Here is a 97,617-nt window from a genome sequence, read left to right as displayed (position 1 = left end):
TCGATCTTGAAGCCCCGGGACTCCAGGACGACAAGGAGCAGCTCGGCCTCTCCTTCAAGCTTGCCCTCGATCTTGCCCTCGATCTTGCCTTCGATCTTGCCTTCGGCGATGTGTTTGCGTGCGAAGTCGCTTTGCCACTCGTAGACGCCCGCTTGCATGATCTCCTCCAGGCAGTGTCGTGCGGCTTGGGAGAGCTGTGACCGCACGTAGTCATGATACAGCTCGCCCTTGTCACGGTCGGTGACCTCCAGGGCCTCGGCGAAGGCCGTCAGGACGGCTCGCTGCTCCGGGCCGTCGGCGTTGGCGACGGTGCTCAGGACCGCCAGTTCCGGGAGGGAGCGGGCCTGGTCCGGGTCGGTGACGGCGGGGACCTCGGTGAGACTGAGGGCCCAGGGACGCAAAGTCCAGGCGTGGTGTCCGCTCTCGATCGGTTCGCGGCACCAGGCCGCCGTGCTCTCGTTCGGGCAGAGGACCAGCAGCGTCACCGCGCATTCGCGGCGGGCTCGGAGGGTCGAGAGGTAGACGGGCCAGGTGTATCGCTTACGTTGCTCCGGTCTCAGCTGTACTTCGACGACGATCGCGAGGTCGGGGTGTTCCGGATCGCCTAGCAGGACGGTCGAGTCGCAGCGGTATTCGGTGGGTTTGCAGTCGGTGAGCGTCTCCGATCCGAGTGAGATCTGTTCGTATTCGGGGGGTTTGATTCCGGATACCGCTTGGAGGAGTTCCGGGGCCAGAGCCGGCTGGTTGCGGAACAGGTCAAGCGGTACCTCGTGGTACGTGGAAGGCACGGAACGGACGCTAGTGGTGGCGAGTCCACTGCGGAGGGTGAAAGTAAATACGTTCGGTAATGACGGAGATGCCAGGGATTCAGGGGGTGTTGATGGCTTTATGGGCATCGGCCCAGAGGCGTTCGGCCAGTGGGGTGTTGCGGGCCACCGGTTTCAGGGGGCGTTGCTTCAGGCCGTTGTAGTAACGGCCTGTGCCCTCTGAGGTGAGTAGGTCTACTACGGGTTTGGCGCCTGCCTCTGGGGACTTCAGGGTGCGCTTCACCGTTTTCAGGAGTAGGCCCTGGAAGCCGTTTCGTTCACCTAGGCCCGTTCGCAGGACGCCGGGGTGGACCGCGTCGATCGTTATGCCGGCCTCTTTCCAGTGCTCGGCGAAGAGCGGGACCGTCAGGAGGTTGGCGAGTTTCGTGTTGGCGTAGGTCTTGGTGGGGCTGAAGTCGTCGCCGGTCGGGGTGCGGTCCGGGTCGACCCTGCCCATGACGTAGAGGCCCGCGCTCACCTGGACGACGCGGCGGAGCCGTTCCTCCAGGAGGTGGTTCAGGAGGAACGGGGCGAGGTGGTTGGTGAAGAACGCCTGCTCGAACCCGTCCTCGTTGAGGACGCGGCGGCTCGGCCAGAGCGCCGCGTTGTGGACGAGCACGTCGATGACCGGGACCGCCTCGGCGATCCCGGCCGCGGCGGCGCGGGTCGTCCGGAGGGCCGACAGGTCGCCGGGGACGAAGTCCGCGCCGGTCTCGCGGGCGGCGGCGGCCCCCTCGGCGGGCCGCCGCGCCACGATCGTCACCCGGTGGCCGCGCCGGGCGGCCTCCGCCGCGACGGCCCGTCCGACCCCGCGGTTCCCACCCGTCACGACCACGTTCAGCGACTCGCTCACGGGACGCGACAGTAGTGGGTTCTAGAAGGCTTCTCCAGAGAGGGCCTTCGCGGGCTCGCGGGGCGGGGTGTCGTCCTTCCGCCGCATGTGGTGCAGGGCCACGGCGAGCGTCGCGGCCAGGAAGACCACCTGCATCAGGGTCCTGGGGAGCAGGCGGTCGTCCCAGGGGAGGCCCGTGCCGTTGAGGGCCAGGTGGACGTTGGCCGGGAACATCCCGACCAGCATCAGGCTGAGCCCACCCGCCGCCCAGGGCGCGGTGCGCTCCCGGAGGAGGGCGGCCGCGCCGGCCAGTTCCAGGACGCCGGTCACGGTCACCAGGAGGCCCGGTGCGGGCAGCGCGGGCGGGACCATGTCGATCAGGTCCTGGCGCATGCCCACGAAGTGGGCGATCCCCGTCACCGTGAACATCAGGGCGAGCCCGACGCGCAGCGGGACCGGCCAGGGCCTCAGCCACCGGACGCCCGCCCGGCCCGCGACCAGCGCGGCCAGCGTGCCGATGGTCAAGAAGATCAATGGTGCCATGTCGCTTCCCCCTAACTTGTCACTGTCAAGATAGGCCGGTGCGCACAGACTTGTCAATGTCTAGATTGTGGCCGGAGAGAGGGGCCGGGTGCCGCCCCGGCGGGAACGGCGCCCGGCCCCCTGCTCTCGGCGACCGCCTCAGCAGGTGCCGAGCATCGTGGAGAGGGCGCTCTTCTCAGCGCTGTCGACGGTGAGGCCGTAGTACCACTTCACCTGGATCCAGGCGCGGGCGTAGGTGCAGCGGAACGCGGCGCGCGGGGGCTGCCATTCGGCGGGGTCCTTATGCCCCTTGGCCTGGTTGACGTTGTCGGTGACGGCCCACAGCTCGGGGCCGCCGAGGTCGTTGGCGTAGGCCTGGCGGCGGGACGTCGACCAGGCCCAGGCACCCGACGCCCACGCCTCGGCGAGCGGCACCACGTGGTCGATGTCCACATCGGACGCCGCGTACCAGGTGGCGCCGTCGTAGGGCGAGTACCAGGACCCGGAGGTCGCGGCGCAGGACGAGTTGGTGACGACGTTGGAGCCGTCCCGCTTGAGGACGGTCTCGCGGGTGTTGCACGCCCCGGAGATCGTGATCCAGTGCGGGAACAGGTCGCGGTCGTAGCTGCCGGCGTGCGACTCGGCGGCCACGGTGAGGGAGGCCAGCCGGGACGCGGCCGTGGCGGCGGACGGGATGTTGGGCGGGGTCGCGGACGCGGGAGCCGACGGGATGCCGAGCAGCGCGGCGGCCAGCACGGCGGGTAGCAGGAACAGGAGGGGACGTCGCATCGGGGGCCCTTCCGCAGCCGTTTCCCGGCCAGGGCGGGGGGCGCCCCGAGGGGGATCGGGAACGGCGGCACTGTGACGGTGACATTTGCGGCAAATGCGGATAAATGTCACGCATTGCCCAGCCGTGGGCCCGTCCTTGGTCGGATGCTGCCGTCAGGCGTCCGCGAATACCCCCGTGACCTGCGAGATCAGGAGCGGAAGGGCACCCGGTACTGCGGCGGTACGGAGGATGAAGACTCTCTTAACGCACCGGCCGTTCCGGCATCCGGGCGGCGGGCGAACCGGAGCGCCTGGCGTCCTTCTTCATCAACGGAATCAAGCGAATGTGCGAGACGGGCCCGGCGGTTCGCTGACCGAGCACGACCGGCCCCTCGGGCCACATCGCGGCGAAGGTACGTGGTTTCCGGGATAGCACCGGCGAACAGTCTGAACACATACTGCAATCGCTTGACTACCGAGAGCCATGTGGAGGGTTCATGAAGATCAGGAAAGCCGCCGCCGCCGTGGTCGCCGGGTCCGCGCTGGCGGTCGGGGCGACCGCGACCCCGGCGCTCGCCGCGTCGTGGCACAACACCGGCCAGACGTTCTACTGGTACTCGAGCTGCAAGGCCGCGGGCGAGGCCGGCGTGAAGTCCGGCTGGCAGTCCTACGACTGCAAGGGCAGCTCCGCGCCGTGGGCCAGCTACGAGCTGTGGGGCCTTTACTGACCCGGACCGGCCGGCACGCCGCCGCCCCCGCCGACCTCGGCGGGGGCGGTTCCGATCGCCGGGGGCCCGGCCGCTACGACCGCGTCAGCCGCCGGGGCGAGGTCGTTCGGGGCGCGGCGCACCGCCTGTACGACCAGGCTCAGCCGTGCCGGGTGTACCGGTCGGTGAGCGTCGCGGCCGGGTCGTCGAGTCCGCCCGGGATATCGCCTGACGGCTCAGGCGAAACGGGCTCGGGCTGCGGTGATCACCGTCTTGCCGTTCACTGATGCTTCGGCGAGGGTCGTTTCGTCTTCCTTCCAGGTCTCCAGGTGCAGCGCGTCGCCGGGGAAGACGGGGGCGGTGAAGCGGCCTTCCAGTTCGAGCAGGTCGGCCGGGTGTGCGCCCAGCGACTCGGCCAGCGGGAGGGTTACCGCGACCAGGGTGCACAGGCCGTGCAGAATGGGACGCGGCATTCCGGCCTTCTGCGCCGCTTCCGGGTCTATGTGCAGGTGGTGGCGGTCGCCCAGAAGGCGGTAGAGGGCAGCCTGCCTCGGGGACGTCGCCACGGTCAGCGACCCGTCGGGTTCCGTCTCGGGACGGCGGCGGGAGGACGGGCCGCGGTCGCCGCCGAAGCCGCCGGCCCCCGGGGCGAACAGCGACCAGGTGGCCTCGAAGTACGGGCTCTCCACGGCGACCTCGAAGACGGCCGCGGAGCCCTTGTCCCAGACTTCGGCGACGTGGGCGGACATCTCCACCGAGCCCGAGCGGGGCAGGGGCTTACGGACGCGGAGGCGCTGCGAGCCGTGGACGGCCGTCGTGATGTCGAAGGCCCCCGCGGAGCCCAGCGCGTCCGGTGCCCACTGGGCGAGGGTCAGGGCGAACGTCGGGAGGACGCGGAGCCGCTCCTCGAAGACGAGGTCGAGGTCGGAGGCCCTCGCCCCCACGGCGAGGGCGTAGAGGATGGGTTGCGTGTCGTCGTAGGAGACGGTATTGGTGCCGAGGCTGCGGCCGCGCCATTCGCTCATCCGGAGGCGCCGAGGATGAGGCCGCTGGTGGGGACGCCTGTGCCGGCGGTGACCAGGACGTTGTGGACGTCGCCCGGCTGGTTCACCGAGGTGCCGCGGACGAGGCGGACGCCCTCGGCGATGCCGTTCATGCCGTGGATGTAAGCCTCGCCGAGCTGGCCTCCGTGGGTGTTGACCGGGAGGCGCCCGCCGAGTTCGAGGTTGCCGTCGGCGACGAAGTCCTTGGCCTCGCCCTTGGCGCAGAAGCCGAGTTCTTCGAGCTGCGGCAGGACGAGCGGCGTGAAGTGGTCGTAGAGGATGGCGGCCTGGACGTCGGCGGGAGTCAGCCGGGACTGCGCGTAGAGCTGCCGTCCCACCAGCCCCATCTCCGGAATGCCGGTGATCTCGGAGCGGTAGTAGCTCGTCATCATGTGCTGGTCGTTGCCCGATCCCTGCGCCGCGCCCCAGATCAGGGCGGGCGGGTGCGGGAGGTCGCGGGCGCGTTCGGCGGAGACGACGACTAGGGCCTGGCCGCCGTCGCTCTCCTGGCAGCAGTCGAGGAGGCGGAGGGGTTCGGCGATCCAGCGGGACGCCTGGTGGTCCGCCAGCGTGATGGGACGGTCGTGGAACCACGCGGCGGGGTTCGTCGCGGCGTGCGCCCGGTCGACGACGGCGATGCGGCCGAAGTCCTCGCTGGTCGCGCCGTACTCGTGCATGTAGCGGCGGGCGAACATGGCGACCCACTGGGCCGGGGTGGCCAGGCCGAACGGGGTCATCCACGAGTAGGCGGCGCGGTCGGCGCTGACGTCGACCGGCCGGTCCGCCTGGCCTAGGCCGTAGCGAGTGCCGGAGCGCTCGTTGAAGGCGCGGTAGCAGACGACGACGTCGGCGACGCCGGTCGCGACTGCCATCGCGGCCTGCTGGACGGTCCCGCACGCCGCGCCGCCGCCGTACCCGACGCGGGAGAAGAACGACAGCTCGCCGATGCCGAGGTTGCGGGCGATGTGGATCTCGGAGTTGGTGTCGGCGGTGAAGGTGACCATGCCGTCCACGTCGGACGGCTGGAGCCCGGCGTCGGTGACGGCGGCGAGCACCGCCTCGCAGGCGAGCCGCAGCTCGCTGCGGCCGGAGTCCTTGGAGAACTCGGTGGCGCCGATCCCCGCGATCGCGGCGGCCCCGGGCAGCACGCTCATGAGTCAATCCCCTGTCCGGGCAGTCGGACGACGACGGTGCCGGTGACGTGCGGGCCGATCTCGTTGACGCCCCGCACGGCGATCTCGACGCGGCGGTCGTCGTGCTTGGCGGTGACGGTGCCGGTGAGCACCATCGTGTCGCCGGGGTAGTTGGGCGCGCCGAGCCTGATCCTGATGGCCTTCACGACGGCGGCGGGGCCCGCCCAGCCGGTGACGTACCGGTCGACGAGGCCGTTGGTCGTCAGGATGTTCATGAAGACGTCCTTGGATCCGCGTTCGACCGCGAGGGACGGGTCGTGGTGGACGTCCTGGTAGTCGCGGCTCGCGATGGCGGTCGCGACGATCATGGTGCGGGTCAGCGGGATGCGCAGCTCGGGGAGCTCCTCCCCCACCGCGACGTCCTCGTAGCGCTTCACGTTGGTGATCACAGGGCCGCTCCGAGCAGTTCGAGGCCGGCGGACGCGCCGCCGAGGGTGCCGGAGATCTGCTTGCCCCACAGGAAGTGGCGGTGCACCGGGTAGTCGACGTCCACGCCGATGCCGCCGTGCAGGTGCTGGACGCGGTGGACGACGTTCAGCCCGCCCTCGTCCGACCACCACTTGGCGACCAGCACCGCCGATTCCGCGTCCTCCCCGGCGCTGATCAGCGATACCGCGTGCCAGAGGCAGACGCGCATCGCGTCGATCTCGATGTAGCAGTCGGCGAGCTGGTGCTGGACGGCCTGGAACGCGGCGAGGGGGCGCCCGAACTGCTCGCGTCCGGTGAGGTGGTCGGCGGCCAGGCGGAGCGCGCCCTCGGCCACGCCGACCTGGACGGCGGCGAGCGCGGCCCGGGCTAGCCGCAGCACCGACGCGAGGGCCTCGTCGCCGAGCGCCTGCGCGGGCGTCCCGTCGAGGGTGAGGTGCGCGGCGCCGTCGTGGGCGGTGGTCCCGGCGGGCTCCCAGGACGTCCCGGCGGCGGACGTCGCGGCGAGGTAGAGGCCGGGCCCCTCATCGGAGCGCGCCGAGACCAGGACGTGCGAGGCGCCGGCCGGGGCCGGGACGACCGCCTTGACACCGGTCAGCCGCCACCCGTCACCGTCGCGGACGGCGGTGCACCGCGGTTCGGCCGGGTCCGCGGCGCCGAACTCCTCCAGCGCGACCGTGAGCCGTTCGCCGCCGTCCACGAGCGCCGGGAGGAGGTCGCGCTGGGCGGCGGTGCCGTGCTCGGCGAGGGTGAGCGCCGCGACGACCGCGGGCCAGACCGGCACGGGCGCGACCGTCCGGCCCTGCTCCTCCAGCAGGACGGCCAGCCCGCCCGCCCCGAGCCCGGCGCCGCCCGCGCTCTCGGGCAGCGCGACGCCGAGCAGGCCCGCGTCCGCCAGCGCGGTCCAGAGCGTCCCGTCGACGCCGGTCCCGGCCGCCTCGGCGGCCTTGATCCGCTCCTGCGTGGCGTGGTCGGCGAAGATCTGCCGGGCCAGGTCCCGGACGGCCTCCAGGTCCTCCCCCAAGGTGAAGTCCATCAGCTCTCCTCAGCGACGGCCGGGCGGAACACCGGCAGGGACAGGTCGGGGTCCGGGTCGATCCAGTCGAGGACGACCGGCATGCCGATCTCGACGTCCCCGGGCTCGACGCCCGTCATGTTGGCGATCAGCCGCGTCCCCTCGGTCAGCTCGATCACGGCGACGACCAGCGGGTAGTCGAACGCCGGGTGGCGGGGGTGGTGGTTGACCACGTAGGTGTAGACGTGGCCCTCGCCCGCCGACTCGACGGTGTCCCAGCCGAACGAGCCGCACTGCGGGCAGCACGGGCCGGGCGGGTGCCGCAGCGACTTGCAGTCGGCGCAGCGCTGGATGACGAGGCGGTGCTCGCGGGCGGCGGCGAACCAGAACTCGTTGTCGTGGTTGATCGCGGGCCGCGGCCGCGGCGCCTTCGGCGCGGGCTCGGGCTTCGCGGCGGGCCGGAAGCGCAGCATCCGCCACCGCTGCGTCGCGACGATCTCGCCCGACGCGTCCCGGTACGTCTTGACCGTGCTGATGAAGCGGCCCGGCCCGAGCGCGGTCTTCTTCTCCGGGGAGATCGCCTCAAGGGTCTCCTCCACGCTGACGTGGTCGCCGGGGACCAGCTCGCGGTGGAACTCGAACTCCGAGTCGGTGGCGACGACGGAGGTGTAGCCGCCCTCGGCGAGAAGGTCGGTCAGCTCGTCGGAGCCGGTGCGCTCGGCGTCCGGCGAGACGGACGCGGCGTACCCGCGCATCGTCCACGCCTGGAGCATCGACGCGGGCGCCACGACGCCGTCGCGGCCGGTGGCGCGGGCGGCGTCCTCGTCGAGGTAGACGGGGTTGTCGTCCTCCATCGCCTCCACCCAGTGGCGGATCATGGGGACGTTCACGGGGTCCTGCCCCGGACGGCGGGTGACCAGCTCCCGGCCCACCCACGCCTGCAGCCTGTCCTCGTACGCGGAATCGCTCATGATCGCCTCGATCTCGGCAGTCCCAGGCCCTGGACGGCGACCATGTCGCGCAGCACCTCGTTGACGCCGCCGCCGAAGGTGTTCACGATGCCCTGCCGGGACAGCTGCTCGATCTGGCCGTGCAGGACGGCGCCCGGCGACTCGGGACGGATCCGGCCGGCCGCGCCGAGGACGCCGGTCAGCGTCCGCTGGACGAAGATGTGCGTCTCCGTCCCGTAGGACTTGGCGGCACCGGCCTGCGCGCCGGTCAGCTCGCCCGCCTCGACGGCCATGGTCATCTTCCAGTTCATCAGCCGCATCGCCTCCAGCCTGGCGTACGTGCGGGCCAGGTCGGCGCGCACCCACGGCAGGTCGATGACGCCGTTCTCGCGGGCCCAGTCGCGGACGTCCTCCCACAGCCGGATCATCCGGCCGCCGAGCGCGGCGAGCCCGATGCGCTCGTGGTTGAGCTGGGTGGTGATCAGGCCCCAGCCGCCGTCCACCTCCCCGACGACCTCGGTCGCCGGGACCCGGACGCCGTTGTAGTAGGTGGAGGTCACGACCATCCCGCCGACCGTCTGGATCGGGCTCCAGGAGAACCCGTCGGCGTCGGTCGGGACGATCAGGATCGAGATGCCCTTGTGCTTGGGCGCGTCCGGGTTGGTCCGGGCGGCGAGCCAGATGTGGTCGGCGGTGTTGGCGCCGCTGGTGAAGATCTTGCTGCCGTCGACGACGAACGCGTCGCCGTCCCGGACGGCCCGGGTGCGCAGCGACGCCAGGTCGGTGCCGGCGTCGGGCTCGGTGTACCCGATCGCGAACACGATGTCGCCGGACAGGATGCCCGGGAGGAAGCGCCGCTTCTGCTCGTCGGTCCCGTACCGCATCAGCGTCGGGCCGACCGTGTTGACGGTGACGAACGGGAACGGCAGCCCGGCCCGCTGGACCTCGTCGAAGAACACGTACTGCTCGGCGATCGACCTGCCCTGCCCGCCGTACTCGACGGGCCAGCCGTAGCCGAGCCAGCCGTCGTCGCCGAGCATCTTGACGATCTCGCGGAACCGCTCCCCGCCGACGCCCTGCTCGCCGGCGCGGCGGCGCACGTCCGCGGGCAGCAGGCCCGCGAAGTACGCCCTCAGTTCCGCGCGCAGCTTCTCGTGCGCCGCGGACTCACGCAGATCCATGAACACCCTTCCGTGGTCAGGGGAGGAAACGCCGGCGTCCGGCGGCGGCGAACTCGGCGTGCAGCGCCGCCTTGTCGGCCTCGGTCATCAGCGCGTACCCGGCCGGCCCCGCCGCGCCGCCCGCACGGGCCGCGCGCCGGTACACGGGGTCGGCGGTGCGCCAGCCTTCGAGCTGCATCTCCTTCTTCCTGAGCTTGCCGGAGCCGGTCGTCGGCAGCGCGTGCGAGACGCGCACGAAGCGCGGCGCGCCCTTGGTGCCGAGGTCGTCCTGGGCGGCGAGGAACTCCGCGAGGTCCAGGTCCTCGAACCGGACGCCCGGGGGGATCTCGATCGCCGCCATCACCTGGTCGCCGGAGCGCGGGTCGGGGACGCCGAACGCGACCGCGTCCACGATCCGCGGGTGGCGGCGGACGGCGTTCTGGGTGACCAGCGCGGAGATGTTCTCCGAGTCCACCCGGATCCAGTCGCCGGACCGCCCGGCGAAGTACAGGAACCCGCCGCCGTCGACGTAGCCGAGGTCGCCCGTCCAGTACCAGCCGTGCCGCACCCGCTCGGCGTCGGCCGCGGGGTCGTTGTAGTAGCCCTCGAACCTGGCGGCGCCGTGCACGTCGACGATCTCGCCGACGGCGGCCTCCGCGTTGGCGACGCGGCCGTGCTCGTCGAGGAGCGCGGCCTTGCAGGTCTCCAGCGTCTCCGGGTTGACGATCCGGACGCCGTCGTGCGCGGGGCGCCCGAGCGCTGTCGGCGGCGTCTCCGGCACCCGCTTGATCATGCCGGCGCTCTCGCTGGAGCCGTAGCCCTCGACCAGCGTCGCGCCGAAGCGGCGCCGGAACTCGGCCTTGTCCTCGGGGGACGCCTCCGTCCCGAACCCGTGCGTGAGTGTGTTGTCGGCGTCGCCGGACCGCTCGGGGGTGGCGAGGACGTACCCGATGGCCTTGCCGACGTAGGTGAAGAACGTCGCGCCGTAGAACCGCACGTCGGGCAGGAACCCGGAGGCGGAGAACTTGGGGGTCAGGCAGACGGTCGCGCCCACGGCGAGGGACGGTGCCCACAGCGCCATGAGCGCGTTGCCGTGGAACAGCGGCATCGGGCAGTAGCAGACGTCGTCGCGCTTGACGTCGTACTTGGCGCTGTTGTTGCGGCCCAGCTCGGCGAGCCTGCCCTGGGAGCAGCGGGCGGCCTTCGACGTCCCGGTCGTCCCGGAGGTGAACAGCAGCAGCATCTGCGTCGCCGGGGTGACCGACGCGTCCGCTTCGGGCTCGCAGGCGTGCGCCTCGACCCGCTCCGCGTAGCCGTCGTCGTCCACGAGCAGGAACCGGTCGCGGGGGACGCCGATGTCGAGGCCGCCGAGCAGGTCCAGCCCGGCCCGGTCGGTGACGAGGAGCTGCGGGTCGGTGCGGCGGACCTCGCGCTCCAGGTGGGAGCCGGTCCGGGTCGGGTTGACGCCGACGACCGTCGCGCCGCTCAGCGCCGCCGCCCCCAGCCACAGCACGTACTCGGGGACGTTCTCCAGCAGCACGCCGATGTGGAACGGCCCGTCCCGCCGCAGTTCCCGCGCCAGCGACGCGCGGGCGGCGCTCTCCCGGACGACCTCGTCCCACGTCCAGGTCCGGTCACGGCTGCGCAGGCCGGGCCGGTCGTCGCCGAGCCGTGCCAGCAGCATCCCCGCGATCGTCTCGTCGCGCACTCCCGCTCCTCGCCTCCCCCTCCGGACCCGGCACCGCGCCCCCGACGCTAATCAGCCGGACGCCCCGGCGGGTGCGGGCATCCCGCTGACCGGGAGCGGCCCCCGCCCCGTCCCGCTGAGCGGAATTTCCAGGTCGAGGGGGGGTCCGACCGACCCGGCCGTCGCGCCGCGCTGTCGGAGGCATCTGGTCGACTCCGCAGCGCAGCGCCGGACGAGGAAGGACGCCAGTGAACAAGGACCGCTTCTGGGAGCTGATCGAGAACGCTTGGGCACCGCTGGGCCCCGAGGCCGCCGAGGCGCGGCGCGTCCTGACCGCCCGTTCCCCGGACACCGACGTCTTCGCCATGCCGGAGCACTCCGTCGTGGAGAAGGCGCTGGACGATGTGCCGGGCGCCAGGTCCGAGAGCATGCCCTACCTGTTCGCCCAACCTGCACCGCGAACGCTTCTGCGCCTTCCCGGCCACAGGCTCCGGCATCTCCCGCGAGTCCTTCTGCAACCCCACCGGCTGGAGAACCTGACCCGGCCCCGCCCGTTCAGCGGGACGGCGAGGCGGGGGTAGAGCTCCTACCAGCGTCCGGCTTGGGCAGCGGTCGGCTCGTCACGCACTCGCGCTGCCCCAGGCGGGTTCGGTGGACAGGACGCAGTGGGTGCCGCCGTAGATCGCGGTCATGCACTTGTTGCAGTGGATGCAGAGCGACTCGGTGGCGGGCTCGTCCTTGATCCGGTTGATCAGGTCGGGTTCGCGCAGCAGGGCGCGGGCCATCGCGACGAACGCGAAGCCCTCCGCCATGGCGGTGTCCATGCCGGCCTTGTCGGTGACGCCGCCGAGCAGGATCATCGGCAGGCCGACCGCCGCACGGATCTGCCGGGCGTCCCTCAGGAGGTAGAGGTCCTCGTAGGGGTACGCCTTCAGGAAGTGCTTGCCGATGAGCTTGATCCCGAGCTTGGTCGGCTGCTTCATGACGGAGGCGAACTCGTGCAGCGGCGCGTCGCCCTTGAACAGGTACATGGGGTTGAGCAGGGAGCTGCCGGCGGTCATCTGGAGGGCGTCGACCGAGCCGTCGGCCTCCAGCCACCGCGCGACCCGGATGGCCTCGTCCAGCCAGAACCCGCCGGGCACCCCGTCGTCCATGTTCAGCTTGGCGGTGATCGCGATGCGGTCGCCGACGGCGTCGCGGACGGCGCGGCCGATGTCGCGCGCCAGCCGGGCGCGGTTCTCCAGCGAGCCGCCGTACTCGTCGCCGCGGTGGTTGAGCTTCGGGCTGAGGAACGCGCTCGTCAGGTAGTTGTGCCCCATGTGGATCTCGACGGCGTCGAAGCCGGTCTCGATCGCCTTCTTGGCCGCGTGCGCGTGCGCCTCGACGATGCGCGCCAGGTCGGCGTGCGCGGCGGCCTTGGCGACGGTCTGCGTGGTCAGGTGGAAGTGGCGGCTGGGTGCGAGCGCGGGCAGCTTGTTGCTCTTGGGGTTGGCGACCGGGCCCGCGTGCCCGATCTGCGCCTGGACGGCCGCTCCCTCGGCGTGCACGGCGTCGGTCAGCCTGCGGAGTCCGGGCAGCGCGTCGTCCCGCCAGTGGATCTGCCTGCGGTCGGTGCGGCCCTCCGGCGCGACCGCGCAGTACGCGACGGTCGTCATCCCGACCCCGCCGCGCGCGTGCCGGACATGGAAGTCGATCAGCGCGTCGGTGACCTGGCCGTCCTTGGTCAGCCCCTCGTACGTCGCCGCCTTGACGATGCGGTTCCGCAGCGTGACGGGCCCCAGCCTCGCGGGGGCGAACACGTCGGGCTTCGGGTCGTTCATTCGGAGTCCTCCATCCGGACTAGACGTTAATCAGCGGGATGTCCGGGCACTCCGGACATCCCGCTGACCGGGAGCGGCGACCCGCGGCCCGCTACCCCCTGTCACGCAGCGCGGCGGCGATCTGGTCGGCCTGGGCCTGCTGCTCCACCAGCTGCCGCAGCAGCCACAGGCGCAGGACGCGGGTGACCGCGGCGGCCAGGTACAGGGCCGCGCCGACGACGGTCACCGCCAGGAATCCGAGCGCGAGGGTCTGCAACGAGCCCAGGTCGCGCATGTCGTCCTTGGTCAGCGAGATGTTGTAGGCGACGAAGACGCCGGCGACACCGGCGACCATCGCGACGGCGCCGACGACGCGCAGCACCCCGTCGAAGCGGAACTGGTCGGTCTTGAGCTTCTGCCGCGCCACGTCGTCCGTGAACCGCCGGCGCCTTTCCTCCGTGCGCATGATGGGTCAACCTCCCAGGTAGTCGCTGGACAGCCGGTCTTCGATCTCGCCGGGCGGGCCGGCCGCCACCACGCGCCCGTGCAGCATCAGCGCGGCGGTGTCGGCGATCGGCAGGACGGCGCGGGCGAACTGCTCCGCGACCAGCACCGACAGGCCGCCCGCGACCAGCTCGGTGACCGTCTCGTACATCCGGGTCACGATCATGGGGGCGAGGCCCATGGACAGCTCGTCGAGCAGCAGCACCGCCGGGTCGGTGCCGAGCGCGCGCGACAGCGCGAGCATCTGCTGCTCGCCGCCGGACAGCGATCCGGCGAGCTGGCGGCGGCGCTCCCCGAGGACCGGGAAGCGGGCGTACGCCTTCTCCTCCAGGTCCTCCAGGCGGGCGCCCGTGCCGGTGGCGGCCCACAGGTTCTCCCGCACCGTCAGGTTGGGGAAGATGCCGCGGCCCTCCGGGATGGAGCAGACGCCCAGGCGGGCCGCGTCCTGCGCCGAGATGCCGTTCACCTTGCGTCCAGCGAACCGCAGCTCGCCGCCGGACACCGGGTGCAGGCCCGCGCACACCCGCATGGTCGTCGACTTGCCGCCGCCGTTCGGGCCGAGCAGCGCCAGCAGCGAACCGGGCCGCAGCGCCAGGTCGACGCCGTGCAGCACCTCGATCGCGCCGTAGCCCGCGCGGACTCCGGCCAGCTCCAGCAGCGGCACGGTCTCCGCCGGGGCGGCGCCGGCCGGGTCGTCGGCCGTGCGCGGCTGCGGCACCAGCTCACTCATGTGCGGCCTCCTCAGTGCCGATGTAGGCGGCGATGACCTCCGGCGACTCCCTGATCTCCGCCGGTGTGCCGGACGCGATGAGCGCCCCGTAGTCGAGGACGTGGATGGTCGAGCACAGCTTCATGACGAGCGGAAGGTCATGTTCGACGAGGCAGACCGCGAGCCCCTCGGCGGCGAGGCCGGTGAGCATCTCGGCGAACACCGCCGTCTCACCCTCGGTCTGGCCGGATGCGGGCTCGTCCAGCAGGAGGAGGCGCGGTGAGGTCATCAGCGCGCGCGCCACCTCCACGACGCGGGCCCGTCCGATGGGGATGTCGGACACGTCGCGGTCGGCGATGTCGGTGAGGCCGGTGCGTTCCAGGACCTGGTCGGTCCGCTCGTCCAGGTCGAACCGTTCGCGGCCGGTGCTGCGCAGGATGTCGCCGGCGACGCGCACGTTGTCCCGTACCGACAGCGACAGGAACAGCTCCAGCCGCTGGAACGTGCGCGCCATGCCACGCCGCGCCCGCTTGGACGGGGAGAGTCCCGTTATGTCGTCCCCGTCCAGCAGCACCCGGCCGGACGCGGGTTTCTGCAAGCCGGTGATGGTGTTGAACACCGTGGTCTTGCCGGCTCCGTTCGGGCCGATCAGCCCGGTGATCTCCCCTTCGGCCATGGCGACATGGACGTCGTCCACGGCGGTGTTGCCGCCGAACCGTACGGTGATGCCCCGCGTTTCGAGCAGGGTCTTCCCTTCAGGCACCGGCCCCTCCCTTCCCCAGGGCCGGCAGGCCGAGTTCGCGGTCGAGCCGTGCCCGCAGCTCCTCGGTGTAGGGCTCGTCCACGCCGGCCAGTTCCAGCGGTGTCGGACGGTCGCGCCGCCCCTCGTCCAGGTACATGCGGCCGAGGACGGGGAGCAGCATGATCACGCACAGCGCGACGAGCGCGAACGTCCAGGTTCCGATCACGCCGGTCAGCGCGAGGAGGTACAGGCCCGCGCCGAACGCGCCCGCCCCGTACAGCAGGGGCCTGGCACCGCGCATGGCCCGGTACCCCTCGATGACGTCGTGGACGAACCCGCTCGGGTTCCGGCCGACGCCCATCCCGAGCAGCGCCGTCCCCACCAGGACGAGATGGCCGAGCGCGTCGTAGATGTTGCCCATGCCCTCGCTCTCCAGCGCGAGGTCACCGAACGTCGCCACCAGGACGCTCGCGCCCACGCCCGCCAGCAGGCCGCCGACCAGGGCACCGCTGATGTAGCCGATGCCCGCCACCACGACCAGCATCAGCAGCGACAGGCTGCCGACGAAGGAGAAGCTCTCCTGCGCGACGGTGCCGTGCGCGGCCGACATCAGCACGCCGCCCAGCCCCGCGATCGCCGCGGAGATCATGAAGACGCTCAGCTTCAGCCGGACGAGGTTCTGCCCGAGCATCGCCGTGGCCGCCGGGCTGTCCTTCATCGCCGCGAGCCGCCGCCCGTACCCGCCGCCCCGGAGGGCGGCGAGCCCGACCGCGATCAGCGCGAACAGGACGGTCGCGGTCATCAGGAACGTCGTCCCGTCCCGCAGGTCGAGCGGGCCGGCCTTCGGCGGCGGGACGACGAGCGAACCGTCCGGGAACAGCGTGAACGTGAACCCGAACAGCTCGTGCTCGGTGGTGTCGCGCAGCACCATGTTCGACAGGAACTCGCCGAACGCCATCGTCGCGAGCGCCAGGTAGAGGCCGCGCAGCCGCAGTGCCGGCAGCGCGACCAGCCCGCCGACGAGCGCCGCGACCGCCACGCCCAGCAGCAGTCCCCGGACGCTCATGTACGACGCGAGGCCGGTGCCCTCCACACCGGTGTGGAACGCCACGACGGTCGCGACCGCGCCGAACGCCAGCGGCGCGAGGTTCAACTCGCCCGCGTAGCCGGTCAGCACGGTCAGCGACAGCGCGATGATCGCGAACGTCATGCCGAGCGCGAACGTGGAGACACCGCCGTCCGACAGCAGCAGGCTGTAGAGGTACACGACCGCGACCAGCACGGCCCCCCACACCGCCGCCGCCCGGACGGTCGGCACCCGGTACCGCTCGCGGGTCCGGATCGCGGCACCGCGCAGCCGGTCCTGGGGCAGCACCACCAGCACGACGAACAGCAGGATCATCGGCAGCGAGACGCGCAGGTTGCCGGTGAACGTGCCCGCCGACGGCAGGTAGGCGAGCACGTAGTTGGCGGCCAGGCCGAGCACCATCGCGCCGACGAGCGTGCGGGGGATGCTGCGCAGCCGGCCGAACATCGCCGCGGCGAACGCGTCGATCACCAGCAGGGTCAGCATGTTCGCGTCCAGCCCGCCGCCGCTGATCGGCACGATCAGCACCCCCGCGAGGACCGCGAGCGTCGAGCCGAGCGCCCACGACAGCATCGCCGCCCGCTCCGGGTCGTGGCCGTTCAGCCGCAGCAGGTCGGGGTCGTCGACCGAGCCCCGCATCACCACGCCCGCCCGGCTGCGGGTGAACAGCACCCGCAGCCCGGCGGCGATCGCCACGGCGGCGACCAGGCAGACGAGCTCGTGGTACCGGATGACCACTCCGGCCACGGTGACCTTCGCGCCCGCACCGAAGAACATGTCCACGGTGTGGGCCTCGTCCGGGCTCCAGACCCACTGCGCCAGGTACACGGTGCCGAGCAGCACCGCCACCGTCACGATGATCTTCGTGACGTCGGCGGTGCCGCGCAGCCCCCGCATGATCGCGGTGTGCAGCGCGGCGCCCATCGCGGGGCCGGCGACCCCGACCACGAGGAGCAGCGCGAGCCATACCGGCCAGCCCCACCGCTCGGTGAAGTGCCAGTACAGGAACGTGCCGAACATCGCCTGAGCACCGTGGGCGAAGTTGAAGATGCCCGAGGTGTTGTACGTCAGGACGAGCCCCGAGGCCGCGATGAAGTACACCGACCCCAGGACGAGGCCGAGGATGGTGTAGGTCAGGAACGTCGTCATGTGTTCACCGTCATGTGGTCGCCGCCGGCGGCGGGCCGATCAGGAGGACTGGGGCTTGATGACGTCGTCGGTCAGGAACTTCGTCGAGATCCGGTCGCCGTTCAGCTTCGTCCCCCAGTTCTTCTCGTCGATCTCGACGACGAACTCGGGGCCGCACTGGAACTCACCGGCGTTCTTCGGGTGGATCTGCTCGTACTTCGTCCCGGTGAGCTTGACCATCAGCCCGCACGACGCGGGCTTGTTCGCGCCCGGGTCGGTCGGCGCGTGCAGGCCGCCGCCCGTCCACTCGTGCACCTTGGCCAGCTCGTTGATCACGCACTGCCGGGTCAGGTCCGAGCCGCACTTGTCCGCGGCCTGCGCCCACAGCAGGAACGACGAGGCGGCCTGCATGCCGAGCAGGGCGACCTTGCCCTTCTTCTCCGTGACGAGGTCCACGTACTGCTTGACCGCGGGGACCTTGTCCGCGTTCTCCAGCGGCTGGAAGATCATGCCGATGTGCATGCCGTCACCGGTGCCCGACTTGTTCCAGCCGGAGACCGCCTGGCTGTACCAGGTCGCCTCGAAGATGTACTTCGGCTCGGCGCCCGCCCGCTCGATCGACTCCAGCAGGCTGAACTGCCCGGGGTCGGGCGAGTCGGACGACCACAGGTACCCGGCACCGCAGTCCTTGATCTTCTCGGCGAACGGCATGTAGCTGCTCTCGCCCTTGTCGTTCAGCCGGACGCCGCATTCCATCGGCTCCATGCCGACTTCCTTCATCGCGCCGGTGATCTTGTTGGTGCCGGCGCTGACGGCCGGCGACGTGGACAGCAGGATGTCCGTCTTGTCCTTGAAGTCGGGGAACATCTGCTCGGCGATGCGGAGCCCGGCGATGTTCATCAGGTCCACCGGGTACGGGACGGCCTCGTACTTCATCGGCCCCATCGCGGCGTTCGGGCCGACCGTGAAGCCGGCGACCGTCGGCAGCTTGCACGCCACCCGGTGCTGCTCGGCGGCCTCGTCCATCGCGAAGCCCTGCCCGACGAGGAAGAAGTCCTGCTTGCAGGCCTCCTGCATCACCTTCGCGGACTGCATGTAGGCGGCGTCGTACTGGTTGCCCTTGATCTCGCGCCCGTTGATGCCGCCCTGCTGGTTGCACCAGTCGATCATCGCGGCGACGGCGTCGCCCATCTCCTTGGACAGGCCGGGCGCGGACGGGAAGCCGCGGTCGTCGCCGAACCCGATCGCGATCTGCTCGTCGGTGACGCCCTGGTCGGTCTTGCCCTTGGCGTCGCCCGGACCGCACGGGGACTGGAGCGTCCCGAAGGCGGAGGCGGCCTGCTTGCCGTCCGAGCCGCCGGAGGACACTCCGTCGTCGCCCGAACGATCACTGGCACAGGACGCGGTCACCAGCGCGACCGCCACGGCACCCGCCGCGATCCGTCCTATCTTGTCGGCCCTCATCGGTCGTACTCCTTTCACGCCGCGGAGCGCGGCGAGTGGGGGTGGGATGTCGGCGGGGGGCATGGAGGCGTGCGGGACCGGGAGCTGTGGGCGGCGGCTGCGCCGCCGGTGCCTTGTGGAACGTTCCTGGCGCGAGGTGCGCCGTGGGCGGGGCCGGTGTCAGCCGGATCCGCCCTCCCGCGGGACGCCCCGCTCCGCGCCGGTGGTGATCGCGACCTTGCCGCTCGAACCGTTCATTGCCACTCCGCTCAGTACTGCTTCGCGCACAGCCCGGTCCGCCCGCCGTTCCGGCAGGTCCGGACTACGCAGTCCTGGTGACGGTCATGGTGATGTGACGTGGCGCACCCCAGGGGGACAGTCCCGCTCACCGGGAGCGGTCCGGCCCCGAGGGGCCGTCCCGCTGAGCGGAATCCGCAGGTGAATCCCACGATTCGTGGGCCGACAATGAACGGTCCGGCGAGGAGGAGGGGTCCCGATGGAGATCGTCGAGAAGCTGACCGGTCCCGGCGGAGAGTTCGAGATGCGCGAGGAGGACGTGCTCGGCACCCGGCTGCCCGTGTTCGCCGGCCGCGCCCGGAGCCTCGGCGAGGTGCTCGCCCGTTCGGCGTCCTACGGCGACCGCGACTACATCGTCACCGCCTCCCGCCGGATGAGCTTCGCCGAGCATGCCGCCGCCGTCGCCTCCATGGCGAAGGCGCTGCGCGACGACCTCGGAGTGCGGCCGGGCGACCGCATCGCGATCAACGCCGCCAACAGCCCGGAATGGATCGCCTCCTTCTGGGCGGCGATCGCCGCCGGCGCCGTCCCGGTCGGCTACAACGCCTGGTGGACGCCGCGGGAGATCGAGTACGCGCTGGGCCACACCGACCCGAAGATCGTGATCGCGGACGCCAAGCGGGCCGCGCTGATCTCCGAGGACGTCCTGACGGTCGAGAAGGACGTCCCGTCGCTGACGTCGCGCTACCCGGGCGCGGAGCTGGACGTCCCGGACGTCGCCGAGGACGACCCGGCGGTCATCCTCTACACGAGCGGCACGTCCGGACGCCCCAAGGGGGCCGTCCACTCGCACCGCAACCTGGCCTCGGTGATCGAGTACCACCGGTACAACGACGCGATGATGGGCGTGTTCGGCATCGACCCGTCGACGCGCCGCTACCTGCTCGCCCTGCCGCTGTTCCACATCGCGTCCCTGCACAACCTGGCCGTCCCGCGGCTCGCCGGCGGTACCGCGGTCGTCATGACCGAGGGCGGGTTCGACGTGGACAGGGTGCTCAGCCTGATCGAGAAGGAGCGGGTGACGAACTGGGGCGCCGTGCCCACGATGGCGAACCGCATCATGGAGCACGGCGACCTGGCGAAGTACGACCTGTCGTCCCTCACCGCGTTCGCGCTGGCGTCCGCGCCGTCCTCACCCGCCTTCAAGGAGCGGCTCCGGGCGGTGTTCCCGCCGGCGCGCGGCGCCCTGGTCGACAGCTACGGGCTGACGGAGTCGTGCACCGCCATCTCCGTCGCCACCCCCATGGACCTCGCCGAGGCGCCCGGGACGCTCGGCCGCGCGAACCTCGGCGTCCAGCTGGAGATCCGCGACCCCGAGGGCAGGCCGGTTCCGGAGGGCGTCGAGGGCGAGGTGTGCGCCCGCAGCGCCTACAACATGATCGGCTACTGGCGGGACCCCGAGGCCACCGAGGCCGCCATCGACGGCGACCGCTGGCTGCGCACCGGCGACATCGGCGTCCTGGAGCAGGGCCGGCTGCGGCTCACCACCCGCCGCTCCGACCTGATCATCCGCGGCGGCGAGAACGTCTACCCGATCGAGATCGAGAACGTCCTCGCCGAGTACCCGGGCCTGCGGGAATGCGCCGTCGTCGGCATCCCCCACCCGGATCTGGGCCAGGAGGTCGCGGCGGTCGCCGTGTTCACCGGCGCCGCGCCCTCCGTGGAGGACCTGACGGCCTTCGCGAAGGAACGCCTCGCCTACTTCAAGGTGCCGTCCCGCTGGCATGTGACGACCGACCCGCTGCCCCGGAACGCCACCGGCAAGGTCCTCCGCAAGCAGATCGAGGACGGCATCGCCTGACCCGGCGGCGCCGGGCGCGGCTACGCGCTCGCGGAGGTCGCCGGACGGGCCGGGCCGGCGCCGACCTCCTCGTGGAGGAAGTCCTCCCATGTGCGGGTGCCGTGGTCGGCGCCCTCCAGGGCCAGGTTGTCGCCGGCGCGGTAGGCGCGGCCGGCCTTTCCCGGTATGCGGACGGGCATGGTCGGACGGCGCTTGCCGCGCGCCCTGAGGTATCCGCGGACCAGCTCGCCCATCCCGTAGACCTCCGGCCCGGCGAGGTCGGGCACCCGCCCGGCCGGCTCACCGAGCGCCAGGCCGGCGATCCGCACGGCGACATCGCGCGCGTCGACCGGCTGGAACCGGAGGCCGCCCGGGTTCGGGACGACCGGGAGCCTCGCCATGCTCCGCACGACCTTCAGGACGAGGTCGTGGAACTGGGCGGCACGCTGGATCGTCCACGGCACACCGGAGTCGATCACGGCCCGCTCCGCGTCCAGCTGGGTCTTCAGCCAGGCCAGCGGGACCCTGTCGGCGCCGATGACCGAGATGAACACCAGGTGCTTCACCTCCGCCCGCGCGGATGCCCGCACCAGGTTCCGGGTCGCCTCGTCGTCGCCCTTGGCGCCGCCCGCGAGATGGACGACGATCTCCGAACCGGCGACGGCCGCCTCGATGCCCTCGTCCTTCAGCAGGTCACCGGTCACGTACTCGATGCCGTCCGCGGGCTCACGGCCGCGCCGGCTGAGCACCCGCACGTCACGTCCGGCTTCGCGCAGAAGCGGGACGACGTGCCGCCCGAGCGTGCCCGTACCACCGGTGACCAGAATGGGTGACGCCATGATTCCTCCAAAGGTGCCCGGCCCGAAAGCCGCATGAGCTTTGTTCTCCTGCCCGTGCCCTCACGACTCCACGGGCATCCGAAAAGTGACATCACCCCGGCGTCGAACCGGCCACCGCAAGGCGGGCCGGTGGCGCAAGCGCCATGGCCCGGTGCCGCACCACCGGTCACCTGGTGAATCAGGGGCGCCAGGCCGCGACGACGTCTCGGGGCGTCCAGACCAGGTCGATCGGGTCGGTGGCGTCCACGCCCGAAAGGGAGACTGCCACCAGCGCGGTCGTTGCCGGGTCCAGGCCGGGGACCTGGACTGTGGAACGGCGGAGTTCGGCCAGGTCGTGGGCGTCGAAAGGGCTGTTGAGCCATTTGATCGAGCCGGCGAAGCAGATGCGGTCCGCGACTGGCGCTCGGTCCGCGCCGATGAGGTCGATCTCGGGGTTGAACTGGCGATTCCACCATCCGCCTACCGTTTCGACGTCCGGCCAGGGCAGGTCCGCCAGTTCGAGGGCTTGGCGGATCAGAGGCTCGACGGCCCGCCCGCGCCAGGACGTCCAGCGGCGCCGGACAAGGCGGAACCCCGCTTCGGGGCGGCCTCGGCGGGCCTGTTCGTGTGCCGCTCGCAAAGCGGTCAGGTAGAGGCGCAGGTTGCTGTCCGCGACCCGGTAGAGGGCAGGCTTTCCCGGTCTGGTGGACAAGGGCTCGTCAACGGCGAGGACGTTCTTCTCGTTGGTGAGGCGGCGCAGGAGCGGTGAGAGGGTTCCCGAGGCCAGGACTCCTTCGCGGCTGCCGGCGCTTGCGGCAATGTTGGCGTGGGTCCGGTCGCCGGCGCCGACGGCTTCCAGAACGCGGCGGGAGATGTCGGGGTTGGGGAATTCGGCCAGCAGGGACGCTTCCGGGACGTTGAAAAGTGCCGCAGCCGGGTCGGCGCATTCCATTTCGATGAATTCAAGGGCGGGTGTTCCGTGCGGCCAGGTGCGGATGATGCCGGGGAGGCCGCCCGAAACGAGGTGCGCGTCAATGGCGTCCGCCGCGTCGAGCCCGAGGGCCTCGCCCGTGTCGGCCGGGTTCAGCGGGCCGAGTACCAGGTTGTCGGCGCGTCCGTAGAAAGGCCGGTCGTAGGCGGTGAGCCTTTCCATCATGTGGATGTCGGAACCGAGCAGCAGGAGAAGGACGGGCTTGGACGACAGCAGTCGGTCCCATGCCGTTTGCAGTGCGCCGTCGAACAGCGGGTCCTGTTCGGCCAGCCATGGCAGCTCGTCCAGGACGACGATCGACGGCCTGCCGGGGAGGGTCGAGGCCAGGATCCGGAGTGCGTCCGGCCAACTGCCGTTGTCCAGGAGCGGGACGATTTCGGGGTCGGCCGGCAGGGCCGACTCTTTGAGGTCGCGCAGGAACGCGGCCACCGCCTCGATGGGCGAGGCTCCCTTGGTGGCCGTGGAGAAGACGTAGGGCACTTCGGACAGGTCGCAGAACTCCTGGACGAGCCGCGACTTGCCCACCTGGCGGCGGCCCCGGATGGCGACGGCCGTTCCACTCCCCGCGGCGGTGACTCGATCCATCCGCTTCGCCAGCAGCGCCAGTTCGGTCTTCCTGCCGATGAACACGGTAGCTCCGAACTATGTAGACGAGATCTAGGTAGATTCAGTCTACATAGCTCGGGACGCAGGCTGCCGCCCCCCGCTCGGTGACCCGGCGGGCGACGCCGAGGCCGCGTCCACGCCGCACGGCCGCGTCTCGGAGTGCGGGTCGGGTGTCAGGGCGCCATCGGGTCGCGGGGGAGGCCGAGGAGGCGCTCGGCGATGATGTTCAGTTGCACGTCCGTCGTGCCGCCCGCGATCGACAGGTTCCGGGAGTTCAGGAACATCCAGGTCGGGTCGCCCATGCCGCCCTCACTCTCGCCGGTGAGCGCGTCCGGGCCGATCCAGTCGACGGCGGTCTCCCACACCTGCTGCATGTGCTCGACGCCGATCAGCTTGCCGATGCTGGACTCGGCGCCGGGCTGCCCGCCCGCGAGGGAGCGCAGCGTGGTGCGCAGGCCGAACAGGCTGCTGGACTGGGCGTCGCAGAGGATGCCGCCGAGGGTGGTGAGGCGCTCGTCGTCCGCCCCTCCGGCGGCCAGTTCGAGCAGTGCCTCGCCGCCGCTGCCGAGGGACGAGTCGTTGGACAGCGACACCCGCTCGTTCGCGAGGGTCGTGCGGGCGAGCTTCCAGCCGTCGCCGGGGGCGGCGACGAGCAGGTCGTCCGGGATGAACACGCCGTCGAGGAAGACCTCGTTGAACAGGGTGTCGCCGGTCAGCTCGCGCAACGGGCGGATGTCGATGCCGGGCGAGCTCATGTCGAGCAGGAAGTACGACAGACCCTTGTGCTTGGGGACGGACGGGTCGGTGCGCGCCAGCAGGATCCCCCAGTCGGCCTCGCGGGCCATGGACGTCCACACCTTCTGCCCGGTGACCTCCCAGCCGCCCTCGACCTTCTCCGCCCGGGTGGACAGGGCGGCGAGGTCGGAGCCGGCGCCGGGCTCGGAGAACAGCTGGCACCAGCGGATGGCGCCGCGCAGCGACCCGGGCAGGAACCGCTCATGCTGGGCGGGCGAGCCGTGCTCGATCAGCGTCGGCACCACCCAGTTGCCGATGACCATGTCGTGCGCGCGGAGCCCGGCGGCGCGCATCTCCTCGGCGATGACGAGCTGGGTGACCGCGTCGGCGCCCTTCCCCCACGGGACGGGCAGGTGCGGGGACGTGTAACCGCGGTCTGCGAGATACGTGCGGCGCTCCGTGCCGTCCAGGGCCTTGGCCGGTTCCAGTTCGGCGCGGACCTCGGCGCGGATCCGCCCGGCCTCGGGCGGCAACTCGACGGCAAGCTCGCGGCGGACACCGTCCAGCGTGAGGCGCGCGACGCGGCGGCGCCAGCGCGCGGTCGGGCCGAGCAGGATCCGGAGCGTCTGCGCGCGGCGCAGGCAGAGGCTCGCGTCGTGCTCCCAGGTGAAGCCGATGCCGCCGAGGGTCTGGATGCAGTCCTTGGCGACCTGGAACGCGGCCTGCACGCTGGTCGCCCCCGCCACAGCGGCGGCGAGCGCGGCCTCCCGCGGGTCGCTCCCCGGCCTCCGCCCGCGGGTCTCGTCCTGGGCGCGGGCGGCGTCCCAGGCGCAGGCGCGGGCCTGCTCGGCGTGGGCGAGCATGCGGGCGCAGCGGTGTTTGACGCCCTGGAACTGGCCGATCGGCCGGCCGAACTGCTCGCGGACCTTGGCGTACTCGGCGGCGGTGTACGTCGCCCAGTCGGCCAGGCCGGACGCCTCGGCCGCGAAGAGGACCGCCGCGAGATCACGGACGTCCTGTGAGTCCAAGTTCAGGACTGAACGGGCCGGGATAGTTGTGTTTTCGGACTCAATCCTGGCCAGGCGGCGGGTCAGGTCGTGGCCGGGCAGTTCGTGCACCTTGACGCGGTCCCGGGGCACGACGATCCAGGCCGTCCCGTCGCCGTCCTTCGCGGGCAGCACAAGGACGTCCGCCGGCGAGGGCCCCATGACCGGGCCGGACGTGCCGGTCAGCGTGACCTCGCTGCCGGAGCGCGACAGCGCCAGTCCGCCCGCCTCCAGGCCGACCGCGCCGGCCTTCGTGCCGTCGGCCAGCAGGGGCAGGTGCTCCGCGTGTCCCGCCCGGTGCAGGACGGCACTCGCCAGCACGGTCGGCAGGAACGGGCCCGGGGCGATGGCGCGTCCCAGTTCCTCCACGACGATGGCCAGCTCGACCATGCCGAAGCCCGCACCGCCCGCGTTCTCCGGAAGGTGCAGGCCGAGCAGCCCCTGCGCGGCGAGGTCGTCCCAGAACGCCGGGAGCTTCTCCCGTTCGGCGTCCACGGCGGCGCGCACCACCGTCCGCGTCATCTGCCGGGAGGTGAAGGCGCGGACGGCGTCGCGCAGGTCGCGGTGCTCCTCCGTCAGTCCGATGGTCATGCGACGAGACTAGAATTCGTTCTGATCTCGTGGCGGGCGGCGTCTCACTGAGCGGTCCAGGCCGTTCAGGGCGGGCGCGCGACCCGCTCAGCGGGACCGCACCGGAGACAAAACTAGAATACGTACTAGCCTCCGGCGTGCCATCTGAACACCGACCCGGAGGCTCCGATGAACGCTGACCTCTCCCTGGCGGGCCGTACCGCCGTCGTCACCGGCGCGGGCGCCGGGCTCGGCCGCGCCGAGGCGCTCGCGCTGGCGGCGCAGGGCGCGGGCGTCGTCGTCAACGACATCGGCCCGGCCGCCGACGACGTCGTCGCCGAGATCGCGGCGGCGGGCGGCAAGGCCGTCGCGGTGACCGGGGACGTCGGCGACTGGTCGATGGGCGACACGCTGGTGTCGGCCGCCGTCGACACGTTCGGCTCCCTGGACATCGTCGTCAACAACGCGGGCGTGCTGCGCGACAAGATGCTGTTCAACCTGTCCGAGCAGGACTGGGACGACGTCATCCGCGTCCATCTGAAAGGGCACGCGGCCGTGTCCCGCGCCGCCGCCGTGCACTGGCGCGCGGCGAGCAAGGCCGCCGGCGGCCCGGTCTACGGGCGGGTGGTCAACACGGCGTCGGAGGCGTTCCTGTTCGGGTCGGCGGGCCAGCCGAACTACTCGGCGGCGAAGGCAGGCATCGTGGCGCTCACCCTGTCGACGTCCGCGGGCCTCGGCCGGTACGGGGTGCGGGCCAACGCGATCTGCCCCCGCGCCCGCACGGCGATGACCGAGGCGACGTTCGGTGAGGGCACCTCCCCCGGCGGGCTCGACGTGATGGCGCCCGAGCGGGTCGGGTCGTTCGTCGGCTACCTGGCGTCCCCCGCGGCCGAGAAGATCACCGGGCAGGTGTTCGTCGTCTACGGCGACATGGTGGCGCTGATGGCCGCGCCGGCGGTGGAGCGGAAGTTCACCGCCGCGGACGGCGTCTTCTCCGTCGCGGAGTTCGGGGAGCAGATCACCCCCTACTTCGAGGGCCGCGACCCGCACCAGACCTACGCCGCCTACGGCGTCGCCGCGCTCGACGACACCGGCACCGCCAAGCACTGACCCCGGAACCGCCGATGGCCGCCCCGAGGCGCGAAGGGGCGGCCATCGGTGTACTCAGAAGACCCCGGGGTCGCGCAGTGCCGGCTCGGCGCCGCCGTCCACGTAGATGACCTGGCCGGTCATGTGGGTGTTGACCGGGGAGATCAGCCAGCGCAGCGCCTCGGCGATCACCTCGGCGTCGGCGTAGCCGTTCAGCGGCATCGGAACGGCCTCGTTCATGATCTGGAACATGGCCTCGTCGGCGAACAGCGGCTCGGTCATCGGTGTCCGGACGACGCCGGGCGCGATCGCGTTCAGCGGGATGCCCGCGCCCGCCCACTCCGGGGTGACGCAGGCGCGGCGCAGCCACTGGGCGAGCGCCGACTTCGAGGACGAGTACGTCTGGCTCCCGGCACCGGCCTCGACGACCTTCGCGGCCGCCCGCAGCGCCGCGGCCTCGTCGCCGTCCAGGCAGGCGCGGACGACGGCCTCGTCCACCGGGTGGGTTCCGGCGATGGAGCCGACGACGGCGGCGCGGGGCGCCGCGGCGCGGGCGAGGGCGGGGCGCAGGCCGTCCAGCAGCGCGACCGCTCCGAAGTAGTTGACCTTGACGGGGAGGACGGTGAAGTCGGAGACGCCTGCGCAGGCGACGACCGCGTCCAGCGTCCCGCCGGAGAGGTCGAGCACCTCGGCGACCGCCCGCGACCGGCCTTCGGGGCCGCCGAGGTCGGCACGGACGTCGGCATCGCGCAGGTCGATCCCGATGACGGTGTCGCCCGCGTCGCGGAGCATCGAGGCGAGGGCCTGGCCGATGCCGGACGCCGAGCCGCTGACGGCGATGGTCCGTGCCATGTGGGGGTCCCTTCTGGAGGTGTGCGCCGCCGCCGGGTGCCGCGTCCCGGCACGGCCACCGGGACCGGCCCGGTCACCGGGAGGCGGCGGCGTTCGAGCGGGGCGCCAGCAGCAGCCGGCAGGCCAGCCGGATGTCGCTTTCCACGTCGGCCATGGACGCGCGTCCGTTCAGGCTCGACTGGAGCACCCCGTACCAGCACTGCATCAGCAGCCGGACGAGGGTGACGTCCTGCGCGGTGGGGTCCTCGATGCCCACGGCGCGCAGCAGGATGTCGCGGAAGGTGTTGTCGATGTGGGCGGTGTCGGCGACGGTCGCGACGTGCGCGGTGTTCGACGCGTGCAGCATCGACGTCGACAGGAGCGGCTGCGCCAGCAGGTGCCGGCTGGCCTGCACCAGAAGGTCGGCGACCGCGTCCTCGGGGGCGGTGCTGGGCGCGGGTTCGGTGACCTGGTCGCGGAGCCGGTCGACCTGCGCCGCCATCACCGCGGTGAACAGGTGCACCTTCGACGGGAAGTACCGGTAGAGGGTGCCGATCGCCACCCCCGCCGCCTTCGCCACCTCGTGCATCTGCACGCGTTCGAGGGGCTTGTCCGCGCCGATGCGGGACGCGGCCCGCAGGATGCGCTGCCGCCGGTCGTGCTGCTCCGGTGAGCTCGGTTCGGCGGACAGCCTGCCCGCTGCGATCCTCGCCACGGTCCTCCCCCCGGGTCCTTCTGCACGCTGACCAGCCGAGTGCCGGCCGGTCCCGCCCTGACACGGAACAATATCCAGAGTCACGGCCGTCCCCGCGATCGGCGATACCGGTCAGTGGGACGGGACGGCCTCCGGCGGAGAGGCCGCGCCTACGGTGTGCCCGCGTCAGGTTCCCGGAGGCTGGAGGCGTCGCGTGACGTGGGACGACGAGTACGACGTGGTGGTGGCCGGGTCGGGCGCCGGGGCGATGGCCGGTGCGTTCGCGGCGGCTTCGGGCGGGCTGCGGACGGCCGTCCTGGAGAAGACGGACCTGCTCGGCGGGACGTCCGCGTACTCGGGGTCGGCGATCTGGCTGCCGGGGACGCGGGTGCAGGCGCGGGCCGGGATCGGCGACTCGGCCGAGTCGGCGCGCACCTACCTGCGGGCCTTGCTCGGCGACGGCACCGCCGCGCACCGGGAGGCGTTCCTGGAGACGGCGCCGGAACTGGTGGACTTCCTGGAGCGGGACCCGGCGATCGAGTTCGAGTGGCGGGCGTTCCCCGACTACTTCGACGCGCCCGGCCGCCTGGACATGGGACGGTCGTTCGTCCCCCTCGATCTGCCGGTGGAGCGGCTCGGCGACCTGGCGGGGCTCGTCCGCCCGCCGGTCGACCGGGACCGCGCGGGCCGGGGGCACTCGGCGAAGCCGATGGCGCAGGGCCGGGCACTGATCGGGCGGCTGCTGCTGGCGCTCACCGCGACCGGCAACGGCACCGTCCGCACCGGGACCGCGCTGACCGGCCTCGTCGTCGAGGACGGCCGGGTAACGGGCGTGCGGGCGGTGACGGCGGACGGCCCCGTCCGGCTGCGGGCGTCGCGCGGGGTGCTGCTGGCCGCCGGCGGTTTCGAGTCGTCCGCCGCGCTGCGCGGCGAGCGGGGCGTGCCGGGCGGCGCGGAGTGGACGATGGCCCCGGGCGGCGCGAACACCGGCGACGCCATCGCGGCGGCCGTGCGGATCGGCGCCGCAACCGGGCTGCTCGACCAGGCGTGGTTCTGCCCCGGCCTCCTCGCCCCGGACGGGCGGCCGGCGTTCACGCTCGGCTTCCGCGGCGGGCTCATCGTGGACGGGTCGGGCCGCCGCTTCGCCAACGAGTCGCTGCCCTACGACCAGATGGGGCGGCGGATGGCCGCCGCGCAGGGCCCCTTCCACCTGGTCTTCGACGCGCGGTCCGGCGGGCTGCCGGCGATCTCCGTCCCGCCCCTGGTGCCGGACGACCAGCTCGCCTCGGGCGCGTGGGTCCGGGCGGACACGCTCGCCGAGCTGGCCGCCCGGATCGGGCTCCCGGCGGACGCGCTCACCGCGACGGTGGAGCGTTTCAACGGCTTCGCGGAGAAGGGCGTGGACGAGGACTTCCACCGCGGCGAGGACCCCTACGACCGCTACTTCTCCGGCGGCGGGTCCTGCCTCGCGGCGGTCGACCGGCCGCCGTACTACGCGGCGAAGGTCGTCCTGAGCGACCTCGGCACGAAGGGCGGGCTGCGCACCGACCCGGACGGCCGCGTCCTGGACGGCTCGGGCCGTCCCGTCCCCGGGCTCTACGCCGCGGGCAACACCAGTGCCTCGTTCACCGGCCCGGTCTACCCCGGGCCGGGCATTCCGATCGCGACGGCGATGGCGTTCGCCTACCGCGCGGTCCAGGAGATCAGGAGGGATCACACATGAGATCTGTCAGGAGGCGCGCGGCGGGCCTGGCCACCGCGGCCGTCACCCTCGCCGGGACGGCCGGCGTCGTGGCCGTCCCGGCACAGGCCGGAGAGCACGGCGGTCAGGGTGTGCCACCCGGGCACCGCGGCCGCCTGCTGCACACCGCACCGCTGACGAACGCGGCCGCGCTGCCCAGCGCCGCCGTCAACCGGAAGATCACCTACACGTCGGAGGGCGTGGGCGGGAAGCGGATCACCGTGACCGGCACCGTCGCGATCCCCAAGGGCCCGGCGCCGCGCGGCGGCTGGCCCGTGCTCAGCTGGGCGCACGGGACGACCGGGACCGCGGACGTGTGCGCCCCGTCCGCCGACACCCCGACCGGCCCGGCCCACGACTACCTCGCCTACAGCGAGCGGTACCTCGACAAGTGGGTGTCCCACGGCTACGCCGTCGTGCAGACCGACTACGAGGGCCTCGGCACCCTGGGCGGCCACCCGTACATGAACGGTGTCAGCCACGCCAACACCGTCGTCGACATCGTGCGCGCCGCCCGCGACATGGACCGGCGCATCGGACGCGACTGGTACGCGGCCGGGCACAGCCAGGGCGGCCAGGCGGCCCTGTTCAGCGCCGCGCAGCGGCAGACGCCGCGGGACGTCCGGCTCAAGGGCTCCCTGGCGCTGGCCCCCGGCTCGTTCATCAGCCAGACCCCCGGCTACGTCAGGGCCGGGCTGCCGGGCGCGCAGGGCGCACTGCCGTTCCTGTTCGTCATGCTCACCGGCTCGCAGGCCGCCGACCCGTCGCTCGTGCCGGAGGACCTGGTGACCGAGGAGGCCGCCCCGCTCGTCGGGGCGACCCGCACCAGCGCGTGCACGGCCCAGCTCAGGGAGCTGAGCGCGGACCTGCCGCCGGAGAAGGTGTTCCGCGCGGACGCGGACCTCACCCCGCTGGAGGACTACCTCCGCTCGCAGGAGCCGCTCGGCCTGAACCTGAAGGTCCCCACGTTCGTCCTCCAGGGCCTGACCGACACGCAGGTCACGCCGGGCGCGACCAAGACCGTGGTGGCCGACCTCTGCACGAGGTACGGCGGCGTCACGTACGGCGAGTTCGAGGGCGCCGACCACCGCGGCCTCCTGGACGTCTCCTTCGAGGAGGCCCTGAACTACGTGCAGGACCTCCGCGCCGGGCGCACCCCGCCGAGCGCCTGCTGACCCGAGCGCGTGGCCTCGTCGCCGGGAAGGAACGAGGCCGCGCACTCGCGGAGGGCGCCCGGGCACGCGGCAGGCCGTTTCGGCGGCGCCGGTGAGGCGAGCATGACGGGATGAGGGCGCGCAAAGGACTGGTGTTCGGCCTGAGGCTGTCCGCGGAGATGTACCGCTTCCGGGAGAGCCTGTTCCTGCTTCCGGCGCTCGTCGTGGTCGGCGGCCTGGTGGCGGTGGAGGTCACGGCCGCCATCGACGGGCGCATCGGGACGGAGAGGCACATCCCCGCGACCGTCGACATGAACAGCAACGCGGCGACGTGGCTGCTGAGCACCGTGGCGGGCGCCACGATCACCACCGCCGGGGTGGTGTTCTCGCTGACGGTCGTGAGCCTGCAGCTGGCGAGCAGCCAGTTCTCGCCGCGGGTGATGCGCTCGTTCATCCGGGACCGGCTGAGCCAGGTGGTCGTCGGGCTCCTGGTCGGCACGTTCGTCTTCAGCGTGCTGGCCCTGCGGCACATCGACGCGGAGTCGTCGGCGCCCGCCCCCAGGATCTTCGGTCTCCCAGCCGCACGTCGTCGCCGCGCTGCTGCGGATCCTGCGGATGCTGATCCAGCACGTGGAGGACGCCGGCCGCCCCGAGCACGTCCCGGCGCTGCGCCGCCAGATGCGGCTCCTCCTCGAAGCGCTCGAGGAGGAGCCGGGCATGCGCCCGGAGGACAGGAACCGGCTCCGCGCCATCGCGAGCGAGTCGACCGACCCGGCGGACCACGAGAACCCCGCCTCCCGATCCGGCGCCGCGGGGTAGCCCTGGGTCAGACGAGGTTGTCCTCGACCTTCAGGCCGAAGATGCCGCGGCCCCACATCGACAGGGCGTGCTCGACCTCGTTGGCGACGTGGAGGCTGCCCGCGTGGGCGTCGCGCCAGGCGCGCTCGATGGGGTTGCCGCGTTGCAGGGAGTTGCCGCCGGCGGTCTTGAACAGGATGTCGATGGCCTCGATGGCGCGTTCGGTGCCGCGGACCTGGTCGCGGCGGGCGCGCAGCCGCAGCTCCATCGGGATCTTCTCGTTGCGCACCGCGTACGCGTGGACGTCCCGGATGTTCCGGTCGGTCTGCAGGATCGCCGCGTCGATCTCGGACGCGGCGCGGGCGACGGCGACCTGCGCGAACTGGTCCTCGACGAACCGTCCGCCGCCGAGGCTCAGCCGGAGCCGGTCGCGCATCCGCTCCACGTACCGGTCGTGGCAGCCGGCCGCCATCCCGATCACGCTGGCGGTGACCGTGCTGGTGAAGATCGTCCCGAACGGCATCCGGTACAGCGGGCCGGTGTTGACCCTGCGGCCGGGGTTGCGCAGCTGCGCCTGCTCGAAGTTGCGCATCGCGCGGTGCGCGGGGACGAACGCCCCCTCGACCACGATGTCGTCGCTGGCGGTGCCGCGCAGGCCCATCGAGTCCCACACCTCGTGGACCTCGTAGTCGTCCTTCGGGACGAGCACCGTCATGAAGTCGACGGGACGGCCCTCCGCCCCCACGACGAGCGCGCCGAGCAGCGCCCAGGAGGTGAACTCGACACCGGACGAGAACGACCAGCGTCCCGTCACCTCGTAGCCGCCGTCCACGGGGGTGAGCCGCCCGATGGGGGCGTAGGACGAGGCGACGAGGGTGTCCGGCCCGGCGTCCCACACCTCGCGCTGCGCCTCGTCCGTGAACAGGCCGAGATGCCAGGAGTGCACGCCGAGGATGGCCGCGACCCAGCCGGTCGAGCCGCACACGCCGGAGATCGCCCGGATGACCTCGTAGAAGGCGACCGGATCGCCTTCGGCGCCGCCGTAGCGGGTGGGCTGCAGCATGCGGAACACCCCGGCCGCGGTGAGCTCCCGGATGGTCTCGGCGGGGATCCGGCCCTTCTCGTCCACGGACCTGGCCCGCTCGGCGATGCCGGGCAGCAGCTCCCGCACGCCCTCCAGGACCTCGTTCCTCCCCGGTTCACTGCCACTCATCGAGACGCTCCCGTCTTCCCTACTCCGGCCCTTGCAGGAGACCATGTCGGCGGATCGGCACGGGCACGGGCGTCCCGGCCAGCGGGACCTCCCGGCCCTGACGGTGACCTGCGACCTAACGTTCGAACCACGCGTCCACCGCCGAAGGGATGATTCACGTGACCGCAACCGAGTCGGACGCCGTCCGCGCCATCGAGGCGGCGGCGATCTCCCGCCGCTTCGCCCGGGGATGGCACTGCCTCGGGCTGGCCGAGAAGTTCAGGGACGGCAAGCCCCACACGGTCAACGCGTTCGGGCAGAAGCTCGTGGTCTTCACCGGCGAGGACGGCCGGACCAACGTCCTGGACGGCTACTGCCGGCACATGGGCGGCGACCTGTCCGACGGCACCGTCAAGGGCAACGAGATCGCGTGCCCGTTCCACGACTGGCGCTGGGGCGGCGACGGCCGCTGCAAGAAGATCCCGTACTCCCGCCGCGTCCCGCTGCGCGCGCGGACGGCCTCCTGGCCGACGATGGAGCAGGACAAGCTGCTGTTCGTCTGGAACGACCCCGAGGGGAGCAGGCCCCCGGCGGACGTGACGATCCCGGTGATCGAGGGCGCGACCCGCGACGACTGGACCGACTGGCGCTGGACGGAGACGGTCGTCAACACCAACTGCCGCGAGATCATCGACAACGTCGTCGACATGGCGCACTTCTTCTACATCCACAAGTCGTTCCCGACGTACTTCAAGAACGTCTTCGAGGGCCAGGTCGCCACCCAGGTCATGAAGGGCCGGACCCGCGACGACGCCCGCCGCCAGACCACCGGGGGCGGGCCGCGGATGCTCGGCAACACGTCCGTCGCGTCCTACCACGGCCCCTCCTTCATGATCGACGAGCTGACGTACCACTACGAGGGCTACGACCTGCACTCCGTCCTGATCAACTGCCACTATCCGATCGACGAGAACTCCTTCTCGCTGCACTCGGGCATCATCGTCCAGCACAGCGACGCGCTGCCGCCCGAGGCGGCGGAGGCGACCGCGCAGAAGCTCTCGGACTTCATTCTGACCGGTTTCGAGCAGGACATCGCGATCTGGCGCCGCAAGGCCCGCATCGACAACCCGCTGCTGTGCGAGGAGGACGGGCCCGTCTACCAGCTGCGCCGCTGGTACGAGCAGTTCTACGTGGACGTCGCCGACATCAAGCCGGAGATGACCGACAGGTTCGAGTTCGAGATCGACACCACCCGCCCGGTCGAGTCGTGGGAGAAGGAGGTCGAGGAGAACCTCGCACGCCGCGAGGCGGCCTCGACATGACCCCGGACGACCGCCTCCTGGACGCCCCGCTGGTGCCCGTCTCCTGCCGCCGCTGCGCCGCCGAGGTTTTGGTGCGCAAGTCGAGCTGGGAGCAGACGAGCATCCAGTGGAACGCAGCCGCCCGCGCCGCCTGCATCAACCTCGACGACCCCCGCGACACCTGCCCGGCCCTCCGCTCGGCGATCCAGGAGGCGGCGCTGACGGGAGCGGTCACGGTCGTCGACCCGGAGAAGGACGCATGATCGACACTCACGGCCCGTGGGCCGTCATCGCCGGCGGCTCGGAAGGCGTCGGTGCGGCGTTCGCGCACCGCCTCGCCGACGAGGGCCTGAACCTCGTCCTCATCGCCCGCAAGCCCGGCCCCCTGGCGGAGACCGCCGAGGCCGTCCGGGCAAAGGGCGTGGAGGTGCGCACCCTCGAACTGGACCTCGTCTCCCCCGACCCGCTGAAGAAGGTCCGCGAGGTCACCGACGACCTGGACGTGGGCCTGCTCATCTACAACGCGGGCGCGAACAGCTACGGCCACGAGTTCGTCACCGGCGACCTGGACCGCTTCCAGGACGTCATCGACCTCAACATCACCGCGCAGCTCGCCTTCACGCACCACTTCGGCGCGCTGATGAAGACCCGAGGCCGCGGCGGCATCCTCCTGGTCGGCTCCCTCGCCGGCTACATGGGCCAGCCGCAGATCAGCGTCTACTCCGCTGTGAAGGCGTTCGGCCGCATCTTCGCCGAGGGCCTCTGGCTCGAAATGCGCGAACACGGGGTGGACGTGCTGGAACTCGTCCTGGGCGTGACCCGCACCCCCGCAATGGAACGCGCGGGCCTGAACATGGACGCCCCGGGCCTGAACGTCGCCGAACCCGACGACATAGCCCGCGAGGGCCTCGAACACCTCAAGGACGGCCCGGTCTGGGTGGCAGGCGGCAACTACGAGATGGCCCAAAAACGCACAGCCTTCCCCCGCGACCGCCTCGTCGCCGGCACCCACAAAGCCATGCGACGCCTCCTCCCGGAACCCAGTTGACCTCAAGTAAGATCGCCTGCCCCGCCCTCCGCTCCGCCATCCAGGAGGCGACCCTCACCGGCGCCCTGACCGCCCGAGGGGGCGTGGGCTACGACGAAGGGGCGGCGGGTCGCGAACCGTTGCCCCTGCCCGTTCCCGGCCACGGCGTCCGGCGGGCGGGCTGAGGCGCGGAACCTCAGCAGCGTCCGGCCGCGGCCGTCCCGCGACCGCCGCCGGCCCGTCACCACGCGGCCGCGGCCTTCGCCGACTTCGGCGAGCACCCTCCTGGCCTGTGCGCGCCCCCGGAGGTTGAAGAAGAGGACCACCCCCACCACGGGCACGGTGGTCGCCCACAGGATCGCCCCGGGGATCAAGGTGTGCCGCGACCGGTCGAGGCCGCCGGCGTACGGGCCGATCGGCCCGACCCGCACCGGCACCTCCCGCCCGATGTCGGCTCGGCCGACCCCGGACACATGACCGGAGCCCCGGCTGCCGTCGGCGAACCGCCATTCGCCCCGGCAGTCCAGGAACTCGGTATCGCGCATCGGCTTCCGCTGCTCGCACACCTCGGCGGTGGCCACGGGCCGCTCCCCCCACACGACCGTCCCCACACGACCGTGTAAATGACCACACCGGGGAGGACGAGCATGAAGAAGGCCATCAGCAGCACACCGAGAACGAACGAGGCCGGAGCGGTGGCGGCCTCGATGTAACTCTTGGGCCCCGCCCACCGGTCCGGCTCTGCCGCAGCGGTCATTCCGCCTCTCTCATTTTGCCGGGGGGTGTGCCGCGCCCGGTCGGGAATCGTCACCGGCCCATCTTGCGGCGGAGGTCGTCCGCATGGCCCGGGGGTCGATCTCCAGCTCGACGATCTTCGCCTCCGCGGTGAGCCCGAGGCGGACCCTGCCGTCGCAGGACTCGGCCCGGCCGACCAGTTCCTTCAGGCGCTCCTGGAGCTCGGTCGCCTTCTGCATCTCCTTGGCGGCCTCCTCCGCCAGGACATCGAGTTCCGTTTCGGAGAAGCCGTGGGACTCGGTCACGATCAATCATCCTTCAGCAAAGTCAATGCGAGATTCTCGAATCTAGCGTCGGCTCCGTCCGCACGTCCCGGCCTTTAGCCGGGGGCAACTCCACCCATTGACAGATGTCATTGAGATAAGCAAGAACTCCCAGTTCAGCGCGTAGATATCGAATTTCGCGCAGAGATGGCGGCCTTGACCTCAACTTTGGTCGAGGTCTTAGCGTGCTCACTGAGCTGCTGACGGAAGGGGACTGCTGTGCGGGTTGCGGGATTCGATGAGCCGGGCGGGCCGGAGGTGCTGCGGGTACTGGACGTGCCGACGCCCGAGCCCGGCCCCGGCGAGGTCCGGGTACGCGTGCGGGCGGCCGGGGTGCAGCCGTTCGACCTGGCCGTCCGGGAGGGCTGGTCCCCGCCCGGGACGCCGGAGGGGTTTCCCCGCGTCCCGGGCAACGAGTTCGCGGGGACCGTGGACGCGGCCGGGGAGGGCGTCGGCACGGTCCGGCCTGGAGACGAGGTGCTCGGCTTCTGCCGCCTCAACGGCTACGCGGAGTACGTCGTCGTCCCGGCCGAAGCGGTCGCGGCCAAGCCCCCGAACATGCCGTGGGAGGTGGCGGGCGGCTTCCCCGCCGCCGTGATGACCCCGCACATCGCCCTGGAGGAGATGGCCGTGGGAGAGGGCGACACCCTTCTCGTCCACGCCGCCGCGGGCGCGGTCGGGACTGTCGCCGTCCAGTTGGCCCGCGTCGCCGGAGCCACGGTCATCGGGACGGCGAGCCCGGGGAACCATGAGTACCTGCGCTCGCTCGGCGCGACGCCGGTCGTCTACGGGGACGGGCTGGAGGAGCGGGTCCGGGCGCTCGCACCGGACGGCGCGGACGCGGCGCTCGACGGCGCCGGCGGCGAGGCCCTGACCGCGTCGCTCGACCTGGTGAAGGACAGGGGCCGCATCGTCACGCTCGTCGAGCACGGCCGCGCGGCCGAACTGGGCGTCCGGACGACCCCGCCCGAGAAGCGGTCCGCGTCCCGGATCGCCGAGGCCGCACGCCTCTACGGGGAAGGACGCCTACGCATCCACGTGCGGGCGGTGTTCCCCCTCGAACGCGCGGCCGACGCCCACCGCGAGGTCGCCACCGGCCACGGCCGCGGCAAGGCCGTCCTGCTGACCTAGCCGCCCTCAGACGAGCCGCGCGCAGAGCTTGCCGCCGCGGTACTCCCAGTCGACGGATCTGGGGGCGGACGGGCAGGCGCCACCGGTGAGCGCGGTGACCCGGAGGATGTGGTCGTAGGACCCGGGGAGGGGCCGCTTTCCGCACGGCCACGAGGTCATCAGGTCTCCGTTGCTGATGGAGACGGTGTTCTCCTCCGCCCCGTCCGTGGCGAGGAAGCATTCGCCCACGCGGAGCTGCCGCGTGACGCAGAGCGCGATCTCGTCGGGCTCCTCGCCGTAGGACCACCACAGTTCGCCGTCGATCTCACCGTCTCCGTCGGCGCAGTCGGAGGAGTCGTCGGCCACCTTCGTCACCCGGACGTAGGCGTCCGGGCGGCCGCAGGAGACCGCTCTCGGCTTGGCCTTGCTCCACTCGTCGGAGTCCTCCGGGGATCTGTGCGCGTTGAGGCAGTCGCCCTTCGAGATCTTCTCGAACGCCTTCCGCGTGGGGTCGGGACTAGGGCGTTCGGAGGCGGCGTCGCTGACGGACGTGCTGGGCACGGGCGTCGGCGGGGCGGCGGAGGTCGCGGGGGCGGTCACCTCCGGAGTGGCGCCTTCGGCCGTCTTCTCCCCGTCGTTCGTGAGGGTCCAGACGGCGGACGCGGCGAGCAGGACGCCCACCACCGCCGCCGCGCCCGCGACCGGCCGCCGTCGCGGGCGCCGCCGCTCCTGCCCCGCGCTGCCCGGCGGGGGCAGCAGTACCTCGGTCTCCGCGACCCGTGTGGCGATCATCGTGCTGACGGGCGGCGGGAGGGGGGCCTCCCCGCCCTGGAGGAGCGCGGAGCAGCGGTCGAGGACCTCGGCGACGCCCGGCCGGTCGTCCGGGTCCTTCTCCAGGCCGGCCGCGAGCAGCGGGAGCAGCTCCTCCGGAACGCCGGTCAGGTCGGGGGCCTCGTTGACGACGCGGTAGCCGAGCGCTTCGAGCGGGCCGTCCCCGAACGGGCGCCGCCCGGTGGCGGCGAACGCCAGCACGGCGGCCAGGCAGAACACGTCGCTGGCCGGGCCGACCTCGCGGCCCCGGAGCTGCTCGGGCGACATGAAGCCGGGGGTGCCGACGACGCTGGTGGTCTGCGACGTGGCGTCCAGCGCGCGGGCGATGCCGAAGTCGATGATGCGGGGCCCGTCCTGGGCGAGCAGCACGTTGCCGGGCTTGAGGTCCCGGTGGACGACGCCGCGGGCGTGGACGGCCATCAGCCCCTCGGCCAGACCCGCCCCGAGCCCCGCCACGGCCTCTGCCGGGAACGCTCCATGCTCGGCGACGGCCTCGTGCAGCGAGGGACCGGCGACGTACTCCGTCACGAGCCACGGCGGCTCGGCGGCGGTGTCGGCGTCCACCACGTGCACGGTGTGGATGCCGCCCACCCGCCGCGCCGCCGCGACCTCCTGCTCGAACCGCCGCCGGAACTGGGGATCCTCGGCCAGCTGCGGGTGGATCACCTTGACCGCGACGGGCCGCCCGCCTTTCGAGCGCCCCAGGTAGACCCGCCCCATTCCCCCGGCCCCCAGCCGGGCGAGCAGCCGGTACCCGCCGATGCGTTTCGGGTCGTCCGCCTGGAGCGGCTTCAGTTTCACGTTGGACACCCGCACCTCCCGCCGATGATCGCGACTGAACTTTTCCACACGAGCGGGACGAATGTCCGGACGCCACGGCGATCATTCGGCTCAGGCGCACGAAGCGCCACCGGCGGACGAAGGACGCCTGGACTCCTCGGCGGCCGCCCGGCGCCCGAGCTCCAGCAGCGGGGACATCGCCATCCTTCCGCCCGATCGGGTGCCGGGTAACGCGACCAGTTCCGGTCTCCCGCAGAACCATTCTCCGCGCTAACGAAAGGTAAGCGGACGGTATCTTTTTTCCATGGCCAATCATCGGGGTGGAGTGCGGAGGAGGGTATCGCACGGACCGTCCCCTTCCAGGCGGAATCGCATGCTGATCTGGGTGGGAGGGGTCACGACGACCATCCTGGTGACCGCTTTGTCAGCATGGGCGACAAAGGCACCCGAATTCGTCTTCGGCACACCGAAAAAGGCGGGGATCGGCGTTCATGTGTCATGGCCGACCAATGCCGGCTGCGATGTGCAGAGCGCGGTGGCGATGCCCGCGGGCGGCAGGCCCCTGGACTCGCTGCAGTTCACGTTCGAGCAGGACCCTCGCACCACCGCCGCCAAGGCGGGCGCCGCGTCCTGGGAGAACGGGACGCTCCAGCTGACCCTCACCAACCGGGCCGCCGACCCGCTCCACGTCGAGTCCGTCCAGCCCCGCGTGGTGCGGACGGAGCCCCGGCCCCGGCTCGACTGGGTCCTGGAGAAGCCGAAGGGGTGCGGGGGCGGCGAAGCGCAGCGCAGCCTCAAGTACGACCTCGACCGCGACCGGCTGCTGATCCGCGAGGGCGAGGAGGAGTCGCCGTACGGGTCCGGCGGCGACTCGTCCCTGTCCGGCCTCACGGTCACCCGCGACAAGCCCGCGTATCTGAGGTTCGCGGTCCGCAGTTGCCGGGCCTACTACGAGTGGGTCGTCGACATCACCTACACGATCGGCAACGAGCGGCTGTCCCACCGGGTCGACGGCCTCCGGTCGGCGGGAGGCGTCGCGGGCGTCCCCGTCTACACGATGACCGCCAACCCGGACGGGACGCGGAAGACGGAGCCCTCCGGCAGGGTCACGTCCGCCCGATGCGCGAGCAAGGGGTAACGCATGGCGAAGCGCAGGCCGCTGGCCGCCGCCGTGGTGCTGGTCCTGCTCGCCGGGGCCGGATGCGGCGCCTGGCTCCGGTGGCGCTCCGGCGACACGGCCGAGGCCCTGGACGCCTGGACCTATGTCCCGGCGGCCGAACTGTCCGTCCAGGGGGCGAAGCCGAATCTCGTGCTCCTCAGCAGCGACGGCGAGCGGTTCGTCGCCGTGGGCCGGGCCAGTCCGCCGGGCGGCGGGTCGGTCATCGCCTCCTGGACCTCCACGGACGGGCGGTCCTGGCGGGAGGGGAACCTCGGCGCGGTGGCGCGCACGAGCGGCGGGGCCATGGTGACGGGCCTGGCCCGGGTCAAGGGCGGGTTCGTCGCGGTCGGCGCCCGCCTCAGCTCCGGGGCGGCGCAGACCTTCCTCGGCAGCGCCGCCTGGACGTCCGCCGACGGGGTCATGTGGAAGGCCGTCGCCACTCCCCCCGGCGACCCGTTCACGACGTTCAGCCGGCCGACCCTGATGAGCGACGGCGTCCACGCCTACTCGCGGATGGGCACGTCCACCTGGTGGAGGCTCGGCCCGGACGGCGCATGGCGGCCCTTCACCTCGCCCGGAACCCGGGACTGCCAGCAGACGTACCGGGAGCAGGCGACGCGTCCGGGGCTGTTCCTCTACGGGTACTGCGGCAACCCGCCGCGGGCGGCGCTGTTCGCCCTCGACTCGGCGGGGCGCGTCCATGACCGCTCGCAGGCGCTCGGCGACCGCATCAGCGTCGTGGAGACGGCCGGAGCGCGCGGCGGCACGATGATCGCCGCGGGCTACCGGCAGCTGCCGCCGGACGATCCCGCGGCGCAGGCGGCCGGGCCGCCCCCCGACGGCCCCGACGACCAGGGCCCGCCGTTCGGCGCGGCGTACGCGCGGTCGGCCGACGGCGGCGCCACCTGGTCGCCCGCGCGGACCATGCCCGGCACGGGCCCGACCGACCATCCGCAGGTCGGACGGTTCACCGCCCTCGGTTCGGCGTTCCTGATGTCGGGGCTGGTGGAGCGGGAGGGCACCGCCGTGCCCGTGCTGTGGACCTCGCGGGACGACGGCGAGACCTGGCGCCTGCACCGGCTGCCGGGCTTCGCCGAGGACGGCTCCCTGGGCGACCCCGCCGAGGCGGGCGGCCGCGTCGTGATCCCGGCCCTCGTCGGCATAGACCCGCTCGTGACGGCGGGCGTCTTCATCAACTCCACCGACGACTGACGCCGTCTCCTCGCAGAACGCCAAGGCACAGGCACAGGCACAGGCACAGGCACAGGCACAGGCACCCGTGATCAAACCGCTTCGCCGGCGAATAAGACAGTCCACGCGGCCGGAGGCGGATTTCGTCGGCGATGCCACGGCGACGCAGGTGGGCGTAGATCGCGCAGGCGGATTACCCCTTATCGTGGGCACCCTATCCAGCGGGTTCTCGGGAACGGGCCCACTCAGGACGGGGACGGCGGGACCGTCCTCGCGGCCGGGCTTGGGGTCGAAGCCGGGGCGGGTCGTTTGCCGGGCCCTCCCACGGGTCTGTCGCCGGTGGCGGTGTGGTCGGGCCGTTCGCGGGTTGGATGCGGTAGGTGTAGCGGCCGTCCGGGCCCCGGGTGATGTGGACGCTGTCGGGGTGGGCGGCTTTGTAGCGGTTGTGGAAGGCGCAGGTGAGGGTGAGGTTGTCGATGTCGGTGGGTCCGTCGTGCAGGGCCCAGCCGGTGACGTGGTCGACTTCGCACAGGGTGCCGGGGACCTCGCACCCCTGCACCGCGCAGGTGGGGTTGAGGACTTCGAGGACGTGGCGCTGGGCCGGGGTGGCGAGCCGGACGCTGCGTCCCAGGTACAGCGGCAGGTGACCGCGCCCCAGCAGGAGTGGAGTGATGGCGGCGTTGAGGGCGATGCGGCGGGCTTGTTCGGCGGGGATGGGGGTGCCGTCGGGGAGCCGGGCGGGGGTGGTGCCGCCGGTGAGGGTGTCCAGGTCGCAGATGACGGTGACCTTGGTGGCCCGGTGGCCTGCCGAGAGGACGCCGGTGAGGGCGGCGGCGGTGCGCTGGGGCAGGGTGCGGGCGTCGTCGGCGCCGGTGGGTTTGGCGAGCGGGGCCAGGACGCCGTCGAAGATGGCGGCATCTTCGGTGTTCAGCCAGCCTTTGATGTAGCGGCCGCCGTCCAGGGAGCGGGTGGACTCGATCCAGGAGGTCTCGTAGCCGCGGCGGGTGTCGGGATCAGGGCTCTCCGTCCCGTCGCGCTCGGCGATCAGGTCGGTGATCCGGTGACCGAACGCGGCGACCTTGCCCGCCGAGAAGCCCTGCCCGACCAAGTCCAGTAGGACGGTTTCGGCGGCGGCGCAGTCCTGGTCGTCCAAGTGGGTGACGGCGGCGGCGATCGTGGCCGCGTATCCGTACGACAGGTCACCGCGAGCGAGCCGTCCGGTCGCCTCGGGGAGCCGGTGCCGCTGGCGGGCCAGCGCGACGCGCTCTTTGGCGCGGGCTTCGCGCATCCCCAGGCCGGAGCGCAACCAGCTGCGGACAGACGGGTAGCCCCACCGGCGCGCCTCCCCGGACGCGTCCACCCGCGCCACCATCCCGGCCAGGGCGCTTTCGTGCAGGTCGGTCACGCGCGCGAGGGTTTCGGCGTCCCGCATGCAGAGGCTCGCGGATTCGGTCGGTTCGCGGCGGGCGAGTTCGGCCGCGATGGCAGCCGCCATGACCACCAACTCACTGGTGGACATCGACGCCACTTCGACACCCGAACTCGAACACATGACTCAATGTTATCGAACAATCACCCGATGCAGCAGTGTCCAGAGGTGAGAATTCTAAGACCTCAAGGAAAGTCCGAGTCCCGGAAATGAAGTACCGATCAGAATTGATCAACCAGGGAACATTTCACGGGTCAGCAGCACCCACAAGACGTCCAGCCGCAGCGCGGCCGCATGGGCACGCACCCACGTCGGCCACCGGCCACCGTCAGCCGAACCACGCCAGGCGACGGCCGGGGGACGCAGCGGCGACGAGCCGCACCGATCCGCACACCAGCACCGGGGGCAGGGCAACACCGACAGACCCCGCACCAACCTGAACGAGACCACCCCACCAGGAACCAGCGACCTCAGCCGAAGTGACCTGAGCCCACGACAACCCGCACGTCCGCACCAACCAGCCAGGGGCCACCTCAGCCGGGCACCCACCGCAACCACACCATTCCGATAAAAGACCAGCGCAACATAAGGGACCACGGAACCACCGCTGCTCTACGACCGGCTCAAGCCACGACGAAGCCGAAGCAAGCCACCCGAAACACCAAAACCCACCGAAACAGGAACCACGGAACGGCGCTGCGACACGCGTTTCCCGCTCAGCAGATGGTGCGCGGCCGTCCACGAGCTCACCGACAAGGACGCGACCTGGAGCCGGGCGCTGGTCGCGCTCGGCCGCTGGGGCGCACGGACGATGGACGAGCCGCGTCCACTTCTGACCTCGGCGACCCGGCAGGGTCGTCTTGCAATCGGCGAGGGCGTGGAGAGACTGGATGTGTGATCAAAACGCTTCGCCCGAAGGACTACAACGAGGCGCTCCACATCGGGCACTTCTTCCGCAAGGACGTCCCGGTCCTCATGGACCTCACCCAACTGACCGATGAGGCGGCCCGGCAGATGGTGGACTTCTGCGCCGGCCTGATCTGCGGCCGAGGCGGCGACATGGAACGCCTGGACCGAAGGATCTTCCTCCTCCAGCCCCCGGCCACCCCCCGCATAGCCCCCGCCCACATCCCCGACCTAGCCCACCTCACCGATTGACCCGCCCCGAGATCCTCTACTTCGCGGACGCCCCCGACTTCGACCTGGAACTGATCGACCACCGAACCCTCGACGGCCGCATCCAGGAACTCGCCTACCGCCCCACCTTGCACCCCTGAACGGGTCCACCCGCACTCAGTTCAAGAGCGTCGCCCAGTCGTCGGTACGGCGGTGACGCCCGAGCCCGACGGCGTCGAACTCGTCGAAGTGATCGCCTTTGGCGACCCCGAGCCGCCGGAGCGCCTGGGAGATCGGGCTGCCGACGGCCGCGAACGATTCCCGCTCGCCCAGGCGCAGGGGGCCGAGGACCGCCTTACCCGCGTCCCAGACCTGCGCGGCCTGCGTCCCCGTCCCGCCGAAGTAGTCGGCCTCGACGTAGGCCACCGGTCCGCTCACCGAACATTCGGCCAGGGCGCGCCCGAAACCTGCGGGCGCCTTCCAGAACCCATCGAGCCCGGGCGCCCCGGCAACCGTGACCGCATCGAACAGAACGTCGGTCATGGGCAGGAGCGAAAGATCCTGGCCGAGGGGAACGACGCGCGCCTCGGAAACATCCGCAGCCAGCACCCGAAGCACGAGTTCGCCGCCGATGACCGCCTCAAGGCAATACATGCGCCCATTCTCCGCGAGCCCAGCCGGACCACCTGCCGCAGCACCCGGCCTAGAGGTCGTAACGACCAGCCTGCACCTCAGCGACGAAAGCGGTCCACGCCTCACGAGTGACAACCAGGTGGCCTGTATCAGGAACCTTGCCATCCCTCACGCCAACACCCGCCCGCAGGTCAGCGACCTCGACGCAGTTACCGCTGCCGCTCCGGTCACTTTTGCGCCACTGGGCACCTGGTGAGACATGCCGCAAGGTCATTTGCTCCTCATCCCGGCCGGAGGTCTTCCGCGACTGCAGCAATCAGCGAGGCGGACGCGCTCGGACTGAGCGCTACTGCACGGAGATGCGTACTCACCACGTTATACCGGGCGAGATCGGTCTCTTCCTCCAGGAAAATTTCCCCTGCCTGACTTTCGAGGTACACGACGTCGGGCCCGACATCCTCGGCGAAGTTCATGACCACGAAGGAGCCGGGCATACCCGGGTGGCTGCCCACGTCGAACGGGATCACCTGAAGATGGACGTTCGAGCACGCTGCCGCCTCCTGCAGGTGATCGAGCTGCTCCCGCATGACTTCCCGACCACCCACAACGCGACGAACTGCGGCTTCGTCCACGATGGCCCACAGTTTCAAGGGCATGTCCCTCGCGAGGGCCGCTTGCCTCTGCATCCTCGCTCCAACTCTGCTTTCGATCTCCTCATTGGACGACTCTGGGAAGGCACCGGTGATGGCGGCTCGTGCGTAGCCATGCACACGCTTAGTAATGCATCCTTTGCAGAGCGTGCCGCAGGACGTCGGTCGACCGCAGGCATTCAGCAAGGAAACGGAGCGGCCCCGGGGCGGTGCTAGCACCACCGGCCCGGGGGCCTTGACCCGACTGGAAAGGAGTCGGATCCATGTCGAACCTATCCAAGTGCTCGCCTTCTGGTGGGCACATGGAGTGGAGGCCGGTACCGGCGGCGACGGCTCACCGGCTGGAGTTGCTGGTCAGGCTGATGGTGAGCCTGCGGAGCCTCGGGCGGGGGTCCGTGTTGTATCTGGACGGGCGGGCCGAGCCGGTGTTGTCGGTGCCGGTGGTGTCGCGGCGGCGGTCGTTGGCCGTCCTCGTCGTCCAGGCCGGGCGCGGGTGGTCCTATCTGTGGGACGCCGCTCATCGAACGCCGGCCGCGGCGGAGCGGGTCGCGGCGGAGCTGATCGCCGGGGTGACGCGGTGATCGTCTGGGAAGGGGGACGCACCGAGCGCATGTGCTCGTCCGGTGTCCTCGACGTCAGGGAGGTTCGCGCGCGGGTCCGGAAGGCGCTGTGCGGGTGCGCGGGCGGCTTCGATTTGGACGACGTCGGCCTGATGGTCTGCGAGATCGCTACCAACGCCGTCCGGCACAGCGCCAGTGGCAGGCCCGGTGGTGGAGTGTGCGTCACCGTGCTCGTGTCGGCGGGGCGGCTGCGGGTGGAGATCCAGGACGACGGCGGGTCACGGGGCCATCCGATGATCCCCGCGGAGGGCTCGGCATGGGACGAGTGCGGGCGCGGGCTGCTCATGGTGCGGGAACTGGCCGGACGCTGGGGCACCCTGCGCGGCGAGGACGGGCGCCACACCGTGTGGTTCGAGGTCGTCCGATGATCGCCGTGCGCTCGCTGCGCGCTGTGTGGGCGGGTCGCCGGAATCGTGAGCCGGGCCGTCCTGCCGAGCGGGCCGAGTACCCGGAGGCGGTGTTCCTCTTCGCCGCCGTCGAGGCGGAGGCGCGCAGGGCGTTCGACATGTTCCCCGGCGAGGCGCGGGCATGGCGGCGGCTCGCGGAGATGGAGGCGGCGCGATCGCGGGTCTGGCGGCGGCGCGGCCGGATGTGGGACGCGGGGGTGTGCGCCGGGCGGGCCGAGGCGTATCGGGCGGCGGCCGTTCAGCTCGAAGACGTGCTGATCGAGTCGCTCGGGCTGTGGGACGAGTACGAGCGCCAGGCCCGCTGAGAAGCCGTCGGCATGCCTGGGCGTGTACCCGTCCGCATCCCCGGTCACCGCTGGCTATCGGGCCGCCACCTGGGGCCGGCCGGTCTGGGAGGTGGGGAGGTGGTTCTGCTCGCGGGTGAATGGGAGCAGCGCGAGCCAGATCAGGACCGCGCCTGCCGGGAGCAGGTCCAGGTTGAGCATGATGGACGCGAACGCGAGGACGGTCAGGGCGGGGCTCAGTGCGGCCGCCGCGGTGCGTCCCGGGGTGGCGACCGCGACCTGGACGAGCAGCGCGACCAGGCCGAGCATGAACAAGGCCGGGCCGATCTCGTAGATCGCCTGGGGCAGCACGGCGGGGACGTCGGCGTACCGGTCGGCGAGGACGCTCTTCTCGGCGTTGTCGGCGGCCCGCAGGCCGACGACGATGTCGACGACCGCTACGCGGATGAACGTCGCCAGGCCGAAAGCGGCAGTCGCGGTCAGCACGCCCGCCGCGATCCGGTGTGCGGTGCCGCCCGGTATGGCGCGGAGGCGCCGGTAAAGGCCCGCGATCACCCCGCCGTACAGCAGGAGGGAGCCTAGGAAGATGAGATGCCCCACCGTCCAGGCGGGTCCGGGCCCGTGCTCCCCGTCACGGCCGTCGATGAGCCGGACGACACCGTAGGCGAGCATGAGGGCGGGGGCGAGATGGAAGGCGATCCTGGTCATGTGCGGTTCTCCCGGGGGTCGAGTCCTGCGTTCTGCACGGTCTCGATCCTGCGGGGACGGCGGCCCGGGGCGGATCGCCGGCGCGAGGGGTCTTCGGGCATCGGTCGCGCGAGGGAGGACCGGGGCTCCGCTCCCCCGTCAGGAGGGTTCGATCAGCCGGGTCTCGTACGCGGCGATCACGGCCTGGACGCGGTCGCGGATGCCGAGCTTCGCCAGGACGTTGCTCACGTGGGTCTTCACGGTGTGCTCGCTGACGACCATGGCGGCGGCGATCTCGGCGTTCGACAGTCCGCGGCCGAGCAGGCGCAGGGTCTCGCGTTCCCGTCCCGTCAGGACCGACAGGCGCTCGGAGGCGGTCGTGCCGCCGCGCGGGCGGTTGCGGGTGATGTCGGAGATGAGCCGGCGGGTGATCGCGGGCGCGAGCAGCGACTCCCCGGCCGACACCACCCGGACCGCGTGCACGAGGTCGTCGCGGCGGACGTCCTTGAGCAGGAACCCGCTGGCCCCGGCGTAGAGCGCGTCGTAGACGTAGTCGTCCTGGTCGAACGTGGTGAGCATGATGGCGCGGGTCCGGCTCCGGGCGCACACGGCCTTCGCGGCCTCGATGCCGTCCAGGCCCGGCATGCGGATGTCGAGCAGCACGACGTCGGGGTCGTGTTCGTCCACGGCGGCGATCGCGGCGGCGCCGTCGCCCGCCTCGGCCACCACCTCGATGTCGGGCTGCGCGTCCAGGATCATCGCGAAGCCGCTGCGGACGAGTTCCTGGTCGTCGGCGAGCACCACCCCGATCACGCGGTCACCGCCACCGGGCAGGGAAGGCGGGCGAAGACCCGGAAGCCGCCGCCCTGGAGGGGGCCGGCCTCCGCCGTGCCGCCGCAGGCCGCGGCGCGTTCCCGGATGCCGATGAGCCCGTCGCCGCCCCGCCGCCAGCCCGGGTCCCCGTCGTTGCCCTGCCCGTCGTTGCCCTGCCCGTCGTTGCCCTGCCCGTCGTGGCCCTGCCCGTCGTGGCCCTGCCCGTCGTCGGTCACCGTGATCTCCAGTCCGTGGTCGGTCCAGCGGAGCCGGACCTCGGCCGCCCGCGCGCCGGCGTGCTTGACCGTGTTGGTGAGCGCCTCCTGCACGATGCGGTACGCCGCCAGGTCCGCGTCCGGGTAGAGGTCGCGGGCGACGCCTTCGACCGTGAGCCGCACGTCGACCCGCGTGCCGTTGACGTGCTCGACGAGACCGGGCAGCGCGGCGATGGTCGGCTGGGGCGCGCGTACGCCGTGGTCCTGGTCCTCCTTGAGGACGCCCAGCATGCGGCGGAGTTGGGCCAGTGCGTCCCGGCCCGCGCCGGCGATCGCGTCGAAGGCCTGCTCGGCCCGGTCGGGATCGGTGCGGACCACCACCGGGCCGGCCTCGGCCTGCACCACCATGATGCTGACGGCATGCGCGAGGACGTCGTGCATGTCGCGGGCGATGCGGGCCCGTTCCTCCGCCGCCGCCCGCGCCGCCTCGGCCTCGCGTTCGCGTTCGAGCTGCGCGGAGCGCGCCACGAGCGCGTCCGACCGCTCCCGCGCGGTCCGCGCCAGCGTGCCGAGCAGGAACGCCGTCATGGGCAGCAGCAGCGTGAACATGAACTCGCCCGCGTCGTTGCCCTTGATGAGCAGCGCGCCGGGCGGGGTCGACGCCACGAGCGCGCCGATGAAGCCCCACCGCTGCCAGCGATGCCGCCCCAGGTCGGCGAGGGTGTAGACGGCCACCAGCGCGCCGTACTGCAGCATCTGGCCCGGCCGGTGATGCAGCGAGACCGCCATGGCGAAGCACGCGACGACCAGCGCGACCGCGAACGGCGCCCGCCGCCGCCACATCAGCGGCACGACCGTGCCGAGATTGAACACCACACCCAGGGGCGTCACCACCGGCGCGGTGGCGAGCGGCACGAACACCGGGACGGCGACCGCTGCGGCGACCAGCACGTCCACGAGACGACTGTCCTCCGCACAGGGACGGAGCCGTGTGAATGGGCCAAAGCCGCGGAACCGATCGGACATCCCCTCAGTATCCCGACGGAGGGGGCATCCTCACCTCAGTCACGAGAGGGATCTCAGAGGTGTCGGCTCAAGGCGTCCGGAGTTCGTAGGTGCCGTTGCGGTGCTCGTAGAGCGGGTCTGTGGTGTCGCGGGCTTCGGCGCGCAGGGGGCGCTTGAGGACCTTGTTGGTTGGGGTGCGGGGTAGGGCGTCCATTAGGCGGATGTAGCGGGGCGTCCACTTGGTGCCGAGGTCGGGTTGGGCCTTTAGGAAGGTCACGAAGGACGCCGCGTCGAAGGCTTGGTCTGGACTCAGGGTCACGGCGGCCATTATCTGGTCGCCTACGTGCTCGTCTGGGACGGCGTAGACCGCTACGTCTGCGAACTGGTCGTAGCGGGACAGGAGGCGTTCGACGGGGGCTGCCGCTATGTTCTCGCCGTCCACTCTCAGCCAGTCGTCGGTGCGGCCTGCGAAGTACCAGTAGCCGTCTGCGTCGCGGTAGGCGAGGTCGCCTGACCACGTCCAGCCGTTGCGGACGCGTTTCGCCGTCGCCTCGGGGTTGTTGTAGTAGCCCTCGAACTTGGCGGCGCCCATGGTGTCGACTATTTCGCCGATCGCTTCGTCCGCATTGAGGAGCGCGCCGTTCTCGTCGAACTTGGCGGGTGGGCATTCGCGGAGGGTGTCCGGGTCGATGACCAGGGTGCCGGGTTCGGCGACGCCCAGGGAGCCGGGTGGTGTTCCCGGGACGCGGTTCAGGCGGATCTCGCCCTCGCTTGAGCCGTAGGAGTCGATGACGGTGCAGCCGAAGCGGCGGGCGAACTCGTGGATGTCGGGCTCGGCGGCCTCGTTGCCGAACGCGATGCGCAGCGGGTTGTCGGCGTCGTCCGGTTTCTCCGTGGTGGCCAGGATGTAGCTGAGCGGCTTGCCGACGTAGTTGAAGAACGTCACGCCGTGGCGGCGGACGTCCGGGAGGAAGCCCGAGGCCGAGAACTTGCGGCGCAGGACGATGCGGCCGCCCGTCGCGACGGCGGGGGCGATCCCGGCCATCAGGGCGTTCGAGTGGAACATCGGCATGACCACGTAGAACACGTCGTCCCTGGTCAGGGCGCGCCGGTCGCGCTGCTGGACGGCGATCCGGCCCAGCCTGCCCTGGGTGCAGATCACCGCCTTGGGCGCGGACGTCGTGCCGGACGTGAACACGAGGGAGAAGATCGTCTTCGGGTCGACCGGGGCGATCTCGGCGGGGCCGGCCTCGTCCAGCAGGTCCGCATAGGCGGCGGTGCCGACGGTCATGGACGGGAGGTCCGTCAGTCCGTCGAGCGCCTCCGCCCGGGACGGCTCGGTGACCAGGAGGCGGCAGTCCGTGTGGGTGACGTCGCGGGCCAGTTCCGCGCCCCGGCGGGTCGGGTTCAGTTCCACCGCCGGGACGCCGGCTAGGGCGAGGCCGAGCAGCCAGAACAGGTGCTCCGGGCCGTTCTCCAGGAACAGGCCGACGTGCCCGCCGGAGCCGGCGAGGGCGGTGCGGAGGCGGCACTCCGCGACGACCTCCCGCCAGGTCCAGGACGAGTCCTCAAAGCACAGGCCTATACGGTCGTCATCCGCGCGGGCCGCGACCAGCTCGGCGAAGGTGGTCTCGCGTGCCGGGCGGTCGTCGGCCAGCTCCGTCATGGGTTCTGGGCGGCGGCGCGGCCGGCGCGGCGGCCGAAGAACGTGCCGTCGCCGAGGGACGTCCCGCTGATGTAGCCCTCACCGTGGATGCCGGCAGCCGTGCGCCCCGCGGCGTACAGGCCGGGGATCGGCCTCCCGGAGACGTCGCGGACCTCGCCGTCCACCGTGGTGTCCAGGCCGCCGAGGGTGAATCCGCCGGCGCCCGTCCCGGCGCCGTGCCTGCCCGCGCCGAAGAACCCGTCGGCCGGGTCGATCGCCGCGAACGGCCCCTTCAGCGGGCGCAGCCACCTGGGGTCCTTGTGGAAGTAGGGGTCCTCGCCCCGCTCCGCGAACCGGTTGTAGGTCTCGACGGTCGCCTCCAGCGACCCGGGCGGCAGGCCGAGGGACTCCTCCAGCTCCGCGAGCGTCTCCGCCGCGTGCTTCGGGCGCACGCCCCACATGTCCGCCTCGGCGATCTCGTCGTGCCCGGTCTCGTCGATGATCGCCCAGTAGGGGCCGGGCTGGTGCTGGACGGCCCGGTGGCTGTACAGGCCCGGGTAGACGTCCTCGTTGATGAAGCGGCGGCCGAGGCCGTCCACGAGCATGCCCCGGCAGACGACGGCGGGGTTGGCGGTGAGCGCGATCTCCACCGACCCCATGCGGCGGGTCGCGGCGCCGAGCGCGCTCGCCATCCGGATCCCGGACCCGTCGCTGGTGCCGTCGCTGATCTTGTCATGGCCGAGCAGCACCGGGGCGTGGTCGGCGAGCATCTCCTCGTTGTCGACGAACCCGCCGGCGGTGAGGACGACGCCCTTGCGCGCCCGGTAGGCCACCGTCTCGGCGAACCTGCGGGCGACGACCCCGACGACGCGGCCGCCGTCCACGACGAGGTTCGTGGCGTAGGTGTCCTCGTGGGTGACGGCGCCCGCCTCGGCGGCGGCCGCGATCAGCTTCTCCATGAGGATCCCGCCGGCGAACATCGGCGCCTCCGGGCGGTGCCCGCGCGGGACGGGCCGGGCGATCGTGTTGTACGGCCAGGCGTTCTCACCGAGCCACATCAGGCCGTCGTCGGTGTACGGCATCCAGCCCGGCGCGTCGAACAGGCTCTCCTTGAACGGCACGCCGCGCGCGCGGAACCACTCGAAGTGCTCCACGCTCCCGTCGCAGTACAGCCGCAGCTTCTCCGCGTCGGCGTGCGGGCCGAGCGCCGCGAGGAGGAACGCGTACATGTCGTCCGGGCTGTCGTCGAAGCCGCACGCCTTCTGCACCCGCGTGCCGCCGCCGAGGTACAGCTCCCCGCCCGACTGCGCGGACGTCCCGCCGGGGCCGCTCGACCGCTCCAGGACGAGCACGTCCGCGCCCGCGGCCGCGGACTCGTACGCCGCGGCGGCTCCGGCGGCTCCGGCGCCGACCACCAGCACGTCGCACTCGTGGTCGAACGCCGTCTCCGAAGCGCCGACCGGCTCCACCGAGGACGTCGCCATCGGTCTCAGTCCTCCTTCTGCGGGGCGAAGGCGGCCAGCGGCTCGGAGCCCGACCAGTCGTGGCCCCAGTAGCTGTCCTTGGTGATCTCCTCGGCGGTGTAGTACGTCTCGTCCACCAGGAGTCCCTCGCAGCCGTACTCGATGTCCCAGCCGCCGGGGGCCCTGACGTAGAACGACACCATCTTGTCGTTGGTGTGCCGGCCCAGCGTGGAGGAGATCGAGAAGCCCTTCGCGGTGACGGCGTCGAGCGCGATGCCGACCGCGTCCAGCGTGTCGGCCTCCACCATCAGGTGGACGAGGCCCGGGTCGCCGTCGTGCGGCGCGGGGCAGATCGCCAGGCTGTGGTGCCGCTGGTTGACGCCCATGAACCGGATCCGGACCGGGCCGCCGACCTTCATCGCGCCGCGCGGCAGGAAGCCGAGGACCTCGTTGTAGAACGCGGTGGTCTCGGCGAAGTTCGGGGTGGGCAGCACCACGTGGCCCATGCCCATCGGGCCGGTGACGAACTTCTGCGCGAACGCGGTGCGGACGGGGCTGTGGTCGAGGACCGGGCCGAAGAACACCTCGACGGGCGTGCCGCCCGGGTCGGTGAACGCGATGACCTCCTCGGCGTCGCGCTCCGCCGCCTCCTTCGGCTTCAGCGCCGTCACGGCCGTGCCGGACTTCTCGACGGCCTCGCGGACGGCGGCCAGCGCGTACTGGTCCCGCACCTCCCAGCCCACGGCCAGCACCCGGTCGGAGTCGCCCGGCAGCACCCGCAGGCGCGACCGGCGCTCGTCCATGCGCAGGTAGAGGCCGTCGGGGTCGGGGCCGCTGCCCTCGGCGAACCCGAGCCCGTCGAGGGCGAACTCGCGCCAGCGGTCGATGTGCCGGGTCTGGACCTTCACGTAGCCCAATCCTCGGATCTGCGTCACTGTCCTCGATCCCTTCGGTGAAGTCTCGGCGCTTTCCCGGCTGGTCAGATCATGGAGCGCATCGGGCCCTGCGGGGGTTCGATGTCCAGGTCGGTCAGGGCGGACACGTGGTACACCGAGCCCGGGACGTGGATCGCGTGGGCGAGGCCGACGTGCGCGTCCCGCCAGAACCGCTGGATCGGGTTGTCGGTGCGCATCGCGTTCCCGCCCGACCGGACGACGATCTCGTTCATCGCCTGCACCGCCCGCCACGCCGCGCGGACCTGGGTGCGGCGCCCGGCGGCCCGCTCCGCGAACGTCGGCACGTGCCCGGACGCGACCATGTCGTACATGCGCGAGCAGTTGTCGAGCAGCGCCGTCCGGGACGCCTTGATCTCCTCGGCCGCCTCGCTGATCGCGTACAGCACGTACGGGTCGTCCTTGATCTTCGTGCCGGTGATCTGGACGCGGTTCCGCTGGTAGGCCATGTGGTGGTACAGGGCGCCCTCGGCGATGCCGATCACCGCGGCGGAGATGCCGAGCGGGAACACGCAGGAGAACGGCATCAGGTAGGCCGGATTGGTCAGGCCCGCCTCGCGCGGCGCGGAGCCGTCCACGACCTTGGAGTACTCCAGCGTCCGGTAGGTGGGGACGAACGCGTCCTTGACGATGATGTCCTTGCTGCCCGTGCCCTGGAGCCCGGCGACGTTCCAGGAGTCCTCGACGATCTCGTAGTCGGAGCGCGGCAGGATCAGGTGCAGCGACCGCGGCGGCTGCGCCATCTTGCCCTCGTCGTCGCCCAGCATCCCGCCGAGGAAGATCCAGTCGCAGTGGTCGGTGCCGGACGAGAACTGCCAGCGGCCGTTGAAGACGTAGCCGCCGTCCACCGGGCGGGCGATGCCCATCGGCGCGTAGGGGGACGCGATCCACGTGTCGGGGTCCTCGCCCCAGACCTCCTCGCGGACCTTCGGGTCGGCGTAGGCCATCTCCCACGGGTGGACGCCGACGATCCCGGCGATCCAGCCGGTGGAGCCGTCGAGGGCGGCGATGCCGAGCACGGTCTCGGCGAACTCGCGCGGGTGGACCTCCAGGCCGCCGTGCGCCTCCGGCTGCAGCAGCCGGATCACCCCCGCGTCGCGCAGGAGCGTGGCGGCCTTGTCATCGAGCCGGCCGAGCCGCTCGTTCGCGGGGCCGAGCTCGCGGATCTGGTCCGCCCTTTCCATGATCTTGTCGAGCACGCGGTTCGCCATCGCCTGTCTCCCGTGATGTGTCGTCAGCCGTCGTATGTGATCTTCAGCCGGCCGGTGACCGGTCTCGCCTGACAGGCGAGGATGAGGCCGTCGGCGAGATCCTGCTCGTCGAGGACCGTGTTGGCGTCCAGGGTCACCTCGCCCTCCAGGGCAATGCAGGCGCAGGCCGAGCAGTTGCCCTCCCTGCACGAGAACGGGGCGTCGACCCCGGCGCGCAGCAGCGCGTCGAGGAGCTTCTCGGACTTGGGCCACGGCACGGTCTGGGTCTCGCCGTCCATCTCGACCTCGACCTCCGCGGCGTCCTCGCCGTCGGGGGTTTCTGCGGCGGGCTCCGGTTCCTCGAACGGGTCGCCCTCCAGCGAGAAGAACCGCTCGACGTGAACGCGGGCGCCGAGGCCGGTGAGCGTGCCGGTGACCATGTCCATGAAGACCTCGGGCCCGCACACGAACGCCTGCCGGTCCGTGTAGGGCGCGGCGAGCGAGCGGAGCACGGCGGGCGTCGGGAGGCCCTGCACCGTTTCCAGCAGGTGAACGACGGTGAGCCGGTCGGGGTGCCGCTCGGTGAGCTGCTTGAGCTCCTCGGCGAAGATGACCGACCGCTCGTCTCGGTTCGCGTAGAGGAGGGCGATCTTCCCGCTTCCGCCCGCCAGGCACGACTTGAGGATCGACATCACCGGGGTGATGCCGCTGCCGCCCGCGACGAGCAGCAGGTCGTCGTCCAGCGAGGACGGGGTGAACGTGCCCGCCGGCCGCAGCACCTCCAGGACGTCGCCCGCCGTGACGTTGTCGCAGATCCAGTTTGACCCCAGACCGCCGCCGACCCGCTTGACCGTGACCTTGAGCCGGTCGTCGGTGAGCGGCGAGCTGCACAGCGAGTAGCAGCGCGCCGCCCAGCCGTCCCCGGACGGGACCCGGACCGTGAGGAACTGCCCCGGCCGGTAGCCGAACCGGTCCCGGTCGCCCTCCGCGGGTTCGAGGACGAGCGAGTGCGCGTCGGCCGTCTCGTGGACGACCTCCACCACCCGCGCCTTGAGTGCCGTCATGACCCCTCGGCGGCCTTCCCCGCCGTTTCTTCCCCTGCCGTTTCTTCCCCTGCCGTTTCTTCACCGGCCGTTTCTTCACCGGCCGTCTCCGCGGCGGCGTGCCGGGCCGCGATGTAGCCGAACACCATGGACGGGCCGATCGTCGCGCCAGGCCCCGCGTACTCGTTGCCCATCACCGACGCCGACGAGTTGCCCGTCACGTACAGGCCCTCGATGACGGACCCGTCCTCGCGCAGGACGCGGGCGTGCTCGTCGGACACCAGTCCGCCCTTCGTGCCGAGGTCGCCGACCTCCAGCCGGAACGCGTAGTACGGGGCCGTGTCGACGACGTCGAGGTTCGGGTTCTTCAGGTTCGGGTCGCCGTAGTAGCGGTCGTAGGCGGAGTCGCCGCGGCCGAAGTCGGGGTCCTTGCCGTCGCGGGCGTAGCCGTTGAACTTCTCGACGGTGGCGGCGAGGCCGTCCGCCGGGACGCCGATCTGCCCCGCCAGTTCGTCCAGCGTGTCCGCCTTGAACGCGATGCCCGCGTCGTAGAACGCCTTCGGGATCGGCGCGCCCGGCAGGATCTGCGCGAACGGGTAGCGGGCGCGGGCCTTGGCGTCCATCACGAACCACGCCGGGACGTGGCCGCCTTCGAGCTGGTCGTGGACGAAGTTGACGTACGGCGCCGCCTCGTTGGTGAAGCGCGTCCCGTCCGCGGACACGATGACCTGCCGCGGGATGGCGCGCTCGGACACCAGCGGGATCGTCGCGCCCGCCGGGTGCCGGACGGCGGGCATCCACCACGCGTCGTCCATCAGGTCGACCGCCGCGCCGAGGGTCTCGCCCGCGCGGATGCCGTCGCCCGTGTTCTCCCGGGCGCCCATCGCGAAGTCCTCCCGGCCGCCCTCCGGCAGGTACTTGTCGCGCATCTCCTGGTTGTGGTCGAAACCGCCGGTCGCGAGGAGGACGCCCTTCCGGGCCCGGATCCGGAGCGTCGTGCCGTCCCGCCGCGCCGCCACGATCCCGATGACGCGGCCGTCCTCGCCGGTGACGAGCTCGCTCATCGCGGTCTGCAGCCAGAGCGGGACGCCGGCGTCCTTCAGCGCCATCCGCAGCCGCGCGACGAGCGCCCGCCCGCCGGTCGACATGTGCCTGCGGCGGATCAGGTTGGACGACACGCGCCAGGCCGCGACCATGGACGCGCGCCGGCCGGCCCAGGTGCGCTTGGCCATCGCGAGGTCGTGGTAGTCCTTGGCGGTCACCCACAGGCCGAGGGGGCCCTTCATGTTGTTCGGCCGCTGGTACTTCTCGTCCTCGCCGAGCTTGCGGGTGTCGAACGGCTTGGCCTCGATGGACCGGCCGAGCGCGCGGCCGCCTTCGAGCTCGGGGTGGTAGTCGGCGTAGCCCTTCGTCCAGAAGAACTTCATCCACTTGCTCTTGCCGATCAGCTCCATCGCCGCGGGCCCGTTGTCGACGAACGCGTCGAGCCGCGCCGCGGGGACGCGTCCCTCGGTGAGGAGGTCCAGGTAGCGGCGGATCGACTCGCGGCTGTCGTCGTGGCCGCGCGCCTTCAGCGTCGGGTTGTTCGGGATCCAGATGCCGCCGCCGGAGAGCGCGGTGGAGCCGCCGAACCGCTTGCCCTTCTCGATGATCAGCGCGCTCAGCCCCGCGTCGTGCGCGGTCAGCGCGGCGGTCAGGCCCCCGCCGCCGCTTCCGACGACGACGAGATCGAACTCGTGGTCCCAGTCCACTTGGCTCTGTGTTTTCTGCGGGGGGACGACCCCCCGCTCCCCCCGGTTCGCTTCGCTCATTTACTCTCGTCCTTCCTGGTCAGGAAGGCGAGGACGGCGCTCTCCCAGGCGTCCTTCTGCTCGATCATCACCCAGTGCCCGCAGTTCGGGAAGATGGTGACCTGCGCGTCGGGGATCGTCCGCATCGGGACGAGGGCCATGTCGACGGGGCTGACCCGGTCGTCGCGCCCCCAGGTGATCAACGTCCGGGCCTGGAGCTTGTGCAGCATCGCCCAGTACGGCGGCTCGGCGGACTGCGCCATCGCCTTGGCGCGGGCGGCCATCGCCTTCGACCCGTACATGCGGCGGGCGCTCGCGAGGGTGTCGGGGTCGGTCGCCTGCCGCCAGCGCTCCTCGATCAGCTCCTCGGTGACGAGCCGCTGGTCGTGGACCATCGCGCGCAGCCACCGGACAAGGCGCTCCCGGGACGGGTCGTCGGTGAACTCCATCAGCAGCCTGATGCCCTCGCTGGCCCCGGGGCTGAAGACGTTCGCGCCGAGACCGCCGACCGTGACCAGGCGCCGGACGCGCTCGGGCCGCCGGATCGCGAACTGGGCGCCGATGATGCCGCCCATCGAGTTGCCGACCACGTCGACCTGGTCGAGGCCGAGGCCGTCCAGGAACCGGCCGGTCGCGCCGCCGGCCGCCATCATCGGGTGCTCGTCGGTCGGGTCGCTGACCCCGAACCCGGGGAACTCCAGGACCAGGCACCGGAAGTGCTCGGCGAACCGGGCGAGGTTGCCGCGGAAGTTCCGCCAGCCCGTGACGCCGGGGCCGGACCCGTGCAGCATCAGCAGGGGCGGACCCTCACCCGCCTCGTGGTAGCGCAGGACGCCCTGGTCGGTGGCGAGTTCGCGCAACGTCGCCTCGTAGGTCAGCTCCGCAGGCATGATCTCCCAGTCCTTCGACGGTGGCTTGTCCGGAACGTAATCGGCGCGGCGGCAAGGTCTCTCCGCCGATCCCGATCAGCGGGACGTGCGGCTCCCCGCCGCCTTTCCGGGCCGCCCAGGCGCGCGCTTCCACTCAACGGGATCCGCCCGGACCGCCGCCCCCCGGCCGTGCCTACGTTCGGACGCACGACTTGACCGTAGGCGGGTACCTGCCGCTTAGTGGATTTTGTCCCTTTGAAAGTTTGTTGACTACAGGGATCGTGTCCGCACCGACACCGAGGTGAACAGATGTCAGCCGAGCCAGCGCTCACCGCAGCCACCGGTCTTCCGGACCCCGACGCCGTCGCCCCCGAGCCGGCCGAGTTCCGCAAGGCGATGGCGGAGTTCGCCACGGGCGTCACCGTGGTCACCGCCCTCGACGGCGGCGAGCCGGTCGGATTCGCCTGCCAGTCGTTCACGTCGGTGTCCCTCGAACCGCCGCTGATCCTGTTCTGCGCGGACAAGCGCGGCCGCTCCTGGCCGCGGATCCGCGCGGCGGGGCGGTTCTGCGTCAACGTGCTCGGCGAGGAGCAGCGGGAGCTGTGCGAGCGGTTCGGGTCGAGCCGGGGCGCCAAGTTCGAGGGCCTGGAGTGGGAGGTGTCCCAGTGGGGGACCCCGGCGCTGCCGGACGTCCTGCTGGGCGTGCACGCGGTGGTGCACGACGTGCACGAGGCCGGCGACCACGAGATCGTGATCGGACGCGTCCTCGCGGTCGAGCGGCACGTGGTGCGGGACGGCGCGTGGCGGCACCCGATGGTGTTCTTCCGCAGCCGGTTCGGCATCAACGAGCCGGACGCGCCGATGGCCCCGGACCCGTGGGGCATGGGCGACCGCTGGGGCTGGGGCTGACGGGCACCCGGCACCCGGCCGCCTTCCGTCACATCCAGTCGCCGCGGCCGTCCACGGCGAGCAGCCGGTTCATCGTCTCCGGCGACCACGTCGGCCCCCGTCCCGCCGCGCCGGCGCCGCGCCGGGCTCGGGCACCCGCGTGCCCGCCGCCGGGGGCCGAGCCGGGGAACAGGATCTGCGAGGTCTCGCGGGCGGCCGTGACCACCAGCGGCGCGACGTTCTCCAAAGGCGTGCGGATGTCGCCGACCAGGGAGATTCCCGCCACCGGCCCCTCGGGCCCCCGCACCGCGGCGGCGACGCACGCGATGCCGGGGAACGCCTCGCCCCGCTCGAACGCCAGGCCGCGGCGCTGCCGCACCCGGTGCAGCTCCTGGTGGAGCGTGCTCAGCTCACCGATCGTGCGGCTGGTGAGCCGGCTGATCCCGGCCCCGAGCAGCGCGTCCACCTGCTCGGGCTCCAGCCACGCCAGCATCGCCTTGCCGAGCGCGGTGCAGTGCGACGGGGCGCGCCCGCCGACCCTGGACGGGACGGACGCGGCGAGCCGCCCGCCGAGCTTGTCCAGGTACAGCACCTCGGCGCCGTCCAGCACGGCGAGGTGGGCGACGAGCCCGGTCGTGACCTGCAACTCGTGCAGCAGCGGCGCGGCGGCCTCGCGGATCTTGCCGTGCCCGCCGTCCCGCCCGCCGAGGCCGAGGGCGCGCGGGCCGAGGCCGTAGCCGAACGAGTGGTGCGCGAGCCAGCGCTGCCGGACGAGCTGGTCGAGGATCCGGTGCGCGGTGGAGCGCGGCAGCCGGGTGCGCCGGGCGACGTCCTCCAGGGTCAGCCGGGCGGTCGGCCCGTTGAACGCGTCGAGGATCAGGGTCATCCGCTCGATCATCGACGGCGGCGACTCGCGTCGCGCGGCCGGTCCGAGCTCGGTGGTGGCGGCCTCGCTCATCGCACCTCCCAGCAGGAGACTGAAATGAATTCTTGTTACCGAGAATGTAGCAACCGCTTGGTGTGATGGGAAGCCCCCGAGTAAGTCCAGGTCAGATAGGGCATCGCGGGAACGGGACGGCGGCCCGACGGCGGCGGCCCCCGTGATAGAACGTTTTCCTGCCGTAGAAGGGAGCACCGATGCGCGTCGGCATCGTCACGCCCGTGGTGGCGCAGCCGCCCGGCGGCCACGCGGACTGGGAGCGGGACGCCGGGATCGCGGAGATCGGCCGGATCGCCGAGACCGCCGACCGGCTCGGCTACCACCACCTGACCTGCAGCGAGCACGTCGCCGTACCGCTGGAGGCCGTCAAGCAGCGGGGCGGCGTCTACTGGGACCCGCTCGCCACGTTCGGCTACATCGCCGCCCGCACGTCCCGCATCCGCCTGGCGACCCAGGTGCTCGTGCTCGGCTACCACCATCCGCTCGCCGTCGCCAAGCGGTACGGGACGCTCGACCGCGTCAGCGGCGGCCGGCTCACGCTCGGGCTCGGCGTCGGCAGCCTGGAGGAGGAGTTCGACCTGCTCGGCGCGCCGTTCGCCGGGCGCGGCGCCCGCGCCGACGACGCCCTCGCCGCGCTCCGCGCCTCCCTGTCCCGCCGCACGCCCGAGTACCACGGGCCCCACTACGACTACGCCGGCATGGTCGTGGAGCCGCACGCCGTCCAGGACCGCGTCCCGCTGTGGATCGGCGGGCGGACGGCCCGCTCCCTCCGCCGGGCCCTGACCGCCGACGGCTGGGTTCCCTTCGGCCTGCCCCTGCGCGCGCTGCGGGAGATGCTCGCCTCCCACGACCTGCCGCCCGGCTTCGACGTCGTCCTCGAACCGTCCCGCCGCCTCGACCCGATCGGCGCCCCGGACGCCGCCGGCGCCGCGCTCACGAGGCTCCGCGAGGCGGGTGCCACGATCGCGGGCGTCCGCCTGACGTCCTCGTCCCCCGGCCACTACTGCGAGCAGCTCGCCGCACTCCGCGGCCTGTCCGCGCCCTACGACCTGACCTTCGAGGAGGAACGGTGACATCTGTCGAGGCCCGGCTCGCCGCCCTGGAGGAACGCCTGCGCCTCCTCGAGGACGAGCGGGAGATCACCCGGCTGATCCTCTCCTACGGCCCCCTCGTCGACGGCGGCCGAGCCGAGGACGTCGCCGCCCTCTGGGACGACGACGGCGTCTACGACGTGGACGAACTCCTGATGACCGGCCGGGCGGAGATCGAGGCCATGGTCCGCTCCACCCCGCACCAGCGCTGGATCGCCGGCGGCTGCGCGCACTTCACCGGTCCGCCGCACGTCGCGGTCTCCGGCGACGACGCCACCGCGGTCGCCTACACCCTCATGATCGTCAACACGGCGGACGGCTTCACGCTCCGCCGGGCCACCGCCAACCACTGGCGCCTGCGCCGCACGCCCTCCGGCTGGCGCGCCGTCGAGCGGACGAACCGCGTCCTCGACGGCCGCGAGGAGTCCCCCGCACTCCTCGCCTCCCACTTCCCCGCTAGGGCGTGAGGGCCATGGTGGCGAGGACCCGGTTCCCCAGGTCCTGATCGCCGCTGAGGCGGACGGTCACCGCGTCGGGGGCGCAGCGTCCGGCGGCGAGGCGGACGTAGGTCTCCCAGTCCATGGCCAGCTCGACGTCCGGCTCCTCGGGCTCGGCCCAGTGACCGCGTCCCTCGTCGTTGACGTGGACGGCCACGTGGAAGTCGAGCGGGTCGGAGATCCGGAACGCCACGGTCTTCCCCGGCCCGGCGTTCGCCCGGCGGGCGACGACCAGCGGGAGGCCCCTGCTCAGCATCTCCCAGAAGCAGTGCGCGGCCGGCGCGTCGAGGTTGCCGGGGCGCCCGACCGCCCGCCGGATGTCCTGCTCGTGCACCCAGCAGTCCATCGCCCGGACCCGCATGAGCTCGGTGTAGGTGCCCTCCCGGCCCTCCGGCAGCATGACCACGCGGTCGGGGTCCAGGCCGGGCAGCTGGGCCAGGCGGCGCTCCAGGGCGCCCGCCAGCTCCGCCGCCACGGCCGGCCCCGGGACGGCGCGGCGCACGTGCACCGCCTTCTCCATGAACTGGCCGAGATCGTTGCGGACGTGGTCGAACGCGGGCACGTCGATCTCGGCAGCCGGATCGCCCAGCAGGTCGACCTCGACGCCGGCGAGGTGCGCCAGCTGGTCCTTCACCGTCCAGCCGGGGCACTCGGTCGGCCGCTCCCAGTCGGCTCCGCCGAACGTCTCGGCGAGCGCGAGCGTCGATCGGACCGTCTGCTCCCAGGCCGCGGTGTAGGCGCGCATCTGCTCCATATGACCCCCTCCGTCGGCCTCAGAGCCTACGGCCCCTCTTGGCGAGGTGTCAGGGGTGCTCGGTGCGGACGTGCCGGAGGAGGGAGGAGAGTTCCAGGTGGGGTTCGCGGCAGCGGTCGCAGGACCAGACGCCGCTCGGCACCGTGAAGCCGTGCGTCACGGCGTCGTCCCGCGCGCACAGCCGGTGGTAGGTGTGGACGAGGCGGCGCCACGTCCGGCGGACGACGGGCATTCCCGCCCCCTTCCCGAACCGATCGTCAAGGATCGGTCCAGGATAGGGCAACGGGAAAGTCAAGCCGACACGCCGGAGATCACTGGCCGCTCTTCACGCCGGGCTGGCCCCCCGCGTACTCCAGCGGCCGGGCCGCCTTGTGGCCGGGCACGTTCTCGGCGGCGCGGCGGAGCTTGCCGACCGGGAGGATCGTCCGCCCGAAACTGCCCTCGAACATCATCGCGGCGGCCGTGTACAGGGCGATGACCGCGGACGCGACGAACAGCCAGCCGCCGACGTTCAGCGACCACTCCGACGGCGCGAACCAGCCCGCCGCGGTGAAGCCGGCGCCCGCCGCCAGCGTCGCCAGGACCCCCGTGACCGCCAGGTTCTGGCCGAGCGCGGCGATCGCGCCCAGGGCGGTGATGACCGCGAGGCCGACCCACCAGAACGCGAACCCCTCGCTGACCGTCCCGGCCACGGGGGCCAGTGCCGCCGGAAAGGCGCCGATGCTGACCAGCCCGAACAGCAGGCCGAATGCCACCCAGAACGAGCCCCACGCCCCGTGCATCGCGGTCGCTACCCCGTCCCGGGCGCGGTAGGCCCAGACGGTGGCGATGAGCTGCGCGATGCCGCCGAACACCAGCGCGAACGGCCACAGGATCAGCGGGGTCAGGGCGTTGCCGTACCACTCGGCCTGCCACGCGCCGACCATCATGGTCGCGCCGGCGAACCCGAACAGCCCGAGGATGGACGGCGCGGCGATCGGTGTCAGGACGACCCGTGTCCGGTCCTCCCACATCGCGTGCTCGCTCCGTTCGCGGACCGGTCCCGGCGCCGCCGGGGCGGCTCCTTCGGCGGGCGGCACGGCCGCCTGCGCGCCGGGCTCCGGCGAAACGGCCCGTCCTCTGCGCCTTACCATGAAATCCCCCTTTGTTCGGAGAGCCGTATATTCGTGGTAACCGTGCCTGGGCAGGGCAAACGACTACGAGAACGGTCGTTTCGCGCAAAACGGGCGTCCTTTACCGGCAATTCGCGGGGTTATGGAGACGGCATTACCGCCGCACCGCTCCGGCGCCTTATGCGCGGGGGCGGCAGTGCACCCGCAGGCCGGGTGTTCCGCTCCAGCCGATCAGCCGGAACAGCCGCTCGATGTGGGACGACACCGAGTGCAGGACGAGCATGCGGTCGCGCGCGTGCAGTTCCCGGGCCGTCAGGGTGAAGGCGCGCAGGCCGGCGACGTCGACGAACTCGACGCCCGCCAGGTCGACGTGGACGTCCCCGGGCACGCGGTCCCGGGCGCCGCCGAGGGCGCGCGACACGTCCCGGGCGTTCGAGACGTCGATCTCCCCGGCCATCCGCAGCCAGGGCGAGGCCGACGCGCCCGCGATGCGCAGCAGCGCGGTGTCGTGCTCGACGATGTCGTAGTGCGGGGACGCGCGCCGCCCGGACTCCAGGCCGCCCTCACCGTCGGTGATCCGCCAGACCGTCATCCGCTCCTCGCCTATGGCCGGGGGCGCCGCTACCGGGGGCGGCCCCGTATATGCCAGGCTCTCATCTGTCGGCACCTTCTGAACCCCACCGAGCGGGAAAACCACCATCGGGAGCCGTTTCATGGACGAGAAGGCCATACTGAACCGCATCAACGAGTTCATCGCGGAGGAGCACGCGCTGCGCGACGCGCACGAGCGCGCCGAGACGGGCGGTGCCGAGGCGCGGCAGCGGCTCCGGGAGCTCGAGGTGGCGCTCGACCAGTGCTGGGACCTGCTCAGGCAGCGGCGGGCGCGCATCGAGGCGGGGCAGAACCCCGACGAGGCGCAGGTCCGTCCCGCCTCCGAGGTCGAGGACTACCGCCAGTAGCCCCTCACCCGCGCGCCAGCAGCTTCGGCGGGGTGATCGGCAGGTCGCGGACGCGGACCCCGGTCGCGTGGTGGACGGCGTTGCCGATCGCCGCGGCGGCGCCCACGATGCCGATCTCGCCGATGCCCTTGGCGCCCATCGGGTTCAGGTGCGGGTCCGACTCCTCCAGCCACACCGCCTCGATGTCGGGGACGTCCGCGCAGGCCGGGACGTGGTACTGGGCGAGGTCGCGGTTGAGGTAGTCGCCGAACCGCTCGTCCATGACGCTCTCCTCCATCAGCGCCATCCCGATGCCCATCGTCATGCCGCCGACGAACTGCGAGCGGGCCGTGACCGGGTTGACGATCCGCCCGGCGGCGAACACGCCCAGCATCCGGGAGACGCGGACCTCCCCGGTGTCGACGTCCACCTCGACCTCCGCGAACTGCGCGCCGAAGGCGTGCCGGGCGTACCGCTCCTGCGCCTCGACCTCGTCCCGGGTGTCGGCCGACGCCTCGACGCCCTCCGGCGGGACGGCCCCGTTCAGCCGCTCGCGCAGCGCCTCGCACGCCCGGACCACGGCGGTGCCCCAGCTGGCCGTCCCGCTGGATCCGCCCGCGACGGACGCGGTGGGGAAGGAGCTGTCGCCCACCTCCATGCGCACCCGGCCGAGGTCCGCCTTGAGCGTCTCGGCGGCGAGCAGCGCGAGCGCGGTGCGGGCGCCGGTGCCGATGTCGGCGGCGGCGATCCGGACCGTGAACGTCCCGTCCGGCTCGGCCCGCGCCGTCGCCCGGCCCGGGTTGAGGCGCGCCGGGTAGGTGGACGCCGCGACGCCCGTCCCGACCAGCCTGCGGCCCGCGCGGCGGGAGCGGGGCGCCGGGTCGCGGCCGGCCCAGCCGAACCGCTCCGCGCCCTCCCGCAGGCACGCGACGAGGTTGCGGGAGCTGAACGGCAGGCCGCTCTCCGGCTCGTGGTCGGTGTCGTTGCGGATCCGAAGCTCGACGGGGTCGATCCCGGCCGCGGCGGCCAGCTCGTCCAGCGCCGATTCGAGCGCGTACATGCCGGGGGTCTCGCCCGGCGCCCGCATCCACGACGGCGTCGGGACGTCCAGCGCCACGACCCGGTGCGTCGTGCGGCGGTGCGGGGCCCGGTACATGATCCGGGTCGGCGCGGCGGTCTGCTCGGCGAACTCGCGGACCGTGGACGTCTGCTCGACCACGTCGTGCACGATCGCGTTGAGCGTCCCGTCGGCGGCGGCGCCGAGCCTGAGCCGCTGGATGGTGGGCGTGCGGTAGCCGGTGGTCGCGTACATCTGCTGGCGCGGCACCGCGAACTTGACCGGGCGGCCGACCTCCCGCGCGGCCATCGCCGCCAGCACCGCGTTCGGACGGGGCGTGCCCTTGGCGCCGAACCCGCCGCCCACGTGCGGGGACACGACCCGCACCTGCTCCCGGTCGAGCCCGAAGATCCTGGCGATCGTCCGCTGGTGCGTGGACGCGCCCTGGGTGGACTCGTAGAGCGTGAGGGATCCGTCCTCGTTCCAGTGGGCGACGGTGGTGTGCGGCTCCATGGGGTTGTTGTGCTCGGCGGGGGTCGTGTAGGTGACGTCGACCTGCACGTCCGAGTCGCTGAGGGCCGCCTCCGGGTCTCCCATCTCGGTGTCCGCGGGCACCCCGGTGTTGATCTCCTCGGGCCTGTAGAGACCGGGGTGGTCGTCGCGGAGCCGGACGTCGGGGGCCTCGGCGGCGTACTCGATCCGGAGCAGCCGGGCCGCCTCCCGGGCCGTCTCCAGCGTCTCGGCGACGACGGCGGCGACGAACTGGCCCCGGTAGGAGACCGTCCGGGACTGGAAGACCGCCAGCTCCCCGTTCGAGCGCGACGCGAGCTGAGGCGCGTTCTCGCAGGACAGGACGGCGAGGACGCCCGGAAGCCGCCGCGCGGACGCGGCGTCCACCGACACGATCTCGCCCTTTCCGGCCTCCGCCTGCACGGCCGAGACGTACGCGGGGGCCTCCAGCGGGTACTCGTAGGCGTAGCGGGCCTTGCCGGTGACCTTCTCGCGGCCCTCGATCCGGTGCGTCATGACCCCTCCCCCAGTTCGGCCAGCGTGCGCACGATGAGGTTGCGCGCGAGCGGCACCTTGTAGGCGTTGTCGCGCAGCGGCTCCGCGGCGGCGAGCTCGGCGTCGGCGGCGCGGGCGAACGTCTCCTCGGTCGCCGGGGCGCCCCGCAGCACGTCCTCGGCCCTTCCCGCCCGCCAGGGCTTGTGGGCGACGCCGCCCAGCGCCAGCCGCGCGTCCCGGACCGTCCCGTCGCGGACGTCCAGCGCCGCCGCGATCGACACCAGGGCGAACGCGAACGACGCGCGCTCGCGGACCTTGCGGTACGCGGCCGGCATCCGCAGCGGCGGCACCACGACCGCGGTGACGAGGTCGCCCGGTTCGAGCACGGTGTCGCGCTGCGGCTCGGCGCCGGGGAGCCGGTGGAAGTCGCCGAGCGGGACGGTCCGCTCCCCGCCGCGGCCGACCACCCGGACCGACGCGCCGAGCGCCGCGAGCGCCACCGCCATGTCGGACGGATGGGTCGCGACGCACGCGTCCGAATGCCCGAGTACCGCCAGGTTGTGGTGCTCGCCGTCGCGCGCCGGGCAGCCGCTCCCGGGGTTCCGCTTGTTGCACGGCTTGGACGCGTCCTGGAAGTAGGAGCACCGCGTGCGCTGGAGGAGGTTGCCGCCGACGGTCGCGAGGTTGCGGAGCTGGCCCGAAGCGCCCGCCAGGACGGCCCTCGACAGCATCGGGAACTCCTCGCGGACGGTCCGGTCGGCGGCGAGGTCGCTGTTGGTGACGGCGGCGCCGACGAGGAGGGTGCCGTCCGGGGTCCGCTCGATGCGGTCGTGGGCGAGGCCCGTGACGTCCACCAGCTTCGCGGGCTCCTCGACACCGAGGCGCATCAGGTCGACGAGGTTGGTGCCGCCGCCGAGGTAGCGGGCGCCGTCCTCGTGCCGGGCCAGCGCGTCCTCGGCGCTGGTCGCGCGCTCGTACGCGAACGGCCTCATGGCCGCGCCCCCTCTCCGCCCACCTCGCGGAGGGCCGCGACGATGCCGCGGTAGGCGCCGCAGCGGCACAGGTTGCCGCTCATCCGCTCGCGGATCTCGGCGTCGTCGAGGACCGGGTCGGCCGCGACGTCCTCGGTGATGGCGCTGGGCCAGCCCTGCTCGGCCTCGTTCAGCATTCCCGTGGCGGAACACAGCTGGCCCGGGGTGCAGTAGCCGCACTGGAAGGCGTCCTGCTCGATGAACGCCTCCTGGAGGGGGCTGAGCCGCCCGTCCTCCGCGAGCCCTTCCACGGTGACGATCTCGGCGCCGTCGTGCGCGACGGCCAGCGCGAGGCACGAGTTCGCGCGGCGCCCGTCGAGCAGGACGGTGCACGCACCGCACTGCCCGTGGTCGCAGCCCTTCTTCGAGCCCGTCAGCCCGAGGTACTCGCGCAGGACGTCCAGCAGGGAGGCGCGGGTGTCGACGCTGAGCCGGTGCTCTGTGCCGTTCACGACCAGGGCTATGGCGGCGACGACCGGGGTCGCTTCACTGTCCATGCACCGCCCCCTACCCCGGATCACCGGAGTGAGTCGGCGGCCGGGCGGCGCTGTCGGGGGACGGCGGGGTCAGTCGTCGTCGGAGCCGGAGAGGATCTCCACGACCGTCCGGGCCGTGTCGGTGGGCAGCGGCGTGGGAAGGCCCCGCCACTTGCGGGACGCGGCCACCGCCGCGGCTCCGGCCCCGCCCCCGTACACGGCCGCCGCGACGAACGAGGCGAGCTCCGGCGGCAGCTTCTTCTCCAGCAGCAGGAGGTTGGCCCGGTAGGTGGCCGCGGTGGCGAGCATCCCGAAGGCGCCGGCGACCGCGCCGAGCCGCAGCGCCGGGACGCGCTGCCGCATCTTGTCGATCATCTCCTGCTGGGCGGCGTCGACCACCCGCCGGGCGAGCAAGAGGTTCTGCTCCAGCGGGCCGTCCACCTCCGCGGGTTCGCGCGACTCCGTCATGACCCATCGGTACCCCAAGGAAAGCGAAAGAACCGGGAGAGCAATGTGTCACCCTCGGTAACTTTGCGAGTGCTGTAGGTTGCGACCGGACCCGACAGAGAGGCCGTCGATGCAACCGTTCGAGCTGCCCGACTTCTACGTCCCGCACCCCGCGCGCCTGAACCCCCACGTGGCGGGCGCGCGGGCGCACACCATGGCGTGGGCGCGCGAGATGAAGATGCTGGACGACGACCGAGATCCCGGCACCCCGGACATCTGGGACGAGCCGGCGCTCGAAGCGATGGACTACGCGCTCCTGTGCGCCTACACCCATCCCGACTGCGACGGCCCGGAGCTCGACCTCATCACCGACTGGTACGTCTGGGTGTTCTACTTCGACGACCATTTCCTGGAGGTCTTCAAGAAGACCCAGGACCAGGCGGGCGCCCGGACCTACCTCGACCGGCTGCCGCTGTTCATGTCGCTCGACCCGCCGGAGCCCGTCAACGCCGTCGAACGCGGCCTCGCCGACCTGTGGGCGCGGACCATCCCGTCCCGGTCGGACGCGTGGCGGGCGCGCTTCTCGGAGAGCACCGTGAACCTGCTCCGCGAGTCGCTGTGGGAGCTGTCCAACATCAGCACCGGCCGCATCCCCAACCCGGTCGAGTACATCGAGATGCGGCGCAAGGTCGGCGGCGCGCCCTGGTCGGCCGACCTCGCCGAGCACGCGGCGGGCGTCGAGGTACCCGAGCGCGTCGTCGGGACGCGGCCGCTGCGCGTCCTCAAGGACACCTTCTCCGACGGCGTCCACCTGCGGAACGACATCTTCTCCTACCAGCGGGAGACCGAGTCCGAGGGCGAGCTGAACAACGCCGTCCTGGTGATGGAGCACTTCCTGGAAGTCGCGCCCCAGGCGGCCGCCGACACCGTCAACGACCTGCTGACCTCGCGGTTGCGCCAGTACGAGAACACGGCCCTCACCGAACTCCCCCACGTGTTCGAGGACCACGCCCTCGACCCCGCCGAGCGGGCGGCCGTCGCCACCTACGTGAAGGCCCTCCAGGACTGGCAGTCCGGCGGCCACGAATGGCACATGCGGTCAAGCCGCTACATGAACAAGAAGTCCATCGGCATGTCGGCGGCCCGCATCCCGGCGCTGCTGAAGTCCGCCCGGATCAGCCTGCCGCACGTCCCGTTCCAGAAGGTCGGGCCGACGCCGCTGCCCGAGTTCGACATCCCCTACCCCGCCCGCGTCAACCCGCACCGCGAGAGCGCCGGCCGCAACGTCGTCGCGTGGGCGCGCGAGATGGGCATGTTCTCCCCGCAGCCCCGGCTGCCCGCACCGGTCTGGACGGCCGAGACGCTGACCGGCATGGCGCTGGAGATCTGCGCCGCGTCCCTGGACCCGGACGCCTCCCCGGAGGCCCTCGACCTCGCCACCCAGTGGCTCGCCTGCGGCACCTACGGCGACGACTACTTCCCCGCCCTCTTCAACCGCGACCGCGACATGGCCGGCGCGAAGCTCTTCAACGCCCGCGTCCCCGCCTTCCTGCCGCTGGACTGCGGCACCACCCCGCCCCCCGAGAACGCCTTCGAGGCCTCGCTCGCCGACCTGTGGCGCCGCACCGCCGCCCCGATGGACGACCGCGGCCGCCGCGAGTTCCGCGCCGCCGTCGAGCACATGGTCGAGAGCTGGGTCTGGGAACTGAACAACCACCTCCAGTCCCGCATCCCCGACCCCGTCGACTACATCGAGATGCGCCGCCACACGTTCGGCTCCGAGATGACGATGAGCCTCTCCCGGATCGAGCACTCGCACGAGATCCCGGCCCACGTCTTCCAGACCCGCACCCTCCGGGAGATCGACGTCTCCGCCATGGACGTCGCCTGCCTCCTGAACGACTGCTTCTCCTACCAGAAGGAGATCGAGTACGAGGGCGAGCTGAACAACGGCGTCCTGGCCATCGAGAACTTCTTCGGCTGCGGCCGGGACGAGGCCCTGCCCATCGTCAACGACCTCATCACGTCCCGCCGCCGCCAGTTCGAGCACCTGGCGACCCGCGAACTCCCCGCCCTGGCCGACGAGCTCGACCTGGACGACACCGCCCGCACCGCCCTGGCGGCCTACGTCGACGAACTCCGCGACTGGATGGCCGGCATCCTCAAATGGCACCGCGAAACCGACCGCTACGACGAACGCAACCCCCGCCCGACCCTCCCCAGACCCACCGGCCTGGGCACCTCGGCGTTCTACCTGTTCGCGCGGTCGGGGCGTTGAGCGTTCCGCGCGCCGTCCGCTGACGGGCGCGGGGCGGGGATCATGAGGGCGTGGCGCTCGTCCGGGGTGAGCCGCCGGAACACGCGGCTCCGGGCCCGCGCGACGAGCGCCGCGCCGTCGGTCACGACCTCCCAGATCCGCACCGTCCGGTCCCCGGAGGCGGTGGCGATGCGGGTGCCGTCCGGCGACCATGCGACGTCCCACACCTCGTCGGAATGCACGGCCGCCACGCACAGCTCCTCCCCCGCCGCCGGGTCCCACAGCCGGACGGTCCGGTCCGCCGACACGGTCGCGACCATCCGGCCGTCGGGCGACCACGCGATCGACCAGACCCAGCCGTCGTGACCGTGCAGCACCGCGGTCTCGACGCCCTCCGCGGCGTCCCACACCTGCACGTCGCGGTCGTTCGACACGGCCGCGAGGCGGCCGCCGTCCGGTGACCAAACCAGGGACCGGACGGCGCCCTGGGGGACGTGCAGCCGCATGAGCCGCATGCCGGTCCTGGCCTCCCAGACCTGGACGGTCCTGTCGTAGGACCCGCTGGCGAGCCGTTCCCCGTCCGGCGACCACGCGACCGCTCGCACGGTGTCCTCATGCCCGCGCAGGACGAGGGGCTCCGCACCGTCCGTGCGGTGAACGCGGACCGTCCGGTCATCGGAGGCCGATGCCAGCCGCGTGCCGTCCGGCGACCAGGCCACGGCCCGTACCCAGTCGCCGTGATCGCGCAGCACCGCCTCCTCGCCGCCCGCGGCGTCCCAGATCCGCACGGTCCGGTCCCGCGACGCGGTCCCGACACGGGAGCCGTCCGGCGACCAGGCGACGTCCCACACCTCGTCGGCGTGCCCGCGCAGGACGACGGGCTCGTCGCCGGCCCAGATGCGCACCGTCCGGTCATAGGACCCGGACGCCAGCAGACCGCCGGCGGACCAGTCGAGGGCCGCGACCGCGCGCGTGTGGCCGCGCAGCACGCTGGTCTCGGCGGCGCACTCGGCGTCCCACAGCCGGACGGTCCGGTCGTCGGAGCCGCTGGCGAGCCGCGCGCCGTCCGGGGAGAAGACCGCCGCGCGGACGTTGTCGCCGTGCCCGCGCAGCACGACCAGTTCGGTGCCGTCCTCCGCCGACCAGAGCCGAATCGTCCGGTCGTAGGACGCGGTGGCCAGCCGCGTGCCGTCCGGCGACCACGCGACCGACCACACCAGGTCGGCGTGCCCGCGCGCCACGAGCGCGGACTCGCCGGTCGAAACGTCCCACACCCGGGCCGTGCGGTCGTAGGAGGCGCCCGCGAGCCGCGCACTGTCCGGTGACCAGGCGACCATCCGGACGGTGTCCTCGTGGCCGCGCAGGACCGCCAGTTCACGTCCGGTGTCCGCGTCCCAGATCCGGATGGTGCGGTCGTCGGAGGCGCTCGCGATCCGGGAGCCGTCGGGCGACCAGGCCGCGTTCCGGACCCACCCCTCGTGGCCGCGCAGCGTCTCCGACGCGCCGTCCGCGACGCTCCAGATCCGGACGTCCCCGTCCCGGGAGGCGGACACGACGCGCGTGCCGTCCGGCGACCAGTCGGCCGACCACACCATGGCGCCGTGCCCGCGCAGCACCGCGACCCGGGCGCGGGACGCCACGTCCCAGATCCGCACCGTGCCGTCGTCGGAGGCCGAGGCCAGCCGGGAGCCGTCCGGGGACCAGGCCACCGCCGACACCATCGCCTCATGTCCCCGCAGCACGGCGACCTCGGCCCCGTCCTCCCACACCCGGACCGAGTGGTCCGCGGACGCGGTCGCCAGCCGCGAGCCGTCGGGCGACCAGGCCACCGACCAGACCCGGTCCTCGTGGCCGTGCAGGACGCCCCGCAACCGCGCCACCGCGTACCCGGCCGACAGCGCCCGCCTCACGAGCGGCGTCGGCGCGCAGTCCTCGTACGCGGCCAAGGCCAGCAGCAGGCTCCGCTCGGGGTCGCTCTCGAACGCGGTGAGCGCCTGCCGCGCGACCGAGTCCGCGAGCCTGCGGATCGCGGCGCCGTCGGAGCGGTGCGAGATCTCGACGAACTCCAGGGCGAGCGGCTCGATGGCGGCGAGGCCCTCCGCCTCGGCGACCCACTTGCGCGCCGCGGCCAGCCGCTCACCGCGCAGCAGGTACGCCTCCTGGCGTCCGTAGCGGTCCCACTCGGCGGCCCACTGCTCCAGGTCGGCGATCCGGCGCAGCACCTCGGCGTGCAGGGCGATCGTCTGCCGCAGCGGCGCCCACGCGGAGAACAGCGCCTCGTGCGAGACCTCGAACACGGCGTCCTCGCCGTCCCGGCCGCTGGTGCACAGCCGCTCCCGGACGAACGCGTCCACGACCAGCCGCCCGGCCTCGTCCAGCTCCCGGCCCGCCACCCGCCGCCGGGTCGGCCGCCCCTCGGTGAACTTCACGAACTTCAGCAGGGTCGGCAGGACGGGCGGCGCCGGGTCCAGCGCCTCCAGCTCACCCAGCAGCCGGTCGGCCCGCCGCGTCAGCGCGCCGTCGACCCCGCCGGTCCGGCGGTAGTCCGCCAGCGTGATCGTGCCGTTCCTCCCGACCTGCAGGTACAGCTCGTGCAGCAGGTAGGCGAGCAGCGGGAGCGCCGTCCCGCCCCCCGTGTCCTCGGCCATCTGCGCGACCAGTTCGGGCGGCTCGAACGCGATGCCCGCCCGTTCCGCCGGTTCCCGGATCACCGTCCGCAGCGCCGCCCGGTCGAGCGCCGTCACCGTGAACGGATGCCGGAACATGTCGGCGGACCCGCCGCTGAGGAACGTCGTCAGGAACTCCGCGCGGAACACGAGGACGACCCACAGTTTCGGATCGGCGTCCAGGCCGTCCCGGAGCATTCCGAGGAAGGCGCCCCGCTGATCGTCCTCGGTCAGCGTCAGCAGTTCCTCCGCCTGGTCCACGACGATCAGCACGGACCGGTTCCGCCGGCCGCGCCGGAGCTCGTCCACCCGCCGCCGGAGCGCGGCGGGCTCCCGCCGCAGCTCCTCGGCGATCTCCTCGGCCGCGCCGCCCAGCGCGTCGGCAAGGCAGTAGGCGAGGCACCGGAAAGGATCGCTCTCCGGAGTCATCGACGGAAGCACGATCCACCGCCGCTGCTGCGCCAGCCTCGGCAGCAGCCCCGCGTAGAGCAGGGACGATTTGCCCACCCCGGACGGCCCGGTCACCGCGATCGACCGCGGCTCGCTCCCGGGCCGCAGCCGCTCGACCAGCTCCTGGATCTCGCCGTCCCGCCCGAAGAAGACCCCGTCGTCGTCCTCGGTGAACGCGTCCAGCCCCGGATACGGCGACCGGTCGCCCTTCCACCCCGGCCGCGCGAGATTCCGCCGCTCCTGCCCCTTCTCCCACGCCAGGACGAGCGGGATCAGGAGCATGCACACCACGATGACCGGAAGCGCCCAGGCCTGGACGACCTGGGTCGTCTGCGGCGAGACCTGTAACGCCAGCCCCAGCAGCGCCACCAGCAGGATCATCAGGTACCCGGGGAAGACCGGTCCCTGCCGCCGCCGCATATCCCGTCCCCCCAGCCGCCCACGCGTGACCACGAGCCCTGCTCATGGTAAGTCCGGGCGAACCCGATGATCACTCACATGGCTCAGTCACCGGAACCGAAGACGGGGCGGCTCGCCGCCGGTGTCACCAGCTCGTCGTCGTGGACGCCGGTGTTCTGGCAGGCGGTCAGAAGCCACTGGCCGTCTTCCTTGGCCATGACCCACAGTGGGCTGCCCACGTCCGGGCCGTCCGGCGTCCGGTACACCTGGCGCACCTTCACGGCGGCGACGTCGGGGCGGATGAACAAGATGTGCTCCAGCTCGAACGTGACGGTCATGCCCTGCATCCCGCCTGGGAGGACCTGGCGGGTGAACGCGGCTATCTCGTCCAGGCCGAAGAGCCGCTTGCCGCCCCCCGTCGTCCAGACGGCGTCGTGCCGGAACAGCGCGAGGAAGTCGTCGGGAAGCTCGTTGTTCTGGGAGTGCTCGACGGTCCGGATGACGTTCTCGATCGCTTGGACGTCCGCCGCGCGGTCCGCCGCAATGTCAGTGCTCATGGGACCACCGTGGAACATCAACCAAAGTCGAGGTCAAGCCCGGAAACGCCGACCGGCCTGGCGGCCCTTCGTCAGGCGGCCAGGGCGTCGCGGGCGGCCATCAGGGCGAAGCCAGGAGGTTCTGGCCCCGCCAGGCCGCGGGGTCCTCGGCGCGGGGGTCGTCGGCGGCGAGTCCGATGCCCCAGATGCGGTCGAGGGGGCTCGCCTCCACCAGGATCCGGGCGCGCGTGCCGAGGAGGTAGTCGCGCATGTCCTCGTGCTGCGCGAACTTGGCCTCGTTGCCCCGCGTGACAATTGCCAGCCGGTGCTCTTTCCACGTCCGTTCGTCGAAGTTCCGGACGCGGCGGCCGAGATCCTTCGCGCTTCGGGGATGCGGGGCGTCGAGGATGGCGGCGGCCGTTTCCCCGTCGCCGAAAAGGCGGGCCTTTTCCGCCATCATGTAGTGCTCCGCCGTGGCGTAGGTCACACCGTCCACGGTGAAGACGGAAGGCCACCACTGGCTCAGGTAGCCGGGTCCAGGGGTCTGGTGGCGCCAGAAGAACAGGAACTCCAGGTGCGCACCCTCGCCCTTGAGGCGGATCAGCTCGGCTACGTCCATACGGAAAGGCTGCCAGGAGGCGGAAGCGGCGGCGACCGAATTATCCCGTCCTGGAAAGGGGCGCGGCACGACGCGGTCTAGACCATTTTGCGAAAGCGGGCCGGTGGTCGGGAACATTTGCTTCGATCTGCCCGAACAGGAGGACGACGGCGAAGATGAGCACCCCTCTGGCGAACCCCCGCCGCACCAAGATCGTCGAGTGGCCCGAGCGGCGCCCGGCGGAGTCGGACACCGAGCGTCCGGTGGAGGCCGAGGTCAGGCAAGACGATCTCGCGGCGCGTTGACCGGCCGTTCTCGGCCGATAGATGGGAACCCGTCCGGATCTCCGGGCGGGTTCTTCGGTTCCGGGGGACGGGGAGGCGGCGCGCCCTGCGGCGTCCTGGACGGTGGGACGGCGGGCGCGCCGCGGGTCAGCGGGGCGGGGCCGTGCTGGCGCGCAGCACGACCTCGCCGTCGACGCGCTCGATGCGGCTGCGGCGGGCGCCGGAGGGCTCGCGCAGGGCGAGGCCCATCACGCTCTCGCCCATCGCGCCGAGCGGGAGCGCGACGGTGGTGAGGGGCGGGGTCAGGTCGCGGACGATCGGGATGTCGTCGAAGCCCGCGAGGGAGACGTCGTCCGGCACGGAGACGCCGTGGTCGCGGAAGGCGGCGAGCGCGCCGATCGCCATCACGTCGGTGACCGCGAACACGCAGGTCGGGCGGGTTCCGCGGCCGAGCAGCGCGGTCGCGGCCGCGTAGCCGCCGTCGCGGGTGAAGGCGGCCTCCACGATGTGCTCGGCGGGGACGTCGACGCCCGCCTCGGCGAGGGCGCCGGTGAAGCCGGCGAGGCGGTCGGACACGGTGGTGAGGGCGCGCGGGCCGGTCAGCACGCCGAAGTCGCGGTGGCCGAGGTCGAGCAGGGCGCGGGCGAGGGCGGCGGCGCCCTCCCGGTTCTGCGGCAGGACGGCGTCGACCTTGAGGCTGCGGTGCCGGCTGAGCACGGCGACGCGGCCGCCGGTGCGCTGGTACGGGTCGAGCTCGGCGGCCATCGAGCGCTCCCAGTCGCGGTCCTCGAAGCCGGAGCCGATCAGCAGGATCGCGCGGGCCCGCTGCGCGCGCAGCATCGCCACGTACTCGACCTCGCGGGCGGGGTCGCGGAACGTGCTGGCGAGCATCACGAGCATGCCGTGCTCGGCGGCGGTCCGCATGACGCCGCGGGCGACGCCGGCGAAGTAGGGGTCGCTGACGTCGTGGCAGATCACCCCGACGGACTTGCTGGACGCGCTGGCCAGCGCCTGTGCGTGCGCGTTCGGGGTGTAGCTGAGCAGCGACGCGGCCGCCAGCACCCGCTCGCGCAGGTCGGCGCGGACCTGCGAGGTGCCGTTCAGCACGCGGGACGCGGTGGCGAGCGACACGCCGGCCTCCCGCGCGACGTCCTGCAGCGTCACGTAGGCCCGGCCGGCGGCCCGGTGCTCCTCCGCCGCTTCGGTCATCCCCGCCCCCCTCGGCGCGCCGCGCGGCGGGTCCGGCTGAACAACCCTCTTGACCGCGCGGGCGGCGGTTCCTACGGTACATCAGAAAGCGCTTTCTGAACGCGCTTTCCCGGGCACCGGCGGGGTACGCGCGCGCCGCCGTCCCGGCACGCCGCGGCCCGGAGCCCTCCGGAGGCGCGACGCGGCGCGCTGACCAGGTGGAACACGACAGGTTGGGAAGGAACGGGATGGCACGCAGGTCCATCGGGATCGTGATGAACGGCGTCACCGGGCGGATGGGGTACCGCCAGCACCTCCTCCGCTCGATCCTCGCGATCAGGGAGCAGGGCGGGGTCCGCACGGACGGCGGCACCGTGCTGTGGCCCGAGCCCGTGCTCGTCGGGCGGAGCGAGGCCAAGCTGCGCGACCTCGCGGAACGGCACGGGCTGACGGCCTGGACGACCGACCTGGCCGAGGCGCTCGCGCGTCCGGAGACCGAGGTCTACTTCGACGCGCAGGTGACCGGCGCGCGGGCCGCCGCGATCCGCGCGGCGGTCGCGGCGGGCAAGCACGTCTACACCGAGAAGCCGCTGGCGGAGGACCTGGACGGCGCGCTGGCGCTGGCGCGGCTCGCGGACGAGGCGGGCGTGCAGCACGGCGTCGTCCAGGACAAGCTGTTCCTGCCGGGGCTGCTCAAGCTGAAGCGCCTGGTGGACGGCGGGTTCTTCGGCCGCGTCCTGTCCGTGCGCGGCGAGTTCGGCTACTGGGTGTTCGAGGGCGGGTGGCAGGAGGCGCAGCGCCCGAGCTGGAACTACCGGGCGGAGGACGGCGGCGGGATCATCCTCGACATGTTCTGCCACTGGCGGTACGTGCTGGACGGCGTGGTCGCGCCGGTGCGGTCCGTCCAGGTGCTGGGCGCGACGCACATCCCCGAGCGGGTCGACGAGGACGGCAAGCCGTACGCGGCCACCGCCGACGACGCCGCGTACGGGATCTTCGAGCTGGACGGCGGGATCGTCGCGCAGATCAACTCGTCGTGGGCGACCCGGGTGTTCCGCGACGAGCTGGTGGAGTTCCAGGTGGACGGGACGGAGGGCTCCGCGGTCGCGGGGCTGCGGCGCTGCCGCGTCCAGCACCGGGCGATGACGCCGAAGCCGGTGTGGAATCCCGATCTGCCCGCCACCGAGGACTTCCGGGCGCAGTGGCAGGAGATCCCCGACAACGCCGAGTTCGGCAACGGGTTCAAGACGCAGTGGGAGATGTTCCTCCGGCATGTGGCCGGCGAGGGCGACTTCCCGTGGGACTTCTACGCGGGGGCGCGCGGGGTGCAGCTCGCCGAGCTGGGGCTGCGGGCGTGGCGCGAGGGCCGCCGCCTGGAGGTCCCGGAGCTGGTCCGATGATCATCGAGCTTCCGGAGGCGGACGGTTCGGTCGTCCGGCACACGATGGGCGAGCCGCGCACCTACCCGCCGCCGCCCCGGCCGAGCACGTCCCGGGCTGCCTACGCGGCCGCGCACGTCGTGGCCGACCCGGCCGGCGACTCGCTCGACTGGGACGCGACGCTCGCGTTCCGCCGCCATCTCTGGTCGTACGGGCTGGGCGTCGCGGAGGCGATGGACACCGCGCAGCGCGGCATGGGCCTCGACTGGGCGGCGACCAGGGAGCTCATCATGCGGAGCGGTCGGGAAGCGCTTTCAGTCGGTGGCCGGATCGTCTGCGGCGCCGGCACGGACCAGCTGCCCCCGGGGCCGGCCTCGCCGAAGGAGATCGCCGCCGCCTACGAGGAGCAGCTCGCGGTGGTCGAGTCGGCCGGCGCCGTCCCGGTGCTGATGGCGAGCCGCCACCTCGCCGCCGTCGCGCAGGGCCCGGACGACTACGCGTTCGTCTACGGGCGACTGCTGTCGCAGGTCAGCCGCCCCGTGGTGCTGCACTGGCTGGGGCCGATGTTCGACCCGGCCCTGCGGGGCTACTGGGGTTCGCCCGACCTGGACGCGGCCGCCGGCGCGCTGCTCGCGCTGATCGCCGAGCACGCGCCCCGGGTCGACGGGGTGAAGATCTCCCTGCTGGACGCCGACCGCGAGATCGCCTTCCGCCGCCGCCTGCCGCCCGGTGTCCGGCTCTACACGGGCGACGACTTCCACTACCCGGAACTGATCCTGGGGGACGCCGCGGGGCACAGCGACGCGCTGCTCGGCGTCTTCGACCCGATCGCACCCGCCGCCGCGGCGGCCCTGCATGCGCTCGATGCCGGGGACACCGCATCCTACCAGGAGATATTCGCACCCACGGTGCCGCTCGCCCGCCACCTGTTCGAGTCCCCGACCTTCTTCTACAAGACCGGTGTGGTGTTCCTGGCCTGGCTGACCGGCCACCAGCGGCATTTCCGCATGGTCGGGGGGCTGGAGAACGCGCGCTCCGTCCCGCACATGGCGCGTCTCTTCCGGCTCGCCGACGCGGCCGGTCTCTTCCCCGACCCCGGCCTCGCCGCGCACCGGATGCGCGCCTGGCTGACCGTCCAAGGAGCCGCCCGATGAGGTTCAGCCTCAACCAGTGGACGACCCGCACCTGGCGCCTGCCCGACCTGGCCATCGGCTGCGCGGCCGAAGGGGTCACAGGCGTCGGCCTGTGGCGGGAGCCGGTCGCCGACCACGGCCTGGCCCGCACCGGCAAGCTCATGCGCGACCACGGCCTGGCGGTCACGTCCCTGTGCCGGGGCGGCTTCTTCCAGGAGCGGGACGCCCTGGCCGACAACCGCCGCGCCATCGAGGAGGCCGCCGCGCTGGGCGCGCCCGTCCTGTGCCTGGTCGCCGGCGGCCTGCCGGACGGGTCCCGCGACCTCGACGGCGCCCGCTCCCGCGTCGCCGAGCTGATCGCCGAACTCGCCCCCTACGCCGGCGAGCACGGCGTGCGCCTCGCGATCGAACCGCTCCACCCGATGTACTGCTCCGACCGCTGCGTGGTGTCCACCCTGCGCCAGGCCCTGGACATCGCGGCGCCGCACCCGCCGTCCCAGGTCGGGGTCGTGGTCGACACCTACCACCTGTGGTGGGACCCGGACGTCTGGGAGGGCATAGCCCGCGCGGGCGTCACGGGCCGCCTCGCGCTGTTCCAGGTCGCCGACTGGGTGACCCCGCTCCCCGAGGGCGTGCTCACCGGGCGCGGCATGCTCGGCGACGGCCGGATCGACCTGCGCCGCTTCCGCGCGGCCGTGGACGCCGCCGGCTACACCGGCCCGATCGAGGTGGAGATCTTCAACGAGGAGCTGTGGGCGATGCCCGGCCCGTCCGCCCTGGAACTCACCCTGTCGCGCTTCGCCCAGCACGTCCTCTAGCCGACGAAGCGCTAGGTTCCTTGCTCGTGGAGCCGATCGATCTGACGCCCGTCGAGCGCCGCGTGTGGCGGGCGTTCCCCACCGGAACGCCGGTCGACCTCCGGAACGGCACTGATGACGACCCTGCGAGCGGGCATGCCTGGCCCGCGCGCCGCACGGTGCGCGCGTGGGTCCTGCGCAAGCTGCTGCTGAGCCCGCCGGTGGACGGCGAGGTCGCGGCGCTGCGCCTGGTGGGGGCCCGCATCACCGGGACGCTGGAGCTGCACTACGCGACGGTCGAGCATCCGGTGTCGCTGCGGGGGTGCCACTTCGAAGCGACGCCCGTCCTGTACGGGGCGCGCGTCCGGCAGCTGAACCTCAGCGAGTCCTACCTGCCGGGGCTGGACGCGGCGACGCTGCGCGTGGACGGGGTGCTGCGCCTCACCGGCTGCCGCGTGCCGGGGCAGATCCGGCTCGGCGGGGCGCGGTTGTCCGGCGTCCTCTTCCTGGAGCGGGCGCGGCTCGGGACGGAGGGCGGGCAGGAGGAGGAGGTCCTGCACCTCAACCACTCCGTCCTGGAGGACGACGTCTGGGCCCCGGAGCTGGAGGCGCTCGGCGAAGTCCGGATGAACGGGGCGTCGGTGGCCGGGGTGGTGAACCTGAAGGGCGCCGTCCTGCGCAACCCCGGCGGGCTGGTCTTCGACGGCGCGAACCTCTCCGTCGGCTCCGACCTGATCGCGACGCGGGCGCGGTTCGAGGGCGAGGTCAACGTGCGCGGCGCGACGATCCCGGGCCTGCTCGTCTTCACGCAGGCGCGGCTGTCGGCCCCGGACGGCTGCGCGCTGCGGACGACGAGCGCCGCCATCGGGGAGGTCTGGCTGCGGGAGGGGCGGGTCGACGGGACGGTGAACATGCTCCGCGGGCGCTTCGGCCTCCTCCACGTCCCGCCCGGCGCGATCGACGGCGAGGTGTGGCTGGACGGCCTGACCTACGGTTCGCTGACGCCGCGGCTCCCGGCGAAGGTGCGGATCGCGATGCTGGAGCGGGACGCGGAGGGGTACGTCCCGCACGCCTACGAGCAGCTCGCCGCCGCGTACCGGCAGGCCGGGGACGACAGGGCGGCGCGCAACGTCCTGCTCGCCAAGCAGCGGCGGCACCGCGCGACGCGCCCCGGGTACGCGCGCCTGTGGGGCTACCTCCAGGACGTGACGGTCGGGTACGGCTTCCGGCCGGTGTGGGCCGCGGCGTGGCTCGCGGGCCTGCTCCTCGCCGGCACGACGGTGTTCGGGGCGCGGCATCCGGAGCCGCTGAAGGCCGGCGAGCAGCCCCCGTTCAACGCGCTCTTCTACACGCTCGACCTGCTGCTGCCCATCATCGACTTCGGGCAGGAGAAGGCGTTCAAGCCGGTCGGCGGGTACCAGTGGCTCGCCTACGCGCTGATCCTCACCGGCTGGGTGCTCGCGACGACGATCGCGGCCGGGATCACCCGGACGCTCCGCCGGCAGTGACGCCGCGGAGGCGGGCGGCCGCGGCCTCGGGCGGGACGTCGTTGATCCAGGCCGCCATGCCCGACTCCGACCCCGCCAGGTACTTGATCTTGCCGGGGGCGCGGCGGACCGAGAACAGCTCCAGGTGCAGGCGGACGAGGTCGCGGCCCTCACCGGCGGGTGCCTGGTGCCAGCCTGCGACGTACGGGAGCGGGTCGCCGTACAGGGTGTCGCAGCGGCGGAGGAGGTCGCGGTAGAGGACGGCCAGCTCGTCGCGTTCGCCGTCGTCCAGCGCGGCGAGGTCGGGGACGTGGCGGTGCGGCATCAGGTGCACCTCGACGGGCCAGCGGGCGGCGGCGGGCACGTAGGCCGTCCAGTGCTCACCGGCGGCGACGACCCGGGGGCCCGCGCGCTCGGCCGCCAGGACCTCGCCGAACAGGTCGCGGCCGGCGGCCATCGCGAGCATGCGCTCCGTCCGGGGCGTGACGAACGGGTAGGCGTAGATCTGCCCGTGCGGATGGTGCAGGGTCACGCCGATCTCGACGCCGCGGTTCTCGAACACGAAGACCTGCCGCACGCCGGGGATCGCGGACAGCTCGGCGGTGCGGTCGGCCCAAGCGTCGACGACGGTGCGGACGCGCGAGACCGGCAGCAGCGCCATCGACGCTGCGTGGTCGTCGGTGAAGCACACGACCTCGCAGCGCCCTTTGCCGCGGGCCCGCGGCACGCCGCCCGGCACTCCGTCGACCACGGGCGGGACCGGCGGCGTGCGGACGTCGAACGAGGGGAAGCGGTTCTCGAACACCGCGACCTCGTAGGACGCGTCGGGGACCTCGGAGGCGGGGCCGCCCGGGCACAGCGGGCACTGGTCGGCGGGCGGCAGGAACGTCCGCGCGTTGCGGTGCGCGGTGATGGTGACGTGATCGCCGGTCAGCGGGTCGCGGCGGACCTCGCAGACCGGCTCGACGGGCGGCAGCCCGCGCGGGTCGGGGACGGGCACCCGCCCCGGCGCCTCGTCGTAGTAGACGATCTCGCGGCCGTCCGACAGCCGCGCCCGTGTCCTGTGCATCGCGGCCAGAGCCTACAGCGACGCCGCGATCTTCCGGTGCGCCGCGAGGGGGCCGCGGCGGCGGGAATCGGCGGCCGTGAAGCGGGGTTCTCCGCGATATGGGCGACTACGGCAGGACACTCGAATTCGGCTACTTCCTCGTTCCCGACGCCGACGACCCGCTGCTGGAGCTGGCCCGCACGGCCGACCGGGCGGGACTCGACCTGATCGGCGTGCAGGACCACCCCTACCAGCGCCGCTACGTCGACACCTGGACGCTGCTCAGCATGATCGCGGCCGTGACCGAGCGGGTCCGGGTGTTCCCGGACGTCGCGAACCTGCCGCTGCGCCCGCCGGCGGTGCTGGCCAAGGCCGCCGCGAGCCTGGACGTGCTGAGCGGCGGCCGCGCCGAGCTGGGCCTCGGCGCGGGCGGCTTCTGGGACGCGGTGCACGCGTTCGGCGGGCCGCGCAAGTCCCGCCGGGAGGCCGCCGACGCGCTGGAGGAGGCCGTCACCGTCATCCGGGAGGTGTGGAGCGGCGATCGGAACCTGCGCTTCGACGGCGACCACTACCACCTCAAGGGCGCCAAGTCCGGCCCCGTCCCGGCGCACCGGATGGAGCTGTGGCTCGGCGTCGGCGGACCGCGCGGCCTGGCGCTGGCGGGCCGGTCCGCCGACGGCTGGCTCCCGTCGTCGGCCTGGGCCGCCCCGGACCGGCTTCCGGAGATGCACGCCCGCATCGACGACGCCGCCGCGGCGGCCGGGCGCGCCCCCGCGGACGTCCGCAGGCTCTACAACGTCAACGGGACGATCACCGACGGCGCGTCGGAGGGCTTCCTGCGCGGGCCCGCGTCCCAGTGGGCGGACGAGCTGACCGACCTCGCCGTGGGTTCCGGCATGGACACGTTCATCCTCTGGCCGGAAGGCGACCAGGAGACGCAGATCAAGCGGTTCGCCGAGGAGATCGCCCCGGCCGTCCGCGCCCAGGTGGCCCAGGAGCGCGGCCAGTAAGCGGCGTGGGCCGGGCCCCTCAGGGCCAGCGGTATTCGGCGTTCTCGGTGGGGACGTGGTGGGGCAGGTAGCACTTGGTCGTCACGTGCTCGTCCTTGCAGTCGAGGCACAGGTAGGTGCGGTGACCGCGCAGACCGCGCCCCCGCCCGTCGCAGGGCGGGCAGACGCACGGCGACCACCCGACGATGACCCGCCCCGCGGACAACCGATGCCCCGCAGGACACATGAACGGGACATGCTCACGAACCTCCACACCCCCACCCTACTCGAACATACTATCGAAGCCTCCCGCACCTCCTAGCAAAGATGCCTCCAGACGCAGCCGCCCCTTGGCGCAAGCGCCTCCTGAACAGGCGCCTCCCCGAGCGCGTGCCTGCCGGGGCGCGAGCCTGCCGGGGCGCGAGCCTGCCGGGGCGCGAGCCTGCCGGGGCGCGGCGCTGCTAGTGGTTGCGGTGGGTTATCAGGTGGGCGAGGGCTCGGAGTTCGGTGGCGGTGGTGGGGTGGAGGCCGGCGGCGGCGAGGTCGGCCTCGGCGGTGGTGAGGAGGGTGGCGGCGCGGGTGGCGGCCCAGGCGCGGCCGCCGGCGGTGTCGACGAGGGCGGCGGCGCGGGACGCGTCGTCACCGGTGAGGTCGCCGTCGCGGAAGTACAGCTCGGCCAGCTCGGCACCGGCGGGGGTGCCCGAGGTGAGGGCGGCGACGACCGGCAGGGACTTCTTCCGGCTGTGCAGGTCGGAGTGGACGGGTTTGCCGGTGGTCCCGGGGTCGCCCCAGATGCCGAGCAGGTCGTCCACGAGCTGGAACGCCAGGCCGAGCCGTTCGCCGAAGGCGCGGAGGCGGGCGGCCTGCCCGGTGGTGCCGCCGCCGTAGGCGGCGCCGAGCGCGCACGCGGCGCCGAGCAGCGCGCCGGTCTTGCGGCCCGCCATGGCCGCGCATTCGTCGAGCGTCACGTCGGAGCGCTCCTCGAACGCCAGGTCGGCGCTCTGCCCGGCGACCAGGTCGCGGACGGCCTGGGCGAGGGTGCGGACGGCGCGCGGGATCAGCGGGGACGGCTCGTCGGCGAGGACCTCGAAGGCGGCGGCGAGCAGCGCGTCCCCGGCCAGGATCGCGGGGTTGGCGCCGTAGACGGTCCACGCGGTGGGCCGGTGCCTGCGGGTGAGGTCGCCGTCCATGACGTCGTCGTGCAGGAGCGAGAAGTTGTGCGCCAGCTCGACCGCCACGGCGGCGGGGAGCGCGGCGGAGGCGGTCCCGCCGACCGCCTCCGCCGCGAGCAGGGTCAGCGCGGGACGGATCGCCTTGCCGCCACCGCCGGCGGCCGGCAGGCCCCGCTCGTCGCGCCAGCCGAAGTGGAACGCGGCGATGTCGCGCACCGCGCCCGGCATGCGCTCGACCGCGTCCCGCAGCGCGGGGTCGAGCAGGCGGCGGCTCCAGCCGAGGACCTCGGCCGCCGTGCGGGCGCGGCCCGTCCGGGGATCGTCCGGCTCCGGCCCCCGGCCGTCGTCCGGACATGGGTCGTGGTCCGGACCCCGGTCACTCGTGTCCGGGCGGTGGTCGCAGCGGAGCACGGCCGGGTCGTCTCCCCAGACGGGCATGTCGTCCCCTTTCCCTAGCGGGCGATCTCGACGTTCTCCAGGACGCCGAGCGCGTCCGGCACCAGCACGGCGGCGGAGTAGTACGCGCTGACCAGGTAGGTCAGCAGCGCCCGCTCGTCGACGCCGGTGAACCGGACCGACAGCCCCGGGCGGATCTCGCCGGGGATGCCGGTGCGGTGCAGGCCGATGACGCCCTGGTCGTCCTCGCCGGTGCGCAGCACGAGGATCGAACTCGTCCCGGACGGGCTGACCGGGATCTTGTCGCAGGGGTAGATCGGGACCCCGCGCCATGCCTGCACCCGCTGCTCGGACCCCCCGGGCCCGTCCACCGGCAGGGTGGACGGGTACACCCCGCGGCGGGTGCACTCCCGGCCGAACGCGGCGATCGTCCTCGGATGGGCGAGGAAGAACCGCGACTTGCGGCGCCGCGCCAGCAACTCGTCCAGGTCGTCGGGGGTCGGCGGGCCCCCGCGGGTCTGGATGCGCTGCCGCAGGTCGGCGTTGTGCAGGAGCCCGAATTCGCGGTTGTTGACGAGTTCGTGCTCCTGGCGTTCGCGCACGGCCTCGACGGTGAGCCGCAGCTGCTGCTCGACCTGGTCCATCGGCCCGTTGTAGAGGTCGGCGACGCGGGAGTGGACGCGCAGGAGCGTCTGGGTGACGCTCAGCTCGTACTCGCGCGGCGACGCCTCGTAGTCGACGAACGTGCCGGGCAGGACGTGCTCGCCCTCGTGGCCGGAGGCGAGGTCGATCGCCGCCTCGCCGTGCCCGGTCTGCGGCGGGGCGGGGGCGTCCCGGTACGCGTCCAGATGGGCGCGCAGCGCGTCGTACCTGCCGGTCAGCTCCTCGATCGCCTCCCGGGAGAGCGTGAGGACGGTGGTCGGGGTCAGCGCGCGGAACGTGCAGGGCCATTCCTCGGCGGTGCCGAGGAGGACCCGGTCGCCGAAGAACCGCCCGTCGGCGAGGATGCCGGTCTCGGCCTCGCCGCCGTACTCCCCCGGGGTCCGCAACGCGACCTTGCCGTGCGCGATGAGGTGGACGGCGTCGGCGGGGCGGCCCGCCGCCGCGATGGTGTCGCCGGGGCCGTACTCGCGCTGCTCGAACCGCCCGGCGAGCACGTCGAGGACGTCCTCGCCGGCCAGCCCGCGCAACGGCGGCAGCTCGGCCAGTTCCGGCGGGACCACGCGGACCGCGGCGCCGTCGTTGACGAACGTCACCAGGCCGTCGCCGAGCCGGTAGGTGAGCCGCCGGTTCACCCGGTAGGTCCCGGCGTCCGCCCGCACCCACGGCAGCTGCCGCAGCAGCCACCGCGGGCTGACGCCCTGCATCTGCGGGACGGACTTGGTCGTCGTCGCGAGGTTGCGGGCGGCGCGCGTGCCGAGCGCGTGCCGCCCGCCCCGAGCCTCCTGCGGCGGTGTCACTCGCCGGCACCGCCGTGGGCGACCTCGACGGACTCCAGCATCCCGAGCGCGTCGGGGACCAGGACGGCGGCCGAGTAGTAGGCGCTGACGAGGTAGGAGATGAGGGCCTTCTCGTCGATGCCCATGAAGCGGACGGACAGGCCGGGCTGGTACTCGTCCGGCAGCCCGACCTGGTGCAGGCCGACCACTCCCTGCGCCTGCTCGCCGGTGCGCATCAGCAGGATCGAGCTGGTCTTCGTCTTGCTGACCGGGATCTTGTTGCACGGGAAGATCGGCACGCCGCGCCAGGCCGGGATCCGGTTGCCGCCGACGTCGATGGCGTCGGGGTAGATGCCGCGCGCGCTGCACTCGCGGCCGAAGGCGGCGATGGCCTTCGGGTGGGCGAGGAAGAACGCCGGGTCCTTCCAGACGAGGGTGAGCAGGTCGTCCATGTCGTCGGGGGTGGGCGGGCCGCCGCGGGTGTGGATGCGCTGCGACAGGTCGGCGTTGTGCAGCAGCCCGAAGTCGCGGTTGTTGACCAGCTCGTTCTCCTGGCGCTCGCGCAGCGCCTCGATGGTCAGCCTGAGCTGCTGCTCGACCTGGTCCATCGGCTCGTTGTAGAGGTCGGCGACGCGGCTGTGCACGCGCAGGACGGTCTGCGCGACGCTCAGCTCGTACTCGCGCGGCGACGCCTCGTAGTCGACGAACGTGCCGGGCAGGACGTGCTCGCCCTCGTGCCCGGCCGCGAGGTCGATAGCGGCCTCGCCGTACTCGTTGTGCTCCTGCGGGGGGCTCGACCGGTACACGTCCAGGTGCGCCTGCAGGGAGGCGGACTGGCCGAGCGTCTCCTGGAAGTCGGTGTCGCTCATGCTGAGGATCGTGCAGGCGGTGACGGCCTTGACCGTGTAATCCCATTCCTCCCGGTCCTCGCCCTCCTCGGTGCCGAGCAGGGCCTGCTCGCCGAAGAAGTCGCCGTTGGCGAGCGTGCCGAGCACGGCCTCCGCGCCGAACTCGCCGGCGCCGATCCGGCTGAGCTTGCCGTGCGCGACGAGGATCACCCGGTCGACGGGGCGGCCGCGCTCCACGACGACGTCGCCGGGCTCGTACTCCTGCTGGGTGAACCGCCCGGCGATGGCGTCGAGCGTGAGGTCGTCGTCGTAGCCGCGCAGCGGCGGCAGCTCGCCCAGCTCGCGCGGGATGACCCGCACGTCGGCGCCGGTGGTCACGAACGTCACCCGGCCGTCCCCGAGCGTGTAGGTGAGCCGCCGGTTGACGCGGTAGGCGCCGCCGGCCGCCTGGACCCAGGGCAGCAGTTTCAGCAGCCAGCGCGAGCTGATGCCCTGCATCTGGGGGACGGACTTCGTCGTCGTCGCGAGATTCCGTGCCGCCGCCGTGCCAAGGCTCATCTGCTGCTGGTGTTCCTGCTGTTCGGTCACGTGCACACCACCGATTCGTAGCCGTCGTGTCAGGAGGGGCCGGAGTCCGGCCAACAGGGAAGCTACAGACGGTAATCGACTGATCGCAACGGGGTATGCAGCACCTCTTCTTGACCATGGAGCCACACAAGTCGCACCTGTCCGCGACGTCCCGCGGGGCCCGGCGGCGGGCCGGCGTCTACCTCGTCCCGGAACCCACCGGTTTGGGAACGAGTTCGGCCCCGGCCTCGTCGATCGGCACCCCGGCCGTCTCGCGGAGCTTGCGGATCGGGTACAGCGCCACCGCGGCCGCGAAGCCGCTCAGAAACTCTCGATCAGCGGGGCGGTCACGCCCGCCGGTAGTTCTTCGCGGCCTCTTCGACGAGGCTGTCCGGCAGTTCGGTGAGGACGGTGGTGCGCTGCATGTCTTCGTCGCCCGGCGCCTCGCCGTCCCTTTCACCGTCTTCGCCCTGTTCGGCGTCTTCGGCGGCGGGGGCCGGCACGTCGCCGCCCGGCTCGTCCGCGAGCTCTTCGGGCAGCTCGTCGGTGGTCTGCGGGTCGCCGTCCAGCAGCTCGTCCAGGGAGACGGTGCGCTGGGCGGCCTCGTCCGCCGCGGGCGGCCCGTCCAGGAGCAGGTCGTCCTCCGGGATGGACATGAGGGCCTGTGTCTCCTGCGCCTCCCGGGTGATCACACCGCTGGCGAGGACGGTGTTGCGGTGCCGCAGCGCGCCGTTCTCGCGGAGCAGGTTGTCGACCTCGGCGCGGGCCCGGCGCACGCGGCGGCTCGACCGCACGTGCACGGTGAAGCCGCCGAGGGCGAGGCCCAGCAGGAAAGAGGCGGCCGGGATGCCCACCGAGGACGGGACGAGCAGCGCCACCAGGGCGACGACGACCAGCGCGGTGACCGCCCCGAGCGCGACGGAATGCTGCTCCATCCAGTCCAGGACGGTGTTGACGCGCTTCGGGATCCGCACTCCGTTTCTCCTCTGCTCGGCTCAGAACGAAGACAACAACGATCAGGCCGGGGCGCGGTGTTCCACCACCGTGACGAGCTGCTGTTTCAGGGACGCCGCCGGCCTGCTCCGGCCGGGACGGCTCCGGGCTCGCGTCGTCCGCGCCGCCCCGCCTCCCCTGGTTCACTGACCGGCGGGAGGCGTTCGAAACACTAACAGCACGTGACATCCGCCTCCCCGCGCCGCTCCGCGGCGCGAGCGGGATGCAAGTGCCTCCGGCGCCGAATATCGTCCATGGATATGAGCGAACATTTTGACGTCGTGGTCCTGGGCGCGGGCCCGGGTGGATATGTCGCCGCGATCCGGTCGGCACAGCTCGGGCTGAAGACCGCGATCGTCGAGGAGAGGTACTGGGGCGGCGTCTGCCTCAACGTCGGCTGCATCCCCTCGAAGGCGCTGCTGCGCAACGCCGAGCTGGCGCACATCTTCACCCAGGAGCAGAAGACCTTCGGCATCAACGTCGAGGGGCGGGTCTCGTTCGACTACGGCGTCGCCTACCAGCGCAGCCGCCAGGTGTCGGAGAAGCTCGTCAAGGGCGTCCAGTTCCTGATGAAGAAGAACAAGATCACGTCCTACGAGGGGCGGGGCGCGTTCACCGACCCGAACACGCTGCAGGTCGACCGGTCGGACGGCTCCAGCGAGACCGTCACCTTCGACAACTGCATCATCGCGGCCGGGGCGCACACCAAGCTGCTGCCGGGCACGTCGCTGTCCGAGCGGGTCGTCACCTACGAGGAGCAGATCCTCAGCTCCGAGCTGCCCGAGAGCATCGTCATCGCGGGCGCGGGCGCGATCGGCGTCGAGTTCGCCTACGTGCTGCACAACTACGGGGTGAAGGTCACGATCGTCGAGTTCCTCGACCGGATGGTCCCGAACGAGGACGCCGACGTGTCGAAGGAGCTCGCCAAGCGGTACCGCAAGCTCGGCGTGGACGTGCTGACCTCCACCCGCGTGGACGCCATCGACGACTCGGGCGACAAGGTGAAGGTCACCGTCACCGGCAAGGACGGCGCCCAGCAGGTCATCGAGACCGACAAGGTGCTGCAGGCGATCGGCTTCCAGCCGAACGTGGAGGGCTACGGACTGGACAAGACCGGCGTGCGGCTCACCGAGCGCGGCGCCATCGACGTGGACGGCCGCTGCCGCACGTCCGTCCCGCACATCTACGCCATCGGCGACGTGACCGCGAAGCTCATGCTCGCGCACGCCGCCGAGGCGATGGGCATCGTCGCGGCGGAGACCATCGGGGACGCCGAGACGATGGAGCTCGACTACGTGATGATCCCCCGCGCCACGTACTGCCAGCCGCAGGTCGCGAGCTTCGGCTGGACGGAGGCGCAGGCGAAGGAGCAGGGCTTCGACGTCAAGACCGCCAAGTTCCCCTACAGCGCGAACGGCAAGGCGCTCGGGATGGGCGAGGGCGACGGCTTCGTCAAGGTGGTCAGCGACGCGAAGTACGGCGAGATCCTCGGCGCCCACATGATCGGCCCGGAGGTCACCGAGCTGCTGCCCGAGCTGACCCTGGCGCAGCAGTGGGACCTGACCGTCCACGAGGTGGCCCGCAACGTCCACGCCCACCCGACCCTGGGCGAGGCCATCAAGGAGTCCGTGCACGGCCTCGCCGGCCACATGATCAACCTCTGACCCGCGCCCGGGCGTGCTCGCGTATGCGGGCGCGCCCGACGCCGTCCACCCGGCGGCCGGTCAGGAGGCGCTGCTCGTGGAGGCCGGGGCCGGGCGGGTCAGGCGGCTCAAGAGGCGCTGTCCCTGGCGGGTGCTGATGCCGAGGCGGCGTCCCAGCTCGGTGCCGGTGATGTCGGGTTCCGCGTCGATGATGGCCAGGGCGCGGGCCTCGTTGTCGGTGGCGACGCTGCGCGGGGGCTGCCGTCGCGCGGGCTTGCGCTGCGGGGCCTTGCGCGGCGGCGGGGCCTTGTCCGGCTTCGGTGCGGTGAGCTCGGTGACGCGGGCGAGGGCCTCGTCGAGCATGACGCCGTCCGAGAGCATCCAGACGACGTCCGCGGGCGCCTTGGTCCGCCACTTGCGGCCGTAGTGCTCGCTCAGCAGCGCCAGGGCGTGCCTGCGGCGCTGCTCGGCCGTCAGGGCCCGCGGGTAGGAGGTGATCTGCCACAGGACCATGCGGCGCCACAGCCGGAACGTGGACCAGGGGGCGAGGAGCCAGCGGGCGACCGGGATGCCCTCGCGGACGGTCCCGGCGGCGATGCCCGCACGGCGCCGGATGGCGTGCCGGACGGCCTCGATGAACGTGATGAACAGGATCGGCATCGCGGCGTGCATCACCATGCCGGTCGCGTCGCCGTGGGCGGCCGACACGTTCAGCCAGACGGTCGCGCCGGTGAAGGCGAACGCCATCCAGCGCAGGGCCGGCATGGGCATGGCCAGCCATTCCAGCAGCAGCGCCACCGACACCAGGGCGAGGATGCCCAGGTCGACCCCGGCGGGGACGATCCACGCCTGGCCGCCGAACCACGGCTCGGCGACGTCGCGGACGGAGGCGAACGAGCCGTAGCCGCCCAGGCCGGCGAGCCCGGCGAAGAACAGCCCGCCGGTCGCGGCCAGCACCTTCTGCGCCCGGGTCAGCGGCGCGGCCGCCGGCGGCGGCGTGCGCACCTCGTCCATCGGCGTTCCTCCCCGCCACGGGTTCTAGATCACCCAGTGACGGTAGCGCGCCGGGACCGCCCGTCCGGACGAAAGTGCAGGAACCGCCCAAACACCCAGGTCGTCAGCGCAGCGGGCTGAACGGCGCCAGCTCCGGCGGGCGCTCGCCGGTGACGATCTGCTCGGCGAGGAGGCGTCCCGTGGCGGGGCCGAGGGTGATGCCCCACATGCCGTGGCCGCCCGCGGCGAAGACGTGCGGCGACCGGGTCGCGCCGATCAGCGGCAGGCCGTCCCGGGTGCAGGGGCGCGACCCGACCCACTCGTCCTGCCGGGCGGCCAGGTCCGCGCCGCGCAGCAGCGGGCGGACGGCCTCGACGATCGCCCTGATCCGGCGCGGGTCCAGCGGCGCCTCGGGCCGGCGGAACTCCATCATCCCGGCGACGCGCAGCCGGTCGCCGAGCGGCGTGCAGGCCACCCGCTGGGACGGGAAGTACACCGGGCCGTCCGGGACGCGGTCCACCGGCACGCTGAAGCTGTAGCCGCGGCCCGCCTGGACGAGGGCGCGGACGCCGAACCGACGGGCCAGCCCGTTCAGCCACACGCCGCTCGCGATGACGACGGCGTCGAACGGCTCGTAGTCGCTGCCCGCGGTGCGGACGGCGGCGCCGCCGGACTCGTCGCGGACGTCGCGGACGGCCTCCCCCGGCCGGATCTTGCCGCCGCGGTCGCGGACCGAGTCGGCGAGCGCGTGCACGAACCGCCCGGGGTCCACGAAGCGCTGGCCGCGCAGCACGATCGCCGCGCCGATCTCGCCGGACAGCGCGGGCTCCAGCGCGCGTGCCTCGTCCCCGCCGAGGACGTCGTACTCCAGCTTCTGGCCCGCGGCGCGGATGTGCTCGATCTCCTCCTGGAGGACGCGGCGCTCCTCGGCCGTGCGGTACGCGGCGAGGAAGGACCCGGCCTCGCGGGTCTCCGCCTTCACCCCGCCCTCGACGAGCGCGTCGAAGCTCGGCAGCGCGCGGCCGTTGATCGGCACCAGCGACTCCATCGCGCGCCGCCACTTGGCGGCGGTGCTGTTCGCGGCGAAGCCCGCAAGGAACCTGAGCAGCCGCGGGCTGGCGCTCGGCGGCACGTAGACCGGCGACGACGGGCTGAGGACCGCCCGGACGCCGTAGGAGAGGACGGCCGGCTCGGGCAGCGGCGTCGCGAGACCGGGGGTCAGCCATCCGGCGTTGCCCCAGGACGCGCCGGCCGCCACGTCGTCCCTGTCGAATACGGTGACGTCGGCGCCGTGCTCCTGCAGGAACCAGGCCGTGGACAGACCGACCATGCCGGCACCCACGACCGCGACGCGGCGCGGACCCGTGTCGAGAGCCATGCCCTTTCATCTCCTCGTGTTCGGGGTTCACCTCGATGGTCGCCCGGGATGTGACCGGCGTCTCTGTCCTGTTCGGCCAACAAGGGCGGGCCGCATAGTGTGAAGAGCACAAACCTCGGGCGAGGGGGCGTGATGATCAGCTTGACCGATCTCGTCGATTCCCTGGGGCCGGGACTGCTGCGGATGGTCGAGGACGGGCACGGCTCGCAGCTGGACGACTCGCAGGTGCACGACGTCGTCCTGGCCGAGCCGGGCGAGGCGGCCGGGCAGCCGGGCGAGATCGTCCTCGGCGTCGGCGTGGCCGGCCCGGCGGACGCGGTGGCGCTCCTCGAACGGGCCGACGCCGCGGGCGCGGACGGTGTCGTCCTGAAGGCCCCGCTCGCCGACGACCCCGCGGTCGTCGCCGCCGCCCGCTCGCTGCGGCCCGCCCTCGTCGAGCTCCAGCCGGACACCTCGTGGACGCACGTCGTCTGGCTCGTGCGCGGCGCGATCGACCGCGCCTACGCGCCGCTCCCCGGGCCGGTCGGCGCGCAGGACGTCCACAACGACCTGTACGCGCTCGCCGACGCCGCCGCCGAGATCGCCGACGCCCCGGTGACCGTCGAGGACGCCCGCTCCCGGGTCCTGGCCTACTCCGGGCGCCAGGACAGCACCGACCCCGCCCGCGTCTCCACGATCGTCGGCCGCCGGGTCCCGCCGCAGGTCATCGCCCATCTCCGCGCCTCCGGCGTGTTCCGCAGGCTGGCGCAGTCGAGCGATCCGGTCTTCGTCCCCGAGAGCCCCGACGGGATGCTGCCGCGCCTCGTCGTCCCGGTCCGGGCCGGGGGCGAGTGGCTCGGCTCGATCTGGGTGGTGGCGCGGACGCCGATCCCGCCCGGCCGCGTGCAGCGGCTCACCGAACTCGCGTCCGTCCTCGCCCTGCACCTGCTGCGCCTGCGCGCCGAGGCCGGCGTCGCCCGCCGCGTGTCGGCCGACCAACTACGCACCGCGCTCCGCGACGGCACCCACGTCACCGCACCCGCACCGCCCTGGCGCGTGGTCACCCTCGGCACCACCGACGAGACCGAGGACATCCGGCAACGCCTCGACCTCTGGGAGGCGATCACCCAGCGCTTCGGCTGGCACCGCCCCCTCCTCACCGACGCCGACGGCACGCTCTTCGCCGTGCTGACCGCGCGCCCTCCCCGCGAGGACGACCCCGGCTCGATGCCCTGGCTACGCCACGTCCTGACCCGCGTCCGCAACCACGACGCCACCCTGTACGCGGCGGCGGGCGGCCCCGCGCACTCCCGCGCCGAACTTCCCCGCTCTCGGGCCGAGGCCGCCGAACTGGACACCCTCGTCGCATCCGGCAGCCTCACCCCCGGACTGGTCCTCCTGGAGGACGCCTGGGACGCGATCATCGTCGAGCGCGCCAAAAAGGCGGTCCGACCCGGCCTGCTCGGCGGCCCGCTCCCCGCCCTGAAAGCACACGACGAGACCCACGGCACGGCATTCCTCCCGACGCTCGCCGCCTGGCTCGACCACTACGGCGACCCCAAGGGCACCGCGCAGGCCTTGGCCATCCACCCCAACACCCTCCGCTACCGCCTCCGCAGGATGTCCGAGGTGGCCCCGGTGGACCTCTCGTCCTCCCGAACCCGCCTAGCCCTGCGATTGCAACTGATCACCCTCGGCCGCAACGGCCCGGTGCGGGAATGAACTTCCCGCACCGTCGCCCTACGATGCCATTGCTTTACGGGCCGTCGATAAATGGTCGCCTGACATCTGCAAAACGGCGCGTTAGGCCCTGTATGACCTGATACGGCCACGTCGCCACCATTGCACCGAAAAGGCTCCCAGGCCATGATCAATCTCAAGCGATCATGACCTCCATCCGTCGATGAATCCTGTGCCGGGGCCGGAAGGTTGGCGGCAGGTGAGTCGACACATGCCGGTCCTCGTTGTTCTGCCCGGATTACGGTGAGCGGCATGCCGCGGGCTGGAAGGTGGGAGCCCGAAAAATGGGTCGACGTTTCCTGAGTCACCTTCTCTCGGTTGTACTGCTGATGTCGCTCAGCGTTATCAGTGGCCCCGGGCGGGCGGAGGCCGAATCGCCGGCGGCAGACCGCAGGCCCGTACTCACGCCCCAGCAGCAGAGGCGGGCACCAGCGGCCCAGGAGGCGGGAGGGCAATACCATGACGTGCGCCAACGCGTTCTGAGCAATGTGCCGGTCGCCGCCAGCGCGACGCAGACGATCAAGGTAACCGGGGTGGGCGCGGTGCCGGCCGGCGGGGTGTCGATGGTGGCGGTCAACGTGGTCGCGAAAGGCGCCGACGCCGACGGGGGGCTCATCGTCTACCCGTCCGACCTTTCCTCGCCACCGGCGGTGACCGGCAGCAGGTATTACGCGAGGACGTTCACCGACCATGTGCTGATGACCAAGGTCGGTGCGGACGGCCAGGTCAAACTCAGGAACACGGGTTCCACCACGGCGAATGTCTATGTGGACATCCACGGCTACATCACTGGGGCGGCGACGGCGACCGGTGCGGGATACGTTCCGCTGGATACGTCGCGGATCGTCAGCAACCTGAACGTGGCCGCGAACTCCAGCGCGTCGTTCTCGGCGGTCGGTGCGGGGGCCGTTCCCGCCGATGGGGTATCGCAGGTCGCGATGACGCTCACCGTCAGAAGCGTCGGCTCGGGCCAGGCCATTGTGCATCCGTCGGGGACCGCCGTGCCCACCGGCTCCAATATCAACTACCGTCCATCAGATTTCCTGTCCAATCTGGCGATCGTCGCGCCGGGCGAGGACGGCAAGATCACCATTACCAACCGGGGTGCGTCGAATCTCCGCGTGTACGCGGACGTGGCCGGGTACTTCGCCGCCGCGCCGGAGGCCGATGTCGCCGCATCGTCCCAGGTCCCGGTCAATCCCGCGAGGATCGTCAATGAGGTGACGGTCGCCTCGGGAGCCACCTATGAGGTGGCGCCGCTGGGCAAGGGCGGAGTGCCAGCGAGCGGAGTGTCGGGGGTCGGAGTCACTCTGACGTCCAGGGCCTCCGCGGTCGGTCTCCTGCGCGTCTATCCGACCGGTCAGACCAGCATTCCCTCCGGTGGGTCGGTCGCTTACCAGACCGGCGTGCCCTGGGCCAACTTCGTACCGGTGAAACTCGGCTCGGACGGCACGTTCACGGTGAAGAACATGGGCAGTGCCGCAGTCACCCTCTCCGTGGACGCCTTCGCCTACTTCAAACCTCCCTCCAGGCCGAGCGCGCCGGGGGGCGCCACCGCGACGGCCAGCGACGGGACCGCGAGCGTGTCCTGGCAGCGACCGGTGGACGACGGCGGCTCGCCGATCATCGAGTACACGGTGACCGCGAGTCCGGGCGGCGCGTCGGTCACCGTCGACGCCCCGTCGCTCCAGGCGAACGTGACCGGGTTGACCAACGGCACGGCCTACAGCTTCACCGTCACGGCCAGAAACGCCGTCGGGGCCTCCGCCCCCTCGGCCCCGTCGCAACCGGTGACCCCCCGCGGCAGCGCGGAGAAACCCTCGCCGCCGACCGGTATCACCGCCGCCCCGCAGGACGGCGCGGCGGTGGTGGCCTGGCAGAAGCCGCCCGAAGGCAGCTCACCGATCACCTCCTACACCGTGCTGGCGTCTCCGGGCGGAGCCGCGGCGATCGTGCGGGCTCCGCAACTCGAAGCCACCGTCACCGGGTTGGACAACGGCACGGCGTACACCTTCACCGTCACCGCGACCAGTGCCGTGGGTACATCCGACCCTTCGGAGCCGTCTGAGGCCGTGGTGGCGGGACGCGCACCGCAACCGCCCACCAACCTGATCGCCTCGGCCTCCGACGGCACGGCCACCGTCACGTGGACCCCGCCCCTCGACCCCGGCACCAGCCCGATCACCGGCTATACGGTCCTGGAGACCGGGACCCGCGAGACCGTCACCGTGCACGGGCAGGAGACGGCCACCTTCGCGGGCCTGACGAACGGAACTTCCTACAGTTTCCAAGTCAAAGCGACCAACGCCACCGGGACCTCGAAGTACTCGACCTCGTCCAGCCCGGTCATCCCGCGCGAACCGAAACCGCCCGGCCAGCCGTTCATCACGACCACCCACGGCCGCGACGGTGAGGTCGAGCTCTCCTGGAGTCCGCCGCCGACCGGCGCGGCAGGCGTCGACCGCTACCGCGTACGGGTCGAGCCCGGCGGTCGGACCCAGGAGACGGCGGCCGGCGTCACCACCGCCGTGGTCAAGGACCTGGCCAACGGAACCGGCTACACGTTCACGGTCACGGCGATCAACGGCAACGGGGATGGACAGCCGTCGATCCTGGCGCGGGCCACACCGAAGGCGGGAAGGGTACCGCTCGGACCGACCCTGCTCGAAGCCGCCCCGCGGGACGGCCGTATCGACCTGCGCTGGCTCCCCACCCGCGACGGCGGCTCCCCGGTCACCGGCTACAAGGCGACGGCCGAACCCGGTGGAGCATCGGTCACGGTCGCCGGCGACGCCACGACCGCCGCCCTGACCGGGCTGACCAACGGAACCGCCTACACCGTGGAACTGACCGCGGTGAACGGCACGGGAACCAGCGGCGTCACCGTCCG

Annotated in this window: 93 protein-coding genes and 1 pseudogene; 33 read left to right on the top strand and 61 right to left on the bottom strand. The window is 72.3% G+C overall.

Translation table 11 applies throughout. The features are described from left to right. From IEZ03_RS32540 to IEZ03_RS32525, 4 genes are all read right to left on the bottom strand, one after another. On the bottom strand, positions 1 to 788 hold a 788-nt coding region (locus IEZ03_RS32540), incomplete at its 3' end, for a hypothetical protein (protein WP_189241257.1). A 79-nt stretch (positions 789 to 867) separates the two neighbouring features. Then, entirely contained in the window at positions 868 to 1,659 is a 792-nt protein-coding gene (locus tag IEZ03_RS32535; protein ID WP_229808717.1) for an SDR family NAD(P)-dependent oxidoreductase, read from the bottom strand. Between the two features lie 21 nt (positions 1,660 to 1,680). Beyond that, complete coding sequence (locus IEZ03_RS32530) at positions 1,681 to 2,181, bottom strand: DoxX family protein (RefSeq protein WP_184887786.1); 501 nt, start codon at positions 2,179 to 2,181, stop codon at positions 1,681 to 1,683. Between the two features lie 138 nt (positions 2,182 to 2,319). Beyond that, the gene (locus IEZ03_RS32525) at positions 2,320 to 2,949 is read right to left on the bottom strand and encodes an HNH endonuclease family protein (protein ID WP_184887788.1); all 630 of its coding nucleotides are present in this window, start codon (positions 2,947 to 2,949) and stop codon (positions 2,320 to 2,322) included. Between the two features lie 476 nt (positions 2,950 to 3,425). Between IEZ03_RS32525 and IEZ03_RS32520 the strand changes: the two genes are divergently transcribed. Next, positions 3,426 to 3,656 (top strand): hypothetical protein, encoded by a 231-nt coding sequence (locus IEZ03_RS32520; protein WP_184887790.1) that lies wholly within the window; start codon positions 3,426 to 3,428, stop codon positions 3,654 to 3,656. A 215-nt stretch (positions 3,657 to 3,871) separates the two neighbouring features. Here the strand turns inward: IEZ03_RS32520 and IEZ03_RS32515 are convergent, their stop codons facing one another. The 7 genes from IEZ03_RS32515 to casI are packed head-to-tail and all read right to left on the bottom strand — an operon-like array spanning position 3,872 to position 11,130. After that, entirely contained in the window at positions 3,872 to 4,660 is a 789-nt protein-coding gene (locus IEZ03_RS32515; protein ID WP_184887793.1) for a MaoC/PaaZ C-terminal domain-containing protein, read from the bottom strand. Next, a complete protein-coding gene (locus IEZ03_RS32510; protein WP_184887795.1) occupies positions 4,657 to 5,832 on the bottom strand; it encodes a lipid-transfer protein in 1,176 nt (391 codons plus the stop codon). The genes IEZ03_RS32515 and IEZ03_RS32510 overlap by 4 nt, the downstream gene beginning before the upstream one ends. Beyond that, complete coding sequence (locus tag IEZ03_RS32505; protein ID WP_229808716.1) at positions 5,829 to 6,260, bottom strand: MaoC family dehydratase; 432 nt, start codon at positions 6,258 to 6,260, stop codon at positions 5,829 to 5,831. Before IEZ03_RS32505 ends, IEZ03_RS32510 begins: the two co-directional genes overlap by 4 nt. Beyond that, positions 6,257 to 7,333 (bottom strand): acyl-CoA dehydrogenase family protein, encoded by a 1,077-nt coding sequence (locus IEZ03_RS32500; RefSeq protein WP_184887796.1) that lies wholly within the window; start codon positions 7,331 to 7,333, stop codon positions 6,257 to 6,259. Before IEZ03_RS32500 ends, IEZ03_RS32505 begins: the two co-directional genes overlap by 4 nt. Beyond that, positions 7,333 to 8,283: a bifunctional MaoC family dehydratase N-terminal/OB-fold nucleic acid binding domain-containing protein gene (locus tag IEZ03_RS32495; protein ID WP_184887798.1), complete on the bottom strand. Its 951-nt coding sequence runs from the start codon at positions 8,281 to 8,283 to the stop codon at positions 7,333 to 7,335. The genes IEZ03_RS32500 and IEZ03_RS32495 overlap by 1 nt, the downstream gene beginning before the upstream one ends. Next, a complete protein-coding gene (locus IEZ03_RS32490; RefSeq protein ID WP_184887800.1) occupies positions 8,280 to 9,443 on the bottom strand; it encodes an acyl-CoA dehydrogenase family protein in 1,164 nt (387 codons plus the stop codon). Before IEZ03_RS32490 ends, IEZ03_RS32495 begins: the two co-directional genes overlap by 4 nt. A gap of 16 nt (positions 9,444 to 9,459) precedes the next feature. After that, complete coding sequence (gene casI / locus IEZ03_RS32485; protein ID WP_184887802.1) at positions 9,460 to 11,130, bottom strand: steroid-22-oyl-CoA synthetase; 1,671 nt, start codon at positions 11,128 to 11,130, stop codon at positions 9,460 to 9,462. A gap of 227 nt (positions 11,131 to 11,357) precedes the next feature. Between casI and IEZ03_RS32480 the strand changes: the two genes are divergently transcribed. Beyond that, complete coding sequence (locus tag IEZ03_RS32480) at positions 11,358 to 11,690, top strand: hypothetical protein (protein ID WP_221480868.1); 333 nt, start codon at positions 11,358 to 11,360, stop codon at positions 11,688 to 11,690. A 39-nt stretch (positions 11,691 to 11,729) separates the two neighbouring features. On the opposite strand, the gene IEZ03_RS32475 is transcribed toward IEZ03_RS32480, so the two are convergent. The 6 genes from IEZ03_RS32475 to IEZ03_RS32450 form a co-directional block, all read right to left on the bottom strand. Further along, entirely contained in the window at positions 11,730 to 12,929 is a 1,200-nt protein-coding gene (locus IEZ03_RS32475) for an NADH:flavin oxidoreductase (protein WP_184887804.1), read from the bottom strand. 91 nt (positions 12,930 to 13,020) lie between these two features. After that, the gene (locus IEZ03_RS32470) at positions 13,021 to 13,374 is read right to left on the bottom strand and encodes a hypothetical protein (RefSeq protein WP_184887806.1); all 354 of its coding nucleotides are present in this window, start codon (positions 13,372 to 13,374) and stop codon (positions 13,021 to 13,023) included. A 6-nt stretch (positions 13,375 to 13,380) separates the two neighbouring features. After that, positions 13,381 to 14,142: an ABC transporter ATP-binding protein gene (locus tag IEZ03_RS32465; protein WP_184887809.1), complete on the bottom strand. Its 762-nt coding sequence runs from the start codon at positions 14,140 to 14,142 to the stop codon at positions 13,381 to 13,383. Beyond that, positions 14,135 to 14,884 (bottom strand): ABC transporter ATP-binding protein, encoded by a 750-nt coding sequence (locus IEZ03_RS32460; protein ID WP_184887811.1) that lies wholly within the window; start codon positions 14,882 to 14,884, stop codon positions 14,135 to 14,137. Before IEZ03_RS32460 ends, IEZ03_RS32465 begins: the two co-directional genes overlap by 8 nt. Further along, entirely contained in the window at positions 14,877 to 17,099 is a 2,223-nt protein-coding gene (locus IEZ03_RS32455) for a branched-chain amino acid ABC transporter permease (RefSeq protein WP_184887813.1), read from the bottom strand. The genes IEZ03_RS32460 and IEZ03_RS32455 overlap by 8 nt, the downstream gene beginning before the upstream one ends. A gap of 39 nt (positions 17,100 to 17,138) precedes the next feature. Further along, positions 17,139 to 18,542 (bottom strand): ABC transporter substrate-binding protein, encoded by a 1,404-nt coding sequence (locus IEZ03_RS32450; protein ID WP_184887815.1) that lies wholly within the window; start codon positions 18,540 to 18,542, stop codon positions 17,139 to 17,141. A gap of 475 nt (positions 18,543 to 19,017) precedes the next feature. On the opposite strand from IEZ03_RS32450, the gene casG reads away from it, so the two are divergent. Next, positions 19,018 to 20,619 carry a steroid-24-oyl-CoA synthetase gene (gene casG, locus IEZ03_RS32445; RefSeq protein ID WP_184887817.1) on the top strand — a complete coding sequence of 534 codons (1,602 nt, stop codon included), beginning with the start codon at positions 19,018 to 19,020 and terminating at the stop codon, positions 20,617 to 20,619. Between the two features lie 20 nt (positions 20,620 to 20,639). Here the strand turns inward: casG and IEZ03_RS32440 are convergent, their stop codons facing one another. The 3 genes from IEZ03_RS32440 to IEZ03_RS32430 form a co-directional block, all read right to left on the bottom strand. Then, positions 20,640 to 21,437: an SDR family oxidoreductase gene (locus tag IEZ03_RS32440; RefSeq protein WP_184887819.1), complete on the bottom strand. Its 798-nt coding sequence runs from the start codon at positions 21,435 to 21,437 to the stop codon at positions 20,640 to 20,642. A 178-nt stretch (positions 21,438 to 21,615) separates the two neighbouring features. After that, on the bottom strand, positions 21,616 to 23,037 hold the full coding sequence (locus IEZ03_RS32435; protein WP_344209646.1) for an ATP-binding protein: 1,422 nt from the start codon (positions 23,035 to 23,037) through the stop codon (positions 21,616 to 21,618). 149 nt (positions 23,038 to 23,186) lie between these two features. Beyond that, positions 23,187 to 25,385, bottom strand: a complete 2,199-nt coding sequence (locus IEZ03_RS32430; RefSeq protein ID WP_184887821.1) for an acyl-CoA dehydrogenase family protein — start codon at positions 25,383 to 25,385, stop codon at positions 23,187 to 23,189. Between the two features lie 168 nt (positions 25,386 to 25,553). Between IEZ03_RS32430 and IEZ03_RS32425 the strand changes: the two genes are divergently transcribed. Beyond that, positions 25,554 to 26,474 carry a 3-oxoacyl-ACP reductase gene (locus IEZ03_RS32425; RefSeq protein ID WP_184887823.1) on the top strand — a complete coding sequence of 307 codons (921 nt, stop codon included), beginning with the start codon at positions 25,554 to 25,556 and terminating at the stop codon, positions 26,472 to 26,474. A gap of 54 nt (positions 26,475 to 26,528) precedes the next feature. On the opposite strand, the gene IEZ03_RS32420 is transcribed toward IEZ03_RS32425, so the two are convergent. Together IEZ03_RS32420 and IEZ03_RS32415 are read right to left on the bottom strand one after the other, a co-directional pair. Continuing rightward, a complete protein-coding gene (locus IEZ03_RS32420; RefSeq protein WP_184887825.1) occupies positions 26,529 to 27,305 on the bottom strand; it encodes an SDR family oxidoreductase in 777 nt (258 codons plus the stop codon). Between the two features lie 73 nt (positions 27,306 to 27,378). Further along, the gene (locus IEZ03_RS32415) at positions 27,379 to 27,999 is read right to left on the bottom strand and encodes a TetR/AcrR family transcriptional regulator (RefSeq protein ID WP_184887827.1); all 621 of its coding nucleotides are present in this window, start codon (positions 27,997 to 27,999) and stop codon (positions 27,379 to 27,381) included. A 193-nt stretch (positions 28,000 to 28,192) separates the two neighbouring features. Between IEZ03_RS32415 and IEZ03_RS32410 the strand changes: the two genes are divergently transcribed. The 4 genes and pseudogenes from IEZ03_RS32410 (at position 28,193) to IEZ03_RS38315 (ending at position 31,692) form a co-directional block, all read left to right on the top strand. Beyond that, positions 28,193 to 29,701 carry an FAD-dependent oxidoreductase gene (locus tag IEZ03_RS32410; RefSeq protein ID WP_184887829.1) on the top strand — a complete coding sequence of 503 codons (1,509 nt, stop codon included), beginning with the start codon at positions 28,193 to 28,195 and terminating at the stop codon, positions 29,699 to 29,701. Continuing rightward, the gene (locus IEZ03_RS32405; RefSeq protein WP_184887831.1) at positions 29,698 to 30,894 is read left to right on the top strand and encodes an alpha/beta hydrolase family protein; all 1,197 of its coding nucleotides are present in this window, start codon (positions 29,698 to 29,700) and stop codon (positions 30,892 to 30,894) included. The genes IEZ03_RS32410 and IEZ03_RS32405 overlap by 4 nt, the downstream gene beginning before the upstream one ends. 110 nt (positions 30,895 to 31,004) lie before the next feature. Beyond that, positions 31,005 to 31,421 (top strand): annotated as a pseudogene (locus IEZ03_RS38925) (DUF2254 family protein); the annotation flags it as partial. Positions 31,422 to 31,488: 67 nt separating this feature from the next. After that, positions 31,489 to 31,692, top strand: coding sequence for a hypothetical protein (locus tag IEZ03_RS38315; RefSeq protein WP_221480869.1), 204 nt, complete (start codon positions 31,489 to 31,491; stop codon positions 31,690 to 31,692). Between the two features lie 7 nt (positions 31,693 to 31,699). Here the strand turns inward: IEZ03_RS38315 and hsaA are convergent, their stop codons facing one another. Then, the gene (gene hsaA / locus IEZ03_RS32395) at positions 31,700 to 32,884 is read right to left on the bottom strand and encodes a 3-hydroxy-9,10-secoandrosta-1,3,5(10)-triene-9,17-dione monooxygenase oxygenase subunit (protein ID WP_184887833.1); all 1,185 of its coding nucleotides are present in this window, start codon (positions 32,882 to 32,884) and stop codon (positions 31,700 to 31,702) included. Positions 32,885 to 33,033: 149 nt separating this feature from the next. On the opposite strand from hsaA, the gene IEZ03_RS32390 reads away from it, so the two are divergent. The 3 genes from IEZ03_RS32390 to IEZ03_RS32380 are packed head-to-tail and all read left to right on the top strand — an operon-like array spanning position 33,034 to position 35,212. Continuing rightward, positions 33,034 to 34,185: a 3-ketosteroid-9-alpha-monooxygenase, oxygenase component gene (locus IEZ03_RS32390; RefSeq protein WP_184887835.1), complete on the top strand. Its 1,152-nt coding sequence runs from the start codon at positions 33,034 to 33,036 to the stop codon at positions 34,183 to 34,185. Next, positions 34,182 to 34,427 carry a ferredoxin gene (locus IEZ03_RS32385; RefSeq protein WP_184887837.1) on the top strand — a complete coding sequence of 82 codons (246 nt, stop codon included), beginning with the start codon at positions 34,182 to 34,184 and terminating at the stop codon, positions 34,425 to 34,427. The genes IEZ03_RS32390 and IEZ03_RS32385 overlap by 4 nt, the downstream gene beginning before the upstream one ends. Further along, positions 34,424 to 35,212, top strand: a complete 789-nt coding sequence (locus IEZ03_RS32380) for an SDR family NAD(P)-dependent oxidoreductase (RefSeq protein WP_184887839.1) — start codon at positions 34,424 to 34,426, stop codon at positions 35,210 to 35,212. The genes IEZ03_RS32385 and IEZ03_RS32380 overlap by 4 nt, the downstream gene beginning before the upstream one ends. A 2-nt stretch (positions 35,213 to 35,214) precedes the next feature. On the opposite strand, the gene IEZ03_RS32375 is transcribed toward IEZ03_RS32380, so the two are convergent. Then, positions 35,215 to 35,772 carry a hypothetical protein gene (locus tag IEZ03_RS32375; RefSeq protein WP_184887841.1) on the bottom strand — a complete coding sequence of 186 codons (558 nt, stop codon included), beginning with the start codon at positions 35,770 to 35,772 and terminating at the stop codon, positions 35,215 to 35,217. Between the two features lie 186 nt (positions 35,773 to 35,958). Then, positions 35,959 to 36,231: a YbaB/EbfC family nucleoid-associated protein gene (locus IEZ03_RS32370; protein WP_184887843.1), complete on the bottom strand. Its 273-nt coding sequence runs from the start codon at positions 36,229 to 36,231 to the stop codon at positions 35,959 to 35,961. Between the two features lie 237 nt (positions 36,232 to 36,468). Between IEZ03_RS32370 and IEZ03_RS32365 the strand changes: the two genes are divergently transcribed. After that, positions 36,469 to 37,380: an NADP-dependent oxidoreductase gene (locus IEZ03_RS32365; protein ID WP_184887845.1), complete on the top strand. Its 912-nt coding sequence runs from the start codon at positions 36,469 to 36,471 to the stop codon at positions 37,378 to 37,380. A gap of 6 nt (positions 37,381 to 37,386) precedes the next feature. On the opposite strand, the gene IEZ03_RS32360 is transcribed toward IEZ03_RS32365, so the two are convergent. Continuing rightward, the gene (locus tag IEZ03_RS32360; RefSeq protein WP_221480870.1) at positions 37,387 to 39,000 is read right to left on the bottom strand and encodes a serine/threonine-protein kinase; all 1,614 of its coding nucleotides are present in this window, start codon (positions 38,998 to 39,000) and stop codon (positions 37,387 to 37,389) included. Positions 39,001 to 39,463: 463 nt separating this feature from the next. Between IEZ03_RS32360 and IEZ03_RS32355 the strand changes: the two genes are divergently transcribed. Both IEZ03_RS32355 and IEZ03_RS32350 read left to right on the top strand, forming a co-directional pair. Continuing rightward, entirely contained in the window at positions 39,464 to 40,108 is a 645-nt protein-coding gene (locus IEZ03_RS32355) for a hypothetical protein (RefSeq protein ID WP_184887847.1), read from the top strand. Between the two features lie 3 nt (positions 40,109 to 40,111). Continuing rightward, entirely contained in the window at positions 40,112 to 41,341 is a 1,230-nt protein-coding gene (locus IEZ03_RS32350; protein WP_184887849.1) for a sialidase family protein, read from the top strand. A gap of 193 nt (positions 41,342 to 41,534) precedes the next feature. Here IEZ03_RS32350 and IEZ03_RS32345 read toward each other — a convergent pair whose 3' ends face one another. Then, positions 41,535 to 42,872 (bottom strand): HNH endonuclease signature motif containing protein, encoded by a 1,338-nt coding sequence (locus IEZ03_RS32345; RefSeq protein ID WP_184887851.1) that lies wholly within the window; start codon positions 42,870 to 42,872, stop codon positions 41,535 to 41,537. A gap of 771 nt (positions 42,873 to 43,643) precedes the next feature. Between IEZ03_RS32345 and IEZ03_RS32340 the strand changes: the two genes are divergently transcribed. Next, complete coding sequence (locus IEZ03_RS32340; RefSeq protein ID WP_184887853.1) at positions 43,644 to 43,907, top strand: cell division protein SepF; 264 nt, start codon at positions 43,644 to 43,646, stop codon at positions 43,905 to 43,907. Next, a complete protein-coding gene (locus tag IEZ03_RS38665; RefSeq protein WP_268248581.1) occupies positions 43,904 to 44,026 on the top strand; it encodes a hypothetical protein in 123 nt (40 codons plus the stop codon). The genes IEZ03_RS32340 and IEZ03_RS38665 overlap by 4 nt, the downstream gene beginning before the upstream one ends. A 16-nt stretch (positions 44,027 to 44,042) precedes the next feature. Here IEZ03_RS38665 and IEZ03_RS32330 read toward each other — a convergent pair whose 3' ends face one another. Genes IEZ03_RS32330 through IEZ03_RS32320 form a run of 3 tightly spaced genes read right to left on the bottom strand, consistent with a single transcriptional unit; the run spans position 44,043 to position 45,268 of the window. Beyond that, a complete protein-coding gene (locus IEZ03_RS32330) occupies positions 44,043 to 44,519 on the bottom strand; it encodes a hypothetical protein (RefSeq protein WP_184887855.1) in 477 nt (158 codons plus the stop codon). Positions 44,520 to 44,568: 49 nt separating this feature from the next. Then, positions 44,569 to 44,772 carry a DUF397 domain-containing protein gene (locus IEZ03_RS32325; protein WP_184887857.1) on the bottom strand — a complete coding sequence of 68 codons (204 nt, stop codon included), beginning with the start codon at positions 44,770 to 44,772 and terminating at the stop codon, positions 44,569 to 44,571. 7 nt (positions 44,773 to 44,779) lie between these two features. Beyond that, positions 44,780 to 45,268, bottom strand: a complete 489-nt coding sequence (locus IEZ03_RS32320; protein WP_229808714.1) for a DUF5753 domain-containing protein — start codon at positions 45,266 to 45,268, stop codon at positions 44,780 to 44,782. Positions 45,269 to 45,450: 182 nt separating this feature from the next. On the opposite strand from IEZ03_RS32320, the gene IEZ03_RS32315 reads away from it, so the two are divergent. From IEZ03_RS32315 to IEZ03_RS32305, 3 genes are read left to right on the top strand one after another with little or no spacing between them, the layout of a single operon-like run. Then, positions 45,451 to 45,729: a hypothetical protein gene (locus IEZ03_RS32315; protein WP_184887861.1), complete on the top strand. Its 279-nt coding sequence runs from the start codon at positions 45,451 to 45,453 to the stop codon at positions 45,727 to 45,729. Then, entirely contained in the window at positions 45,726 to 46,136 is a 411-nt protein-coding gene (locus IEZ03_RS32310; RefSeq protein WP_184887863.1) for an ATP-binding protein, read from the top strand. Before IEZ03_RS32315 ends, IEZ03_RS32310 begins: the two co-directional genes overlap by 4 nt. Next, positions 46,133 to 46,480: a hypothetical protein gene (locus IEZ03_RS32305; RefSeq protein WP_184887865.1), complete on the top strand. Its 348-nt coding sequence runs from the start codon at positions 46,133 to 46,135 to the stop codon at positions 46,478 to 46,480. Before IEZ03_RS32310 ends, IEZ03_RS32305 begins: the two co-directional genes overlap by 4 nt. A gap of 54 nt (positions 46,481 to 46,534) precedes the next feature. Here IEZ03_RS32305 and IEZ03_RS32300 read toward each other — a convergent pair whose 3' ends face one another. The 10 genes from IEZ03_RS32300 to IEZ03_RS32255 form a co-directional block, all read right to left on the bottom strand. Then, positions 46,535 to 47,167, bottom strand: coding sequence for a hypothetical protein (locus IEZ03_RS32300; protein WP_184887867.1), 633 nt, complete (start codon positions 47,165 to 47,167; stop codon positions 46,535 to 46,537). A gap of 138 nt (positions 47,168 to 47,305) precedes the next feature. Next, positions 47,306 to 47,959, bottom strand: a complete 654-nt coding sequence (locus IEZ03_RS32295; RefSeq protein WP_184887870.1) for a response regulator — start codon at positions 47,957 to 47,959, stop codon at positions 47,306 to 47,308. After that, on the bottom strand, positions 47,956 to 49,131 hold the full coding sequence (locus IEZ03_RS32290; protein ID WP_184887872.1) for a sensor histidine kinase: 1,176 nt from the start codon (positions 49,129 to 49,131) through the stop codon (positions 47,956 to 47,958). The genes IEZ03_RS32295 and IEZ03_RS32290 overlap by 4 nt, the downstream gene beginning before the upstream one ends. A gap of 136 nt (positions 49,132 to 49,267) precedes the next feature. Beyond that, positions 49,268 to 50,845 carry an AMP-binding protein gene (locus IEZ03_RS32285; protein ID WP_184887874.1) on the bottom strand — a complete coding sequence of 526 codons (1,578 nt, stop codon included), beginning with the start codon at positions 50,843 to 50,845 and terminating at the stop codon, positions 49,268 to 49,270. Further along, positions 50,842 to 52,308 (bottom strand): FAD-dependent oxidoreductase, encoded by a 1,467-nt coding sequence (locus IEZ03_RS32280; protein ID WP_184887876.1) that lies wholly within the window; start codon positions 52,306 to 52,308, stop codon positions 50,842 to 50,844. Before IEZ03_RS32280 ends, IEZ03_RS32285 begins: the two co-directional genes overlap by 4 nt. Positions 52,309 to 52,313: 5 nt before the next feature. Then, the gene (locus tag IEZ03_RS32275) at positions 52,314 to 53,195 is read right to left on the bottom strand and encodes a VOC family protein (RefSeq protein ID WP_229808713.1); all 882 of its coding nucleotides are present in this window, start codon (positions 53,193 to 53,195) and stop codon (positions 52,314 to 52,316) included. 71 nt (positions 53,196 to 53,266) lie between these two features. Next, positions 53,267 to 54,451, bottom strand: a complete 1,185-nt coding sequence (locus tag IEZ03_RS32270; protein WP_132044303.1) for an acyl-CoA dehydrogenase family protein — start codon at positions 54,449 to 54,451, stop codon at positions 53,267 to 53,269. A 23-nt stretch (positions 54,452 to 54,474) separates the two neighbouring features. Continuing rightward, positions 54,475 to 55,494, bottom strand: a complete 1,020-nt coding sequence (locus tag IEZ03_RS32265; RefSeq protein WP_184887880.1) for a ferredoxin--NADP reductase — start codon at positions 55,492 to 55,494, stop codon at positions 54,475 to 54,477. After that, on the bottom strand, positions 55,491 to 57,284 hold the full coding sequence (locus IEZ03_RS32260; RefSeq protein WP_184887882.1) for an FAD-binding protein: 1,794 nt from the start codon (positions 57,282 to 57,284) through the stop codon (positions 55,491 to 55,493). The genes IEZ03_RS32265 and IEZ03_RS32260 overlap by 4 nt, the downstream gene beginning before the upstream one ends. Continuing rightward, the gene (locus tag IEZ03_RS32255) at positions 57,281 to 58,153 is read right to left on the bottom strand and encodes an alpha/beta fold hydrolase (RefSeq protein ID WP_184887884.1); all 873 of its coding nucleotides are present in this window, start codon (positions 58,151 to 58,153) and stop codon (positions 57,281 to 57,283) included. Before IEZ03_RS32255 ends, IEZ03_RS32260 begins: the two co-directional genes overlap by 4 nt. A 288-nt stretch (positions 58,154 to 58,441) precedes the next feature. Between IEZ03_RS32255 and IEZ03_RS32250 the strand changes: the two genes are divergently transcribed. Then, complete coding sequence (locus IEZ03_RS32250; RefSeq protein ID WP_132044311.1) at positions 58,442 to 59,041, top strand: flavin reductase family protein; 600 nt, start codon at positions 58,442 to 58,444, stop codon at positions 59,039 to 59,041. Positions 59,042 to 59,069: 28 nt separating this feature from the next. Here IEZ03_RS32250 and IEZ03_RS32245 read toward each other — a convergent pair whose 3' ends face one another. Beyond that, a complete protein-coding gene (locus IEZ03_RS32245) occupies positions 59,070 to 59,978 on the bottom strand; it encodes an IclR family transcriptional regulator (protein WP_184887886.1) in 909 nt (302 codons plus the stop codon). A gap of 179 nt (positions 59,979 to 60,157) precedes the next feature. Between IEZ03_RS32245 and IEZ03_RS32240 the strand changes: the two genes are divergently transcribed. Further along, positions 60,158 to 61,033, top strand: coding sequence for a TIGR03619 family F420-dependent LLM class oxidoreductase (locus tag IEZ03_RS32240; RefSeq protein WP_184887888.1), 876 nt, complete (start codon positions 60,158 to 60,160; stop codon positions 61,031 to 61,033). After that, on the top strand, positions 61,030 to 61,518 hold the full coding sequence (locus tag IEZ03_RS32235; protein WP_184887890.1) for a nuclear transport factor 2 family protein: 489 nt from the start codon (positions 61,030 to 61,032) through the stop codon (positions 61,516 to 61,518). The genes IEZ03_RS32240 and IEZ03_RS32235 overlap by 4 nt, the downstream gene beginning before the upstream one ends. On the opposite strand, the gene IEZ03_RS32230 is transcribed toward IEZ03_RS32235, so the two are convergent. The 4 genes from IEZ03_RS32230 to IEZ03_RS32215 all read right to left on the bottom strand — a co-directional run bounded on the left by IEZ03_RS32230 (position 61,508) and on the right by IEZ03_RS32215 (position 64,006). Next, entirely contained in the window at positions 61,508 to 62,302 is a 795-nt protein-coding gene (locus tag IEZ03_RS32230; protein ID WP_184887892.1) for a maleylpyruvate isomerase family mycothiol-dependent enzyme, read from the bottom strand. The genes IEZ03_RS32235 and IEZ03_RS32230 overlap by 11 nt on opposite strands. Before the next feature lie 49 nt (positions 62,303 to 62,351). Then, positions 62,352 to 62,534: a hypothetical protein gene (locus IEZ03_RS32225; protein ID WP_184887894.1), complete on the bottom strand. Its 183-nt coding sequence runs from the start codon at positions 62,532 to 62,534 to the stop codon at positions 62,352 to 62,354. 79 nt (positions 62,535 to 62,613) lie between these two features. Beyond that, complete coding sequence (locus IEZ03_RS32220) at positions 62,614 to 63,435, bottom strand: acetate uptake transporter family protein (RefSeq protein ID WP_184887896.1); 822 nt, start codon at positions 63,433 to 63,435, stop codon at positions 62,614 to 62,616. A 157-nt stretch (positions 63,436 to 63,592) separates the two neighbouring features. Further along, positions 63,593 to 64,006 carry an STAS domain-containing protein gene (locus IEZ03_RS32215; protein ID WP_184887898.1) on the bottom strand — a complete coding sequence of 138 codons (414 nt, stop codon included), beginning with the start codon at positions 64,004 to 64,006 and terminating at the stop codon, positions 63,593 to 63,595. A gap of 121 nt (positions 64,007 to 64,127) precedes the next feature. Between IEZ03_RS32215 and IEZ03_RS32210 the strand changes: the two genes are divergently transcribed. Further along, positions 64,128 to 64,373: a DUF2630 family protein gene (locus IEZ03_RS32210; protein ID WP_184887900.1), complete on the top strand. Its 246-nt coding sequence runs from the start codon at positions 64,128 to 64,130 to the stop codon at positions 64,371 to 64,373. A gap of 4 nt (positions 64,374 to 64,377) precedes the next feature. On the opposite strand, the gene IEZ03_RS32205 is transcribed toward IEZ03_RS32210, so the two are convergent. The 4 genes from IEZ03_RS32205 to IEZ03_RS32190 form a co-directional block, all read right to left on the bottom strand. Next, positions 64,378 to 66,435, bottom strand: coding sequence for a xanthine dehydrogenase family protein molybdopterin-binding subunit (locus IEZ03_RS32205; protein WP_184887902.1), 2,058 nt, complete (start codon positions 66,433 to 66,435; stop codon positions 64,378 to 64,380). Then, positions 66,432 to 67,406, bottom strand: a complete 975-nt coding sequence (locus IEZ03_RS32200) for an FAD binding domain-containing protein (RefSeq protein WP_184887904.1) — start codon at positions 67,404 to 67,406, stop codon at positions 66,432 to 66,434. The genes IEZ03_RS32205 and IEZ03_RS32200 overlap by 4 nt, the downstream gene beginning before the upstream one ends. Then, positions 67,403 to 67,942, bottom strand: a complete 540-nt coding sequence (locus IEZ03_RS32195) for a 2Fe-2S iron-sulfur cluster-binding protein (protein ID WP_184887906.1) — start codon at positions 67,940 to 67,942, stop codon at positions 67,403 to 67,405. The genes IEZ03_RS32200 and IEZ03_RS32195 overlap by 4 nt, the downstream gene beginning before the upstream one ends. A 69-nt stretch (positions 67,943 to 68,011) precedes the next feature. Then, positions 68,012 to 68,389 (bottom strand): phage holin family protein, encoded by a 378-nt coding sequence (locus IEZ03_RS32190; protein ID WP_184887908.1) that lies wholly within the window; start codon positions 68,387 to 68,389, stop codon positions 68,012 to 68,014. 109 nt (positions 68,390 to 68,498) lie between these two features. Here IEZ03_RS32190 and IEZ03_RS32185 point away from each other — a divergent pair, with 109 nt between their 5' ends. Continuing rightward, entirely contained in the window at positions 68,499 to 70,646 is a 2,148-nt protein-coding gene (locus IEZ03_RS32185; RefSeq protein ID WP_184887910.1) for a terpene synthase family protein, read from the top strand. Here IEZ03_RS32185 and IEZ03_RS32180 read toward each other — a convergent pair. The 3 genes from IEZ03_RS32180 to ybiA form a co-directional block, all read right to left on the bottom strand. Beyond that, positions 70,619 to 74,161: an NACHT and WD repeat domain-containing protein gene (locus IEZ03_RS32180; protein WP_184887912.1), complete on the bottom strand. Its 3,543-nt coding sequence runs from the start codon at positions 74,159 to 74,161 to the stop codon at positions 70,619 to 70,621. The two genes, IEZ03_RS32185 and IEZ03_RS32180, sit on opposite strands and share 28 nt — an antisense overlap. 83 nt (positions 74,162 to 74,244) lie before the next feature. Beyond that, complete coding sequence (locus IEZ03_RS32175) at positions 74,245 to 74,697, bottom strand: SgcJ/EcaC family oxidoreductase (protein WP_221480871.1); 453 nt, start codon at positions 74,695 to 74,697, stop codon at positions 74,245 to 74,247. Between the two features lie 100 nt (positions 74,698 to 74,797). After that, positions 74,798 to 75,295 (bottom strand): riboflavin biosynthesis intermediates N-glycosidase, encoded by a 498-nt coding sequence (gene ybiA / locus IEZ03_RS32170; protein WP_221480872.1) that lies wholly within the window; start codon positions 75,293 to 75,295, stop codon positions 74,798 to 74,800. A 155-nt stretch (positions 75,296 to 75,450) separates the two neighbouring features. On the opposite strand from ybiA, the gene IEZ03_RS38660 reads away from it, so the two are divergent. After that, positions 75,451 to 75,579, top strand: coding sequence for a hypothetical protein (locus IEZ03_RS38660; protein ID WP_268248580.1), 129 nt, complete (start codon positions 75,451 to 75,453; stop codon positions 75,577 to 75,579). A gap of 126 nt (positions 75,580 to 75,705) precedes the next feature. On the opposite strand, the gene IEZ03_RS32165 is transcribed toward IEZ03_RS38660, so the two are convergent. Then, positions 75,706 to 76,767 (bottom strand): LacI family DNA-binding transcriptional regulator, encoded by a 1,062-nt coding sequence (locus IEZ03_RS32165; RefSeq protein WP_221480873.1) that lies wholly within the window; start codon positions 76,765 to 76,767, stop codon positions 75,706 to 75,708. 227 nt (positions 76,768 to 76,994) lie between these two features. Between IEZ03_RS32165 and IEZ03_RS32160 the strand changes: the two genes are divergently transcribed. Genes IEZ03_RS32160 through IEZ03_RS32145 form a run of 4 tightly spaced genes read left to right on the top strand, consistent with a single transcriptional unit; the run spans position 76,995 to position 81,563 of the window. Continuing rightward, a complete protein-coding gene (locus tag IEZ03_RS32160) occupies positions 76,995 to 78,146 on the top strand; it encodes a Gfo/Idh/MocA family protein (RefSeq protein ID WP_184887916.1) in 1,152 nt (383 codons plus the stop codon). After that, positions 78,143 to 79,279, top strand: coding sequence for a dihydrodipicolinate synthase family protein (locus IEZ03_RS32155; RefSeq protein ID WP_184887918.1), 1,137 nt, complete (start codon positions 78,143 to 78,145; stop codon positions 79,277 to 79,279). Before IEZ03_RS32160 ends, IEZ03_RS32155 begins: the two co-directional genes overlap by 4 nt. Further along, on the top strand, positions 79,276 to 80,076 hold the full coding sequence (locus IEZ03_RS32150; RefSeq protein WP_184887920.1) for a sugar phosphate isomerase/epimerase family protein: 801 nt from the start codon (positions 79,276 to 79,278) through the stop codon (positions 80,074 to 80,076). Before IEZ03_RS32155 ends, IEZ03_RS32150 begins: the two co-directional genes overlap by 4 nt. 26 nt (positions 80,077 to 80,102) lie before the next feature. After that, complete coding sequence (locus tag IEZ03_RS32145) at positions 80,103 to 81,563, top strand: membrane-associated oxidoreductase (RefSeq protein WP_184887922.1); 1,461 nt, start codon at positions 80,103 to 80,105, stop codon at positions 81,561 to 81,563. Here IEZ03_RS32145 and galT read toward each other — a convergent pair. Beyond that, entirely contained in the window at positions 81,538 to 82,611 is a 1,074-nt protein-coding gene (gene galT / locus IEZ03_RS32140) for a galactose-1-phosphate uridylyltransferase (protein WP_184887924.1), read from the bottom strand. The genes IEZ03_RS32145 and galT overlap by 26 nt on opposite strands. Positions 82,612 to 82,709: 98 nt before the next feature. On the opposite strand from galT, the gene IEZ03_RS32135 reads away from it, so the two are divergent. Then, positions 82,710 to 83,600, top strand: coding sequence for an LLM class flavin-dependent oxidoreductase (locus tag IEZ03_RS32135; RefSeq protein WP_184887926.1), 891 nt, complete (start codon positions 82,710 to 82,712; stop codon positions 83,598 to 83,600). 19 nt (positions 83,601 to 83,619) lie between these two features. Here the strand turns inward: IEZ03_RS32135 and IEZ03_RS32130 are convergent, their stop codons facing one another. The 5 genes from IEZ03_RS32130 to IEZ03_RS32110 all read right to left on the bottom strand — a co-directional run bounded on the left by IEZ03_RS32130 (position 83,620) and on the right by IEZ03_RS32110 (position 88,975). Further along, positions 83,620 to 83,805 (bottom strand): hypothetical protein, encoded by a 186-nt coding sequence (locus IEZ03_RS32130; protein WP_132052313.1) that lies wholly within the window; start codon positions 83,803 to 83,805, stop codon positions 83,620 to 83,622. Positions 83,806 to 84,040: 235 nt separating this feature from the next. Continuing rightward, entirely contained in the window at positions 84,041 to 85,189 is a 1,149-nt protein-coding gene (locus tag IEZ03_RS32125; protein ID WP_184887928.1) for a family 2 encapsulin nanocompartment cargo protein polyprenyl transferase, read from the bottom strand. 14 nt (positions 85,190 to 85,203) lie between these two features. Further along, positions 85,204 to 86,607 carry a family 2B encapsulin nanocompartment shell protein gene (locus tag IEZ03_RS32120; protein WP_229808712.1) on the bottom strand — a complete coding sequence of 468 codons (1,404 nt, stop codon included), beginning with the start codon at positions 86,605 to 86,607 and terminating at the stop codon, positions 85,204 to 85,206. Beyond that, positions 86,604 to 87,992 carry a family 2B encapsulin nanocompartment shell protein gene (locus IEZ03_RS32115; RefSeq protein WP_184890868.1) on the bottom strand — a complete coding sequence of 463 codons (1,389 nt, stop codon included), beginning with the start codon at positions 87,990 to 87,992 and terminating at the stop codon, positions 86,604 to 86,606. The genes IEZ03_RS32120 and IEZ03_RS32115 overlap by 4 nt, the downstream gene beginning before the upstream one ends. A 356-nt stretch (positions 87,993 to 88,348) precedes the next feature. After that, complete coding sequence (locus IEZ03_RS32110; protein WP_184887930.1) at positions 88,349 to 88,975, bottom strand: hypothetical protein; 627 nt, start codon at positions 88,973 to 88,975, stop codon at positions 88,349 to 88,351. 279 nt (positions 88,976 to 89,254) lie between these two features. Here IEZ03_RS32110 and lpdA point away from each other — a divergent pair, with 279 nt between their 5' ends. Beyond that, positions 89,255 to 90,658: a dihydrolipoyl dehydrogenase gene (lpdA, locus tag IEZ03_RS32105; RefSeq protein WP_184887932.1), complete on the top strand. Its 1,404-nt coding sequence runs from the start codon at positions 89,255 to 89,257 to the stop codon at positions 90,656 to 90,658. Positions 90,659 to 90,718: 60 nt separating this feature from the next. Here lpdA and IEZ03_RS32100 read toward each other — a convergent pair whose 3' ends face one another. Further along, on the bottom strand, positions 90,719 to 91,651 hold the full coding sequence (locus IEZ03_RS32100) for a DUF2637 domain-containing protein (RefSeq protein WP_184887934.1): 933 nt from the start codon (positions 91,649 to 91,651) through the stop codon (positions 90,719 to 90,721). A 103-nt stretch (positions 91,652 to 91,754) separates the two neighbouring features. Next, positions 91,755 to 93,008 (bottom strand): NAD(P)/FAD-dependent oxidoreductase, encoded by a 1,254-nt coding sequence (locus IEZ03_RS32095; protein ID WP_184887936.1) that lies wholly within the window; start codon positions 93,006 to 93,008, stop codon positions 91,755 to 91,757. Positions 93,009 to 93,140: 132 nt separating this feature from the next. Here IEZ03_RS32095 and IEZ03_RS32090 point away from each other — a divergent pair, with 132 nt between their 5' ends. Together IEZ03_RS32090 and IEZ03_RS32085 are read left to right on the top strand one after the other, a co-directional pair. Then, entirely contained in the window at positions 93,141 to 94,709 is a 1,569-nt protein-coding gene (locus tag IEZ03_RS32090; RefSeq protein WP_184887938.1) for a PucR family transcriptional regulator, read from the top strand. 482 nt (positions 94,710 to 95,191) lie between these two features. Beyond that, a partial coding sequence (locus IEZ03_RS32085; protein ID WP_194506016.1) for a fibronectin type III domain-containing protein occupies positions 95,192 to 97,617 on the top strand: 2,426 nt, incomplete at its 3' end.

Source organism: Actinomadura livida (genome assembly GCF_014648675.1).
GTDB classification, from domain to species: Bacteria; Actinomycetota; Actinomycetes; order Streptosporangiales; family Streptosporangiaceae; genus Spirillospora; species Spirillospora livida.
Note: the sequence above shows the minus strand (reverse complement) of the source record. Positions and strands in the feature narration are given on the sequence as shown.

Bases quoted from the DNA above. Each gene is read 5' to 3' on its own strand.
- IEZ03_RS32240 (WP_184887888.1), top strand. From the start codon at position 60,158: ATGCGCGTCGGCATCGTCACGCCCGTGGTGGCGCAGCCGCCCGGCGGC.
- IEZ03_RS32380 (WP_184887839.1), top strand. From the start codon at position 34,424: ATGATCGACACTCACGGCCCGTGGGCCGTCATCGCCGGCGGCTCGGAA.
- IEZ03_RS32100 (WP_184887934.1), bottom strand. From the start codon at position 91,651: ATGGACGAGGTGCGCACGCCGCCGCCGGCGGCCGCGCCGCTGACCCGG.
- IEZ03_RS32390 (WP_184887835.1), top strand. From the start codon at position 33,034: ATGATTCACGTGACCGCAACCGAGTCGGACGCCGTCCGCGCCATCGAG.
- hsaA (WP_184887833.1), bottom strand. From the start codon at position 32,884: ATGAGTGGCAGTGAACCGGGGAGGAACGAGGTCCTGGAGGGCGTGCGG.
- IEZ03_RS32270 (WP_132044303.1), bottom strand. From the start codon at position 54,451: ATGGCGAACCGCGTGCTCGACAAGATCATGGAAAGGGCGGACCAGATC.
- IEZ03_RS32465 (WP_184887809.1), bottom strand. From the start codon at position 14,142: ATGAGTGAGCTGGTGCCGCAGCCGCGCACGGCCGACGACCCGGCCGGC.
- IEZ03_RS32260 (WP_184887882.1), bottom strand. From the start codon at position 57,284: ATGAGCGAAGCGAACCGGGGGGAGCGGGGGGTCGTCCCCCCGCAGAAA.
- IEZ03_RS32200 (WP_184887904.1), bottom strand. From the start codon at position 67,406: ATGAGGCCGTTCGCGTACGAGCGCGCGACCAGCGCCGAGGACGCGCTG.
- IEZ03_RS32160 (WP_184887916.1), top strand. From the start codon at position 76,995: ATGGCACGCAGGTCCATCGGGATCGTGATGAACGGCGTCACCGGGCGG.
- casG (WP_184887817.1), top strand. From the start codon at position 19,018: ATGGAGATCGTCGAGAAGCTGACCGGTCCCGGCGGAGAGTTCGAGATG.
- IEZ03_RS32315 (WP_184887861.1), top strand. From the start codon at position 45,451: ATGGAGTGGAGGCCGGTACCGGCGGCGACGGCTCACCGGCTGGAGTTG.
- IEZ03_RS32520 (WP_184887790.1), top strand. From the start codon at position 3,426: ATGAAGATCAGGAAAGCCGCCGCCGCCGTGGTCGCCGGGTCCGCGCTG.
- IEZ03_RS32125 (WP_184887928.1), bottom strand. From the start codon at position 85,189: ATGCCCGTCTGGGGAGACGACCCGGCCGTGCTCCGCTGCGACCACCGC.
- IEZ03_RS32490 (WP_184887800.1), bottom strand. From the start codon at position 9,443: ATGGATCTGCGTGAGTCCGCGGCGCACGAGAAGCTGCGCGCGGAACTG.
- IEZ03_RS32115 (WP_184890868.1), bottom strand. From the start codon at position 87,992: ATGAGCCTTGGCACGGCGGCGGCACGGAATCTCGCGACGACGACGAAG.
- IEZ03_RS32430 (WP_184887821.1), bottom strand. From the start codon at position 25,385: ATGACCATCGGACTGACGGAGGAGCACCGCGACCTGCGCGACGCCGTC.
- IEZ03_RS32495 (WP_184887798.1), bottom strand. From the start codon at position 8,283: ATGAGCGATTCCGCGTACGAGGACAGGCTGCAGGCGTGGGTGGGCCGG.
- IEZ03_RS38660 (WP_268248580.1), top strand. From the start codon at position 75,451: ATGAGCACCCCTCTGGCGAACCCCCGCCGCACCAAGATCGTCGAGTGG.
- IEZ03_RS32455 (WP_184887813.1), bottom strand. From the start codon at position 17,099: ATGACGACGTTCCTGACCTACACCATCCTCGGCCTCGTCCTGGGGTCG.
- IEZ03_RS32525 (WP_184887788.1), bottom strand. From the start codon at position 2,949: ATGCGACGTCCCCTCCTGTTCCTGCTACCCGCCGTGCTGGCCGCCGCG.
- IEZ03_RS32325 (WP_184887857.1), bottom strand. From the start codon at position 44,772: ATGACCTTGCGGCATGTCTCACCAGGTGCCCAGTGGCGCAAAAGTGAC.
- IEZ03_RS32350 (WP_184887849.1), top strand. From the start codon at position 40,112: ATGGCGAAGCGCAGGCCGCTGGCCGCCGCCGTGGTGCTGGTCCTGCTC.
- IEZ03_RS32420 (WP_184887825.1), bottom strand. From the start codon at position 27,305: ATGGCACGGACCATCGCCGTCAGCGGCTCGGCGTCCGGCATCGGCCAG.
- IEZ03_RS32510 (WP_184887795.1), bottom strand. From the start codon at position 5,832: ATGAGCGTGCTGCCCGGGGCCGCCGCGATCGCGGGGATCGGCGCCACC.
- IEZ03_RS32245 (WP_184887886.1), bottom strand. From the start codon at position 59,978: ATGAGCGAGGCCGCCACCACCGAGCTCGGACCGGCCGCGCGACGCGAG.
- IEZ03_RS32530 (WP_184887786.1), bottom strand. From the start codon at position 2,181: ATGGCACCATTGATCTTCTTGACCATCGGCACGCTGGCCGCGCTGGTC.
- IEZ03_RS32135 (WP_184887926.1), top strand. From the start codon at position 82,710: ATGGGCGACTACGGCAGGACACTCGAATTCGGCTACTTCCTCGTTCCC.
- IEZ03_RS32225 (WP_184887894.1), bottom strand. From the start codon at position 62,534: ATGCCCGTCGTCCGCCGGACGTGGCGCCGCCTCGTCCACACCTACCAC.
- IEZ03_RS32405 (WP_184887831.1), top strand. From the start codon at position 29,698: ATGAGATCTGTCAGGAGGCGCGCGGCGGGCCTGGCCACCGCGGCCGTC.
- IEZ03_RS32475 (WP_184887804.1), bottom strand. From the start codon at position 12,929: ATGAACGACCCGAAGCCCGACGTGTTCGCCCCCGCGAGGCTGGGGCCC.
- IEZ03_RS32150 (WP_184887920.1), top strand. From the start codon at position 79,276: ATGAGGTTCAGCCTCAACCAGTGGACGACCCGCACCTGGCGCCTGCCC.
- IEZ03_RS32205 (WP_184887902.1), bottom strand. From the start codon at position 66,435: ATGACGCACCGGATCGAGGGCCGCGAGAAGGTCACCGGCAAGGCCCGC.
- IEZ03_RS32215 (WP_184887898.1), bottom strand. From the start codon at position 64,006: ATGACGGTCTGGCGGATCACCGACGGTGAGGGCGGCCTGGAGTCCGGG.
- IEZ03_RS32300 (WP_184887867.1), bottom strand. From the start codon at position 47,167: ATGACCAGGATCGCCTTCCATCTCGCCCCCGCCCTCATGCTCGCCTAC.
- IEZ03_RS32285 (WP_184887874.1), bottom strand. From the start codon at position 50,845: ATGACGGAGCTGGCCGACGACCGCCCGGCACGCGAGACCACCTTCGCC.
- IEZ03_RS32165 (WP_221480873.1), bottom strand. From the start codon at position 76,767: ATGACCGAAGCGGCGGAGGAGCACCGGGCCGCCGGCCGGGCCTACGTG.
- IEZ03_RS32330 (WP_184887855.1), bottom strand. From the start codon at position 44,519: ATGTATTGCCTTGAGGCGGTCATCGGCGGCGAACTCGTGCTTCGGGTG.
- IEZ03_RS32180 (WP_184887912.1), bottom strand. From the start codon at position 74,161: ATGCGGCGGCGGCAGGGACCGGTCTTCCCCGGGTACCTGATGATCCTG.
- IEZ03_RS32250 (WP_132044311.1), top strand. From the start codon at position 58,442: ATGTCAGCCGAGCCAGCGCTCACCGCAGCCACCGGTCTTCCGGACCCC.
- IEZ03_RS32190 (WP_184887908.1), bottom strand. From the start codon at position 68,389: ATGACGGAGTCGCGCGAACCCGCGGAGGTGGACGGCCCGCTGGAGCAG.
- IEZ03_RS32440 (WP_184887819.1), bottom strand. From the start codon at position 21,437: ATGGCGTCACCCATTCTGGTCACCGGTGGTACGGGCACGCTCGGGCGG.
- IEZ03_RS32255 (WP_184887884.1), bottom strand. From the start codon at position 58,153: ATGCCTGCGGAGCTGACCTACGAGGCGACGTTGCGCGAACTCGCCACC.
- IEZ03_RS32220 (WP_184887896.1), bottom strand. From the start codon at position 63,435: ATGGTAAGGCGCAGAGGACGGGCCGTTTCGCCGGAGCCCGGCGCGCAG.
- IEZ03_RS32195 (WP_184887906.1), bottom strand. From the start codon at position 67,942: ATGGACAGTGAAGCGACCCCGGTCGTCGCCGCCATAGCCCTGGTCGTG.
- IEZ03_RS32210 (WP_184887900.1), top strand. From the start codon at position 64,128: ATGGACGAGAAGGCCATACTGAACCGCATCAACGAGTTCATCGCGGAG.
- IEZ03_RS32185 (WP_184887910.1), top strand. From the start codon at position 68,499: ATGCAACCGTTCGAGCTGCCCGACTTCTACGTCCCGCACCCCGCGCGC.
- IEZ03_RS32345 (WP_184887851.1), bottom strand. From the start codon at position 42,872: ATGTGTTCGAGTTCGGGTGTCGAAGTGGCGTCGATGTCCACCAGTGAG.
- IEZ03_RS32500 (WP_184887796.1), bottom strand. From the start codon at position 7,333: ATGGACTTCACCTTGGGGGAGGACCTGGAGGCCGTCCGGGACCTGGCC.
- IEZ03_RS32265 (WP_184887880.1), bottom strand. From the start codon at position 55,494: ATGACGGCACTCAAGGCGCGGGTGGTGGAGGTCGTCCACGAGACGGCC.
- ybiA (WP_221480872.1), bottom strand. From the start codon at position 75,295: ATGGACGTAGCCGAGCTGATCCGCCTCAAGGGCGAGGGTGCGCACCTG.
- IEZ03_RS32385 (WP_184887837.1), top strand. From the start codon at position 34,182: ATGACCCCGGACGACCGCCTCCTGGACGCCCCGCTGGTGCCCGTCTCC.
- IEZ03_RS32175 (WP_221480871.1), bottom strand. From the start codon at position 74,697: ATGAGCACTGACATTGCGGCGGACCGCGCGGCGGACGTCCAAGCGATC.
- IEZ03_RS38315 (WP_221480869.1), top strand. From the start codon at position 31,489: ATGCTGATCCAGCACGTGGAGGACGCCGGCCGCCCCGAGCACGTCCCG.
- IEZ03_RS32280 (WP_184887876.1), bottom strand. From the start codon at position 52,308: ATGGCGACGTCCTCGGTGGAGCCGGTCGGCGCTTCGGAGACGGCGTTC.
- IEZ03_RS32450 (WP_184887815.1), bottom strand. From the start codon at position 18,542: ATGAGGGCCGACAAGATAGGACGGATCGCGGCGGGTGCCGTGGCGGTC.
- IEZ03_RS32090 (WP_184887938.1), top strand. From the start codon at position 93,141: ATGATCAGCTTGACCGATCTCGTCGATTCCCTGGGGCCGGGACTGCTG.
- IEZ03_RS32155 (WP_184887918.1), top strand. From the start codon at position 78,143: ATGATCATCGAGCTTCCGGAGGCGGACGGTTCGGTCGTCCGGCACACG.
- galT (WP_184887924.1), bottom strand. From the start codon at position 82,611: ATGCACAGGACACGGGCGCGGCTGTCGGACGGCCGCGAGATCGTCTAC.
- IEZ03_RS32305 (WP_184887865.1), top strand. From the start codon at position 46,133: ATGATCGCCGTGCGCTCGCTGCGCGCTGTGTGGGCGGGTCGCCGGAAT.
- IEZ03_RS32425 (WP_184887823.1), top strand. From the start codon at position 25,554: ATGAACGCTGACCTCTCCCTGGCGGGCCGTACCGCCGTCGTCACCGGC.
- lpdA (WP_184887932.1), top strand. From the start codon at position 89,255: ATGAGCGAACATTTTGACGTCGTGGTCCTGGGCGCGGGCCCGGGTGGA.
- IEZ03_RS32095 (WP_184887936.1), bottom strand. From the start codon at position 93,008: ATGGCTCTCGACACGGGTCCGCGCCGCGTCGCGGTCGTGGGTGCCGGC.
- IEZ03_RS32470 (WP_184887806.1), bottom strand. From the start codon at position 13,374: ATGCGCACGGAGGAAAGGCGCCGGCGGTTCACGGACGACGTGGCGCGG.
- IEZ03_RS32230 (WP_184887892.1), bottom strand. From the start codon at position 62,302: ATGGAGCAGATGCGCGCCTACACCGCGGCCTGGGAGCAGACGGTCCGA.
- IEZ03_RS32515 (WP_184887793.1), bottom strand. From the start codon at position 4,660: ATGAGCGAATGGCGCGGCCGCAGCCTCGGCACCAATACCGTCTCCTAC.